General features: G+C 64.0%; 104 protein-coding genes, 2 tRNA genes and 1 pseudogene (2 of these 107 cut by a window edge). 43 read left to right on the top strand and 64 right to left on the bottom strand.

The annotated features are described in order from the left end of the window. The 3 genes from gatB to gatC all read right to left on the bottom strand — a co-directional run. Positions 1–1,013, bottom strand: the 5' portion of a protein-coding gene (gene gatB / locus JT720_RS12480) for an Asp-tRNA(Asn)/Glu-tRNA(Gln) amidotransferase subunit GatB (protein WP_205481629.1). It extends 463 nt beyond the left edge of the window; the window shows 1,013 of its 1,476 coding nt (coding positions 1–1,013); the start codon lies at positions 1,011–1,013; its stop codon lies off the left edge, out of view. 99 nt (positions 1,014–1,112) lie between these two features. Then, on the bottom strand, positions 1,113–2,588 hold the full coding sequence (gatA, locus tag JT720_RS12475) for an Asp-tRNA(Asn)/Glu-tRNA(Gln) amidotransferase subunit GatA (RefSeq protein ID WP_205481628.1): 1,476 nt from the start codon (positions 2,586–2,588) through the stop codon (positions 1,113–1,115). Beyond that, positions 2,588–2,875 carry an Asp-tRNA(Asn)/Glu-tRNA(Gln) amidotransferase subunit GatC gene (gatC, locus tag JT720_RS12470; protein ID WP_205481627.1) on the bottom strand — a complete coding sequence of 96 codons (288 nt, stop codon included), beginning with the start codon at positions 2,873–2,875 and terminating at the stop codon, positions 2,588–2,590. Before gatC ends, gatA begins: the two co-directional genes overlap by 1 nt. An 86-nt stretch (positions 2,876–2,961) precedes the next feature. Here gatC and JT720_RS12465 point away from each other — a divergent pair, with 86 nt between their 5' ends. Genes JT720_RS12465 through JT720_RS12455 form a run of 3 tightly spaced genes read left to right on the top strand, consistent with a single transcriptional unit; the run spans position 2,962 to position 5,443 of the window. Beyond that, positions 2,962–4,071: a DUF3089 domain-containing protein gene (locus JT720_RS12465; protein ID WP_205481626.1), complete on the top strand. Its 1,110-nt coding sequence runs from the start codon at positions 2,962–2,964 to the stop codon at positions 4,069–4,071. Further along, positions 4,068–4,541, top strand: coding sequence for a Holliday junction resolvase RuvX (gene ruvX, locus JT720_RS12460; RefSeq protein ID WP_419555408.1), 474 nt, complete (start codon positions 4,068–4,070; stop codon positions 4,539–4,541). The genes JT720_RS12465 and ruvX overlap by 4 nt, the downstream gene beginning before the upstream one ends. A gap of 11 nt (positions 4,542–4,552) precedes the next feature. Further along, a complete protein-coding gene (locus tag JT720_RS12455) occupies positions 4,553–5,443 on the top strand; it encodes an aspartate carbamoyltransferase catalytic subunit (protein WP_205481624.1) in 891 nt (296 codons plus the stop codon). Here the strand turns inward: JT720_RS12455 and JT720_RS12450 are convergent. The 3 genes from JT720_RS12450 to JT720_RS12440 are packed head-to-tail and all read right to left on the bottom strand — an operon-like array spanning position 5,440 to position 8,111. Then, a complete protein-coding gene (locus tag JT720_RS12450; RefSeq protein ID WP_205481623.1) occupies positions 5,440–6,729 on the bottom strand; it encodes an SPOR domain-containing protein in 1,290 nt (429 codons plus the stop codon). The two genes, JT720_RS12455 and JT720_RS12450, sit on opposite strands and share 4 nt — an antisense overlap. 5 nt (positions 6,730–6,734) lie before the next feature. Next, on the bottom strand, positions 6,735–7,376 hold the full coding sequence (locus JT720_RS12445) for a hypothetical protein (protein WP_205481622.1): 642 nt from the start codon (positions 7,374–7,376) through the stop codon (positions 6,735–6,737). Between the two features lie 12 nt (positions 7,377–7,388). After that, positions 7,389–8,111: a ParA family protein gene (locus JT720_RS12440; protein WP_192587043.1), complete on the bottom strand. Its 723-nt coding sequence runs from the start codon at positions 8,109–8,111 to the stop codon at positions 7,389–7,391. Positions 8,112–8,229: 118 nt separating this feature from the next. On the opposite strand from JT720_RS12440, the gene JT720_RS12435 reads away from it, so the two are divergent. Then, the gene (locus JT720_RS12435) at positions 8,230–9,120 is read left to right on the top strand and encodes an SPOR domain-containing protein (protein WP_205481621.1); all 891 of its coding nucleotides are present in this window, start codon (positions 8,230–8,232) and stop codon (positions 9,118–9,120) included. Here JT720_RS12435 and serB read toward each other — a convergent pair. After that, positions 9,117–9,962 (bottom strand): phosphoserine phosphatase SerB, encoded by an 846-nt coding sequence (gene serB, locus JT720_RS12430; RefSeq protein ID WP_237219961.1) that lies wholly within the window; start codon positions 9,960–9,962, stop codon positions 9,117–9,119. The genes JT720_RS12435 and serB overlap by 4 nt on opposite strands. Positions 9,963–9,999: 37 nt before the next feature. Between serB and miaA the strand changes: the two genes are divergently transcribed. Further along, the gene (miaA, locus tag JT720_RS12425) at positions 10,000–10,932 is read left to right on the top strand and encodes a tRNA (adenosine(37)-N6)-dimethylallyltransferase MiaA (RefSeq protein ID WP_205481619.1); all 933 of its coding nucleotides are present in this window, start codon (positions 10,000–10,002) and stop codon (positions 10,930–10,932) included. 11 nt (positions 10,933–10,943) lie between these two features. After that, the gene (gene ilvC / locus JT720_RS12420; RefSeq protein WP_205481618.1) at positions 10,944–11,912 is read left to right on the top strand and encodes a ketol-acid reductoisomerase; all 969 of its coding nucleotides are present in this window, start codon (positions 10,944–10,946) and stop codon (positions 11,910–11,912) included. On the opposite strand, the gene JT720_RS12415 is transcribed toward ilvC, so the two are convergent. Then, positions 11,909–12,079, bottom strand: coding sequence for a hypothetical protein (locus tag JT720_RS12415; protein WP_205481617.1), 171 nt, complete (start codon positions 12,077–12,079; stop codon positions 11,909–11,911). The two genes, ilvC and JT720_RS12415, sit on opposite strands and share 4 nt — an antisense overlap. A 112-nt stretch (positions 12,080–12,191) precedes the next feature. Next, a complete protein-coding gene (gene mutL / locus JT720_RS12410; protein ID WP_205481616.1) occupies positions 12,192–14,003 on the bottom strand; it encodes a DNA mismatch repair endonuclease MutL in 1,812 nt (603 codons plus the stop codon). 156 nt (positions 14,004–14,159) lie between these two features. On the opposite strand from mutL, the gene JT720_RS12405 reads away from it, so the two are divergent. The 6 genes from JT720_RS12405 to JT720_RS12380 all read left to right on the top strand — a co-directional run bounded on the left by JT720_RS12405 (position 14,160) and on the right by JT720_RS12380 (position 19,836). Then, complete coding sequence (locus tag JT720_RS12405; RefSeq protein ID WP_192587051.1) at positions 14,160–15,203, top strand: rod shape-determining protein; 1,044 nt, start codon at positions 14,160–14,162, stop codon at positions 15,201–15,203. Between the two features lie 14 nt (positions 15,204–15,217). Further along, positions 15,218–16,099, top strand: coding sequence for a rod shape-determining protein MreC (gene mreC / locus JT720_RS12400; protein ID WP_205481615.1), 882 nt, complete (start codon positions 15,218–15,220; stop codon positions 16,097–16,099). Continuing rightward, entirely contained in the window at positions 16,099–16,623 is a 525-nt protein-coding gene (gene mreD / locus JT720_RS12395; RefSeq protein WP_205481614.1) for a rod shape-determining protein MreD, read from the top strand. Before mreC ends, mreD begins: the two co-directional genes overlap by 1 nt. Next, complete coding sequence (gene mrdA / locus JT720_RS12390; protein ID WP_205481613.1) at positions 16,620–18,569, top strand: penicillin-binding protein 2; 1,950 nt, start codon at positions 16,620–16,622, stop codon at positions 18,567–18,569. The genes mreD and mrdA overlap by 4 nt, the downstream gene beginning before the upstream one ends. Next, complete coding sequence (rodA, locus tag JT720_RS12385; RefSeq protein WP_205481612.1) at positions 18,566–19,678, top strand: rod shape-determining protein RodA; 1,113 nt, start codon at positions 18,566–18,568, stop codon at positions 19,676–19,678. The genes mrdA and rodA overlap by 4 nt, the downstream gene beginning before the upstream one ends. An 82-nt stretch (positions 19,679–19,760) precedes the next feature. Then, positions 19,761–19,836: transfer RNA gene (locus JT720_RS12380), tRNA-Lys, on the top strand. Positions 19,837–20,426: 590 nt separating this feature from the next. Here JT720_RS12380 and JT720_RS12375 read toward each other — a convergent pair. Further along, entirely contained in the window at positions 20,427–24,929 is a 4,503-nt protein-coding gene (locus JT720_RS12375; protein ID WP_205481611.1) for a PAS domain S-box protein, read from the bottom strand. Positions 24,930–25,070: 141 nt separating this feature from the next. Between JT720_RS12375 and JT720_RS12370 the strand changes: the two genes are divergently transcribed. Further along, positions 25,071–26,027 carry an NAD(P)H-dependent flavin oxidoreductase gene (locus JT720_RS12370; RefSeq protein WP_205481610.1) on the top strand — a complete coding sequence of 319 codons (957 nt, stop codon included), beginning with the start codon at positions 25,071–25,073 and terminating at the stop codon, positions 26,025–26,027. Here the strand turns inward: JT720_RS12370 and JT720_RS12365 are convergent. The 4 genes from JT720_RS12365 to JT720_RS12350 form a co-directional block, all read right to left on the bottom strand. Next, on the bottom strand, positions 26,020–26,451 hold the full coding sequence (locus JT720_RS12365) for a thioesterase family protein (protein ID WP_205481609.1): 432 nt from the start codon (positions 26,449–26,451) through the stop codon (positions 26,020–26,022). The genes JT720_RS12370 and JT720_RS12365 overlap by 8 nt on opposite strands. Continuing rightward, complete coding sequence (locus tag JT720_RS12360) at positions 26,448–27,593, bottom strand: iron-containing alcohol dehydrogenase (RefSeq protein WP_205481608.1); 1,146 nt, start codon at positions 27,591–27,593, stop codon at positions 26,448–26,450. Before JT720_RS12360 ends, JT720_RS12365 begins: the two co-directional genes overlap by 4 nt. 43 nt (positions 27,594–27,636) lie before the next feature. After that, positions 27,637–28,119, bottom strand: a complete 483-nt coding sequence (locus tag JT720_RS12355; RefSeq protein ID WP_205481607.1) for a DUF1465 family protein — start codon at positions 28,117–28,119, stop codon at positions 27,637–27,639. Between the two features lie 90 nt (positions 28,120–28,209). Next, positions 28,210–28,407 carry a YdcH family protein gene (locus tag JT720_RS12350; RefSeq protein WP_205481606.1) on the bottom strand — a complete coding sequence of 66 codons (198 nt, stop codon included), beginning with the start codon at positions 28,405–28,407 and terminating at the stop codon, positions 28,210–28,212. Positions 28,408–28,553: 146 nt separating this feature from the next. Here JT720_RS12350 and JT720_RS12345 point away from each other — a divergent pair, with 146 nt between their 5' ends. Beyond that, a complete protein-coding gene (locus JT720_RS12345) occupies positions 28,554–28,718 on the top strand; it encodes a YdcH family protein (protein WP_205481605.1) in 165 nt (54 codons plus the stop codon). 45 nt (positions 28,719–28,763) lie between these two features. Here JT720_RS12345 and dksA read toward each other — a convergent pair whose 3' ends face one another. Then, the gene (gene dksA, locus JT720_RS12340; RefSeq protein WP_205481604.1) at positions 28,764–29,228 is read right to left on the bottom strand and encodes an RNA polymerase-binding protein DksA; all 465 of its coding nucleotides are present in this window, start codon (positions 29,226–29,228) and stop codon (positions 28,764–28,766) included. Positions 29,229–29,510: 282 nt separating this feature from the next. Between dksA and surE the strand changes: the two genes are divergently transcribed. After that, on the top strand, positions 29,511–30,278 hold the full coding sequence (gene surE / locus JT720_RS12335; protein ID WP_205481603.1) for a 5'/3'-nucleotidase SurE: 768 nt from the start codon (positions 29,511–29,513) through the stop codon (positions 30,276–30,278). Between the two features lie 3 nt (positions 30,279–30,281). Here surE and JT720_RS12330 read toward each other — a convergent pair whose 3' ends face one another. After that, the gene (locus JT720_RS12330) at positions 30,282–30,827 is read right to left on the bottom strand and encodes a CAP domain-containing protein (protein WP_205481602.1); all 546 of its coding nucleotides are present in this window, start codon (positions 30,825–30,827) and stop codon (positions 30,282–30,284) included. Positions 30,828–30,993: 166 nt separating this feature from the next. Between JT720_RS12330 and JT720_RS12325 the strand changes: the two genes are divergently transcribed. Then, positions 30,994–32,451 carry an AMP nucleosidase gene (locus JT720_RS12325; RefSeq protein WP_205481601.1) on the top strand — a complete coding sequence of 486 codons (1,458 nt, stop codon included), beginning with the start codon at positions 30,994–30,996 and terminating at the stop codon, positions 32,449–32,451. A 72-nt stretch (positions 32,452–32,523) separates the two neighbouring features. Here the strand turns inward: JT720_RS12325 and JT720_RS12320 are convergent, their stop codons facing one another. Together JT720_RS12320 and JT720_RS12315 are read right to left on the bottom strand one after the other, a co-directional pair. Beyond that, the gene (locus JT720_RS12320) at positions 32,524–34,143 is read right to left on the bottom strand and encodes a 5'-nucleotidase C-terminal domain-containing protein (RefSeq protein WP_205481600.1); all 1,620 of its coding nucleotides are present in this window, start codon (positions 34,141–34,143) and stop codon (positions 32,524–32,526) included. 88 nt (positions 34,144–34,231) lie between these two features. Next, entirely contained in the window at positions 34,232–34,969 is a 738-nt protein-coding gene (locus tag JT720_RS12315; protein ID WP_205481599.1) for a queuosine precursor transporter, read from the bottom strand. Between the two features lie 75 nt (positions 34,970–35,044). On the opposite strand from JT720_RS12315, the pseudogene JT720_RS12310 reads away from it, so the two are divergent. Together JT720_RS12310 and JT720_RS12305 are read left to right on the top strand one after the other, a co-directional pair. Then, positions 35,045–35,503, top strand: a pseudogene (locus JT720_RS12310) (cytidine deaminase); the annotation flags it as partial. Between the two features lie 98 nt (positions 35,504–35,601). Beyond that, the gene (locus JT720_RS12305; RefSeq protein WP_205481597.1) at positions 35,602–36,186 is read left to right on the top strand and encodes an SOS response-associated peptidase; all 585 of its coding nucleotides are present in this window, start codon (positions 35,602–35,604) and stop codon (positions 36,184–36,186) included. 48 nt (positions 36,187–36,234) lie between these two features. On the opposite strand, the gene JT720_RS12300 is transcribed toward JT720_RS12305, so the two are convergent. Then, a complete protein-coding gene (locus JT720_RS12300; RefSeq protein ID WP_205481596.1) occupies positions 36,235–36,504 on the bottom strand; it encodes a hypothetical protein in 270 nt (89 codons plus the stop codon). Positions 36,505–36,652: 148 nt separating this feature from the next. On the opposite strand from JT720_RS12300, the gene JT720_RS12295 reads away from it, so the two are divergent. Next, positions 36,653–37,564 carry a LysR substrate-binding domain-containing protein gene (locus JT720_RS12295; RefSeq protein ID WP_205481595.1) on the top strand — a complete coding sequence of 304 codons (912 nt, stop codon included), beginning with the start codon at positions 36,653–36,655 and terminating at the stop codon, positions 37,562–37,564. Here JT720_RS12295 and glmS read toward each other — a convergent pair. The 5 genes from glmS to phaR all read right to left on the bottom strand — a co-directional run bounded on the left by glmS (position 37,551) and on the right by phaR (position 42,961). After that, positions 37,551–39,374 (bottom strand): glutamine--fructose-6-phosphate transaminase (isomerizing), encoded by a 1,824-nt coding sequence (gene glmS / locus JT720_RS12290; protein WP_205481594.1) that lies wholly within the window; start codon positions 39,372–39,374, stop codon positions 37,551–37,553. The two genes, JT720_RS12295 and glmS, sit on opposite strands and share 14 nt — an antisense overlap. Next, entirely contained in the window at positions 39,375–40,730 is a 1,356-nt protein-coding gene (gene glmU / locus JT720_RS12285) for a bifunctional UDP-N-acetylglucosamine diphosphorylase/glucosamine-1-phosphate N-acetyltransferase GlmU (RefSeq protein ID WP_205481593.1), read from the bottom strand. It lies immediately after the preceding gene. Between the two features lie 51 nt (positions 40,731–40,781). Next, positions 40,782–41,435, bottom strand: coding sequence for a hypothetical protein (locus JT720_RS12280; protein WP_205481592.1), 654 nt, complete (start codon positions 41,433–41,435; stop codon positions 40,782–40,784). A gap of 549 nt (positions 41,436–41,984) precedes the next feature. Further along, positions 41,985–42,419 carry a hypothetical protein gene (locus JT720_RS12275; protein WP_205481591.1) on the bottom strand — a complete coding sequence of 145 codons (435 nt, stop codon included), beginning with the start codon at positions 42,417–42,419 and terminating at the stop codon, positions 41,985–41,987. Continuing rightward, positions 42,419–42,961 (bottom strand): polyhydroxyalkanoate synthesis repressor PhaR, encoded by a 543-nt coding sequence (gene phaR / locus JT720_RS12270; RefSeq protein ID WP_205481590.1) that lies wholly within the window; start codon positions 42,959–42,961, stop codon positions 42,419–42,421. Before phaR ends, JT720_RS12275 begins: the two co-directional genes overlap by 1 nt. Before the next feature lie 254 nt (positions 42,962–43,215). Here phaR and JT720_RS12265 point away from each other — a divergent pair, with 254 nt between their 5' ends. Both JT720_RS12265 and JT720_RS12260 read left to right on the top strand, forming a co-directional pair. Next, the gene (locus JT720_RS12265; RefSeq protein WP_205481589.1) at positions 43,216–44,040 is read left to right on the top strand and encodes an alpha/beta fold hydrolase; all 825 of its coding nucleotides are present in this window, start codon (positions 43,216–43,218) and stop codon (positions 44,038–44,040) included. A gap of 12 nt (positions 44,041–44,052) precedes the next feature. Next, a tRNA-Arg gene (locus JT720_RS12260) sits at positions 44,053–44,129 on the top strand. A 419-nt stretch (positions 44,130–44,548) separates the two neighbouring features. Here JT720_RS12260 and JT720_RS12255 read toward each other — a convergent pair. From JT720_RS12255 to JT720_RS12245, 3 genes are all read right to left on the bottom strand, one after another. Further along, complete coding sequence (locus JT720_RS12255; RefSeq protein ID WP_205481588.1) at positions 44,549–47,011, bottom strand: S8 family peptidase; 2,463 nt, start codon at positions 47,009–47,011, stop codon at positions 44,549–44,551. A 4-nt stretch (positions 47,012–47,015) separates the two neighbouring features. Then, complete coding sequence (locus JT720_RS12250; protein ID WP_205481587.1) at positions 47,016–48,005, bottom strand: AAA family ATPase; 990 nt, start codon at positions 48,003–48,005, stop codon at positions 47,016–47,018. A 283-nt stretch (positions 48,006–48,288) separates the two neighbouring features. Next, complete coding sequence (locus JT720_RS12245) at positions 48,289–49,278, bottom strand: hypothetical protein (protein WP_205481586.1); 990 nt, start codon at positions 49,276–49,278, stop codon at positions 48,289–48,291. Between the two features lie 248 nt (positions 49,279–49,526). Here JT720_RS12245 and JT720_RS12240 point away from each other — a divergent pair, with 248 nt between their 5' ends. From JT720_RS12240 to JT720_RS12225, 4 genes are all read left to right on the top strand, one after another. Further along, complete coding sequence (locus JT720_RS12240; RefSeq protein ID WP_205481585.1) at positions 49,527–49,682, top strand: hypothetical protein; 156 nt, start codon at positions 49,527–49,529, stop codon at positions 49,680–49,682. 210 nt (positions 49,683–49,892) lie between these two features. Then, a complete protein-coding gene (locus JT720_RS12235; RefSeq protein ID WP_205481584.1) occupies positions 49,893–50,951 on the top strand; it encodes a hypothetical protein in 1,059 nt (352 codons plus the stop codon). Positions 50,952–51,464: 513 nt separating this feature from the next. Continuing rightward, positions 51,465–53,597: a TonB-dependent receptor gene (locus JT720_RS12230; protein ID WP_205481583.1), complete on the top strand. Its 2,133-nt coding sequence runs from the start codon at positions 51,465–51,467 to the stop codon at positions 53,595–53,597. Then, complete coding sequence (locus JT720_RS12225) at positions 53,594–55,042, top strand: PepSY domain-containing protein (RefSeq protein ID WP_205481582.1); 1,449 nt, start codon at positions 53,594–53,596, stop codon at positions 55,040–55,042. The genes JT720_RS12230 and JT720_RS12225 overlap by 4 nt, the downstream gene beginning before the upstream one ends. A gap of 325 nt (positions 55,043–55,367) precedes the next feature. Here the strand turns inward: JT720_RS12225 and JT720_RS12220 are convergent, their stop codons facing one another. Beyond that, the gene (locus JT720_RS12220; RefSeq protein ID WP_205481581.1) at positions 55,368–57,311 is read right to left on the bottom strand and encodes a hypothetical protein; all 1,944 of its coding nucleotides are present in this window, start codon (positions 57,309–57,311) and stop codon (positions 55,368–55,370) included. An 841-nt stretch (positions 57,312–58,152) separates the two neighbouring features. On the opposite strand from JT720_RS12220, the gene JT720_RS12215 reads away from it, so the two are divergent. Together JT720_RS12215 and JT720_RS12210 are read left to right on the top strand one after the other, a co-directional pair. Continuing rightward, positions 58,153–58,329: a hypothetical protein gene (locus JT720_RS12215; RefSeq protein ID WP_205481580.1), complete on the top strand. Its 177-nt coding sequence runs from the start codon at positions 58,153–58,155 to the stop codon at positions 58,327–58,329. Between the two features lie 538 nt (positions 58,330–58,867). After that, positions 58,868–60,853 carry a putative bifunctional diguanylate cyclase/phosphodiesterase gene (locus tag JT720_RS12210; RefSeq protein WP_205481579.1) on the top strand — a complete coding sequence of 662 codons (1,986 nt, stop codon included), beginning with the start codon at positions 58,868–58,870 and terminating at the stop codon, positions 60,851–60,853. A gap of 647 nt (positions 60,854–61,500) precedes the next feature. Here JT720_RS12210 and JT720_RS12205 read toward each other — a convergent pair. The 3 genes from JT720_RS12205 to JT720_RS12195 form a co-directional block, all read right to left on the bottom strand. Further along, entirely contained in the window at positions 61,501–61,818 is a 318-nt protein-coding gene (locus tag JT720_RS12205) for an excalibur calcium-binding domain-containing protein (protein ID WP_237219958.1), read from the bottom strand. Positions 61,819–61,912: 94 nt separating this feature from the next. Beyond that, positions 61,913–62,494, bottom strand: a complete 582-nt coding sequence (locus JT720_RS12200) for an SOS response-associated peptidase (RefSeq protein ID WP_272873208.1) — start codon at positions 62,492–62,494, stop codon at positions 61,913–61,915. Positions 62,495–62,657: 163 nt separating this feature from the next. Continuing rightward, on the bottom strand, positions 62,658–63,278 hold the full coding sequence (locus JT720_RS12195) for a hypothetical protein (protein ID WP_205481576.1): 621 nt from the start codon (positions 63,276–63,278) through the stop codon (positions 62,658–62,660). Between the two features lie 695 nt (positions 63,279–63,973). Here JT720_RS12195 and JT720_RS14275 point away from each other — a divergent pair. From JT720_RS14275 to JT720_RS12180, 3 genes are all read left to right on the top strand, one after another. Beyond that, positions 63,974–64,339, top strand: a complete 366-nt coding sequence (locus tag JT720_RS14275) for a PilZ domain-containing protein (RefSeq protein WP_205481575.1) — start codon at positions 63,974–63,976, stop codon at positions 64,337–64,339. 324 nt (positions 64,340–64,663) lie between these two features. Next, entirely contained in the window at positions 64,664–65,155 is a 492-nt protein-coding gene (locus tag JT720_RS12185) for a helix-turn-helix domain-containing protein (RefSeq protein ID WP_205481574.1), read from the top strand. 1 nt (position 65,156) lies between these two features. Further along, positions 65,157–65,567 (top strand): hypothetical protein, encoded by a 411-nt coding sequence (locus JT720_RS12180; RefSeq protein ID WP_205481573.1) that lies wholly within the window; start codon positions 65,157–65,159, stop codon positions 65,565–65,567. A gap of 40 nt (positions 65,568–65,607) precedes the next feature. Here the strand turns inward: JT720_RS12180 and JT720_RS12175 are convergent, their stop codons facing one another. Both JT720_RS12175 and JT720_RS14270 read right to left on the bottom strand, forming a co-directional pair. Beyond that, positions 65,608–65,982, bottom strand: a complete 375-nt coding sequence (locus JT720_RS12175; protein ID WP_237219957.1) for a PilZ domain-containing protein — start codon at positions 65,980–65,982, stop codon at positions 65,608–65,610. A gap of 1,070 nt (positions 65,983–67,052) precedes the next feature. Beyond that, positions 67,053–67,307 carry a winged helix DNA-binding protein gene (locus tag JT720_RS14270; protein WP_419555407.1) on the bottom strand — a complete coding sequence of 85 codons (255 nt, stop codon included), beginning with the start codon at positions 67,305–67,307 and terminating at the stop codon, positions 67,053–67,055. A 304-nt stretch (positions 67,308–67,611) separates the two neighbouring features. Between JT720_RS14270 and JT720_RS12165 the strand changes: the two genes are divergently transcribed. Next, entirely contained in the window at positions 67,612–68,118 is a 507-nt protein-coding gene (locus JT720_RS12165) for a hypothetical protein (protein ID WP_205481570.1), read from the top strand. 85 nt (positions 68,119–68,203) lie between these two features. On the opposite strand, the gene JT720_RS14265 is transcribed toward JT720_RS12165, so the two are convergent. Further along, complete coding sequence (locus JT720_RS14265; protein WP_205481569.1) at positions 68,204–68,818, bottom strand: PilZ domain-containing protein; 615 nt, start codon at positions 68,816–68,818, stop codon at positions 68,204–68,206. A 454-nt stretch (positions 68,819–69,272) separates the two neighbouring features. Next, on the bottom strand, positions 69,273–70,244 hold the full coding sequence (locus JT720_RS12155; protein WP_205481568.1) for a hypothetical protein: 972 nt from the start codon (positions 70,242–70,244) through the stop codon (positions 69,273–69,275). Between the two features lie 634 nt (positions 70,245–70,878). Here JT720_RS12155 and JT720_RS12150 point away from each other — a divergent pair. The 3 genes from JT720_RS12150 to JT720_RS12140 all read left to right on the top strand — a co-directional run bounded on the left by JT720_RS12150 (position 70,879) and on the right by JT720_RS12140 (position 72,861). Next, complete coding sequence (locus JT720_RS12150; RefSeq protein ID WP_205481567.1) at positions 70,879–71,283, top strand: BLUF domain-containing protein; 405 nt, start codon at positions 70,879–70,881, stop codon at positions 71,281–71,283. Positions 71,284–71,586: 303 nt separating this feature from the next. Continuing rightward, complete coding sequence (locus JT720_RS14180) at positions 71,587–72,240, top strand: CPBP family glutamic-type intramembrane protease (protein ID WP_205481566.1); 654 nt, start codon at positions 71,587–71,589, stop codon at positions 72,238–72,240. A gap of 81 nt (positions 72,241–72,321) precedes the next feature. Further along, positions 72,322–72,861 (top strand): GNAT family N-acetyltransferase, encoded by a 540-nt coding sequence (locus JT720_RS12140; RefSeq protein WP_205481565.1) that lies wholly within the window; start codon positions 72,322–72,324, stop codon positions 72,859–72,861. A gap of 357 nt (positions 72,862–73,218) precedes the next feature. On the opposite strand, the gene JT720_RS12135 is transcribed toward JT720_RS12140, so the two are convergent. Then, complete coding sequence (locus tag JT720_RS12135) at positions 73,219–74,151, bottom strand: alpha/beta hydrolase (protein ID WP_205481564.1); 933 nt, start codon at positions 74,149–74,151, stop codon at positions 73,219–73,221. 92 nt (positions 74,152–74,243) lie between these two features. After that, positions 74,244–75,119: a helix-turn-helix domain-containing protein gene (locus JT720_RS12130; RefSeq protein ID WP_205481563.1), complete on the bottom strand. Its 876-nt coding sequence runs from the start codon at positions 75,117–75,119 to the stop codon at positions 74,244–74,246. A 172-nt stretch (positions 75,120–75,291) separates the two neighbouring features. On the opposite strand from JT720_RS12130, the gene JT720_RS12125 reads away from it, so the two are divergent. The 3 genes from JT720_RS12125 (at position 75,292) to JT720_RS14080 (ending at position 80,266) form a co-directional block, all read left to right on the top strand. After that, complete coding sequence (locus tag JT720_RS12125) at positions 75,292–75,843, top strand: helix-turn-helix domain-containing protein (protein ID WP_205481562.1); 552 nt, start codon at positions 75,292–75,294, stop codon at positions 75,841–75,843. Positions 75,844–75,916: 73 nt separating this feature from the next. Continuing rightward, positions 75,917–77,095: an MFS transporter gene (locus JT720_RS12120; RefSeq protein ID WP_336512010.1), complete on the top strand. Its 1,179-nt coding sequence runs from the start codon at positions 75,917–75,919 to the stop codon at positions 77,093–77,095. A gap of 642 nt (positions 77,096–77,737) precedes the next feature. Further along, positions 77,738–80,266: a calcium-binding protein gene (locus JT720_RS14080; protein ID WP_205481560.1), complete on the top strand. Its 2,529-nt coding sequence runs from the start codon at positions 77,738–77,740 to the stop codon at positions 80,264–80,266. 396 nt (positions 80,267–80,662) lie between these two features. Here the strand turns inward: JT720_RS14080 and JT720_RS12110 are convergent, their stop codons facing one another. The 5 genes from JT720_RS12110 to JT720_RS12090 all read right to left on the bottom strand — a co-directional run bounded on the left by JT720_RS12110 (position 80,663) and on the right by JT720_RS12090 (position 84,969). Further along, a complete protein-coding gene (locus JT720_RS12110; protein WP_205481559.1) occupies positions 80,663–80,956 on the bottom strand; it encodes a hypothetical protein in 294 nt (97 codons plus the stop codon). A gap of 596 nt (positions 80,957–81,552) precedes the next feature. After that, on the bottom strand, positions 81,553–81,732 hold the full coding sequence (locus JT720_RS12105; protein WP_205481558.1) for a helix-turn-helix transcriptional regulator: 180 nt from the start codon (positions 81,730–81,732) through the stop codon (positions 81,553–81,555). Between the two features lie 111 nt (positions 81,733–81,843). Continuing rightward, positions 81,844–82,173: a hypothetical protein gene (locus JT720_RS12100; RefSeq protein ID WP_205481557.1), complete on the bottom strand. Its 330-nt coding sequence runs from the start codon at positions 82,171–82,173 to the stop codon at positions 81,844–81,846. 128 nt (positions 82,174–82,301) lie between these two features. Then, positions 82,302–83,441 carry a tyrosine-type recombinase/integrase gene (locus JT720_RS12095; RefSeq protein ID WP_205481556.1) on the bottom strand — a complete coding sequence of 380 codons (1,140 nt, stop codon included), beginning with the start codon at positions 83,439–83,441 and terminating at the stop codon, positions 82,302–82,304. Between the two features lie 193 nt (positions 83,442–83,634). Next, the gene (locus tag JT720_RS12090; protein WP_205481555.1) at positions 83,635–84,969 is read right to left on the bottom strand and encodes an amino acid permease; all 1,335 of its coding nucleotides are present in this window, start codon (positions 84,967–84,969) and stop codon (positions 83,635–83,637) included. Positions 84,970–85,094: 125 nt separating this feature from the next. On the opposite strand from JT720_RS12090, the gene JT720_RS12085 reads away from it, so the two are divergent. Beyond that, a complete protein-coding gene (locus tag JT720_RS12085) occupies positions 85,095–87,632 on the top strand; it encodes a TonB-dependent receptor plug domain-containing protein (RefSeq protein WP_205481554.1) in 2,538 nt (845 codons plus the stop codon). Between the two features lie 4 nt (positions 87,633–87,636). Here the strand turns inward: JT720_RS12085 and JT720_RS12080 are convergent, their stop codons facing one another. Continuing rightward, entirely contained in the window at positions 87,637–90,807 is a 3,171-nt protein-coding gene (locus JT720_RS12080) for a helicase-related protein (RefSeq protein WP_205481553.1), read from the bottom strand. Positions 90,808–90,953: 146 nt separating this feature from the next. On the opposite strand from JT720_RS12080, the gene JT720_RS12075 reads away from it, so the two are divergent. Next, complete coding sequence (locus JT720_RS12075) at positions 90,954–91,280, top strand: HPF/RaiA family ribosome-associated protein (protein WP_205481552.1); 327 nt, start codon at positions 90,954–90,956, stop codon at positions 91,278–91,280. A gap of 12 nt (positions 91,281–91,292) precedes the next feature. Here JT720_RS12075 and JT720_RS12070 read toward each other — a convergent pair whose 3' ends face one another. From JT720_RS12070 to paaA, 11 genes are all read right to left on the bottom strand, one after another. After that, positions 91,293–92,336, bottom strand: coding sequence for an AI-2E family transporter (locus JT720_RS12070; protein ID WP_205481551.1), 1,044 nt, complete (start codon positions 92,334–92,336; stop codon positions 91,293–91,295). A 48-nt stretch (positions 92,337–92,384) separates the two neighbouring features. Further along, positions 92,385–93,158: an SDR family NAD(P)-dependent oxidoreductase gene (locus JT720_RS12065; RefSeq protein ID WP_205481550.1), complete on the bottom strand. Its 774-nt coding sequence runs from the start codon at positions 93,156–93,158 to the stop codon at positions 92,385–92,387. Positions 93,159–93,172: 14 nt separating this feature from the next. Then, positions 93,173–94,393: a zinc-dependent alcohol dehydrogenase gene (locus JT720_RS12060; protein ID WP_205481549.1), complete on the bottom strand. Its 1,221-nt coding sequence runs from the start codon at positions 94,391–94,393 to the stop codon at positions 93,173–93,175. A gap of 11 nt (positions 94,394–94,404) precedes the next feature. Then, entirely contained in the window at positions 94,405–95,238 is an 834-nt protein-coding gene (locus tag JT720_RS12055) for an SRPBCC family protein (protein WP_205481548.1), read from the bottom strand. Positions 95,239–95,293: 55 nt separating this feature from the next. Continuing rightward, positions 95,294–96,511 (bottom strand): 2-oxo acid dehydrogenase subunit E2, encoded by a 1,218-nt coding sequence (locus tag JT720_RS14175; protein WP_205481547.1) that lies wholly within the window; start codon positions 96,509–96,511, stop codon positions 95,294–95,296. 1 nt (position 96,512) lies between these two features. After that, entirely contained in the window at positions 96,513–98,555 is a 2,043-nt protein-coding gene (locus JT720_RS12045; protein ID WP_205481546.1) for an alpha-ketoacid dehydrogenase subunit alpha/beta, read from the bottom strand. Then, positions 98,548–99,756, bottom strand: a complete 1,209-nt coding sequence (locus tag JT720_RS12040) for an amino acid aminotransferase (protein WP_205481545.1) — start codon at positions 99,754–99,756, stop codon at positions 98,548–98,550. The genes JT720_RS12045 and JT720_RS12040 overlap by 8 nt, the downstream gene beginning before the upstream one ends. Before the next feature lie 175 nt (positions 99,757–99,931). Next, complete coding sequence (locus JT720_RS12035; RefSeq protein WP_336512009.1) at positions 99,932–101,008, bottom strand: ferredoxin--NADP reductase; 1,077 nt, start codon at positions 101,006–101,008, stop codon at positions 99,932–99,934. Next, positions 101,002–101,784 carry a 1,2-phenylacetyl-CoA epoxidase subunit PaaC gene (gene paaC / locus JT720_RS12030; RefSeq protein WP_205481544.1) on the bottom strand — a complete coding sequence of 261 codons (783 nt, stop codon included), beginning with the start codon at positions 101,782–101,784 and terminating at the stop codon, positions 101,002–101,004. The genes JT720_RS12035 and paaC overlap by 7 nt, the downstream gene beginning before the upstream one ends. Positions 101,785–101,919: 135 nt before the next feature. Then, complete coding sequence (paaB, locus tag JT720_RS12025) at positions 101,920–102,201, bottom strand: 1,2-phenylacetyl-CoA epoxidase subunit PaaB (RefSeq protein WP_205481543.1); 282 nt, start codon at positions 102,199–102,201, stop codon at positions 101,920–101,922. A gap of 210 nt (positions 102,202–102,411) precedes the next feature. After that, positions 102,412–103,413, bottom strand: a complete 1,002-nt coding sequence (gene paaA, locus JT720_RS12020; RefSeq protein ID WP_205481542.1) for a 1,2-phenylacetyl-CoA epoxidase subunit PaaA — start codon at positions 103,411–103,413, stop codon at positions 102,412–102,414. Between the two features lie 53 nt (positions 103,414–103,466). Between paaA and paaG the strand changes: the two genes are divergently transcribed. Continuing rightward, a complete protein-coding gene (gene paaG / locus JT720_RS12015) occupies positions 103,467–104,246 on the top strand; it encodes a 2-(1,2-epoxy-1,2-dihydrophenyl)acetyl-CoA isomerase PaaG (RefSeq protein ID WP_205481541.1) in 780 nt (259 codons plus the stop codon). Here the strand turns inward: paaG and lptB are convergent. Together lptB and JT720_RS12005 are read right to left on the bottom strand one after the other, a co-directional pair. Further along, complete coding sequence (gene lptB / locus JT720_RS12010; protein WP_205481540.1) at positions 104,243–105,001, bottom strand: LPS export ABC transporter ATP-binding protein; 759 nt, start codon at positions 104,999–105,001, stop codon at positions 104,243–104,245. The genes paaG and lptB overlap by 4 nt on opposite strands. Positions 105,002–105,074: 73 nt before the next feature. Then, the gene (locus tag JT720_RS12005) at positions 105,075–105,605 is read right to left on the bottom strand and encodes a CAP domain-containing protein (protein WP_205481539.1); all 531 of its coding nucleotides are present in this window, start codon (positions 105,603–105,605) and stop codon (positions 105,075–105,077) included. Between the two features lie 147 nt (positions 105,606–105,752). On the opposite strand from JT720_RS12005, the gene paaZ reads away from it, so the two are divergent. Further along, on the top strand, positions 105,753–107,774 hold the full coding sequence (gene paaZ, locus JT720_RS12000) for a phenylacetic acid degradation bifunctional protein PaaZ (RefSeq protein ID WP_205481538.1): 2,022 nt from the start codon (positions 105,753–105,755) through the stop codon (positions 107,772–107,774). Positions 107,775–107,800: 26 nt separating this feature from the next. Further along, on the top strand, positions 107,801–108,151 hold the full coding sequence (locus JT720_RS11995; protein ID WP_205481537.1) for a YdeI/OmpD-associated family protein: 351 nt from the start codon (positions 107,801–107,803) through the stop codon (positions 108,149–108,151). Positions 108,152–108,285: 134 nt separating this feature from the next. Here JT720_RS11995 and JT720_RS11990 read toward each other — a convergent pair whose 3' ends face one another. The 5 genes from JT720_RS11990 to JT720_RS11970 all read right to left on the bottom strand — a co-directional run bounded on the left by JT720_RS11990 (position 108,286) and on the right by JT720_RS11970 (position 110,812). After that, positions 108,286–108,843, bottom strand: coding sequence for a F0F1 ATP synthase subunit B family protein (locus JT720_RS11990; protein WP_336512008.1), 558 nt, complete (start codon positions 108,841–108,843; stop codon positions 108,286–108,288). Beyond that, complete coding sequence (locus JT720_RS11985) at positions 108,836–109,330, bottom strand: F0F1 ATP synthase subunit B family protein (protein WP_205481536.1); 495 nt, start codon at positions 109,328–109,330, stop codon at positions 108,836–108,838. The genes JT720_RS11990 and JT720_RS11985 overlap by 8 nt, the downstream gene beginning before the upstream one ends. A gap of 108 nt (positions 109,331–109,438) precedes the next feature. Further along, entirely contained in the window at positions 109,439–109,666 is a 228-nt protein-coding gene (locus JT720_RS11980) for a F0F1 ATP synthase subunit C (RefSeq protein ID WP_129383163.1), read from the bottom strand. 27 nt (positions 109,667–109,693) lie between these two features. Then, positions 109,694–110,485 (bottom strand): F0F1 ATP synthase subunit A, encoded by a 792-nt coding sequence (locus JT720_RS11975; RefSeq protein WP_192587683.1) that lies wholly within the window; start codon positions 110,483–110,485, stop codon positions 109,694–109,696. Then, on the bottom strand, positions 110,486–110,812 hold the full coding sequence (locus JT720_RS11970; protein WP_205481535.1) for an AtpZ/AtpI family protein: 327 nt from the start codon (positions 110,810–110,812) through the stop codon (positions 110,486–110,488). A gap of 176 nt (positions 110,813–110,988) precedes the next feature. Between JT720_RS11970 and JT720_RS11965 the strand changes: the two genes are divergently transcribed. Beyond that, complete coding sequence (locus JT720_RS11965; protein WP_205481534.1) at positions 110,989–111,720, top strand: hypothetical protein; 732 nt, start codon at positions 110,989–110,991, stop codon at positions 111,718–111,720. On the opposite strand, the gene JT720_RS11960 is transcribed toward JT720_RS11965, so the two are convergent. The 3 genes in view from JT720_RS11960 to JT720_RS11950 are tightly spaced (at most 4 nt apart) and all read right to left on the bottom strand, a layout consistent with a single transcriptional unit that may run on beyond the window. Beyond that, positions 111,702–112,082: a DUF1318 domain-containing protein gene (locus JT720_RS11960; RefSeq protein ID WP_205481533.1), complete on the bottom strand. Its 381-nt coding sequence runs from the start codon at positions 112,080–112,082 to the stop codon at positions 111,702–111,704. The genes JT720_RS11965 and JT720_RS11960 overlap by 19 nt on opposite strands. Continuing rightward, positions 112,079–112,312: a YnbE family lipoprotein gene (locus JT720_RS11955; protein WP_205481532.1), complete on the bottom strand. Its 234-nt coding sequence runs from the start codon at positions 112,310–112,312 to the stop codon at positions 112,079–112,081. Before JT720_RS11955 ends, JT720_RS11960 begins: the two co-directional genes overlap by 4 nt. 4 nt (positions 112,313–112,316) lie before the next feature. Next, positions 112,317–114,030, bottom strand: partial view of an intermembrane phospholipid transport protein YdbH family protein gene (locus JT720_RS11950; RefSeq protein WP_205481531.1) — the 3' portion only. Its footprint extends 1,520 nt past the window's final position; the window shows 1,714 of its 3,234 coding nt (coding positions 1,521–3,234); its start codon lies off the right edge, out of view; it ends in the stop codon at positions 112,317–112,319.

The following is a 114,030-nucleotide window of genomic DNA, read 5'->3' as shown; positions in this document are numbered from 1 at the left end:
TCGGCCGTCAGCACCGACGCATTGTAAGGCGTGATGCCGAGGCGCTCGAAGCGCTGGCGCTTCGCATCCGGCAGCTCGGGTAGCGAGGAGCGGCATTCGTCGAGGAACGCCTCGTCCAGTTCCAGCGGGAGCAGGTCCGGGTCGGGGAAGTAGCGATAATCGTGCGCATCCTCCTTGGATCGCAGCGTCCGTGTCTCGCCCTTGTCGGGATCCCACAGACGGGTTTCCTGGACGATCTGACCGCCCTCTTCCAGCACCTCGATCTGCCGGCGGGCCTCATGCTCGATGACCGCCTGCACGAACCGCACGGAATTGACGTTCTTGGTCTCCGTCCGAGTGCCGAACTGCTCGCCCGGCCGCCGCACCGACACGTTGACGTCCGCGCGCATGGAGCCTTCCTCCATGTTGCCATCGCAGGAGCCGACATAGCGCAGGATCGACCTGAGCTTACGCAGGTAAGCGCCTGCTTCCGCGGGAGAACGCATGTCCGGCTTGGACACGATTTCCATCAGCGCCACGCCGCAGCGATTGAGGTCGACGTAGCTCATCGTCGGGTGCTGGTCGTGCATCAGCTTGCCCGCATCCTGCTCCACGTGAATGCGCTCGATGCCGATCGCCTTTGCGGAATCCTCGTCCTTCTCGTCGAGCAGGACGTGGATCGTCCCCTCGCCCACCAGCGGGTGGTAGAGCTGGCTGATCTGATATCCCTGCGGCAGGTCCGCATAGAAGTAGTTCTTCCGGTCGAAGCGCGACCATCGGTTGATCTGAGCTTCGAGGGCCATCCCCGTGCGCACCGCCTGGCGGATGCACTCCCGGTTCGGCACCGGCAGCATGCCGGGCATGGCTGCATCGACCAGGCTCACCTGCGTGTTCGGCTCCGCGCCGAACTTGGTCGACGCGCCAGAGAACAGCTTGGCGTCCGAGACCACCTGCGCATGGACCTCGAGGCCGATCACGACCTCCCATTCGCCCGTCTCGCCCTTGATCCGGTAGGGTGCGTTTGCGTCAGCCATCTTACAATCCGCTCAGGCTGAGCTCGTCGAAGCCCCGCCTCTTCTCTTGAGAACACCAGCCCTTCGACAAGCTGAGGGCAAGCGGAGTTGGGTCGCCGCTCACCACCACTTCCCCGGCCGCGCAGTGAACCCCGCCCGTTCCTCGATCGCCAGCCCGGCGTTCAGCACGCCCTGCTCGTCCAGCTCACGCCCGATCAGGTGCAGCCCCAGCGGCAGGCCCTGGCTGTCCAGCCCGCCCGGCACGCTCATCGCCGGCAATCCGGCCAGGCTCGCCGGGACCGCGAACACGTCGTTGAGGTACATGGCCAGCGGGTCCTTCTTCTCGCCCAGGCCGAAAGCCGCGCTCGGCGCTGTCGGCGTCAGGATGACGTCGCACTGCTCGAAGGCGTTGCGGAAATCCTGCTTGATCAGGGCCCGTACGCGCTGCGCCTTGTTGAAGTAAGCGTCGTAGAAGCCGGCGCTCAGCACATAGGTGCCGATCATGATCCGCCGCTTGACCTCCGCCCCGAAGCCCGCGGCGCGGGTAGCGGCATACATGCCCTCAAGCCCGCCCTCGCCCTGCTCTCGCAAGCCGTAGCGCACGCCGTCGTACCGAGCGAGGTTGGACGAGGCCTCCGCAGGCGCGATGATATAGTAGGTCGGCAGCGCATACTTGGTGTGCGGCAGGGAAATCTCGACCGGTTCCGCGCCCGCGTCACGGAGCCATTCGATCCCGCGATCCCACAGGGCGTTGATCTCGTGCGGAACCCCGTCGATCCGATATTCCCTGGGAACACCGACACGCTTGCCCCTGAGATCGCTCGACAATCCCGCTTCCCACTGCGGCACTGGCAGGTCCAGCGAGGTCGAGTCCTTCGGGTCGAACCCCGCCATCGCCTCCAGCATGATCGCGCAGTCGCGGACGCTGCGCGCCATCGGCCCCGCCTGGTCGAGCGAGCTTGCGAACGCCACGATCCCCCAGCGCGAGCAGCGCCCGTAGGTGGGCTTGATCCCTGAAATGCCGGTGAAGGCCGCCGGCTGGCGGATTGAGCCGCCCGTATCCGTGCCGGTAACGCCCGGGGCAATGCCCGCCGCTACAGCCGCCGCCGATCCGCCCGAGCTTCCGCCGGGGGTGAGGGCCGCATTGCCGCCGTCGTTGCGCTTCCACGGGGAGATGACGGGCCCGTAGGCGCTGGTTTCGTTCGACGAGCCCATGGCGAACTCGTCCATGTTGAGCTTGCCGAGCATTCCGGCGCCGGCGCTGCGCAGGTTGGCACTGACGGTGCTCTCGTACGGTGGCTTGAAGCCCTTGAGGATGTTGCTCCCAGAGGTGGTGTCCACGCCAACGGTGGCGAAGAGATCCTTGATGCCGACCGGAACGCCGGACAGGGGCTTCAGCTCGCCCGCTTGCCGCGCCTGATCGGCGGCATCGGCGGAGGCCAGCGCATCCTCGGGTGTCTCGACCGTGTAGGCGTTGAGCGCGCGAGCGCCCGCCACGGCATCGTTGAACGCAGACGCAATCTCGCGGGCGGAAAAATCTCCCGCACGGAAGCCGTCGCGCAACTCCGCAATCGTCTTGGCTGTGAGATCCGACACTATTCAATCACCTTGGGAACGGCAAAGAACCCATGCTGCGCGTCGGGCGCGTTCACCAGCACGGCATCCCGGATGCCTCCGTCGGTCACAATATCGTCCCGCAGCCGGAGTTTCTGGTCGATCACCGCGGTGAGAGGCTCGACCCCATCCGTGTCGACCTCCCCGAGCTGCTCTACCCACCCGAGAATATTGTTGAGCTCCGGCACCATCGCCTCCACCTCCGCGTCGCTCATCTTGAGCCGCGCGAGACGGGCGATGTGCCTGACCGTTCGAGTATCCACCGACATGGCGGCGCGGCTAGCAGGGGCGCTTGCCCCCCGCAAGAAGTGCCGTCGCTTGCGGGCGGCCCGGTCTGTCCCTACCTGCCCGCTCCATGTGGATCCGCCGCTTCCTGATGGTCATCTTCGCCCTGACGATCCTGGTCGTCGTGGGCGCCTTCGCCGTCTACCAGTTCGGCGGCGAGGTCCTGAAGAAGCAGATGACTCCGCAGGGACAGTTCCAGGCTCCGCCTCCGCAGAGCGGTCCGGACTATGCCCAGCAGGCGAACTGGATCGCGAAGCCTGGCCTCGATGGCGATCCGTCAAGCTGGTTGCCCGAGGGCGCAGGAACCGCGTTGGCCGGAGGCACGGCTGCTATCTTCTACATCCATCCGACCACTTATCTTGAGCGGGACCGGTGGAACGGGCCCATGGACGATCCGCAAAGCCGGAACCGAGCGGAGCTGTTCGTCCGCAGTCAGGCGAGCGCCTTTTCCTCTGCCGGCCAGGTCTGGGCTCCGCGTTACCGGCAGGCGGCGTTCGGCGCCTTCCTCCTCGACAGCAGGGATGCGCGCTCGGCGCTCGACCTTGCTTACCGTGACGTCGCCCGCGCGTTCGAGCGCTTCTTGCAGGAGGTCGAGCCCAATCGGCCGATCATCCTCGCCGGCCACAGTCAGGGCGCGCTTCACCTGACACGCTTGCTGAAAGAGAAAGTCGCGGGCCAGCCGGTCGCGACGCGCGTCGTGGCGGCCTACGTGGTAGGCTGGCCCGTCTCTGCAGCAGCCGACCTGCCGGCCATGGGACTTCCGCCATGCCGCACGGCGGAGCAGGCGGGTTGCGTCCTGTCCTGGCAAAGCTTCGGCAGTCCTGCGAACACCGATCTGGTCACGGACGTGTACGACGGCTCGGAGGGCTTCAATGGTCAGCCAAGGCGGCGCGAGGACATGCTCTGCGTCAATCCGCTGACCGGGACACGGGGCGGCAGCGCTCCCCCAGCCGCCAATCTCGGGACGCTGGTTCCCGACGCCTCCTTCACCTCGGCGACTCTCGCACCTGGGCAGGTCGGCGCAGGTTGCGAAGGCGGGTTCCTGATCATCGACGGCGAAGTGCCTCCGCTCGGCCCCTACGTCCTGCCTGGGAACAACTACCACGTCTATGACTACGCCCTGTTCTGGGCGAACATCCGGCAGGATGCCCAGCGTCGGCTGGCGGCATGGCGTCGCTGATCACCAGCAACGCCGTAGAGTTCGCGGCCGCGATCTCGCGTAGCGGCAAGCTGGGCGGACTGGACGTCGGCACGAAGACGATCGGCCTTGCCCTTTGCGATGCCGGCTGGAGCTTCGCGGGACCGAGCGAGACCATCCGCCGCACCAAGTTCACGCAGGACTTGGCTCACCTGCGCGATTTCGCAAGCAAGAATCAGCTGGTCGGCCTGGTCGTGGGCCTTCCCTTGAACCTCGACGGGACCGACAGTCCCCGGACCCAGTCCGTCCGAGCCTTCGCGCGCAACCTCGCCCCTCTCGAACTCCCGGTGCTGCTATGGGACGAACGATGGTCGACGCAGGCGGTTGAGCGGGCGATGATTGCGGCCGACGTCAGCCGGGCCAAGCGTGCCGAGGCGGTCGACAAGCTCGCCGCAGCCCACATCCTGCAGGGGGCGATCGACGCACTGGCCAACCTGCCCATCGGCGATTAGCCAACCGGACCGTGCACCTCATCTCCATCGATTCGCTGAGCGACGAGCAGATCGCGATCCTCCTCGATGCGGCCGACCTGTTCGCACGGACCAACCGCGAGCGGGCTCGCGGGTCCGATAAGCTTGCGGGGCGGACCGTCCTCCATCTCTTCTACGAGAACAGCACCCGCACGGCGATGTCGTTCGCCATGGCGGCGAGCCGACTGGGCGCCACTCCCCTTACCCTCCCCGTTGAGCGCTCCAGCGTGCAGAAGGGCGAAACGCTGGAAGACACCGCTCGCACCCTCAACGCCATGCGCCCGGATGCGCTGGTGGTCCGCCACCGGGAGAATGGTGCTGTGCAGCGGGTGGCCGAGCTGATGGACTGCCCCGTGCTCAATGCCGGCGACGGCACCAACGAGCATCCGACGCAGGCCCTGCTCGACGCGCTGACCCTGCGCCAACATTTCGGCAGCCTCGAAGGTCTGACGGTGGCGATCTGCGGCGACATCCGGCACAGCCGGGTCGCGCGGTCAAATGCGAAGCTGCTGCCCAGGCTCGGCGCCCATGTCCGGCTGGCGGGCCCACCCGGCCTCCTCCCCGACGAGGCGGCGGAGAGCGGCGATATCGAAGAGGCGATTGCGGGTGCCGACGCGGTCATGATGCTCCGCATCCAGCGAGAGCGCCTCGACCAGGACCTTGGCGACGCGCCCGGTGAGTTTCTCTCTCGCTACGGCCTCACGGCTGAGCGGCTCCAGCTAGCGGCGCCGCACGCGGTCGTCATGCACCCCGGACCGATGAACCGGGGCGTGGAGATTGCAAGCGAGGTCGCCGACCTCGCCGAACGGTCCCTCATCCTCCGCCAGGTGGAGAATGGAGTGGCCGTCCGGATGGCTTGCCTGGATTTGTTGATCGAAGCTTAGCGGGAGGCGAACCGCACCGGCGTGTCACCTGCCAGGTTGCGGACGAAGCAGGCCGAGCCGGAGCGCTTCAACGATTCGCACAGCAGACGCGCTTCCCGATCGCTCCCGAAGCCCTTCAGGGAAAGACGGTAGAAAGTGCCCCGCGGACTGTCGAACCGCGCACTCGCCGGAGTGTAGCGCTTGAGGTTGGCGAAGCGGCGGGACGCGGAGGCCCAGGCGGCCTGGACGCGGGCCGGAGAGCCGTAAGCGCCCAGCTGCACAACCGCCTTGCTGCTCCCGCCGAAGCGAGCCGCCGCAGTGCGCCGGAGCTGCTGGGGCTTGGGCAGGCTGCTGCGGATCGGCGCGGGCGTGACGAATGCGGGCGCGGGCTCCGCGGCGGCCACGGCCACCGGCAACGGGGTCGCCTCCACGACCGGAGCGACATAAGCGGGTTCAAGCGCGGGGGCGGGCACGTCCGCCATGGCCACCTCGACCGGAGCCGCGGGCTCCACGGTCACGGGAGACGCAGGCTCCGGCTGGACCTCAGCCATACGGCTGTTCTCGCGGACGAGAGCGAGCCGCACCGGCTGGCCCGGATCGCTTGCCGCAGGCTGTACGCCGATGAGGCTCGCGACCTGCTGGCCGGCGCTGTTCGGCTTGGCGAAGTTCATCCACTCGGTGAGCCGGGCATCCACCTGGTCAGCGGGCAAGTCCTGTGCAGCAATGGCACGAGCAGCATCCCAGTTGCCGGCCAGCGCATGCGCCAGGGCGAGGTTCTGGCGGACCCGGGCATCAGCGCCAGGGGTGCGGGCGGCTTCGTCAAGGACCGCGACGGCATTGCCGGTCTGACCAGCGAGAGCCATTGCGAGACCCGCGTCCGCCGCGTCGATCTGACCGCGGAGCTCGTCGATCATCGACAGGGCGCGATCGGACTTGCCCTGCGCGACCTGCGCCAGGACGAGCTTGAGCGCCACACCCGCCTGGTTCGGCAGGAGCGAGAGCGAATCACGGTAGGCTGCTTCGGCCGAGGCAAACCGACCGGCCGCAAGGTAGGAATTCCCGAGGAGAGTGCGGAAACCCGCATCGTTCGGAGTCTTCTCGACGGCGCGCTCTGCGAACCGGACCGCCGTTGCATGATCGCCGCTCTGAAGGGCCGCCTGCGCCCGGGTCGCCAGACCAATTTCAGTGTCGGCGACCTTGCCACCGAATGCTCCCAGGCTGACCTTGCTGGTCGGGCTGGCGCAGCCGCTGAGCACAGCAAGGGCGAGCGTGGACAGTGCAACTCCGGTACGAAGCGGGCTGGTCATATGACTTATCCCTTCTTGCTGGCCCTTTCGGGCGCGCGCTGGGCCATGGCATCGAGCTCGGGCATGCTGTCGAGCAGTTCGTCGAGGGCCCGGGTCACCAACTGTTGCGCAGACCTGGCGGTCACCGCGCAGGCCAGGCGCAGCTTGAGGTGACGGTCCGGGTCGAGCCGCAGCGTGAACGCTGCCTTGCCCTTCGCTCCTGGCTCGCTGCGCGGACGAGGAGCGCGGCGCGGAGCAGCCGGACGGGCTGGCAGCGCCACCACCTCGGCCGATTCCGCGAGCTCGGGACGCGGATCGTCGATCACGTCCTCGGCCTTGGCCTCGTTCTCGTCTTCAGGCCCGTGCCCGTTCAGCCGCTCCGCAATTTCCGCGTGGGCGACGTGGACTGGCGACACGGGGGTGAGCCCGGCGGCGGGATTGCGGACCGGCGCAGCGGGAATCGCATCTCCAAACGCGTCGTGGTCGGCATCGCGCACCGGAGCGAGGGTCGGCTTGGGAGGCTCAAAGCCCATGTCGTTCCAGCCGAGATCCTCCAGCCCGCTGCCAAGCTGGCCGAAACCCTGCGGCCGCATGGCCGGGCGGGCCGCCCCCTTGCGCGCGAGGAGACCCGAGGAGAGTGACGCAAATGCCTTGGGTTCGCTCTTCACGTCCAGGCTCCCTTACTGGCCGACGACGCGGCGGCCGAAGCCACCGACCGGACGAGGACTGACGGTGCCGATCCCAGGAGCGGCGTTCGGAGCGGCAAAAACCGTGCGGCGGAAGTTCTTCTCGAGCCGGTCGGAGATGTAATCCCAGAGCTCGATGACCTCGCGGGCCGACTTACCCTTGGGATCCACTTCCATGACCGTTCGACCGTCGATCATCGAGGCCGCGAAATCGGTACGGTGATGCAGAGTTACCGGAGCCACCGTGCCATGTTGGGAGAGGGCGACGGCGGCTTCATAGGTGATCTTGGCCTTTGGCGTCGCGGCGTTCACGACGAAGATCAACGGCTTGCCGGCGCGCTCGCACAGATCAACCGTCGCGCCAACGGCGCGAAGGTCGTGCGGCGACGGGCGGGTCGGGATCACGATCAGTTCGGCAACGGCGATCACGCTCTGGATGGCCATGGTGATGGCGGGCGGCGTGTCGATGACCGCCAGGCGGAAACCCTGCTGGCGGAGCACCTCCAGGTCCGCAGCCAGCCGGGCCACGGTGGTCTGGGCGAACGCCGGCATTTCCGACTCGCGCTCGTTCCACCAATCGGCAAGGCTGCCCTGCGGGTCGATGTCGATGAGGCAGACGGGGCCTGCCCCGGCCAATTGCGCCTGCACCGCCAGATGACCGGAAAGCGTGGTTTTACCCGAGCCCCCCTTCTGCGATGCCAAAGCAAGAACGCGCATCCTGATCCCCTCGCCATAATGGCCGTGTTGTGGACGGGATGCGGCGGTTGGACCTAAAATCTGGTTAACGTCCCTCCGACCTTGTTCTAGGCTCAGGCAGGGGTTTCGGGGAGGGACGATGCGGCTTTGGATTGGTGCGGCGCTGCTGCTGGCGGCGGCGCCGGTGGCTGGACAGGACGTCCAGGCGGGCATTCGGCAATGGCAGGCTGGCGATGCGGAAAGTGCGGTCGCCATCTGGAAACCGCTCGCGAGCCGAGGTGATGCGGACGCGCAATACAATCTTGGGCAGGCCTATCGGCTCGGCCGAGGGGTGCCCGCGGACCTCGCGCAGGCACAATCGCTCTACGAGCGCGCCGCCCGACAGGGGCATATCGACGCGCAGACCAGCCTCGGACTGCTGCTCTTCCAGAACGGCAACCGCACCACCGCGCTGCAGTGGCTGAAGTCGGCCGCGGATACTGGAGAGCCACGCGCGCTGCTGATCTACGGCACGGCGCTGTTCAACGGTGATGGCGTGCAGCGGGACGTGGTGACCGCATATGCGATGGTCAGCCGAGCGGCGGCGCAGGGCCTGGAGCCGGCCAAGGCAACGCTGGGCGAGATGGACCAGATTATCCCATTGGCGCAGCGTCGCGCCGGCGTGGCCAAGGCGCTTGCCTGGACAAAGGCCAATCCCAAGCGCCCGCCTCAGACCGCCAGCGTGAAAGCACCAGCCGCGACCAGTCCAAAGCCCATCCCGCGAGCGGCGGCCGATACAATCACGGCGACAGCATTGGCGGGCGGCTGGCGAATTCAGCTGGGGGCATTTTCCAACCGCGCATCGGCGGAAGCGCTGTTCGCTCGGCTCCGAAATCTCGGACCGCTGACCGGCAAGCAGCCAACCCTAGTCCCCTCCGGTGCGATGACTCGGCTTCAGGTCGGACCTTACCTCAACCGGACCGAGGCGGCCTCGGCGTGCAAGGCACTGGCCGCGCGTGGGCAGGCGTGCTTCCCGGTCCCTGCCCGTTAGGCGCCGATCCAGTCGCTCCGCTTGATGCCCTGCGCCCACAGCAAGGCGGTCAGGTCATTATGTTCGATGCGCGCGTCAGCGACCGACAGGAGCCTGGGCTTCCCGCGGTAAGCCACCCCGAAACCCGCCTCTTCGATCATCGGGGCATCATTGGCGCCGTCGCCGACGGCTAGCACCGCATCGACCGGCAGGCCGAGCTGATTGCGCATGTCGATCAAGGCCTGCCGCTTGGCCTGGGCGTCGACGATTTCCCCAGCAACTCGGCCGGTCAGGTGCCCGTGCATGGTCTCGAGATAATTGGCTCGCACTTCGGTGAAGCCAAGCTCCGCCGCCATCGGGTCGGCGAAGTCGTGGAAGCCTCCGGTGACCAGCAAGGCTTCCGCCCCGCGCGATCGCATGGTCCGAACAAGCGTGCGTGCGCCCGGGTTGGCGCGCACCCGCTCACCGCGGCAACGGTCGATTGCGCTGATGTTCAGCCCGTCGAGGCTCAGCACCCGCTCGCGCAGAGCCGTGGCAAAGTCGAGATCACCCTGCATCGCCCGTTCGGTGACCGCGGCGATTTCCTCCTTCTTTCCGGCATAATCCGCCAGTTCGTCGATGCATTCCTGCCCGATCATGGTGGAGTCCATGTCCGCCACCAGGAGCTTCTTTTCCCGACCTTCCGCGGCTTGCACGAAGACGTCGGTACCCGGCAGCGCGCCCGTCAGCAGCTCCCTTACGCGGCGGAGGTCCGATGGACCGCCCTGTATTTCGATGTCCGCGGCGTCGCCCTCGTCCACCCAGCCCCATTCGTGCGACTTGATCCGGGCATCCTCCAGCAGGCTCGCGGCCTGGTGAATCATTTCCCGGTTCAAGCGTCCGGCTGCTACGAGCGTTGCGATGATCAAGGGCAGTCCTCCTGTTGCACTCATTGCCGGTCCGACCGCCAGCGGCAAGTCGGCATTGGCCGTGGCGCTTGCGGAACGGGCGAGTGGCGTAGTGATCAACGCCGATAGTGCCCAAGTGTATGCAGATCTTGCAGTCTTGAGTGCCCGCCCCCGCCCCGAGGAAATGCGCTCGGTTGAACATCGGCTCTACGGAACTCGCGACGCGGCCCTGCCCTGCTCCGCGGCGGACTGGGCAGCGGAGGCTAGGGAGGCCATCGCGGAAGCTCATGCGGCGGGCAAGCTGCCGATCCTGACTGGTGGGACCGGCCTGTATCTGCGGACGCTCCTCGACGGCATCGCCCCGGTTCCCCCGATCGATCCGAGGATCCGCGAAGAGGTGCGGGCATCGGACACGGAGACGAACCGCCAACGTCTTCGCCATGCCGACCCGGAGGCGTTCGCGCGGCTGAAGCCACAAGATACCACCCGCATCGCCCGAGCGCTGGAGGTGGCGCTCTCCACGGGGCGTACCCTCCGCTCATGGCAGGAGGCACGTGAAGGCGGCATTGGGGAATCGATCGACCTTCAGGCGTTGATCCTCCTGCCTCCTCGCCAGTGGCTGTACGATCGCTGCGACGAACGCTTCGCCACAATGATGGAGGGCGGCGCGATCGAGGAGGTGCGCGTTTTGCTCTCCCGCCAACTCGACTCCGCGCTCCCGGCAATGCGCGCCATCGGGGTGGCCGAGGTCCGCGACCTGCTCTCCGGGGAGATCACCGAGCAGGAAGCGTTGCGACGGGGTCAGCAGGCGACGCGCAACTACGCCAAGCGCCAATATACCTGGTTCGCGCACCAGCCCCCGCCCGACTGGCCTCGTTTCCCGGATGCACTGGACAGCCCCGGGGTCACCGAGCGGGCGCTGGCGCTTCTCCACCCGAAACGCTAGCAGCCCGTTCCATGATCCGCGACGAGGCCATCGACCCGACGCCGCTTTCCGGCAAGTGCGTGGCGATCATCGGCTTCGGAAATCAGGGCCGGGCGCAGGCCTTAAACCTGCGCGACAGTGGCATGGACGTCGTTGTCGGCCTTCGTGCCGGCAGCCCGCGGGAAGATGCGGTCCGGTCGGAGAACCTCCCCCTGACGGTTCCAGCGGAGGCCGCCGCGCGAGCAGACATCGTTATCCTCCTCGCACCAGACGAGCACCTCCCGGCCATCTATCGCGGGATCGAACCGAGCATCAGGCAGAGCGCAGCCCTTGGCTTCAGCCATGGCCTCTGCATCCACTTCGGCTTGATCGAGCCGCGCCGCGACCTCGACGTGATCATGGTCGCGCCCAAGGGACCCGGATCGGCGCTTCGAACCCTGTTCGAACAGGGCAAAGGAATGGTGGCCCTTGCCGCCGTCGCGCAGGACGCGACCGGCGAAGCATGGTCCCTCGCCCTCGCCTATGCGGCGGCGATCGGCAGCAGTCGCGCCGGAATCATCCGCTCCACCTTTGAGGAGGAATGCGTCGCCGACCTGTTCAATGAGCAGGCAGTCGTTTGGGGGGCTGTCCCGGCCGTCCTCGAGAGCGGCTTCGAGACGCTGGTGGCATCGGGAGTGCAGCCCGAGGTGGCCTATCTCGAATGCATCTCCGAATTGAAACTGCTGGCCGACCTCGTGGAGGCACGCGGCCTTGCCGGCATGCGAGAGGCGATCAGCAACACCGCCGAATTGGGCGCCGAACTTGGCGGACCGCGCCTCATCGGAGAGGCAATCCGTTCCGAGATGCGCGCGATCCTGGCCGAGATCCGGGCAGGACGCTTCGCCGCCGCGCTCAGCGCCGAAGCCGCTGCGGACTACCCTAATCTTCAGCTCTCGAGGGCTCGAGCGCGGCAGTCCGGCCTCGAAGCAGCGCGCCTGCGGCTACGCGGGTCCGCTCCCTAGCCGACGATCTCTCGTTCCGGGTGGCGATCACCGATGCTCGCCCGTTCGACATAGGCTCGCTGCAGCCTGCGATGGGCCTCGGCAGCATGTGGATCGCGGCATTGCTCCGCCCGAAGCTGCTCTTCGGCTGCCCGACGCGCGAAGTACACGCGGTTGTCCTCGTGCATGACCGACTCCTTCAGCTCGAAGCGAGCAGGAATAGCAGATCACGGTGACAGATGGAAATCTAGGGGAGCGGATCTCGACGATCCCTCCGCTAGCCGCAAACAACACAGAAAGTTACCGACGCCCGAAAAGCTTCTCGATGTCGGCATGCGCCAGTTTCACCCAGGTCGGCCGGCCGTGATTGCACTGCCCGGAATAGGGCGTGACCTCCATCTCGCGGAGGAGCGCGTTCATCTCCGCGACCGAGAGGATCCGCCCTGCTCGGACGCTATGGTGGCAGGCGAAGGTCGCGGCAATCAGGTCCAACCGTTCCTTGAGCGCCATGGGCCCACCGAGCTCCGCAATCTCCGACGCGAGATCCGCGAGCAGTTCACGCAGGTCCGGGTGGCCCAGGGGAGCCGGCGTCGCCCGGACCAGCATCGACGTCGGCCCGAACCGTTCGACCTCAAGCCCATACTGACCCAGTTCGGAAGCCGCCTCCTCCAGTCGGTCGCAATCGGTCTCTTCCAGCTCCACGACCTCCGGCAGTAGCAAGGCCTGGCGGGAAACGCCGCCATTGCCTGCCGCGCGGCGGATGCGTTCCAGCACCAGGCGTTCGTGGGCGGCATGCTGGTCGACGATCACCAACCCATCGTCTGCCTCTGCAACGATGTACGTGCCCGCGACCTGTCCGCGAGCCACTCCGAGCGGGAACGAGCCCACCGGCATGGTTGCAGGCTCCGCTTTCGCAGATGGAGGTGCATAGATCGCCGCGGACTCGCGCACGCCCGCGAAACGGTCCTGATGCGCGTAGCCAGCTCTTCTGCCCGGAACCGCAGCGAAGAGGCTCTCGACCGAAGGCCAACCCGCGGGGGACGTGGGTGCCAAGGGCTCGCGCTGCCAGTTCACCGGAGCGGCCACCTGCTCCCGCGCCACGCTCCGGTGGCCAGCCTCGTCGAGCGCGCTCCGGAGCCCTCCGACGATCAATCCGCGTACGGCCGCGGGATCACGGAACCGGACTTCGGTCTTGGCCGGATGGACATTGATGTCCACTTCCTCTGTCGGCAGTTCGAGGAAGAGTGCGGCGATCGGGTGCCGGTCCCTCGCCAGCAGATCGCGGTAGGCGGCGCGCAGGGCACCGACCAGCAGTCGGTCCTTCACCGGTCGCGCGTTGACGAATAGGAACTGCTGGTCCGCAGCACCACGATTGAACGTCGGCAGCGACACGACCCCGCCCAGTCGCAAACCGTTCCGGTCGAGGTCGATCCCGAGCCCGTGCCGATCCAGCGCGGGGTCGAGCAGTGCCGCCACCCGCGCCTGCAGCGCCGCCGGCTGAACGCCGAGCGCGCGCCGACCGTCATGTTCCAGTGAGAAATGCACGTCCGGACGGGCCATCGCCAGACGGCGGACGATATCCAGGCAAGCCGCATATTCGGCGCGCGGGCTGCGCAGGAACTTGCGCCGGGCGGGCACCTTGTCGAACAGTCCCTCGACACGGACGCGAGTGCCGGGAGGAAGCGCTGCCGGCCCCTCCCCCACCCGCACACCATGATCCACTTCGATCCGCCAACCGTCGCGACCTGCCTGTCCTGAGCCTGTCAAAGCGCGTGGCCGGCTCTCCAGCGTGAACCGAGCGACGCTCGCGATCGACGGCAGCGCCTCGCCGCGAAAGCCGAAGCTCGTCACCTCCTCGATCCGCTCGTCGGGAAGCTTCGAGGTGGCATGGCGCTCGAGGGCGAGCCTCATGTCATCGGGGTGCATGCCGCAACCGTCGTCCGTGACCTCCACCAGGTCGAGACCGCCCGCGGAGAGGCGAACCGCCACTGTCGAAGCACCAGCGTCGAGGGCGTTCTCGATCAGTTCCTTGAGCGCGCTGGCGGGCCGTTCCACCACCTCGCCGGCGGCGATGCGATCGACGAGGTGAGACGGCAGCCTTCTTATTGACATGCCTCTGGGTCTAGCCCAATCGGAGGCTTCCCGCGACCGGATGATTTTGCAAGCGGATCATTTACTTGGGTCAAGGGGGGTTGGGGTTCAACGAAACGTGAATCGGCAGGGTCCTAACGGACTTTGACGCCCACGGCAGCGAGAGATCTGAGCACGATGTTCTGGACGCGATGGTTCAAGTGGATGTCGCATGACATGGCGATCGACCTGGGAACAGCGAACACGCTGGTCTATGTCCGCGGCAGGGGCATCGTTCTGAACGAGCCGTCTGTGGTCGCGATCGAAACCATCCGCGGCGAAAAGCGGGTCAAGGCGGTTGGCGAAGACGCCAAGCTGATGATGGGCAAGACCCCGGACCAGATCGAGGCCATTCGCCCCCTGCGCGACGGAGTTATCGCCGACATCGACGTCGCCGAGCAGATGATCAAGCACTTCATCCACAAGGTGCATGGCGGCAAGATGCGCGCCTGGCGTTTCCCTGAAATCGTGATCTGCGTGCCGTCGGGTTCCACCTCGGTCGAGCGCCGCGCGATCCGCGACGCGGCATCGAACGCCGGCGCAAGCGCCGTCTATTTGATCGAAGAGCCCATGGCGGCCGCGATCGGCGCCGACATGCCGGTGACCGAGCCGGTTGGCTCCATGGTTGTCGACATCGGCGGCGGCACGACGGAGGTTGCGGTTCTCTCTCTCCGCGGCCTCGCCTACACCACTTCGGTGCGCGTCGGCGGCGACAAGATGGACGAGGCGATCTCCTCCTACGTCCGCCGCAACCACAACCTGCTGATCGGTGAAGCGACCGCCGAGCGGATCAAGCAGGAAGTCGGCATCGCCAAGCCGCCGACCGACGGCATCGGCAAGACCGTGCATATCAAGGGCCGCGACCTGGTGAACGGCGTGCCCAAGGAAATCTCGATCAACCAGGGCCAGATTGCCGAGGCGCTCTCGGAACCCGTGGGCACCATTGTCGAGGGCGTCCGCATCGCGCTGGAGAACACCGCCCCGGAGCTTGCCGCCGACATCTGCGACCAGGGCATCGTCCTGACCGGTGGCGGAGCACTGCTGCAGGGCCTCGACGAGGTGTTGCGCGACGAAACCGGCCTGCCTGTCACGGTCGCCGAGGACCCGCTCACCTGCGTCGCTCTCGGCACCGGCCGGGCGCTGGAGGAAGAGCAGTTCCGCGGCGTCCTGCAGACCGCGTAAGGTAGTCCGGACAGGTGGCGCCGCCCTCGAGCGCGCGCCCGGGCTGGTCGCGGCGGGCGCAATACAGCCTCTTCTTCTCCTTCCTGGCGGCGATCGCCGGGTTGCTGGTGGGGCTGTTCCTGCTCGCTTTGTCACTGGTCGCGCCGAACAGCTATGCTGCCGTTCGTGGAGCAGCGTTGGACGTCACGGCTCCGGTCACCGGCGCGCTGCGTGAGGGCACGACGACCATCGGTGGCCTGTTCAGCGGCGCTGGCAATTACTGGGATGCGGCCAACCAGAACGCCAAGCTCAAGGCCGAACGGGCTGCGATGCAGCGCCAAATCCTCCAGGCGCGCGCGATCCTGCAGGAGAACCGGCAGCTGAAGGCAGCCTTGCAGCTGCGCGAGAAGGCGCAGCAGGCGGTCGCCAGCGGGCGGATCGTCGGCTCCTCCTTCCAGAGCCAGCGGCGCTTCGCCGTCATCTCCGCCGGGTCCGGCGACGGGGTTGGTGCAGGCATGCCGGTTCGCGCTGCGGAAGGCCTGATCGGTCGCGTCATCGACGTCGGTGCCACGGCCAGCCGCGTTCTGCTAATTTCGGACCAGGCCAACATCGTCCCTGCACGCCTGCTGCGCACAGGGGTGGCGGTGATCTCCACGGGTCGCGGCGATGGCAGTATCGACGTGCGGCCACTCGAAGTCGGCCGCAATCCGTTTCGCCGCGGCGACATCATCGTGACGTCCGGCACCGGTGGTCTGTACCCTCCCCATGTCCCGATCGCGCGGGTTGTGAGGCTCGATGATGACGGGGCCATTGCGCTCCCAATGGCGGATCCTGCGGACGTGAGTTTCGCCATTGTCGAGCAGCCCTATGAGGAGGCGGCCCTGGCAGAGCCTCCCGAACCGACGGAGACCCGCTGATGGTGCGCTCGGCCCTTGGTCGGCCTGGCAGCGCCCTGGACCGGGGTCCGAAGCGGTTCGCACGCTTTATCCCGGCGTGGTCCGTGGCGGTCGCCTCCTGCCTCTGCCTTCTGCCGATCGTGACCCAGGTGGGCTGGTTCCCCGACTTCGGCTTTCTCCTGCTCCTGGCGTGGCGGCTCCTGAGGGGTGACGTCATCCCCGCCTGGTGGGCAGCGCCGCTCGGGCTGTTCAACGATGTGGTCGCCGGAGGTCCGATCGGTCTCAGCGTTGCTATCTGGACCGGTGCCATGATCCTGCTGGACCTGCTGGATCGCCGGACCATGTGGCGCGACTACTGGGTCGAATGGGGCCTCGCCGCGGTGCTGATCCTGCTGCACGATCTGGCGCGCTGGGAGATCGACGGCGTCATGGGTGCTAACTCGCCGTTCAGCACGGCCGTGCCACCGCTGGTTATCGCCATCCTCGCCTTTCCCCTGGCGGCATGGGCGGCAAGCCGGATCGACCGCTGGAGACTTGGCCGATGAACGCTCCTCAGCGGTTCACGACCGTTCATCAGGACCTGACCTTCTCCCGCCGCACCCTGGTCGTCGGCGGAGCACAGGCCGCGGTCGGCGCGCTGCTGATCGGCCGGCTGGGCTGGCTCGCCATTGCCGAAAACGAGAAGTACAACCTGCTGGCGGAGGACAATCGCGTCCAGTTGATCATCGTGCCGCCCCGGCGCGGCTGGATCGTGGACCGGTACGGCAAGCCGATCGCCATCAACCGCTCCGACTTCCGCGTCGACGTCATTCCGGATCAAATGGAGGATCCAGAGCGCGAAATCGGGCTTCTTTCGCAGCTCTTACAGCTCGATCCTGATGACCTTTTTCGCATTCAACGTGAACTTAAGGAGGCTCGAGGGTTCAAGCCGGTCCAGATCGCCGAGAACGTGCCGTATGAGCGCTACGCTTCGGTAGTGGTCCGCCTGCCCGAGCTTCCCGGCGTTCAGCCCGCCCGCGGGTTCACTCGCTTTTACCCGGCCGGACCGGCCGTCGGCCATTTGATCGGCTATGTGGGCGCCGCTTCGGCCAAGGAATATGAAGAAGAAAAGAACCCGCTGCTGATCACACCGGGCTTCAAGATCGGCAAGGAAGGTCTTGAAGAGACGCTGGAAAAGAACCTTCGGGGAGACCCGGGCGGACAGCGGGTCGAGGTTACCGCCCGCGGCAAGCTCGTGCGCGAACTCACTCCCAAACCTGACAAGAGCGGCAAAACCGTCCAGCTATCCATCGACGCAGGCCTGCAGGAGTATGCAGCACGTCGGCTCGGCGAAGAGTCGGGCAGCTGCGTCATTCTCGACTGCCTGACGGGCGACATCCTCACTATGGCGTCCATGCCGGCCTACGATCCCAACAGCTTCTCCGACGGGATTGGTCGGACCGAATGGAAAGCGCTCTCCGAGGACCCCCGCAAGCCGCTGCTCAACAAGACCCTGAACGCGCTCTACCCGCCCGGTTCGACCATCAAGCCCATGGTGGCGCTCGCGTTACAGCAGCATGGGGTTGACCCGAAGGAAACGGTCTTCTGCGGGGGCGGCTACCGGCTAGGTAACCGCTTCTTCCGTTGCCTCGGGCGGCACGGAACGGTGAACATGCACCGGGCGATTGCCAAGAGCTGCAACACCTATTTCTACTCCATGGGCAACCGCATCGGCTACGACCGCATCGCCCCCATGGCCCGGCTGCTCGGGCTCGGCCAGAAGTTCGATTTGCCCGTCGTCAGTCAGAGCTACGGCACCGTTCCGGACAGCGCTTGGAAGCGGCGGAAGTTCGAGGACAATCCGAAGCTCTATGCCCGCCCTGACTGGACGAGCTCCGACACGCTGAACGCATCGATTGGCCAGGGGTATCTGATCGTGAACCCTCTCCAGCTGGCGGTCATGGCATCCCGCATTGCGTCAGGCCGCAACGACCAGCCGATGCTGGTGGGCGTTCACAAGAACCCTGCTCCCATGCTGAACCTTCCAGCGGCGCATCTCGACGCGGTGCGAAGCGGAATGTGGGAGGTTGTGAACGGTGACGGAACCGCCGGCGCGTCGCGGATCAACATTCCGGGGATCGAGATGGCCGGAAAGACCGGCACCGCGCAGGTCCGCCGCATCGCTGGAGGACAACGAGGTCAAGGCGGCGACTGGCGCTACCGCGACCATGGCCTCTTCGTTTTCTTCGCGCCCTTCGACAAACCGCGCTACGCGGGTGCCGTGGTCATCGAGCATGGGATGGGCGGCGCCCGTGCGGCGGCGCCGGTCGCCAAGGACGTGTTGACCTACCTGTTCGATCGCGAGCGGGCGATGAAGCGGCTGGGCGAGCTCGAGGCCGAATGGGGCGGATCGCTGCTCGAACGGACCGCTCGTCGAGCCCAGGCCATCGAGGCGGCGGCGAGGGCTGCAGCTGCGGCCCCCGCTGCGGTTGCCCAGGCCAACGCGCCATGATCTCCAGCGCGATCATCCCGCAGCCGCTAGCTAAACTGCCGTGGCGCCTGATCTTCCTGGTCGGCGGGATCGGCCTGTTTGGTCTGGTCAATCTCTACTCGGCGGCGGGCGGCTCGATCGAGCCATGGGCCCTGCGCCAAGGCATGGCGTTCCTCGTCTTCCTGTGCCTGGCCGTCACGATCAGCTACGTGCGCGAAGGCACCATCAAGGCGCTGATCGTCCCAGTCTACATCGCGATTGTGCTGATGCTGATTGCGGTCGACATGCTCGGCTTCGTCGGCAAGGGCGCACAGCGATGGCTGGACCTCGGCATCATTCGCCTGCAGCCTTCCGAGTTCATGAAGCCGGCCATCGCTCTGGTGCTGGCTCGCTTCTACGAGCTTCTGCCTGCAGGCGAGATCCGCAAGTTCCGAGCGATCTGGCCCGCGGCGATGCTCATCGGGATCCCAGCCGTCCTGGTAATCTTGCAACCGGACCTTGGCACCGGCTTGATGGTGACCTTTGCTGGGATCAGCGTCATGTTCCTGGCGGGTGTCCAGTTGCGGTGGTTCCTCGTTCCAGGGGGCCTGCTCGCGGCCGCCATCCCCATCGTTTACCAATTCCTGCACGATTATCAGAAGAAGCGGATCGACACTTTTCTTGACCCTGAGAGCGATCCGCTGGGTTCCGGTTACCACATCACGCAGAGCAAGATCGCGATCGGCTCGGGCGGACTCTTCGGCAAGGGATACCTGCAAGGCAGCCAGAGCCACCTGCAGTACCTTCCCGAGGGCCACACCGACTTTGCTTTCGCGACCCTCACGGAAGAGTGGGGAATGCTCGGCGGGACCATCGTAATACTCGCCTGGATGGCGGTCCTGCGCTGGAGCCTTGGGGTCGCCGTCAAGGCCCCAACCCGCTTCGCCCAGTTGTCCTGCGCTGGACTGAACGCCGTGCTCTTCTCCTATTTCGCGATCAACCTGCTGATGGTCATGGGGCTCGCCCCCGTCGTTGGCATTCCCTTGCCGATGATCAGCTACGGCGGTTCGGCGGTTATGACGGTGATGATCTGCCTCGGCCTGCTGATGTCGTTCGAGCGCCAGCAGCGCTCTCGGAGCACCTTCTCGTAAGCGCTTGCAAAGGGTGGGAGGCCTCGCTACATGCCCGCCCGCGCCCCGCTCGAACGCGGGTCACGCATCTGCCTCAAGGCATGGACGCATAGCTCAGTTGGTAGAGCAGCTGACTCTTAATCAGCGGGTCCTAGGTTCGAGCCCTAGTGCGTCCACCACCACCCCTTCGTGACCGTCTAAGTGGCTAAATTCGGTACGGAGCCCACCAAAAAGTTGTGGGCGGCCTTGGTCTCCATCTCCCAGCTGTCGCCGCGCTGTTCCAACTGTCATGCGGGATGGCGACCCCGACATGCATGCATCAAGGCCATGTGACTGCAGGCGTCGTTGATCCCTGCGTCCCCGCCGGGCAGCCGGAAAAGTCGGGCAAGACCATTCCAAGGTTCACCCCGCGGCTTCGTGCACGGCGTCGGCCCAGGTTCCTGCTCCAGCAATGGTGCCTAGGTCTGCTTCTAACCTCTATGGCATCCCATCGCCCGATTAAACCCTCGAGGTCCGACACCTAATTCGATAGAAGTCTTAGCTGTCGATGCCACGTAATTGGAGAAACGATCTCTTTACTGAGGGGCATGCTGCGAGGGCGCCGATCATGCGACTGCCACGAGAAGGCAGAAGTCGATACTTCCGCATAAAGCGATCTTCAACTTCCGCAATCCAACCCTGCGTATGACAGTGGTCGCCACCAACAGTGTTGCGGTTCAATCGGTCTCGCGTGAGGCACTGTGCCGCGAGCACGGAGACAGGCTCACGTTCAGCGCTGCATCTCTCCGTTTAGCGCTCTGAGGCTTGCTGCGAGCTCCTCCTGCCGGAAAGGCTTGGTAAGGTGCGGCAACGACCCTGCGAGACTTTCGACCTCTGCATAGCCTGACACGATCAGGACCGGGAGGTCTGGAATTCGTTCTCGAAGCCGCAACGCCATGTCGGTCCCGGTCATTCCGGGCATCAGGTGATCCGTGATCAGCAGGGTCGGTCGCAGGCCGGCTTCGACTCGCTGGAGTGCCTCCTCGGCGGCGCTAGCCTCGATCACTTGGTAGCCGAGCTCACCAAGCATGGTCGCCGTGGTCTCCCTGACAAGTTCCTCGTCATCTACCAGCAAGGCTAATCCGGCACCGCCGGTCGACAGGTCGATTGGGAGAGCCGGCCTCTGCTCGATCTTCTCGTCCGCCTTGGGGAGCCACAGTTCGATAGAGGTGCCGAGACCGGGGCGGCTCGTGATCCGAAGCGCCCCACCCAGCTGAGCAGCCAGGCCGTGCACCATTGACAAGCCCAAGCCGGTTCCCTTGCCAATGCCCTTCGTCGAAAAGAAAGGCTCGATCGCGCGGCGCTGCGTATCCTCATCCATCCCGACCCCACTGTCAGTCACCGACAGCACCACGTAGGTCGCCTGTTTGAGGGCGAGGCGATCGCCAACTCGAGGCACGTCAGACCGTACGGCAATCGTGAGGCTGCCGCCGTCCGGCATCGCGTCACGGGCATTCACGCTGAGATTCAGGAGTGCCATTTCGAGCTGATTGCCGTCTGCGAGAGCCGGGGGCAGGTCTGGTTCGATTACCACCTCCAGCCGAACGCGAGGACCGGAGGTGCTGCCAATCAGGTCAGCCATGTCCTGCACAATGCGACCGACATCAACCGCCGTCGGCTGCAGCGGCTGCCGCCTAGCGAATGCGAGCAGACGCTGAACCAGGACTTTAGCCTTCTCAGCGGATTGAAGCGCTCCCTCGAGCAGCCGCTGCGTTCGAGCGTCCGCGATGTACTTACGATGAAGTAGGTCCAAGCCACCGATTATCGGTGTAAGTAAATTGTTGAAATCATGGGCCACGCCGCCGGTCAGTTGTCCCATGGCCTCAAGCTTCTGACTTTGCCGAAGAGCTTCCTGCGCGGCTTCCCGTTCGGCGATTACGCGCTCCACCTCGCGTTCGAGCCCCTCCGTCAGCCTCTTCTCACGGTCGATGTCGATTGAAGCCACCACGCCCCCAATGATCGACTGGGCCTCGTCACGAACCGGGGCAGCGCTGAATCGAACCCAGCGCCGGCTGCCGTCCCCGCGCTGGTACTCAACCTCCAGTTCCGCTGCATCGAGGTTCTCAGCAAGGATCCGCGCGAGAGGATACTCCCGGCTTTGTACCTGTCTCCCGTCGGGATGGTAGGAGATCCATTCTCCATATCCGTCGATGTTCTTCGAGGGCAGGACGGGATGACCAACGATGTCCTCGACCCTGCTGTTTCCGCCGGTGATGGCGCCACTCGCGTCGGCGAACACAAGGCCGACGGGCGCAGCCTCGATGACAGCCCGGAGCCGAGCCTCGCTGTCCTTGAGCGCCTGTTCGGCTGCCTTCAGGTCCGCGATATCCGTGCAGGTGCCCATCCAGCGAATGACCTCCCCGTCCGGTGATCGGACCGGAAGGGCGCGACCAAGCACCCAGCGATACTCGCCCGATCGATGCCGCAGCCGGTACTCGATCTCGTACGGCTCACCTGTTTCAAGCGAGCGCCTCCAGACCTGCCACGCATGGTCCTGGTCGGCGGGGTGGAACATGTTGTTCCATCCAGCGCCATCTGTTGACCCGTAGGGCACGCCAGTGAACTCGTACCAACGGTCATTGAAGAAGTCATGGAAGCCGTCTGCGCGGGTCGACCAGACCATCTGCGGGATGGCGTTAAGCCGGATCCGGAAATCCTCCTCGCTGCGGCGGAGGGCTTCCTCCCGCTCGAGCCGATCCGTGATGTCGGTGAAAAGGACCGCCACATTCCGCTCTTCAGGCGCGCCAAGTCTGAAGGCGTAAACCTCGAACCACCGGCCAAGTGGCTCCGCATGTTCCACAAAGCGCTGTGATTTGCCAGCTCTTGCGATTTCGCCATAGCGCTCGAACCACACCGGTTCGAGGCCGGGTACGGCTTCGCGGACGGAGCGATGCAGCACCTCCACCCCCAGCCCGCTCTGCGCGGTAAACGCCGGATTGATCTCGATGAAGTGGTAGTCTGCAGGGAGTCCAAGATCGTCCACGGAGACTCGGAGAACGCAGAAACCCTGCTCCATGGACTCAAAGAGCGCACGATAGCGCTCCTCGCTTGCGCGCAACGCTTCCTCGGCTGCCTTGCGCTCCCCAATGTCTTCTGCAACCGGGATGTAGAAAAGCACGTTGCCATGCTCGTCCCGTTCTGCAGCGACGGTGAGGTTGACCCAGATGGGACTGCCATCCTTGGCGATGTAGCGTTTCTCGATCGAATAGCTGTCGATTTCCCCGCGCGCGATCCGCGCAACCTGAGCCGCATCTACTTCAAGGTCATCAGGGTGAGTGATCTCTGCCCACCCGCCTGACAGGATCTCCTCGCGGCTGCGCCCGAGTATTTCGCAGTAGCGATCGTTGACCTCGAGAAACGGCCCATCAGCCGATACTCGCGCGACCCCAACACCCGCCTGTTCGAACACCGTGCGGTATCGTTGCTCGGCCTCCCTCAGGCGGAGTTCTGACACCTTGTCTTCGGTAACCTCCATCGCAGAGATCGCCGCCGCGACGACTTGGCCATCTTGGCCGCGGAGAGGTATCCAATTCTCACGCCATGTGCGGATCACGCCAGGCTGGGTCAGCGTCTCGCCCGACAGCTCAACGCCCCATAGCTCTTCTCCTGCAAAAACTCTCTGAAGGGCCTTCTCAGCCTGATCCGCGAGAGCCGGGACAACGTCCCGTACCGTCCTGCCGATATGGTCGGCGACAGGCAGACCGTTGATCTCGGCGAGTAGCTCGTTGATCCTCAAGTAACGCGAGTCGCGGTCGAGTAGAGCGAGCCCGACTGGTGCCGCATCATACAGGGCCTCAAGTTCACTCAAGGCAATCCTCGCGGCGCCCTCGCTGGCACGCAGGTCTCGCTCCGCCCGCGCACGTTCCGCCGTGCTCCAGGTTCGCTGTGCCGTGGCGACGACCAAGTCGATCTCGGGCTCTGTCCAGCGCCTTGGCAAGCGGCTGTTCACGGCTAGAACACCGATCAGCTTACCATCCCGCAGCATAGGCACGTCGAGCACTCCGCGCGTATGTGTCGCGGCGACATCATCTCTCTGCGCAATCTGCGCCGTCCGCCGGTCCTCTCGGTTGTCCTCGACCACCAGCGGCTCGCCGGTGCGATAAGCCATCAGCAGCGGGTCGTCTGCGGCCAGGGCATAGCGCCCGATTGCCGATGGGTAGTTTTCGGAAACGTATTCCGATCGAACCCAGAGCGACCCTTCCTCTTCGTCGATGTCTGCATACGTGACGCGATCCGCGTGCAGTTCCAGGCCGAGCGATCGCGCCGCAGCATCGGTTGCTTCCTCGGCAGTGCCCGCAGCACGAAGCAATTCGTCGAGTTGCAAGAGATAGGTGTCGTGCCGTCTACGCTGGCGCTCGGCGGTTACGTCGCGGGTCAATCCCGTCACGCGCTCCAACACACCCGCTTCCGAGTAGACGAGAGCAGATTCGGCATTCCAGTAACGTCCGTCCGATCCTTCAAACTCGATCTGAAACGAATCTCGCCGTTCCTCCATCGCCGATCGGAACGCCTCCTGGATCCGGTCCCGGTCAGAGAGAGCAACGAAGAAAAAGCCCTTCTGCTTGTTGGCCGCGAGCTCCTCTTCGCTGACGTTCAGGATCTCGGCAGTGCCTCGGCCCCAGGTCGTTTCGCCAGTCCGCTGGTCGGTTTCCCAGACGAACATGCCCGCGGCCAGTGTCGCACGCTGGAGCCGCGCCTCGCTCGCGGCAAGCGCGTCCTCGGTCTGGAGCTGTGCCGTTGTCTCCGTGGCTGCGCAGTACAGCCCCATGATCTCACCGGTTTCCAGGCGCAGGGGTGTATAGCTGAAGGTAAAGTAGCCAACCGGCACATCCGGTCGTCCCGCAAGAGCGATGGGTCGGTTGACGAAGTGCTGGGCCTCTCCCTGCATGGTTGCGGCGACGATTGGCTGATATTCGTCCCAAATCTCGGACCAGAGCTCCGCAAATGGCTTCCCGATGCCCGGATGCTTGGTTCCGACGATGGGCAGATAACCATCATTGTAGAAAGAGATCAGATCTGGGCCCCAGCCAATGTAAACGGGGCCAGCGGAGCTGAGCAGGAGGGAAACGGCGGTCTTGAGCGGAGCCGGCCACATCTCCGGTGGACCGATCAGGCTACCCGCCCAGTCAAATCCGCGGATCAGCTCGCCAGTTTGCCCGCCGCCGGAAAGAAAGCTGTTCTGGGCGGCGGCCAGTGCCCCACCTCCATCGGTCCGAACCATACAGCTTGTCACGCGCTCCTTGGGGCGGCCCAAGGTTAACGCCGAGCCGAGACGGGCGCAAACCGGAAATTGGAGGTCTTCCGTACGGCTCGTTTCCGTGCTTCGCTCCAGAGGTTACAGACGAACGATGCCGATGATGGAGAATGATCGCCGATGAGCCTCCCTGACGTTTTTCATCGCCTGAAGCTGCCTGCAATCGGCGCGCCACTGTTCATCGTCTCCAACCCCGCCTTGGTGATCGCGCAGTGCAAGGCAGGGATCGTCGGCAGCTTTCCTGCCCTGAACGCCCGGCCACAGAGCCAGCTCGACGAATGGCTGCATGAGATCACGGAGGCTTTGGCAGAGCATGATCGCGACCATCCCGATGCTCGCTCCGCGCCGTTCGCCGTCAACCAGATCGTCCACCGCTCGAACACCCGTTTCGAAGAGGACATGACCACTTGCGCCAAGTGGAAGGTTCCCATCGTCATCACCTCGCTGGGCGCTCGCGAGGAATTGAACCACGCCGTTCACGGATGGGGCGGGGTGACGCTGCACGACATCATCGACGACCGTTATGCCCGAAAGGCGATCGAGAAGGGCGCAGACGGCCTGATAGCGGTCGCCGCCGGCGCGGGTGGTCACGCCGGCCGCTGGTCACCCTTCGCCTTGGTGCAGGAGATCCGAAAATGGTTCGACGGGCCGCTTGCGCTGTCGGGATCAATAGCGACTGGAGGCGCCATCCTGGCTGCCCAGGCAATGGGCGCTGATTTCGCCTATATCGGTTCCCCGTTCATCGCGACGGACGAGGCTCGGGCCGATGCGGCTTACAAGCAGGGCATCGTGGAAGGGTCGGCCAAGGACATTGTCTACTCCAGCCTGTTCACCGGGATCAGCGGCAACTACTTGCGTGCATCGATCGAAGCCGCGGGCCTGGATCCCGACAACCTGCCGTCCGCCGGGCCCGAAGCCATGAATTTCCAGTCCTCGACTGGAGCGAAGGCGTGGCGCGACATCTGGGGTTCAGGCCAAGGCATCGGGGTCATCGACAAGGTTCAGCCGGCTGGCGCGCTGGTAGCGGAGCTTGCGGCACAATATGCCGCTGCAAAGGCCCGGATCTGCACTAGCTGATTGCCGCAAAGGCCTCTCGCCACTCCTGAGGCCAGGGAACGGGGCGCCGGCTGGTGCGATCAACGGCAACGTGGACGAACTCTCCTTCAGCCGCTGCAGAAACCTGACCGGCACCGAACACGCCGACGCGGTAGCGAACGCTCGACGTCCCAACCTGCGCGACGGCGATGCCTACTTCGACATCTTCAGGAAACGCGAGCGAGCCGTGATAAGTGCAGCGTGTCTCCACAACCAAAGCGATGGGATCGCCATTCATGATGTCCAGCAACCCGCGCTCAAGCAGCCAGGCGTTCACGGCGCTGTCGAACCAGCCATAGTAGACCGTGTTGTTTACATGCCCGTAAACGTCGTTGTCGGACCAGCGGGTTGCGAAGGTGCGGTACAGCTTGAAGCCGTCGCGAGTCGCGGGCGTTGGCCGACTCACCAAGCAGCCTCGTAGAGCCGCTGAGCGTCCGCTTCTGTGATCTCCACGGGATTATTCACCAGGAGGCGAGTCTGCTTCATCGCCTCGCGCGCAAGCACGGGCGCCTCGTCGAAAGCGACCCCATGGTCCCGTAGCCGGGGCTGCAGCCCGCTCTTGCGCACCAGGCCTTCCAGGCGCTCGATCAGCAGAGCTGCCTTCGCCTGGCTTCCCGAAGCTGCACACGCAGGCTCGATCACCTCCGCCAGTTCCGCGTATTGCTCGCGAGCAGCCTCCTGATTGAACGCGAGCACGTGGCGAAGCATCAGGGCATTGGTCAGTCCGTGCGGCAGATGGTGAATGCCGCCAAGCGGATAAGCCAGCGCGTGCACCCCGGCCACGGGCGCGTTGGCGAACGCCAGCCCCGCGAGGTGCGCACCCAGCAGCATCGCTCCGCGGGCCTGCCGGTTTGCAGGCCGGTCGCAGACCTCCAGCAAGTTACGCGAAAGCAGCCGAAGCGCCTCTCGTGCATACAGATCGGACAACGAATTCTTAAGCCGCGCAGAGGTGTAGGCCTCTATGGCGTGTACAATGGCATCGATCCCCGTTGCTGCGGTCAGTTGCCGTGGCATTCCAAGGGTCAGGTCAGCATCGAGAACTGCCCAATCGGCAATCAAGGCCGGCGAATTCACGCCGCGCTTCTCCGTCCCGCCCACCGTAATCACCGCGACGGGTGTCGCTTCGGACCCTGTCCCGGCCGTTGTCGGAACAAGTGCTAGCGGCAGCCGCTTCCCAGTTGCGAGTCCAACACCCCAGATTGCTTCGAGGTCATCACCGGAGCCGAGCAGGTAAGCCGCGAGCTTTGCTACGTCCATCGGGCTGCCGCCCCCGAACCCGACGACGGCTGAAACGCCCGCAGCTCGGCCGGCTTCAACTGCTGCGAGCAACGTGGTGCGTGAGGGATCCGCTTCGACCGAATCGAACAGAACCACCTCACGGCCGCTCGCCTTCAGGGCTTCAACGCACGCGTCCGCCAGACCGAGCCCAATGACACCTCGATCACTCACGAGCAGGACGGGGCCGGCCGGCAGCCGGTCGGACAGGTCGGCAGCCCTGCCGGAGCCCGCCAGCAGGCGTGGTCCGGGATGAAAGACGAAGTCAGCCATGGGCCGCGCTGTACTCACCCTGCCCGGCGGAGGTCCAGCCCGGTCAGCGGTTCAGCAAATCGCGCTCGAGCCGACCCATCAGCGCTCTGGCAGGGCTCGGCAGTGGGGCAGCCTGGACGCAATCCTCGTCGAGCCGCTTTACGCGTGCATACAGGTCCGCACTGGCGTTCACCAACCGCTGCGCAGCTGGCGGGAGCTGAATGACGACCGCCTCGTCGCTGTCGCTGGCCTGGCCCAGGCGGCGCTCGGGCCGTTTGCCGGCGGAATGGGGGATCTCTCCGCTCTCCACGGCGCGCTGGGTCAGAAGCCACGCCACGATGTGCATGATGCGTGTCGTCACCTTCAGCGACTCGCAGGCGAAGCCGACCCGGACGAACGGATCCAGCTGCGTCCGTTCCTCACGTCCTTCGCGATCGAAGTAAGCACGGGCCTCGTCGGCGAGCAGCATGGCCTCGGTATAGAGGCTCTCGATCAGCCTTGGCGTGATCCGTGCCTGTTCGAAGTTGTCCTCGCTGATCTCGTGCATCTGCCTTTCCTGCCACCAATCAACGCTCGGGAAAACGTCTCGCAGCGTTGATCGGCGAGATCGCGATCAACCCGTCCCGAGAAGGTACACTCAAGCGATGATGTCCGGAATGCAGCGATCCGCAAGGACCGCGATCTCATCGCGCAGGCGAAGCTTCCGTTTCTTCAGTCGGGCAAGCTCCAGCTGATCGGTTACACCGCTTTCCCGTAACTCCTCGATCTTCGCGTCGAGCGCCCGATGTTCCGCCCTGAGCTCCGCCAGCCGGGCAGAGGGTTCGTCGTCGTTCATTCGGTAAGCGGCCTTTCGCGGCGATACGGAGCGGTCACGGTAGGTTGCGGGACACATTCGACGGGCTGAGTCAATGACGCAAGACAAGCGAAGCGATCTGTGGTTTGTTACGTTTTGTCTTCACCTAGCGAAAGGGAATGGCACCAATGGACAAAGCACACGTCGAGGCCCTCGCATCCAAGCATTCCGCTCTTCAGGCCCAGATCGACGCCGAAGAGCGCCGGCCTCACCCCGACGACGTGCTTCTCCACCAGCTCAAGAAGGAAAAGCTCCGTATCAAGGACGAGATGCTCGGCCTTACGGTGCACTGAGCCGATGGTCCTTTCCCGAGCAGCGCTCGGGAAGGAGCCGACCTGTCAGTCGTCTCGGCTGACCTTTTCGATGCGCTCGTGGCGCTCCTGCGCTTCGAGCGTCATGGTCGCGATTGGTCGTGCCTCCAGGCGCGCCAGCGAGATGGGATCTCCCGTCACCTCGCAATAGCCATACTCGCCTGCGTAGAGGCGGCGAATCGCTGCATCAATCTTGGAAATCAGCTTGCGCTGGCGGTCACGGGTCCGAAGCTCGATGCCCCAATCCGTTTCGCTGGAGGCGCGGTCCGCAATATCCGGCTCGCGCAAGGAGTCCGTCTGGAGCTGGGCCATGGTCGCCCGCGACTCTTCGATGATCGCTTCTTTCCAGTCCCGAAGCTTGTGGAGAAAGTAGGCGCGCTGGTTCGCGCACATGAACTCCTCATCGTCACTTGGACGGTAATCCGACGGAAGAATGATCCGATCGAATTGCTCGGGTTCTTCGCCGTAAACGTCGACTAATGCCGTCGCCATTGTCCCCTCCCCACGCACCGCAGCGGCAATCCCATAGGCCGCTGAAGCAAGAGCCACCGCGACTGCGTGCCGGGCCACCGGTGCAGCCGGGGGCGATCAACTTGACTTTTCCGGGACTTAGAACCGGAAAAGTCGGCTATCCCCATGCGGGCCTATAGTTAGGCCCAACTGGCTGAACAAGCACTGACTTGCGTTAAGGTCACGTGTGTTCGGGCCCTGTTGCCGAAATGGCGCAGGCCTGTGCGGCTTGCCCGTTCGCCGCGTCTTCCGCATAGCCCGGCCATGCGCATCCTGATCACCAACGACGATGGCATCAACGCCAGCGGCATCGCTCTACTGGAACAGGTTGCACGGCAATTTTCCGGGGACGTATGGGTCGTTGCACCTGCCGAGGAGCAGTCCGGCACCGGGCATTCGCTGACCCTGACCCGACCCATCCGACTGCGACGGATTGCCGAAAAGCGCTTTGCCGTAGCCGGCACGCCGACGGACTCGGTGCTCATGGCCTTGTTTCACGTCATGAAGGACACGCGGCCGGACGTCATTCTCTCGGGGATAAACCGGGGCGCAAATCTCGCCGAGGACGTGACGTACAGCGGCACCGTATCGGCGACCATGGAAGGTGCGCTCGCAGGCGTCCCCTCCATTGCACTCAGCCAAACCTACAGTCGCGAGGGATTGGGCGACAACGTGCCATTCGCCGCGGCTGAGGGCTGGGCGGCGAAGGTCCTGGCGCCGCTGCTTGAACAGCCACTTGCGCCCGGCACGCTGGTCAACGTCAACTTTCCGGCCCTGCCGGCAGAGGAGGTCCGCGGCGTACGCGTAGTCCGCCAGGGGATTCGGGATTACGGTCGCACCCAGATCATTCAGCGCACCGATCCGCGCGGCTATCGCTATTACTGGCTTGGACTCGGGCCGATGGTGGAGACGCCGGGTCACTCCACCGATCTCGAGGCGATCGCCGACGGCTTCATCTCAGTAACCCCGCTGCACCTGGACCTGACCCACGAGCCCTCCCTCGAGACACTGCGCGCGCGATTTCAGCCGTAAGCTTCAGATGGCGCGTGTTCCGATCACGTTCCCTCGCGGGCTGTAGCGGCAGACCAAGAAATCCCAGTCACGAGCGCGGTGAATGGCGCAGCCGACATGAGTGGTCGAGGGCCAAGTCATCTGGGTGTAGTGGGCGACATCGGACCACCGTCCAGTAGCGCTGACCGCTGGAAATTTGCCGGGACGATAAAGGCTTCGTTCCGATGCCCAGTGCGCAATCATCTGCTCGGGCGAGTAGGCCCCGCGCGTGCCCATCCAGAGGTTCTCCAACTGGCCAGGTCGCGAAGCATCATGAGAGTGGGACAGACGTCCGCGAGCAGCCAGCACGGCACCATACGCGGCCGCACCCTTCGCCAGATGGGGGTCCCAGGCAAGCGGCGCCACTCCACGCCGTTGGCGCTCCGCATTGTGAGCGTGGAGGAGCCTGCTCGCGAGTTCGGGACAGCGCACGACGGACAGGGTCGGCCGGTTGTTCATCGCAGCGCTTGCAGGAACGGCACCCGACAGCGCGCCTACCACGCACAGCACCAGCACAACTCGTAATTCCATACCCCCACCCCTTCACCCTGGGCGATGCGGAACATCACGGCGGAGGGACCTCGCGGCAAGCGTAATCCCCGAAGTTGAACAGCGTTGTCGCCGGATCGTTTCGGCTCTGCGACGAAGGGACAGAGGGGCTTGCCAAGCCACTCCGCCATGCGCATCGCGGACAGCAATGACCGCACTCCATGACATCTCCGCCATCATCGACGAGCTATGCGCGATCTACGACCGCAGTGTGGCGAACCTCCGCCGTGCGCTCATCGCCTACGTAACCGAGGGAAAGCGCCCCGACCCAGACGCCCGCGCGGCAGGCTTCTTCGCGTATCCTGAGCTGCGGATCGAATATGATCCGGACTCTCCGCCACCCGTCCCGGCCCGCGCCTTTGCACGGCTTAATCAGCCAGGCGTCTATACCGCCAGTATCGCGCGACCGCAGCTTTTCCGTGATTACCTTGCGGAGCAGCTGGAGCACGTGGTTCGCGATTATGGGGTGACGGTTTCGGTCGGCCTCTCGGCCAGCGAGATCCCCTATCCTTATGTTCTCGACGGCAGCGAGGACCTACAGCTCAACGGCATTGCCTCAGCGGAACTCGGCCGCTGGTTTCCGACCACCGAGCTCGTCCACATCGGAGATGAGATTGCCGACGGAAGCTGGGACTTCTCGATCCATTCCACTCGCCCGCTGGCACTGTTCGACGCGCCGCGCACGGACTTCAGCCTCGCGCGCTTGCGGCACTACACCGGCACGCCACCAGAGCACTTCCAGCGCTTCGTCCTCTTCACGAACTATGTTCGCTATGTCGATGAATTCGTTCGTTATTCGGCCGATGCACTGCGGCAGACGAACACTCGCTACAGCGCCTTCTCGGTTCCGGGCTCGCGCTACGAGCGGGGGATGCTCGAGAATGTCGAGGCGGAGGTCGCCTCCGGTCCCTGGCGCCGGTACCAGATGCCTGCGTACCATCTGCTGGGCGAGAACGGCGACGATGGGATCACCCTGGTCAATATCGGCGTCGGCCCTTCCAACGCGAAGACGATCTGTGACCACATCGCGGTTCTACGCCCAGAGGCCTGGTTGATGATCGGCCACTGCGGCGGCCTCAGGCCCAGCCAGACCATCGGCGATTACGTCCTTGCGCATGCATACTTGCGCGACGATCACGTGCTTGACGATGTGCTGCCGGTGGAAGTTCCCCTTCCCGCCATCGCGGAAGTGCAGACGGCGCTTTTTCATGCGGCGTCGCATGTCACCGGGGAAGATGAAGACGGGATCAAGAAACGCCTTCGAACGGGTACGGTCATCACCACGGACGACCGCAACTGGGAGCTGCGCTACACGCAGTCCGCCCTACGCTTTAATCAGAGCCGCGCCGTGGCGATCGACATGGAGAGTGCCACCGTAGCAGCTCAGGGCTATCGCTTCCGTGTACCCTACGGAACGCTTCTGTGTGTGTCCGACAAGCCGTTGCACGGCGAACTGAAACTTCCCGGCCAGGCCAACGCCTTCTACGAGCGCGCGATCAGCCAGCACCTGCGCATCGGTATCGAGGCGCTGAAGCTGCTACGGGACGAGGGCGACGCGCTCCATAGCCGCAAGCTGCGCAGCTTCGACGAACCGCCGTTCAGGTAAGGTCGTCATCCCGGCCCTGAGCCGGGATCCGCCTTCCTCTTGGCAAAAGCTCAAGGCAGCCTCGGGTCACGCTTACCGCGCCGTCCGATCCTTGATCCGCCCCAAGCCCGGCGCCTTCACCCCCTTGGCGAGCCATGCCTCCAACGCATCCAGGTCGGACCCCGCGTCCGTTACCTCCACGCCATTTGCGAGCACCGTGAAGTTGTCTCCTCCGCTGGCCATGAAGTTGTTCACCGTGACGCGGTAGCTTGCCCCTGGCTCGATCCTACGCCCGTTCAGCAGCATCTCGACGATCCGATCACCGGCGGGCCGTTTCAGATCGTACGCAAAGAAGAAGCCGGCGCTGGGCAGCAGCATGTTCGGGTTCTCCGCCGTGTTGGTCCCGCTCGCGAACTGCTGTTCCAGGAACGCCTTCAACTGTGCACCGCTCAATGTCTTCGTGACCAGGCTGTTCCCGAACGGCTGCATCGCGAAGATCTGCCCGTAGGTGACGCTGCCGTCCGCCGCGGGTGCCAAGTCCGTCCGGACTCCCCCTGAGTTGATAAAGGCCACCTGCGCTCCCGCGCCTCGGGACGCCGCGAGCTGGGCATCGGCAATGAGATTGCCCGCCGTCTGCTCCCGGTCCTCATTGAGATCGCGCGTGACCTCGCCCGACAGCCGCCCGACGACCCGAAGCGCCTCGGCCAGGCTCGCATCCACGTAGCGCCGGACCAGTGCGGCCGTCGCCTCATCCGCGCCGAAAGTCCGGAACTCCGTGTTGAGCGGCACCTGCTTGGTCCCCGCTGTGAAGCCCTCGCCTTGCACGATCACATTGCCCGCCGAGCGCACTTGCACCCCGCCGCCGGCCGTGACTCCGAGCCGGATATCCGTGATCATGATACCGCTCCGCCCAGCGCTCGTGAGCAGCAACGGGCCCCCACCCGGCCGCTTGTAGTCGCAGACGTACGCCCGGTGCGTATGCCCGGAGATTACCACGGAGATCGCCGGGTCCAGCCGATCGAGGATCGGCAGCAGGTCGCCGCTCAGCCCCGGACAGCCCTTGTCATTGTACAGACCGTCGGTCCGCGCCCCCTGGTGGATCAGCAGCACGATCGCATCCGCACCCGCCGCCCTTAGCTGCGGCACGGCCGCGTTCGCCGTTACCGCCTCGTCCGCGAAGGTCAGCCCCGCGACGCCCGCTGGAGACACCAGGGTCGCGGTCTCCTTCAGAGTCATGCCGATGAAGCCGACCTGCACCGGGCCGAAGTCCTTGGTGCCAGTGCTCGGGAATAGCGTGCTCCCATCCGCTCGTCGGACGTTGGCCGCGAGGAAGCGGAAGCTCGCGCCGTCGAATGGCTCCAATCGGCACGGCTGACGGCTGGTGTGCTTCTCGCACCCGCCCGTCTGCATCCGCAACAACTCGGCCGAGCCCTTGTCGAACTCGTGGTTGCCGACCGCGTTATACTCGACACCGACGAGGTCCATCGCGTTGATCGCCGGTTCGTCCAGGAACAGCGCCGATGGGAGCGGAGTGGCGCCAATCATATCGCCGGCGGAGACCGTTACCGTGTTCGCCTGCCCTTCGCGTAACGCCTTGGCCGCTCCCGCCAGGTAGGCCGCGCCGCCGGCCGGCACTTCCACGTCACGCCCATCGGCCGTCTTCGCCGGCACTCCTACCTTCGGGGGTTCCAGCGCGCCATGAAAATCATTCACCGCCAGGATTTGCACCTCCGTCGTGACCGGTGCCGGTGCTGTCCGAGGCGCCTCCGCCGACTGCGCCGCGCAAGCGCTTAAGGTCGCGCTACACGCGAGCAGCGAAAGGCGTGAAATCCGTACGCTCATCGAAAACATCCACTCCCTCGCGCCGCTTCAAGGCACCGACCACGGCGTAGGTGACCGGGGTCAGCAGCGCTTCCCAGGCAACCTTGAGCGCCCATTGTGTCAGCATGACTGTGACCACGAGGTCCGTGGTCCAGCCTGCCGCGCCCCAGAAGGCAAGCGGGTAGAAGATCAGGCTGTCAACGCCCTGGCCGGCCACGGTGCTGCCAATGGTGCGCGTCCACAGATACTTGCCCCGCGTCCATACCTTCATTTTGGCGAGCACGACCGAGTTGACGAACTCGCCCGCCCAGAACGCCAGGATAGATGCGAAGACGATCCGCGGAACCTGGCCAAACACCTGCTCGTACGCCCCTTGCCCGTCCCAAGTCGCAGCCGGCGGCAACGCTACGACGACCATCGCCATGAACGCCATGAACAGCAGCGCCGCCGTCCCTACCCAGATGCAACGCCGCGCCCGCGCGAAGCCGTACACTTCGGTCAGCACGTCGCCGATGACGTACGACAGTGGGAAGAACAGGATGCCAGCACCGAACGGCCACTCACCCACTAATGGAAGCGTGATGACTGCCACCTTCCCGGCGCCAAGCACGTTCGAAAGCAGCAGGATCGTGACGAACGCTGCCATCACCAGGTCGAAGTAGCGCACCCGCCGTCCGGCAAGCGCCCGCGCGTCGATCTTCTCCACCCCCGTGGTCATGCAGCTCTCCTATGCGCTCACCCTGAGCCTGTCGAAGGGTATCTATCCACCCTTCGACATGCTCAGCGTGAGCGCTATGGAAGCCGCATGTCCGAAGAAGAACTGATCGCCCTTGCCCGCGCCGCCGCGCTCAAGGCCTACGCGCCCTACTCCCGCTTCCATGTAGGCTGCGCGATCGAGAGCGTAGACGGAGACGTCGTCACCGGTGCCAACCTTGAAAACGCCTGCTACCGGCTCGGCCTCTGCGCCGAGCAGAGCGCCCTTGCCGCCGCGCAGCACCAGTTCGGCCTCGCAAGCATCGCGCGAATCGCGGTCGCCGGCGGGAACCCGAGCAGTGGGGAACTCACCGGCGAGGCCACCTGCACCCCTTGCGGTGGTTGCCGTCAGGCAATCCTGGAAGCTGCTCACCTCGCTGGGCGGGACATCCACATCCTCTCGGCCAACGGGAGCGGGACGCAGGTTGAACGCCACATGATCATGGACCTGATCCCAAGAAGCTTCGGGCCAACCAATCTCGCCGATGTTCAAGATTGAGAGTCGTGGATCCTGCGGCTCCGGCTGCGGTGATCGCGCCCATTCCCGCGCAAAACTCGTCAGACCGCCGGCAAGGCTGACCTTGATCGGGCGGAGAAATGTGTAACCTCTACTCCCAGACGAAAGCGCCCGAGGCGATCCGGCAGCTGTTCGTCCAGCGCGGCATCGAGTTGCTGTTCCCCGAAGGCATACCGAACCTTGAGCCGCGCGATATTTGCATCACCGATCCTGCACCGATCGTGCGGGCGGGCGGAAGCGGCTACGAACTCGTCGTGCGCCGCTGGAGCTGGCCTGGACCCAACGGTAAGCCGGTCTACAACTTCCGATCTGACGGGCGCGAGTTCCCATCAGGACGTTGCCTGATCCTAGCCGACGGGTTCTACGAGTTCACCGCGCCTGCCGACCCGAAGGCGAAGCGCAAAGATCGGTGGCTGTTCAGCGACTCTCAAAGCGGCATGCTCGGTATCGCAGGACTGGTGCGAGATGCGGCACCATTGGGTCGCGAGGCTTTCACCATGCTCACCTGCCCTCCCGGTGAGGATGTAGCTCCCTATCATGGTAGGCAGGTGGCGGTGCTCGCCTCCGCAGACTGGCGCGCGTGGCTGGACGGCAGCGCTCCGGCGGCGGAGCTGATCAGGCCTCTCCCGGCGGGCACGCTGACGGTCACAGCCGCGAACCGCTAGAAGTGGGTGGGGCGGCGAGGAGAGAGGTGGTTCGCCGCCCCGGACTTGTCACTTTGCGCTGGCCAGCTTAGCCCGCTCTGCCGCTGCCTTCCGCTGCTCGGCAAGCTGAAGCTTGGCACGCCACTCGGCCCGGCATTCCTTCTCCATACGCTTGCCGACCACGTCGACGCTGGATGCCTCGCAGATGTAGTCGAGACGATCACGGAGCTGCGCTTCCGACAGCGGCTTGGCCGCGGCAGGGCTGGCAATCAGAAGTGCCAGTGCCGTCGATGCTGCCATGAGAAACGTCACGAATCCTGTTTCGATTGTCTTGGTCATCGTCGATCTCCTGTTTCCCGGATGAGATCGACGCCGGCGTCTGAGTCTTCATATACGCAGCCTGCGCCTTCTTGCGCAGCCACAATGCTGCACTGCCGTTCTGCATTTCTGCAGAGCCACGAGCCCGACGTCATGATATGAAGAGGCGGTGATCGACTGGAACGACTGGCGCTACTTCCTCGCTGTAGCAGAGACCGGCAGCACTCTGGCGGCAGGTCGCCGTTTGCGGGTGAGCCAGACTACAGTGGCTCGCCGCATTGCGACCCTTGAAGAGAGCTTGAGCCTCATTCTTTTTGAGCGTCGGCCTGGAGGCTATGCTCTGACGTCCGGGGGCAGCGCGTTGGTGGAGGAAGCCCGGAGCCTCGCCGCAGCCGCGGACAGAGTTGAGCAGAAGGCGCGGGCGAGTGGCCGGGACATCTCCGGAACGGTGAAACTCACCACCGAGGAGATATTCGCGATGACATTGATCGCTCCGTGGTTGCGTGAATTGCGGGAGCAATATCCCGCGATCCGGCTAAAACTCGACACTTCGAACACCCTGCGTGACCTCGGCGCGGGAGAGGCCGACGTCGCGCTGCGCAGCACCAGCAAGGAGCAGCCTGCCGGCATTGTTGGTCGTGCAATCTGTCCGGACGATTGGACCCTGTACTGCAGCCGCGAATATGCCGAGCGGCACGGCGTTCCAAAGTCCCGGGAGGCATTGAAGCGTCACGCGATCATTGCCGGCGGCGGCGGCAATCTGGCGCGGGTCTACTCGCAATGGCTCCACGAACTCGGCTTGGAGCAACAGATTGCGATGGAGCACGGCTCATCGGGTGGCCTGCTGACGGCGGTTCGGAGTGGAATCGGGATCGCCGCGCTGCCCTGCATTGTGGCTGACGGCGACCCGGACCTCATCCGCTGTGTGCCACCAGCAGACCATGGGCGAACCATGTGGCTGCTGACCCACGAACGGGTAAGGCGCAGCCCGACAGTGCGAGCGGTGATCGACTACTTGTACGAGCGGCTCATGGCACATGTGAAACGCCTCGAGAACGCGCGGCCCCTCACTCCACCGTGACGCTTTTCGCTAGGTTGCGCGGCTGATCGACGTCCGTGCCCTTCAAGACCGCAACATGGTAGGCCAGCAACTGCACCGGGACCGCATAGACCAGCGGAGCAATTAGCGGGTGCACTTTGGGCATCTCGATCGTAGCGATGCAGCCGTCGCCAGCCGCCGCAATCCCTTCCGCGTCGCTGATCAGGATGATCCTGCCGCCGCGGGCGCGAACTTCCTGCATGTTGCTGACCGTCTTTTCGAACAACGGACCTGACGGGGCGAGCACGATCACAGGAACCTGGTCGTCGATGAGCGCGATCGGACCATGCTTCATCTCGCCGGCAGCATAGCCTTCCGCATGGATGTAGCTGATTTCCTTGAGCTTCAGCGCGCCTTCCAGTGCCATCGGATAATCGGGGCCCCGTCCCAGGTAGAGAACATCGCGGGCCGGGGCGACGAGGTGCGCCATCGCACCAATATCCTCGTCGTGGTTCAGAGCTCGGGTCAGAGCTTCCGGCGCTTCCTGAAGATGCGCCACGATCTCTCGCTCTTCCTCGCGCGTCATGCGCCCCCTGCTTCGAGCGAAGTTGGCAGCGAGAGCTGCAAGCACAGCGAGCTGACACGTGAAGGCTTTTGTCGAGGCAACACCAATCTCTGGCCCGGCGCGTGTCGGCAGCAGCAGGTCCGCCTCACGCGCCATGGAGCTGGTCGGAACATTCACGACCACTGCGATCTTCTGGCCCTGCTCCCGCGCGTGGCGCAGCGCCGCAAGGGTGTCGGCGGTCTCGCCGGACTGGCTGATGAAGAGTGCCAAGCCGCCGGGCTCCAGGACTGGATCCCGGTACCGGAACTCGCTCGCGACATCGAGGTCGACGGGCACCCGGGCGAAACGCTCGAACCAGTACTTGGCGACCATCCCCGCATAGAAGCTGGTGCCGCATGCGACGATGGTGACGCGGTCCACGCTGCCGAGATCGAAGTCAAACGCGGGGATGGCGACCTCACCTTCGAACGGGCGGACGTAGCTTTGAAGCGTCTGCGCCACGACGATCGGCTGTTCGAAGATTTCCTTGCGCATGAAGTGTGCGTGATTGCCCTTGGAGATGACCTCCGCCGTCGCACCGCTGTCCACGATCTCGCGGGTGACCGGCTGGTTCGACCGGTCGAAGATCTGGACACCATCTCTCCGGGCCACGACCCAGTCGCCCTCGTCCAGATACGCGATGTGACGCGTCCACGGGGCAAGCGCGATAGCGTCGGACCCAAGGTAATTCTCACCTTGTCCGTAGCCCACCGTCAGCGGAGCGCCCATGCGTGCGCCAATGACGAGGTCTGGATGATCCCGGAACAGGAAGGACATGGCGAACGCGCCGTGAAGCCGTGGCAGGACGGTCGCTACCGCCTCCTCGGGCGACGACCCGCCTTCCACCTCGCATGCGACGAGGTGCGCGACAACCTCGCTGTCGGTTTCGGACTGGAACTGACGCCCTTGCTCGATGAGTTCATCGCGCAGCGGCTTGAAGTTCTCGATGATCCCGTTGTGCACCAGTGCCACCGGTCCAACGATGTGAGGGTGCGCATTCCCTTCTGTCGGCGCGCCGTGAGTAGCCCAACGGGTATGAGCGATGCCGATGGTCCCCTCCGGTCGATCCTCCCGCAGCTTGGCCGCAAGGTTGTCGAGCTTGCCTTCCGCGCGCTGGCGCTCGAACTGGCCGTCATGGACGGTGCAGATGCCTGCACTGTCATAGCCGCGATACTCGAGGCGCTTCAGTCCATCGAACAGACGCTGGGCGACCGCATCCCGACCGACGATCGCAACAATCCCGCACATCTACTTGGCTTTCTTGGCTTGTTGGCGTTCACGGAAGCGGGCAGCCCAACCTCCAAGGCTCTTCTGGTCCGCGCGGGTGACGCCGAGCGCGTCGGCCTCCACGTCTCTCGTCACGACCGAGCCCGCTCCTACGATGGCCCCGGCGCCAACCGAGACCGGCGCAACTAAAGAGGAATTCGAGCCGACGAAGGCCCCATCGCCGATTTGAGTCCGGTACTTGAAGAAGCCATCGTAATTGCAGGTGATCGTCCCGGCACCGATGTTCGCTCCAGCCCCTACGTCGGCATCACCCAGATAGGTCAGGTGATTGGCCTTCGCTCCCACTCCGAGACGCGCCTTCTTCAGTTCGACGAAGTTCCCGACCTTTGCCTTGCCCTCTAGCACTGCGCCGGGGCGCAACCGGGCAAAGGGACCGACCTCGGCATCTTCTCCGATGATGGCACCCTCGATATGGCTGAAGGCGTGGATCATGGCCCGGTCAGCAACCATGACCCCGGGCCCGAAGACCACGTGCGGCTCGATCGTGACGTCACGTCCCAGTCGCGTATCGAAGCTGAACCATACGCTTTCCGGATCTATCAGGGTGGCACCCTCGTCCAGCGCCTGCGCGCGTCGGCGCTGCTGCCATTCATGCTCGAGCGCCGCGAGCTCGCGCCTGCTGTTCACGCCGGCCGTCTGCCAGGCATCGGTCTCCACAGCGACCGCAAAGCGACCTTCCTCCGCTGCGACCATCACGATGTCGGGAAGATAATACTCTCCAGCCGCGTTCGCATTGCCGACTTTGCCGAGCCAACGGAAGAGATCCGCGGATCGAACCGCCATCATGCCGCTGTTGCACAAGCGGACTGCCCGCTCCGCAGGGTTCGCGTCCCGAAACTCAACCATTCGGGCGATGCGATCTTTGTCGCCAAGGATCACGCGACCATACGCGCCTGGATCAGGTGGGCACGAGGCAAGAACCACTATGCCAGGCCGATCTTCCGCCTCCAAGCGATCCCGCATGGCATCGAGCGTTTCGGGAGCAACGAACGGGGTGTCGCCATAAAGGACGATCACCGTTCCGTCGAAGCCCGCAAGCGCACCCTCCGCCTGCTGGACGGCATGCCCGGTGCCCATCTGATCTTCCTGAACGGCGATCAGAGCATCATGGTGCTTAAGCGCCTTCTCGACCTGCTCGCGGCCCTTCCCCACAACGACGACGCGTCGTTCGGCACCAAGTCGGTCCACCGTATCGAGCAGGTGCTCCAGCATCGGTCGACCCGCGATCGGGTGCAGCACCTTGTGCGTATCGGAACGCATGCGCGTGCCCTGCCCTGCGGCCAGGATCACGACAGAAAATGGAGACAGACTGCTCATCGCCGCGCCCAATGGCATGGCACTGCGGCGATGAGAAGAGAGCGCGCGAGACTAGCTGCTGGAGCCGTCGGAACCGCCGCCCGAGCCGTCACTGCCGCCGTCGCCACTCCCCGACCCCTTCTTGGCCCGGGTGCGCGTGCCTGCATTGCGCCGGTCACCGCTCCGAGTGGACGTCGAACGGCTCCGTGAGGCCGCGGCTCTTGCCGACGGAGTACGCGTTCGGCCCTTGCTCGTCTTGGTTTCGATGCCTGAAGCACTCGCGTCCGTGGCGCTCGATTTGGTGGCGGCTCGGCGAGGCTTGGCCGCGGTGGAGCCGGTCCCGGCAGATTTGCTCTCGCCGGCGCTGGACTTGCGCGCGGCGGAGGTCGGCGCGGCACCCTTGGCGCGGCTTGCGCTGCTGGCCCGCGTCGGCGTACCCGGCTTGCTGGCTGATTTCGTTGAGCGGGTCTGGGAGCGTTCGGCGGACTCACCCGAAATACCGGTGCCGAACACATCGCCGGACAGCACACGTTGGGCGGCATCGGCGACCGCTTCCGCGATGATGTTGCCGAGGCGCGTTGCGCTGTTCACGACCGAACTGGCAGCCGATTGAGCTGAGTCCGCCGCATCGAGCCCGGCGTCGCGAATCTTCCGGCGAGCGGTTGGTGAAGCGCTGATGGCGGCCGCAGCGGCAGCAAGGCCGGCTGCGAGCATCTCCTTGCTCATGGCAGCCTTCGCCAGCTTATCGAAAGTCTCCGACATGTTCGGCGGAAACGGGGAGCTTGCCGATTTCTTCCGCTGCTGGCCCTGCTGCTGAGCCCCCGAAGCATCGCTTGTTGCGTGAGGGTTGCTTTGGGTACCGCCGCCTTGGCTGGTGAAGCTGGAATTCCCGCCCTGGTTGTTCGACTTGCCCTTGACCATGAGGCACCTACTCCCGTGTTTGGAATTGAGGCAAAAGACGGTTCAGTCGCGCAACGGTTCCTGTGCCAGAGAACGAGTACATAGGTAAAGGGACCGGCGGTTTGCACCACCGGCCCCTCGACATGGTCAGCGGCCGGAGAGCTCCAGCCCGGGAGACCAATAGCAGGATTCCTCGATCACGATCCTACGTCCGGGTCCCCCCGGACGGAACGCGATCTCAGCCCCGCATCCCCCGAACGAACTTCACCGACCTCTCTGCTGAACCATGAGACATCGGATCACCTCCTTTCGCTGCGTTGTGGGCGCTCTAATCAATGCGCGTCCGAAAGGATTGTTCAAGTCTTGTAATAAATCCTACTTTCGGCAATCCTCGATGGCTCGCGCCGGCTCTGCCCAAGAAGGCATGATCAGGATTGGCGCAGGGGCTCCCAACACTGCGACTCGACCTCGACTGAAGGCAATAGCGTCCAGCACCGGATCGAAACTGGCCACCGTATTTCCGACGGGCAGCGTCCGTTCGCTGCTTGTCGTCATGATTCGCAGCAGCATGCCGGGAGCCGCACCGGCGCGCATGAAGCTGATCCGGCGCACATTGAGCGTGCAGCGAATCGTGAATTGCGGACCAAGGTTCGTCTGGAACACGGCTTCGCTGCCGCCGGGGATCGCCCGGTACAGCCAAATGCCTCCATTCAATGGAGCGGAGCGCCAGTTGATGGGCGCCTGAAGAGGTACGGGACGTGCGGGCACCGGTTGAGCCAGCGCCACGGCATACAATATCGCAGTAATCATCAGCGCCCTAGCCGATCCACCTTTGCCTTCAGCGCCTCGAGTTCGGCACGAAGCTTGTCGACTTCGGTGTCGTCCGGAGTCGGCGCCTTGGTTGCCTCATCCCGCGTCGTGGCTGACGGCTTGGTGAACACTCGACCGGCTTCCTCGAACATTGCCATGTTGCGCTTCGCGATATCGGCAAAGATGTTCGCTCCGAATGCGTCGGCGAAGGCAGCCTGGTTCTTCTGGAAGCTCGCCATTGCGGTTTCCAGATATTGCGGGACCATTCCCTGCATCGAGTTGCCGTAGAGACCGATAAGCTGTCGTAAGAAGCCGGCAGGCAGCATGGTTGTCCCACCCCGCGCCTCTTCCTCGACAATGATCTGAGTCAGGACCTGATGGGTGATGTCCTCGCCGCTCTTGGCATCTACAACCACGAAGTCGCGTCCCTCCCGGATCATCTGGGCAAGCCGATCCAGCGTGACGTAGCTTGAACTCTCGGTATCGTAGAGGCGACGGTTCGCATATTTCTTGATCGTCACCTTGGCGGTGGGCTGCGTCATGCTAGGCTCCGGAAGACGTGAAACAGGACGTAGCACCCGCCCATGCCGCACCGCAACAAGCGCCAGGGCCGCGTCCCCTGCCGCTCTTTCTCGATCTGGTGCGCCGAGCTGGCGAACAGCAGCCGCAACTTGCTGCCAGGGCGCTTGAGGGACTGCGCCGTTTTCAGGATGCTGAGAGGTTAGCGAATTATCAAACACGCCCGGAACTTACCGCTGTGGGTCAGGCCTGCCTGCGCAACTGCGGAGGAGCCGGGATGCCCATTGTCCTGGTGCCCTCGCTCATCAACCCGCCCAACGTCCTCGATCTTGATCCAGAGGTAAGCCTGGCCCGCCGACTGAACGGAGTCGGCCGCGTGCTGCTGCTTGACTGGGGGCCAGCTGCTGGGCGCGCTTCGCTCGATCTTGCAGGTCACGTCACAGACATCCTGATCCCGCTGCTTCGCGAACTAGGCGAATCGGCGGTTCTTGTGGGCTATTGCCTCGGTGGCACGCTCGCTCTCGCTGTTCCGGCGCTTGCAGACGTGCGCTCGATCGTCACGCTGGCGTCGCCATGGCGCTTTTCCGCCTACGCGTCTGACGCGCGGGCCGCGCTCGCAACCTTGTGGGAGCAGGCCCGCGAGGGCGCGGATGCGCTCGGCGCGTTACCGACGGAGGTTTTGCAGGCGGCATTCTGGTCGCTTGATCCAGCGCGTGTCGTCGCGAAGTACGCAAGGCTTGCAGATCTTGCGCCGGAGAGCGCGGAGATGCAGCGTTTCATTCGTCTGGAGGACTGGGCCAACAGTGGCGAACCACTGCCGGTTCCCGCTGCCCGCGACCTGGTCGAGGATCTGTTCGGCAGGGACGTGTCAGGCCGCGGCGAGTGGAGGATCGGGCGCGACGCCGTGCAGGATCCGGGCGTGCCCACTCTGCACTTCACTGCGACGGCCGACCTGATCGTCCCGGAGGACAGCGTCGCACCGTGGGGCGAAGTTCGAACCTGTTCGGCCGGTCACGTCGGGATGATCGTGGGTCGCAACGCTCCTAGAGACCTGCACGCTCCACTTACCGAGTGGCTTGCGACCATCGGCTCACGCGGCTAAGCGAAGCCCCACGCACCCGTAGCTCAGCTGGATAGAGCGTTGCCCTCCGAAGGCAAAGGCCACACGTTCGAATCGTGTCGGGTGCGCCATCTTTTCAATGACTTAACTCCACCTCCGGCTGGTTCGTACGGAAAAGGTACGCAGAACGCGTCAGAGCGTAGCCGCGTCCTCTGAACTCCAGAACGACCCAAGGGCAGCACAACCGGTTGCGACGTCGCTTTTCCAAGCGCAATGCTCGCAGCCGAATCGAGCCAGCTGGCCGCGAGCAGAACGGAGGTTCACAAGCGAGTGGCCTGTGTTTACGCATGGTTAGGATGATTCCTGCGTCTGGGAAGACCCACTTGCTGACGTTCGGGGCCGCGTCGCTTTAGCCCGTAAGCAGCCGATCGATCATTGAGTCCGCTTGCGGCTGTGAAAACCCACAGGTGGACCCTCGAGATCGCGCGCCTTCAGCTCGGCGAAGGGAATGCCCGCGGGAGCACCCATGCAGGGTTGCCGGCCGCGATGGTCAGCCCGCCGGGACTTCGACCGTCAATTGGTTGGCGATCGGAGTGTAGAGGTCGATCTCAGCCTCCGGCGCCCGGATCGACACCAGGAGGGAATACCGGGCGGAGCGCTCCCAGCGCTGCAATCCCGGCTTCTCCTTCCACCAGCCGCTAACCGGGAAGACGCCGATCGCGTCACGGCTCGCGAGCTCGGCGGCGCTGCCGCGCCAGATGTCGGAGTGAATGGAGCCACGGTCACGGATGGTGCCGAGCACCCAATTATCTGCGCCGGATGCGGCCCCAAGCTCGCCGCCTTCCTCGGCCTCGGCGGCACGGTTGATCCGCTGCCGGAATTGTGGGGTGGTCTCAAGCGAACGCTTCACGGCGAAGCGGAGCGCGTGCGAGGCGTAGCGATGACGCCGGGTCCAGCCGCGCTCGCCCGGATTTGGCTCGACGAAGTAGGACAAGGTGACCCGGAGTTCGACATCCAAGTCGCCGAGGGCGAGCAGCTCGTCGCGAGGCCAGGGCAGCCGGTGTAGGTGCATGTCGCGTGTCTTGATCGCCGATCCGTCCTTCCGGAACGGCAGCAGCGCGTCCTCGATCATCAAGGTGGCGTCGTTTGATGCGCTCAGCAGAGCGCGTTCCAGGTCGGGCACTCCCCAGCCGTAGCGCCGCAATAGAGCGGCGCGTTGTGCCTGCGAAGCGGCGGCGTTGAACCAAGCACGCATCGCCGGCGTCCACTCGGCCGAGTGCACCATCAGCCCACGGACCGTCTCCGCCCACAGCTCCGGCCGCTCGGCCATAATGCCGGCCGAAAAATTGGCGGCCAAAGCTGCGGCGGCGCTGGTATCGCCGAAGCTGTCGAACAGCCTTATGTTGGGCCGGTAGTGTGTGGTGACGAGCTGAAGATCGTCAATAGCCTCTGCCGGGTTCACGCCATCGTGCGCGAAGTTTCCGCCCTCAAAGACGACGTCGGGCCGAATCGGCCATTGACGGTCCCACACATTGGACGTCCGACTAGCTGGCGACAGGTCGCCCGCCGGCGCGAGAGCGTTCCAGCCGGCGAAATCGGCGTGGGTGATTGTCGTCTTGTCGGTGTAGGCTCCGACGACGAGCGCGTTCCAAGCCTGACACGGGTTCTCCGCCTCGGCTAGATCGTTGGCGTCGAGATATTCGTCCGCGACAATCGGGTCACGGATGTTCCCGGCCGCGAGCACCATCAGCCGGCGCTGATCGCCGCCGCCGTAGCAGAGCTTGTCTAGGGCTGCCGACCAGGAGGAGGGCCGACCGCGGCCGAGCCCGACATTGCTGGTGACCGCCATGCAGAACACTCGGCGCCGGCCAGGGGCCGCCGCTTCCGCCTTGCCGATGCCAGCCTCGGTGACCGCGCCGTAGAGCTCCGGATCGTTCTGCGTGTTGGGCGGTAGCACCTTCACCGTCTCCAACCGGTGCCTGAGCTCGATCACTTCTCCGGTCGCGAGCGCCGCTTCCAGGTCGCGGTAGAGAGCGACTCCCGCCATCATCGTACCATGGCCTGTCCAGAAAGCGCTGTCGCCCACGCCCCAGGCCTCGTCGTAAGCGTGCTGATCCTCTGGCGCGAGGCCCGGCGCAATTAGTGGATGCCCTTGAGTGCATCCGCTGTCGAGCACGCAGACGGCAGGCGCGAGAGCGCCTGGAGCCACGGCGCGGTCAACGAGGTCACCCGCCCAATCAGCCTGATCAACTGGTCGCATGTCGAGGAAGAAGCTCGGGCTGTCCTTGGGGGCGCGAAGCTCCGCGACCGCGTCGGTGTTCGCCATTAACCGTGCCATGGTCGCCGTGTCGGCAAGCGCAAGCACGACATCGCGCTCGGGGAAGCTCACGAGATGCGGCTTCACTGAGACCTCAAGACGGGCGGCGACGGCGCGGAAATTTGGCAGGCGCCGGTCGCGGAGCCAGACCTCCCACCAGACCCGAACGCCATTGATCGGGAAGAGTTCGTCCGCATCGGTGAAGAGCGAGCGCAGCGCGGAGAGCCGCACATCTTCGATTCGCGCGACCAGGTTCTGGTTCTTGGGCTTCCCTCCCGCCGTTTCCTCGTCCCGGTACTGCTCGACCTTGTTCGTGAAATACTCGGCCTGCCCCTCGGGCACAAAGACCGTGGCCCGCACCGTTTCGGCGTCTTCCGCAGGCGGGTGAACAGCGACCAGCTCGATTTTCTTGGGCCGGTTCTCCAGCGCATCCAGGGCGGCTTGGTGCTCAATCGGCACCTCGAAATCGAGGTAGAAGCCCGGCTCGCCTTCCGCGAGCTGCGGATCGCGCGCTTGGAGCTGCTGCCGCGCTACTGCGATCGCCTGCCCAAGCGCCTGCTCAAGCTTGGCGGCGTGCGCCGCCCGAGCTCGGACCGGCGGCAACCCGCTGCTGCCGCGACGAGGTGAGGTGTAGATTTCGCTTTCGCCGCCACCCTGCACCAGGAAGTGCGGCCGGTTCCGGGGTGCAATCGCCATGTGACTATCGGGACGCGGTCGCCGCTTGGCGCTCCTGAAGGGCTGCGGTCAACATGGCGGTTCCGATCTCGTTTGAACCGCCAAGCACCGCTCCTTTGGCGGCTTCGTCGGCCGCGCGGGCAATCTCAGCCTGGCTCAACCCGTTCATCGCCGCAGCAACGCCGTTCCAATCATCGACCCTCAGGCGAAACGTGGAAAGCCGGTTCTCAATGATCCCACGGGCGATCTCCGAAGTTGGCAGATCGTAGCTGATCACGTCATCAAAGCGGCGGAAAAGTGCTCGGTCGAGAAGCTCAGGGTGGTTTGTCGCCGCAATTATCAGACTCGGTCCGTCGTCGTTCTCTAGGAATTGCAAAAATGAGTTCAGAACGCGCCGGATCTCGCCGACATCGTTCTGCCCAGCGCGCTGGGCGCCGATAGCGTCGAACTCGTCGAAGAAATATACTCCGCGCTGGAGGCTGATGGCTTCGAAGATCAAGCGAAGACGGGTCGCGGTCTCGCCCATCAACTTCCCGATAAGTCCATCGTAAAGGACAGTGAACAGAGGCAGCTTCAGCTCGCCCGCGAGGGCGGCGGCACTCATCGTCTTGCCCGAGCCCGGCGGGCCGACCAGCAGAAGTTTTCGGCGGGGGCTTAGCCCACGCCTACGCAGAGCCTCCTGCTGCCGCTGTTCAGTAACGACACGATGTAGTTTGCTCTTCAGATCGTCCGGCAAGACCATGGCGTTTAGCCGGACATCGGAGTAGCGCGCCGCGAGAAGGCTCGACAACTCGCCCTTGGGTTGGGCGATCGGCACCGGTCCGGCCCCCCGTCGTGCGACAGTTGAGCTTCTCCCTTTTGCGGCGTCGATAAGCTCACGAAGCTCTTGGGCGAGCTTTCCGTGACCCTGCCGTGCCTCATGGGCCGCGATCTGCGTTGCCACTGTTAGGAAACGCTGATCGTCACCCGCGATGTGGCTTTGCAGTAGCGCAACGATGTGGCGCGACGTGGTCATAAGTCTCCCAAGCCGCTCCCGACGGCCAAGCCTCGCTTACAACACAAATGCGGCCAGGACAGCTTGTATCGTGGAAATTCACGAAGACTGTGACTCGCCCGCCGCTGTCCATTAGCCGCGATTACCCGATGGTTGCCCAGCAGGACCCGCTTCCGTCGACTGAATTGTCAACGCTGGTTCGTGACGTCGAGCTTCGACGCGGGCCCGCTCCACATAAAGGAACGTCGACTGCTCGCCGCTCTCCGCCGGAAACTGCCGTTCCGCTAACCACTGGTACCGACCGTCACTTCGGTGCGAACTCGATGTCGGTGATCGTCGCCGTGGCCTTCCCTTCGGCCCACTCCGAAGGCACGCTCTTTGCCTGGTAGAACTTGTCTGGTTCGTTCTGCCAGATGTAATTTGGTCGGAGAGGGGTGTTGTCCCCCATGAAGTTGTTCTCGGTTACGAGAACGGGATTATACTCCTCCTCGGCAATGGGCTTGCCCTCGGCATCCTGGAACACGACCCGCACGGTCACACCATTCAGCGTTCGGTTGCCAAGGTTCTTGATCTTGAAATCGACGCCCGGGATGCGGCCATCGAGCATGCTGTCGTAGTATTTGGCCTGTAGATCGTAGAGCCGCAGATTGGTTCGAATGTAAGCGGCTTCCTCGGCCGAAGGCCCCTCGGCCTCAGTTGTGGGAAGCGTGGTGCTACTCGTTAGCGCTGCAGTCTCTAACTTCGTGTCCGCCGCCGGTGAGCCGTGACCGAAGGAATTGAGCAGGCTTCCTCCGATCGTGACCACCGCAACTACCAGCGACACAGCAGCCACGGTTTTGGCCGGGCCGTCTGCGAACTCCATGTGGCCAAGTTCGCGGTCACGCCGCGCTTTGAGCCCGCCATAGATCAGAAGGCCAACGCCAAGTGACAGGACCAGCCAACCCCATTGAAGCTGCACTGCTCCTACAGCGGCTTTTGCAACTCCGGCAAACGGGTTGCCCTCGAGCTCGCTCATGCTGCTCTTCACCTGAGCCAGGTGGTACTGCAGCGAAGCGAAGTTCCAGGCGAGCACGGCGGCTGACGTCGCACCGGGCCAGAAGGCATCACCTTCTCGATCGTTCAGCGCCATCGCTCCAGCAAGCACTGCCAAAGCCAACAGGGCCAGTGCGAAGAGGTTCGACCCGTTGTTGAAGAGATTGACGTTACCTAGGAATGGCAGGGTCACGATCGGACAGAATAGGCCGACGATCGTAAGCGCGGCGCCTGCCAGCACCATGTTCTTATTGGTTGTCACGCAAGCCCCCTTGCTCGGCCGCCTAACAGCGCGACCCCGATCCGAGTGTTTCACGATAAAGTCGGCACCTGCAAGGTCTCTGCCAAGAAGCGCGCGTTTTGATGACGGCAGCACTAAAACGGTTGTCTCGCTGAGGCTGCTGAAGAAGCTCGCCCTGCGCTACTTCTTGCTGCGACTCCGGCAATCACTGCTCCGAGTGTCACTGCGTTGCGTTGCACGGGTAAGGGCGGTGGATACCGGGATATTGCTTGAGCGAAGTCTCGAAGACAGCCAACGTTTATACCTGTCCAGCGGAAAAGACCGTGACCGCACCTGCCCCATTCCGTGACGATGAGGTCAAGATCGACTTCGCAACGAAGCACCCGAATGTCCAGTTCTTCTGGATCATGATAGATCGACGCTGAAGCTGCATAACCTCATGGGCTTCGCTGGAACGGCCGCCGAGGAGAAGTTCACGGCGTCGTGTACGATAGCAGCGCGACCCACGAGCAAGTTCTAGCCCATCTCGTGATTGCGTGAGCTTTGTCGGTGGACACCTCGGGCAATCGGGGCGATGTTGGCAGGGGCGAGCCAACGTAGTCGTTTGGATGTTCGCGAATTGGATGAGTTTGGAGATGAGCGTCTTCTTCAAGGGTAAAGCAAGCTCCGCAGCTAGCCTGATGCTTGTAGCTTTCAGCATCGCTACCGGGTCCAGCGCAGAGGCTGCGACGTGGTGTGAGATCACGAGAGCGCTACCTTCAACCATGATTGGGTTCGCCGAGGTGGAAACCTCGATGAATAGCAGCGACTGCAAGCCGCAAGCGTTGACGAGCGCTCATCGCCGGACTTGGGACTGCAAGACCGAGGACGGGAAGCCAGCCACGGTGGGACTGCTGAGAGTCGAGGATGGCCCGCGCGCTGGCACGGTCGTCTGGTACGCGCTTCAGCCCGAATTGGAGAGCCTAGACAGCATCAGGCCTTGCCATCCGCAGCCCGCCTACATCTCGCCGGTCTCACGCTTCGATGCCGGGAGCATCGCCGTTCGTGACCGATTGTCAGTCAAACAACGGATTGGCTCTACTGACCTGTCGCTGCTGAGCTTTGGTCCCATTGGCATTGCTGTGGCCGGCACCGGATATCAGCGGCATGCCGAGCAGCTTGTTGAGGAAGCTGTTTTCGGCTTTTCACGCCCCTTCAGCCCTAGCACCTCCGTGGAAATCGCCGGGCGCAATCTTGTATCCAGTTCCGCAAAGGACATCGTTGACGCGCTCATAGCTCGCCAAGCTACTCTCAAGGCGACCAGCGACGAGTATCCGTTCTTGGAGTATCAGCTGAGCCCTCCAGTCGGACTTGAGGGCGTCAGCGAGATCAGCGTCAAGGCTGCCGGTCAGCTGGCTACCCAGGTGATCTACAACGTAGCCGATCTCGCGAGCTTTATGACATACGTCGAGCTCCTCGACGACAAATACGGCAAGTCCACTCTCGAGGCGGGAACTGGTCAGGACAAGAATTGCAAGTTCCGTCTTTGGGAGTCAGGCAAAGCCTACATCGTGTCCGAGTCATGCTCAGGGTCGAAGTTCCAGATCACGTTCTTCAATCAGGTGGCCACCGATCAGATCGCAGCTTATCTTGCGAAGATGGAAGAGGCTGAGAAGGACGGGAAGGGCAAGAAGATCGACTTAGACAATTTCTAGGGAGTGTTCGAACTGACACATCTACGCTGCTCGTAATCACTTGCCTCGTGCTTTCATTTCTCGCGCCTGCCGAGCTAGCCACTTCGCAAGATCATCACGTGGCTCCTTTGCAGTCGCACCGAGTTCGTCGTCGAAGACAGTTTCCGCTGCGCTCAGTGAATGGCCCAGTCCCTTGTAGAATCTGACCTTCAATCGGCCGTCCTGCCCGTGTTTCTAGGCCAACGTGGTCAGCGCTGAAGGATCGATCATTGCGCCGTTGCTGCCCTGCAATGCGGTATGGGCTGCTAATCGCTCTGCTCTAGCGAACGTCTGCTCCCTCCCGGTACGTACCCGAAAGCTGCCGTTCCGCTTTCCACCAGCAGCGGCAGTTGAGCACTGGCATGCTGGTGATGGAACGGACAGGACCCTTGCAGACCCAGCTTGAAAGAGCGCCCCCAAAGGGCCCACCCGGATTGACGCTGTCGGTAGAGTCCAATAGAGCGCTGCTATTGATAATCACTCGCAACTGGAATCATGCAGCGCTTTCTCCTTTGCTCGGTCGCGATCCTTTTCCCAATCTCCTCTCAGGCCCTTGCAGCAGAGGTGGACAGCTTACAGGGCAGCAGTTCCAGTCAGACTGAAGATCAGGTAATCACCGTCACGGCATCCCGCAGCGGCGAAGCCGTTGAGGAGCTTCCGGTCGCCGTGACCGTGCTCGACGAGGCTGCGATCCAGCGGCAGCTTCAGACTTCGAGCGATATCCTGCGTGCGCTTGATTTCACCGTTCCTGGACTGAACCTTTCCACAGGCGGGCGCTCGCAATGTCTGACGAGGGTTCGCGGCCGGGTGCCCGCCTTCCAGATCAATGGCGTGCCCGCGAACCAGGACCTGCGGCCCTCCAACTGCAACTCGGCCTTCCAGATCTCGCCGTTCGCGCTTGAGCGGGTCGAAGTGGTGCGCGGCGCCACGGCCCTGTTCGGCGCGGGCGCGCCGGGTGGCATCATCAACCTCATCACCCGTCGCGCCCGTGGCGAACAGCTCGAAGTCGATGCCGTCGTGCAGACCGGCTTCAACACGGAGAAGCTGTCCGGCACCTTTCAGACCGACCTCTACGCTGGGGTCGGCCGCCGTGCCGGCGCCTTCGATTTCTATGTCGGCGCCGGCTACCAGGACTATGCCGTCGGCCGCGATCCGAACGGCGATCGGGTGGTCGGCACGGCCTTCGACAGCTATTCGCTGAATGGCAGCGCGGGGCTCAGCCTCTCGCCGGACTTCCGCGTGCGGCTAACCGCCACGCATTACAACGAAAATCCCGGCACCGAGTATAACGTCAGCGGTGCCGACGTGGACGCCGGTGTCCCGCTGCCGCGCGTGATCCGCGTCACCGCCAATCCATTCCGTGCCGAGGGCCTCGACCGACTGACCACGGTGGCGCTGTCGCTCGAGGCCGACCGGCTGGTCGGCCACAAGCTTCAGGCGTCGGCCTATGGCCAATGGCAGCGCTTCCAGCAGCGTGCCAACTTCCAGGACGCGAACGGCGGCGAGCCCGACTTCTTCAGTGACGACCGCGAGAACAGCACGATCGGCACACGCCTGACCCTCGCCCGGCAGTTCGGCATCGGGCCCGGCCGGCTGGGCCTCGAATATGGCCTGGACTGGCGCCGCGACCGGCTAATCCGGCTGCTGCTGGACCCGGCGGACACAGGCGTGGTGACTGGCTTCATTGCGCCCGAGGTCTTTCTTTCGCAGACGGGCCTTTTCGCGCAGGCGAGCTACGACCTTGGCCGCTTTCGCCTCACCGGTGGAGCAAGGCAGGAATTCTACCGCGGACGGATCGGAGACAAGCTGGCGGATCGTGGCCTGTCGGGAACCGGCAACCCGGGCCGCTTCGCCAAAGCCGACCTTGCGCTCTACAATGCCGGTCTGGTCTACGATCTCAGCAGTGCCGCGCAGCTTTACCTTAGCTACAATGAAGGCGCGGAGCTGACGCAGCTCGGCCGTGCCTCCCGCCGCGCGACGGATCCATCTCTGATCAGCCCCGAACCGGCCAAGTCCCGCCAGGTCGAGATCGGTGCGCGGGGACGGTTGGGACCCGTGCGTCTGACCGCGGCCGCTTTCCGCTCCAAGTCCGACGCCGCCTCGCTGGTCCAGCCCGATCCGAGCTGCGCCGGCGAAAGCTTCTGCCCGCTGATCCCGCTACGGGTTCCGCAGAAGGTGTGGGGCGCGGAGGCAACCGCCGACTGGAAGGTCAGCGACCAGCTGGACCTCGGCGCGCTGTTCACCTGGCAACGGGGCGAGATTTTCGACGAGAACTTCAACCGCTACATCCCGTTCGGCACTGACATCGTCTCCCCGACCCGGCTTGCGATCCGGGCGGAGTGGCGGCCGATCGATCGCCTGAGCCTCGGCGCGCAAGCCAGCTATTCCGCTAAGGCCTCCTTCTTCTCCGCCGCGGAGCAGGAGTTCGGCCTCGTCAACACCCCGTCCCTGTTCCTCGTCGATGCGTCGGTCGGGTACCGGGTCGGACCGGGCGAAGTCACCGCTGCCATCAGCAACCTGTTCAATGAGCGCTACGAATACACCACTCTCGCGGCAGGCGGCTTCACCCCCTCGCTGGCGGAAGGGCGCCGACTTACTCTCGGCTACCGGCTGAAGCTCGGACGGTGACCTACCAGCCGGCCAGCGGGACCATGCGCGCGGCCAAGGCGCCGCGTCGTCCGCTCGCCTATCGGCTGCACAGCCTGTTCGGCCTGAAGCTCAGCCTGCTCTTGGCCTTCGTCTGCCTGACCGGAACCATTGCTGCCATCAGCCATGAGATCGAATGGCTGCTCTTTCCGGAGGTTCGGGCAACCGCCGCCGAGCAGCCGGTGAGCTGGGGCACGATGTGGGAGGCAGCGCGCCAGCATCGCCCGGAAGGTTGGCTGCGCTCGATTGGGCCGTACGACAGGTCCGATGTCGACTACTTCGCCAAGGACGCGATCATGCGCCTGCCCGACGGGCGCGAGGTCACCGTCTTGATCGACCCTGGTACAGGCGCGGTCACGGGTGAGCAGCTCGGCACTCCGTTCCACGCGTTTATGCGAGGCCTGCACTATTATCTTTTCACGCCGGGAGACTGGGGCTTCTATCTTGTCACCAGCCTCGGCTTCGTGCTGCTCGCCTCGCTGGTCACCGGGCTCATCGTCTACAAGAGGTTCTGGGGCGGGCTCTTCAAGCGGCCGCGCACCGAACGCGGATCACGCACCCTGCTCGGCGACTTGCACCGCCTATTCGCCCTGTGGGCACTGCCCTTCACCGCTCTGATCGCGCTCACCTCCATCTGGTATTTCGCCGAGCGCACCGGAGTGGCGTGGGAATTGGAGGTGCCGACGACCGCCTCCCCGCTCCGCCAGCAACCGAGCGGCGCAGAGGTCGACGACTGGGTACGCACCGCCGTTGCTGCCATGCCCGGCATCCACGTAACCGGCGTATCCATTCCCTGGTCGGACGGCGACCCGGTTGTGGTGCAGGGCGAGTGGCGGGCCTGGCTGGTGCGCGAGCGGACCAACGCCGCCTATCTCGATCCGGCCACCGGAAAGCTCATCGGCTTGAGGGTCGCCCACCGGATGGGCGCCGGAGAGCGGATCGTACACACCGCCGACCCGCTCCACTTCGGCAATTTCGCCGGACTCGCCGGCAAGCTCTTGTGGTTCGTCTTTGGCCTGATGCTTACGGCGCTCGCGATCAGTGGCGCCATGATCCATGGCAAGCGGCTGTGGGGAGCGGACGCTGGAAGTCTTGGTGGAGCATGGCGTCGCAGCCTAGGCTCGGCACTCATCCCCTCCCTCCTGCTTACTGTTGCAGTTCCCGGATGGTACTTCCTGAATGGCTGGCAGACGGCCGGCATGACGTTGATGGAGCCTGCTGGCACAATCGCCAGTGATGCTGGTTCAATCCCACTGCTCCGAAGCACAGAAGACAGCACCACCTGGTGCGCTAAGCCCGAGAGCAGATCGTCAGGTGCCGTATTCACGCTGTCGGACGGCGCGAAGGTAGACGCCGTATTCGATGCAGGGCTCTACTGCGTAGAAGTTCCACATGGCCGCTCGGTGGTGGCTTTGGTAATGACCTAAGCCGATTGCTCCGAACGGCGCATGGTCAGGCGCGCCGCCGTGAGCAGGCTGGGTGGCCAACCTGAATTAAGCCATAGACGGGGACCTCTGAGCCGCATCGAGCTCGAAGGCGGCTTCATGCTCCACCTGAACGAGCGTCCGCTTCAACCTGTTCGCCACCCGAAAGCGGCCGTTCTGCTTACACCAAGGGCAGAAGTGAAGCAGGGGTAGAGAGGGCCAGTATGAAGGTCGCGAGAAGCTCGCTCTGACGGGCCATCAAGGTGGGAAAGTGAGCAGGCCCTGATCCGCTCACCGGTGTGCTCCGGATCGTGATGGCGGCTCGTTTTTATGTTCGCTTCTTCATCAGCTGGACCGAACGCAGATCCCGGAGAGCACTAGTCGGCGCGTTTTCCGAGATCGCCGGGAGCTCGATTACAAACGGCTTATCGTTCGATGTTTGGAACGGGATTCGACGCCACGTCACGCGTTCGTTGAACCTCTCTAAGGGCGGCGGATCGCGGAGCAGAACGTCGACCTTAGCTTCGAACTCGGCCTGCGATCGATAGAGTGTGATTGTTTCATACGAAACGCCGACATGCCGCTCGAACCGAGCGCCGCCATGATAGCACCCCCAGCCAAGCAGAATCCTGAGGTAGTGAAGATCGACAACTGGCACGCCATAGCGTTCCAGGCCCATCCCGAAGCCGTGGTTCAACACTACGACTGGCATGACACGCAGCTTCGCGGCCAGAGACGCATCGACGGCCAGAGCCTCTGCCACCGCCCCACGGTTTGCGTCGGCCCAAGCACGCTTAGCTTCCGCTTGCGCGGTCGCCTTGTCGAGATTGGCCAGGTGGTTCCGCTTGTCCGTTGGTTCGCTCGGGGCCACGAAGCACTTCACCTCACCCACAAGCAGAACCTCTCCCACACGTACGAGCAGGTCGATTTCCTCAGACTCGCCCTTTCTCTTAAGTCCGTGCTCCGCAGCGGACACATCGGTCAGAAGTTCGTTGGCAGCCAAGACATCCGACAATACCCTACGGACATGCCGCTCGAACGGCTTCCCACGCCCCTTGAGACCACGGCTGTCCGAAATGCCACCGCGCTCCATCCAGGCCTCGATGCGCTTCACGGGAGAGGCGGACAAGAGGGGGGCGAGCACAATCTGGAGGTTGCCGGTCCCCGGTTCGGGAATCAACGGCTCCGCCCATACGCTCTTCGCGAAGATGCGACTGGTGTCGGCCGGATTGCAGGTGAACCAGTCGATCATGGATCCGGCGCGTTCCGCCGTCACGTGTAGACACTCGGCGATGATCCTGATGAGGTCCTCGCGCCCCACCTTAAGCGAGAACCGCTCCACATCGCCATCAGTCTCCCACCATGCGGGTCCAAGATCGTCCGCAGCGAGCCGGGCCATGTCCTTCAGGATCCACCAGGCGCGGCTCAGTTCGCGACAGGTGAGATCGCCTCCCGGGGATTTCGGCAACGTCTCGTCCATGAAGAGGCCTGTGTAGAGACGATCAAGTGCATCACGTTCGCTAACGTGGTTGCGCTGCTCGGGCTTGGCGCCGGTAGCGCGGCCGGTGACGAACACTCGGCGACCACTCGGGGGTCGAGATATCCGGATCACGGTTCGCTCAATCGCCGGAACTACGGGAGGCCGCCTTCCTCCCGCGACAATGTGTGCACCGGCATCGATGTTGAACTCTGCTGTGATATTTTGCAGATCGCGCTGTGCCCAGACGAGCCAACGCGCAGTGAGGTCGCGGTCCCACGGTTCGTCTACTAGGGTTTCGCCATCCTTCCGAAGCCTCGTGCCGAGCCAGAGGGCTTCTAGCCAAAGATGGCGAAGCGAATGTTCGATAGAGAAAATGCGGAAAGCAGCAGCAGCGAAGTCGATCACAGGTTCCGGCTCGTTTGACGGTGCGTCATCGGCGACCTGCCAGGCGTGGAACAGCCAATGCGGCAGGCTGTCGACCAGGTAGGTCACTAAGTCGTCCGGCGGCATTTCCTGTCCGCCCGCGCCTTCCACGACCAACTGCTGAGCGCGCTCCATGTCGAAGAGCCGACCGCCCTTCTGAGCCTTGAGCTCCTTGCGGACCTTCGCCTGTAGCGTGAGGTATTGCTGATTGGCGAACGCTACGAGAAGCCGGACAAGTCGGGGACGGTTGAAGCCGCGCACGGTGCGGGGGATAGCGGACACGCGAAGTGACGCTAGTTCGCGCCCGAAGTGCACGGCTGCGATGCCGAGCTGCAGGTCGCGCTCGGTTGGCTCGTCAATCGCGGACACAGCCGACCGCCATGCGCCCTCGTCGAAGGCTGCATTCGTCGGATGGGTAAGCGCCTTAGTCTTGAGTTGGCGCGTTAGATCACTGTCAGGTAGGTCATTCCATCGCATTTTCACTCGATAGGCGGTGGGCCGGAACGACGCCACTGCGCCGCGCCGTTGGCGGTCCGCCAGGAAATGAACTGCTGGAAAGGCTGCGCTCTACACCCATCGAGCGGCACCATGGCCCGTGGCCACACTTAGAAAGACCGCGAGTGGAGCTTGCGGTCTCCGGCGGAAGCTGAAGGATGTCTGCTTACGACACGTGAGCGCCCAAGAGCGGCCGTTCCGCTTCCCGCCATGCGCAGACGTTCGACTTGCCGCCTCTACCTACACACGGCGCTTGGGACCTTACACCGAACCTTGGTCCGGATAGCCAACAAACCCTGGTCGACGAGCGATGTTGCCAACAAAATTGGTGCTTTTCTGCGTTTGGCACGCTTCGTGGATAACTTGGGGAGAACTGCACGGTGCAGTTTTCACAAGGGGATCTCAGACCATGTTTCGCGCCTCACTAAGCCCAACCATTGTCTCGTTCTGCGCCGCGCTCGTAATGAGCAGTGTAACCGTCGGTGCCGCCGTCGGATCGGCGCACGCCGCACCGACCCAGCTGTCGAGTGTCGCCCGTGCTTAAGCCCACCGGCGCCGCTCGCGCGGACACGAAAGTAGAAGGCTCAGCTCCATCGTTGCCGAGCGCGACGAGGGTGACAGGACGCCTCTGCGCAGTCTTTGGGCTGACAACCTTTACGACGTTCGCAACGCTGGAGACCATCCATCAGCTGTTCTTCACGCATTCGGTGTTCGCATGATTGGAGATCCCGGCCGCCCGGCCCGCAAGGTGGGGCAGACTAACGGTCGATCCGAACGCCTGACCCTGTCAGCATTGGCAAACCGGCTGGCCGATCGGCCATGGGCGCTGGCCGTAGCCAGCTTCGCGGTGACAGTTATCCTGATCCAACCGGCTTACATCGGCCTAGCTTGATCCGGCAGGCGGCAAGGTCTTGGGTGTGCATGAGAACTTCTGAACCGATGCACTCCGCACTAAATACGGCGGCTATTCACCTCTCCTCATCCAAGAGCGGCCGTTCCGCTTTCCACCAGTTCCGCAACTTCTAGAATCGCCCTCCATTCGACTCAGTTGCGGCATCGAAGAGGGGCGAGACCCAAACGTTGCGTCTGGATGCCAATTGAGGCTTTCGCTCCTACTAGCGTGCGGCTTTGGTAAACGCCGCTGAGATGTCCAGCTTCGACTCGTCACCGACGAGTGGAATGCCAGTGGTCAGTCCAAACTGGCTGCGCATGTTGCGATTGGCCCAACCGCGACATAGCCTTGTTCGCCGGCCGGCCGGTTCGGTGCGGTACGCGCTCGTCTGAAGCGCTGAAGCTGTAGCAGGAACATAGCTCTTTGAAATTTTAGACGCGCCTGAGCGGGACAGTGGGGCCAGCAGCAAGTCAGACGCTTAAAAGTGCTCCTTGGGGGTAACTGGCGTTTAAGGTAAACCCGCTAGGTGGTTGCGTCGATGCAGTGGAAGTTCTTGCGAGCGTTCGTCCAGGCTGACGAAATCCAGACGGCCGAGGGGCGTGCTCTCGTGGAACAGCGCTACGCGGCTCTCCGGCGCCAGGTTCCCATCATTTACCTGCTCGCCATAGTGACGTCAGCCAGCTTGCAGGTGACCACTGGGCACGGCTGGACCGCCGAGTTGAACATCCCCACGGTGCTCTTTGCCTGCGCTGTGATTCGAAGCATCCAATGGCTGCGCCCGAGTGGACAAGTTTCGCACGCGGCCATGCGACGCCATATGCGCCAGACTACCTGGATCGCCGCTGTTCTCTGCCTCGCGGTGTGCGTCTGGTGCTTCCACCTGCTTAGGACTGCGCCCGACAACACGCACATGTCCATTGTTCTCTTCGGAGGGCTGACCGCCGTTGGTGTTTCTTACGGCCTAAGCGCGATGCCGTGGGCCGCACGTATACCGCTGCTGGTACTGGCCTTCCCGCTGGTAGCGGTTTCGCTCGTCTCTTCGAACCCCTTGTTCGTCGGGGCGTCACTCAGTCTGGCTGTCGTCGCATTGCTCGTTCTGCGACTGCTATCCATACACAATGCTCAATTTACGGACCTGGTTCGTTCGCGATCGATTATCAGTCGTGAGCGCCTGCTGGCGGAGCGTGCTCGGCAACAAGCTCTGGTCGCAGCAACAACCGACAGCCTGACGGGTCTTCCAAACCGTCGGGCGTTCGTCGCGGCCTTGGAGGCTGCGGCTGGTTCGGGCGATGGACAGGCCTTTGCTGTTGCGCTTCTCGACCTTGATCGTTTCAAGGTGCTCAACGACACCTTGGGTCACTGTTTTGGCGACGAGGTTCTTAAAACTGTCGCGAGCCGGCTGGTCCAAGCCTCGAGCAGGGATGTTCTATTCGCTCGACTTGGAGGTGATGAGTTCGGAATGCTGTTACCGGGCGTGAGCAACCAGGTAGAGGCAGTGGAGCTCGCCGGCGACATTCTAGCGAAGGTGAATCGACCGGCTTCGATCGATGGTCGCCAGGTCATGGTTCGTGCGAGTTGCGGCTTGGCGATGGCCCGTAGTGGATCGGAGAGAACGCCATCCCGTGCCATGGCCGATGCGGATATGGCACTTTACGATGCCAAGATGCGGCCCTCAGCGGCGCTTGCGGTGTTCGAACCGCACATGGAAGCGCCGCGGAAACGTCGGGCACAGATTGAGCAGGCACTCCAATTGCCACGCATCAACGAGGATGTCCGCGTAGTCTTTCAGCCCATCATCGATTTGAGTAGCGGCCAGATCCTCGCGAAGGAAGCGCTGGCAAGGTGGCATGACGACGAACTTGGCGAGGTGCCGCCATCGGAGTTCGTCCCGATCGCCGAGCAGGTGAACGTCATCGGCGACATCAGCGATCATCTGATGGCGAGAGCATTCGAGGAAGCTGCTCGGTGGCCGGTCGCAATCAGGCTTTCTTTCAACCTGAGCGGCCTCCAACTCTGCACCTCTGGACTAGCTGAAACCATACTGGCGGCGCTTGCGAGAGCCAATCTTTCGCCGGAGCGGCTCCAAGTGGAAGTGACCGAGACTGCGCTGCTCCTCGACTTCAATAACGCGAGATTAATCCTGCAGAAGCTCCGCCAAGCCGGAGTAATGATCGTCCTTGACGATTTTGGCGCCGGATATGCTTCGATTGGCTACCTTCGGGAAATCGAGTTTGATCAGATCAAGCTCGATGGCGCTCTGATCGCCGCTGCCAGTGATAGCGCTGACGGCGAGCGCCTTCTGCGGGCGGTACTGGATCTTTGCCGGGCTCTTGGCGTGACGACAGTCGCTGAGAATATTGAAAACGAGGCTCAGCGTCTCCTGCTGCTGCGCCTCGGGTGCCAATTCGGCCAAGGGTTCTGGCTTCAGCCTCCGCAACCCGGCGACGTCGCGCATGAACAGGAACGCTTAGAGATCTCAAGGCCCTCGGTTCGTCCATTCGTGAGTAGTCGATCGGCAGCATAGGATGTCTACGCGAGGAACACTGCTCCGGTGCGCTATGCATTCCAGAGAGTTAAGTGGAGCTAGGTCGCGGAACGCCGCCTCAGCGCAGGTGCGAGGTTCGCGACGACTTAAGGTGGCCTGAGCGTCTGTAAACGGCACCTAGCCGACGCTGCCTCCTCCTGCACGATCGTCAGCTATCCTCGTCTGCCCACCCGGAAGCAGCCGTTCCGCTTCTCGCCAGGAGCAGAGTGTCAGTTAGCAACGGTGCTGTCCCCAGTAGCGCTGCCAACGAACGACGCTGCCGCGCCGGAGGAGATTGCAGGCGAGGTCTCCAGTCGCAGAGGAGGTGCACCAGGCTGCCGTCCGGCTACCGCCCGCCGGACCGTCGGAGCGGCACTGCAGCGGGGGACCGACGACCTTGACGTGTCCTGTCGGCAACGTGCCCCTTGCGCCTCCCAGCACCTCGACGAGCACATCACGCGCGGCGATCCCGCCCACGCCTGGGCAGGGCTGGTTGCGCCGGCATGTGCCATCAATCTCCCTTGCAGCAACACCAGCTAGCCGGATGCGCGGACCTTCAGCGCACCATATTGGGCCATCTCCGTCCCACACTGCGATCGGAGTGCAGGTGAAGGACTGACCTGCGGCGACGACGGCAAGCATCAAGATCATTCGCAGGCTACTCCGTCGCCATCGCGATCAAGCTTGCGGGAGTAGCCGGGGTCGCCAGCGCGCACTGGAGCCGCGCCAGCTGCGCGGGCTGCCGAGCAGTTGGCGTAGTAGGTTCCTCCACCGCCTAGCGCGGAGTACGCCGGCTTCCGCGACGATTGCTCGGAAGTCGCCGCCGACGACCTGCCGCCATGGGAGTGGTAGTCACCAGTCTTCCGATTATTATGGCAGCCTTGTGCGTTGAGATCTCCCGGGTGCGCGACCGCAGCCTCAGCTATCGGGAGGAGAATGGCGAGGCTGAGCAACCAGATACGCATACAAACCCCCATGTTGCGTCATCCCGGCACGCTTCCTGAACATTCGTCGAAGTCATGCACGATGTCACGCCTAAGTGACCAACGACGGTCTGACTCAGCGCACGCTCATGAGCTGCGACGGGAATGGCTGCGCGAGGGAACAAGCGCTCTCAACCTCGCCGTTCAACCAACTCTCGTAATCCTCGGGATTGAGGATCACTGGCATGGCCTTTCGGTGGATCGCACTCACCATCGGGTTCGGCTCGCAGGTGAGAAACGCGAACGCCTTGCCGTCCTCCGTTGGGCGCCACACGCCGGCGAAGGCGAAGAGGCTGCTGGCGGGCAGGTTGAACCAGCGCTCGACCTTGGAACCGGGCTCACCTTCCCACTCGCAGAATTCGGTCACTGGAACCAGGCAACGCCGGTCCGGGCGGTTGAGCGCTGCACGCCAGAATGGGCTGCCAAGGTTGCGGACGTTTGTCACTGGCGCTCGTGCCCTCGGCGGAGGTGGAAAGCCCCAGCGCATGATGTCGAGGGTGCGTACCCCATCATCGTCGCGAACAACGTAGGCGCTCCGCTTGGGGAAGAGTTCAGGCGGCGGAAGCGGACCAGGCTCCGGCATGATGAGCGCCGGATCGATGCCGAAGTGACTGGCCACCTCGGCCTGTTTGGCGCTCATGCGGTATCGATTGCACATGCGCTCAGCTTATCAATCAACTCGCCACTTGAAACGGGCTCCTGGGGAGCGCTTGGCACAAGCTGCTCAACCCAGGTCCCTGGCCCCCGAGCGGGTTGCGCCGTCCATGGCGCCCGAAATCCTACACCGGAAGAGAAATCATCTAACCTGTGCCATATCAGAGCTATTCCGAAGGCCGCTCGAACCGGGGATCGCCTGGTCCGGCTTTCCACCCCGGCGGTGCTGGGGAGTTCCATGGCCAAGTCGGCGTCCGCTCAAGCAGTACGGCCGGAGCAATCCACCCTTGTTGTTCAAGTCGATTGCGTAGCGAGTGGAATGGGTCTGCCAGACCCTCGCTCACCGTCCGAGTAGCGTCCGCTGCGCAGTCCCAATATCGGCGGACCGCCTCGCGATCGCGCAGGTAGCGGTGCACCACAAGCAGCGCGAGCCGCACCTCCAGCGTCGCAACCGATCGGCCAGGTGAACGCGCTACGGCTTGCTCCAGGATCTTCAGAGCCGTCCCGAGGAGCTGAGCGTCGAGCTTTCCTACCCGCCTCGACATGTTCGCCCCTCTTCGGGCATAGGGCACTGGCAGAGCACACAGGTCGCGAGACCCGCAGCCGAAGCGCCGGCAGGTGAGATGCCGCGTGATCTCCGACCAGACTTGGCTGCCGCCGATCTCGAACAGATGGGAAGCCAAGTCCTCGCGAGTCCAGTCCTCCTCAAACCGGCACCGGCGGCAGGTGATTCGCACGTCGGCTTCGATCTTGCGCAGGTCGGAAAGGTGCTTCGGCTGGCCCACCATGACGCGTCATATGCGCGAGAACGAAGCAAGAACGCTAGTCACAACCGGCCGAATCGCGCGCTCACTTCGTGCCGTCGTTTGTGGCGGTTCGGGTCTGGTCCGAAATCCGAATGCCGCATTGGAAATCGGATGCTCGCTCAGCTAAGTTGCTAAGGCACGGGATAGACCCATTCCGGTCCTTACCTCAACGCCCTGGCAAACGGGACCAGGTACAAGACTGAAGACGTTTCAGCCCCACTGAGGCGTTCCGAATGAAGGAAGGCCCGTCAGCTCCACTCTGACGGGTCTTCTTACCCACAGCAGCGATACGATCAAAGATCATGGCAACCATGCAGATCTTCAGACGGTTAAAACGCATGGTCACAAAGGCCCAGAGCCATGAAGATCAAGCCGCGGAGTGTCGCCGGCTAGCAGAGACAGCGCGAGACGCGGCCGTCCAGCACCTTCTGCTCGAACTAGCCGACGCCCTGGAGAAGCCAGCATAGCACTGGCGTCTCTCAAGCACCGGCATGCCAAACGAGAGATCGGCGACATCTAACTGACGTTTATGGACGTTTGATGCCCCTCTTTGGCCAACTCGAGCCCTTGGCGCTTGCCGTAAGTGTGGTCGTGCGCATTAACTAAACGCAGAAGGTAAAGCATTAAGCTCACTAGCCTTAACGTCGATCTGGGGTGGGTCTTCGAGGAGGCCTTGTATGCTTGATTTTGGCAGGTGCGGAGGCGGTGGCCGCCGCAAAGCGCGCAGGATCGGAGCGCCGTTGCTGGGCCATTATACGACGGTGCTCAAACGGCGGAGCATCGTGCTCGTGGATTTGTCCTGTACGGGCGCGAGAATCCGCGGCAACGATCTGCCCGCCCTCGACGAGGAGCTTGTCGTCCATGCGGAGGGCCTGAGCGCATTCGGCGCAGTAGCATGGTCAGACGCTGATGAATGTGGCATCCGATTCGACCTTCCCCTAGACGCAACGGAGGTCGAGAAGGTCCGCGAGAAAGCGCCACGCGGGATGTCCCCACAAGCACGTGCAGCCTTCGACGACTGGAACCTAGGCGTAGCCCGCTAAGCGTTCCGCTCCTACTCAACGTTCGGGGCTCGAGTAGCAAAGAGCTGCCGAAATCAAGTCCGACGTAGACTCGTCAGCTTCTTTTGCTTCGCTCGATAAGCAGGCACGCGCGCTCGAGACACCGTTGCGATTGAAGGTGATGCAAGCGAGCAGCGTTCCTCGCGTCGGGCACAATTGCCGCCATTCTGGTGCAATCTCTCCAGCTCTCAGGATTGAACTTAGCCCCTGCAGAGGCTTAAACGCGCTCGTCGGCGTGCCGAACACCTGACGTTTCATCTGAAAACCGATCGCCACGTGTGCTCTCGTGCTGGCGAAGGAAGAAGCGTGTCCAGACATTTCAAGGCTGCTCGTCCCGACGAGCCTGATCGCTTGAGGCAGTTGGTCACTGAACAGATCGAGCATCTGCGATGGGAGCTGGATCAGCTCAAGAAGGAGCTGGCGCGGGTTGATGCGTCCGTGCCGGGGGCACGGCAACCCGACCTAAGCTGCGAGATGCAGAAGACTGTTGATGACATCCTTGCTTTTCGGCGGGAGCGTAGGAAGGTCTTCGGCGCTGAGCTGTTCGGAGAACCGGCTTGGGATCTCCTGCTGTCCCTGTACCAGGCTGAGCTGCAGCAATGCCGGGTCTCAAAGACGAAGATCTGTAACTTCAGCGGCGTGCCTGGGACGACCACTCTGCGTTGGCTCTGCGCACTTCAGGAGAAGGGATGGGTTGAGGTCACCAACGACCATCTGGATGGGCGGCGTTCGTGGGTAGCGCTCACCAAGCGGGCAAGCGCCGCCATGCGCCTCCTGCTCGAGCGATGGGGCCGCTGACATGCACTTTAGCGAAGTCAATGGATACCCGCTTCAGGTCATCGATCGCCACGATCTCCTGCGCTTGTTCGGCAGGTATGCTTCGCATGATCAAAGACCCATCGTTCGTATCCTCTACCTCGATGATACAGGTGGTGTGCTCCAGCTCGAGGAGGTCGAACCCCCAATCTTCATGCAGGGTCACGAGCTTGGGGAAGGCATCGCCTGCAAGGCGTTCGACATTGGAGCGGAATCGGTTCTTCTTTTTCGAACGGATCAGTCCTCGACTGCTCCACAAGTGCACGATTGGGTTTTGGCTGATGCTGTTGCGAAGTATGCGCCAGAGGCAGCCATCACCTTCATGGATTACTGCCTCATCAGTCCGCTAGAAGCTTACAGTCTGACTAGCCGAAAGCTCCTTGAGAACCGCTAACCAGGTCCGGAGGTGCCTTGGAGAACGAAACGGGGCGCCACTATCGCATCAGGCCGATCTGCCAATCTCGATAGATGAGCTTCTCTTCCTTCGTAAGGCCCGGCGGGGTAGGCGTGTAGGCGAGTTCCTGGACCTGGTATAATTCCAACCCGCTCAGGGGTTCATCGAACTCGATGCCGAACTTCTCATCGTCACGCCAGACGACCCGGCCGACCCGTTCGATCCCTGCTATCCTGAGCAGCACGTCCTTCCCATCCGGCGGCATCGAGCTGATGAGCAACTGGGCACCAGCCTTGGAGACGTCGAGGAGCGTAGCCGTCTTCGAGCTGGCGATACCGAGCACTGTTGAGGGCAAATGTACGGCTTTCCGAACCGCTGCCCGCCGGCCGCCTCCGGACTTTCTTCCAAACGCCATATGTAACTCCCGCGAGCGCTTTGTGACACTTGCTGGTCGAAGAACTCCTGTTCGCCTCGCTTACAAGCGGTCGCGCATCGTGATCAGCAGATCCCTCAACAGCGAATTGGACCCCTGTAACTCACGCCGGGAGGTCTCCACTTTCCAAGCAACAGCGAGAGAGCTGGCGACGATCATGAAGATGCCGATCAGGGCAAGGCACTGAAACGTAGTCACGAACACGGAACTACCCCAACTACCTTAGCGGCTTCTTAAGTTTCGGTCCGTTCCCGCCCCTTAAGCTACGAAGCGGCGAATGTCGGCTCAAGCCTTTGCTGGGTGAGCGGCGCATGCGTCTCTTCATCGATGGCCAGCGCTCTCACCGCGGTTGCGCTTGCGGGCGGGGACGGGGTCTGCTTCGTACCACCGCGGATGAACGGGCCTAGTGTTCGATATGCGTGCCCTGCACGGGTTGAAAGACCACTTTGGAGCCAAAACTAGCGGACGAGTAGCGGATTAAATCTAGTCCATCTGCATGCTTGGTCTTGTTATAGGTCTAGTAGCGGTGACAGCTCCCTTAGATCCGCCCTCCACTGCTCGCCATGCTCCTGTCGCATCTCGCATCACCGTGCGGATCAGACGCGGTGTGGCGGTGAGCAAACAGACCTGGGAACGCAGCAGTCGCAAGATCGAGAAATTGATCACCGATGAGCAGGGCCGAAAGATTCGTCTTCGTCTCGTCGAATTTGAATGATGCAAGGTATGCCGGGCATGATCGAGTTGCGGCGCGAGAACCGCAGCTCGCGCATAGGGCGCGTAGAACGCCGGCACGCTGAAATCAGTTACCACGCTGCAGGCCAGCGTCACCTGTCTGGTCGCGCCCTCGGATAGCTCGCTAGAAAGCGTCGCGATCTCGGCTGGGCAGGCTAGCGAACTGCCGACAGCCGCCGTAAGGTAAGACGAGTACGGAAGAAAGATTATCGCGTGTTTGATACCATGCTCCAGGCCAAATCCTGTCTGACCGCGGCGTTGGACCTACTCGACAGCGTCAAAGCTCCGGCCGAAATTGGAGCCTACGTCGATATGGCGATTCACCGGATTGAGGAATTCCTTGAGAGTTCAGGAACCGATTCCACCGCTCTTGAGAGAAGAGCGAAATAGCGTTGCATCGAGGTCAAACCCTTCTCCGATAGCCTTACCCAATTCCTCCGGCGATCTTGAGAATCTTGGTGCCGTACAAGCCAGCCATCATTCTCAAGTTTTCTGATCCAGCGGGCGGCGGTGGTTTCCGGCGATCCAGAACACTGGCAGAGCGCAAGAACCGAAATCCTCTCGCCCAGCAGCATCGAAGCGTAGGCCTCCAACAGGATGTCCCACGCCGGCTCCGAGAACAGGTCGGCGGCAAACAGGTCGTTTCTAGATCTTCTGAGCCTTATCAGCCGCCGCACCGTGCCGCCATCGAGAGCCGAAGACCGTTCGCTAGCTCCCCTTCGGTCTACTGCAGATCCTTGAGATCGTAATGTGTGCATCGAGCCGTGCTCGTTCATTTGGGTGAGAAAAGCATCCATCTTGGTGCACAATCTGTGCTTATTCAGGCTGCCTGACGTTGCAGCCGTTTGGATGCGCTACGCATAAGCAAGGACCAGACAATTGCCCTTTGAGGTCGACGAAGTCGAAGCGCAGTCGGGCAGCCGTCTGGCACTCGTGGCGCTGGTTGGGCTCAACCTTAGAATGATGGAGAATTGGCGTCGGACGCAGTTGGAAGCCTGGGGCGAAACCCTGGACTACGAATCAACGATGATCCTGCTTGCGGTCATTGCAATCGGCGGAGAGCGGTTGACGCGAACCTCGTTGACTCCCGACTTTCGTGACCTTGCTTGCCCTGTCCCGATGGAGTTGCTCGGGAAGTGCAATGTCACCTCCATCGCTGCTGCCACAGGTCTCAATCGGGAGACGGTTCGGCGCAAGGTTCAGCGGCTTGAACGCAAGGAACTGCTCATCCGTGACGGAAAACGCAGCTTTCGGATCGTGCCTGCTATCATGCAATCCGACATGGCTCGGGAGCTGGTCCGATCTCAGCTCGAAGCCTTGCGGAGGACGATGAACCATCTGTCCCGCGCGGGTATATTTCGGAGCAGAACAAAAACGCGAAGATGAAGGCGCAAGTCCTGAACACAGGCACATTCGTAAGCGCAGGACACGCTTACATCTGGAGCAGAACTGCTACACCACTCCTAGCTGATCACGAATACGACCTCTCCTCGAGCCACACGGCTATAATCTCGATGGATAGCGGAGCGGCGAACGAGACACCTACTTCCTGCCCCTCCGACCATCGAATGAAACAACGCTGTTGGGGCATGTTCGGCAGCTCGAGAATAGCTGGGCCGTTTGACGGAGCAGTTCGGTTGGTCTGAACTTTTGCCCCAGTTGTGGAGATGTCTCGCAATAGCCCAGTGTAAGTCCGCCCTCCGCTCCGTAAAACTGCACACGCTGCTGTTTCGATACGCGGGGATGAACGACGACGTGCTTGATCCCTTTTTTGACTTAGCCGCAGAAGAGCTTCGCGCGGGATCTTTCCATGGAACTTAAGTCCGGCGAACTGGTCACGGGACCACACGACGCATGCAGAGATCCCAAGCTCGTCCCCCACCCGCAATACGGCTTGATCGCCTTCCTTCAAGCTCGAGAAGGTCTTTACCTGCACTCCCTCGGCGGAGATATTTCGGACGAGGCAGATGGTAGCGCGAGTTTTCGTTTCAACAATGCCGATTCTTAGCACAAGGGTCTCGCGCCTTCTCCCGCGCCGCTCATGGAAATTAGATCCGCCTAGGGCGCCTGTAACTAATTGGTTCATGCGCTAACCTCCAACCAAAACGCTAGTCGCTGGAGGTCTTCTCGAGCTTAAGATCACCTCCGAAGTGGGTGCATCGATGAAGCTAGACGGCGGGCTGCTTTGGTCGGCGAGCCAGGGATGTTGGCGGTGACGTTCGCAAAGCGGGAGATGTGATCGGCGGCGCGCAGTCCAGCAACGCCTCATGGCATTGCTTTTGTGCGCTAGGCATAAGCGGATACAAGCCACTTAGCTCAACAAACGTCCGCTTTCTCTTCATGCAGTCCGAAAGCAGCCGGTCCGCTTGCCACCCAATCAGACATAAGGAACGCTAGGAAGCGTCAGCCCGGTTTTGCCGCTCCCGCTTCTCGGCCTTAGGGTCTAGCTTGGGATAGGCGTCATCCGCTCGCCGGCATGCAACGACATCGCGCCTGCGCCAATTAGTTGCACCCAAGTAGAGGAGTATTGAAGGGCCGCGTCACTTTGAGAGGCTGCTGCACCTCGGGAGGGCCGCGCTGACGACCGGCCGGTTCGTTGATCCGGTACCCACGTAGTCTGCACCCACTGCTAGGCAGAACCCAGAGGCAGTCGCAGCCTTCACCTTAGCCACGCCGGTGCCAAGGTAGACGGCAGCCTCAGGTGCGGCGCGGGCGTTCTCGGCTGTCTGCGATCCGCCCACTGGCGCGAAGACGCGCTTCATCGAAGGCTTGGCATTCGCCGCCAGCATCGAAGCGTACTTCGCAGGGACCGCCTCGCCCTTCCGATGTACGAGAAAAGCGAAGGGGTAGCGTTCGCCGTTCCAATCCACACTCAAACGAAGCTCGAAGGGTGGCTTACCGTACTTGTATTTATCGAGCACGACCAACCCGCCATAGGTATCGCCCGGGTCCAATGTCGTGCGCTGGACAACGTGGTCGCCGATTGCTGCAAGCGTTGTATCCAGACGCTGCTGCACCAGCACCAAGTTGTATGCGCCGTACGCCTGGATTTGATTGGCCCGGAGCTGCCCTGCCAAGCTCGGATAGCTGCCGCTGAAGCTGTAGGTGCCGCGCGGCGTCACCATCGTTCTGTGGTAGGTGCTCCGCTGCGATGCGGCTGCAGCGGCGCCAAGGCCCGCACCAAGAGCGATACCAAGCTTCGCCCACATCGCTCGGTTCTTCGCCTGGCCTGCGAGCTGGTCGACGGTGAAGATTGGGGAGGCCGACCCATTCATCGTCGCCTGGATGTTCTCGATCCCGACATTCACCGGCTCGGCGCCGCCGTTGAAGAATCCGACAGCGAACACCGGCTTGTTGTGGTCGTATCCCAGGAAGCGAACCTGGACGACGCCGTTCTGCTGCTGGAGGTCGAGGGTGGGAACGCCCCGCACATAGCGGGCACCCTCGGCCCCGACAATCAGACCGTGCACGTCTACCTTGGGATCGGCGTCCGCCGGCGAGCTAACCAGCATCAGAGCGGACACAACTGTAACAGGTAGGCGCATCGGCTCTCCCCACATACCGAATCAAACCCGAGCGCTGTGAGCTTCTGTTAACCTGTCGTTAAACTCAAGAGCGAGTTCTCAGGGACATGGTTGCCGCTTTCGGATCAAGGGGTCTGCTGCAATCGCTACTCTGGCGGGGTACGTCTTCTAGACAGCTTGATCGGCCGGCCCGCGCTCCCAGAAGTAGATCACCCAAAGCTCGCCCTTCTTTGGACGCGGGTGTCCATCGTCACACGCCGCCGATCCCCAGCCTCGTTCAAAGGTCACCCGAGCCGCCGGCACCGATTTACGCAGAGCCCGGACCACCTTGGATTCGGCGCTCCATGGATGAGCGTCGCCCACTCGCGGCTGCGTATACCGGGCATCCTCGATCCGCACGAGGGCGACTGCCGATATAACGTTGGCGGCGTAGCTTCTTGCGATGTGTTGCTCGGGTGATTGAGCGACCCGACAAGCATATGCAGGACCCACCGGAAATTTCGCGGCAAGGAGCGCAACCGAAAGGCGAACCAGTCTCATGAGCGCCCTGACCTCCCCCCGGTACGCTGCGCCACCAAGATCGGGAAACTTGGCCTTAATCTCTTGTGGCTATAGCATCCAGATGCATCAGCTCGTCTACATCAGCACTCTCCGGCCGGACGTTTCGCTTCAGGACCTCACCAACATCCTTCATGCGTCCATGCGGAACAATGAACCTGACGGGATCACTGGCCTGCTGGTGAGAGGTGGCAACCGGTTCCTCCAGGCTCTTGAAGGCCCAACTGAAGCGGTCCTGCGCACCTTCGAGCGCATCCAGAAGGACCCGCGTCATTTCGGTTGCGTCGTGCTCACCAGCAGAAGCGTGGCGCAGCGTGCGTTCGGCGACTGGTCGATGGCATTCGAAGACTACAGCAGAAGGGACGGTACGCTTCAGGACCTTGTTACGAAGCTGCTTACGCACGTGACGGACGTTGGCGTGAGAGCGGAGTTCGAGAGCTTCGCCGAAAGGCACTCAGCAGCTGCCTAGCGCACCCTCGTAGGCTGTGACGAGTTTTGCTTGTCCGTAATCAGGCGACAGCCGCGAGAACGCTAGGCCCTTACTTCTCCGGAGGATCTGCACTGCGGTAAAAAATGATCGGGCGGCCGTAGCATTCGCCAGACCGCCCGACTTTAGATGATGCCGCTGTGCATTAACCAGCGTCTGCTATCTGTCAGTGCTTACCCGAAAGCAGCCGTTCCGCTTCCCACCAGTTGCAGACCTTCAGGTCTCATGGGACAATCTCCTGTGGGTGAGAAAACTGAGCGAGGGCAAGCCCGCGCAGTCCTAGAAGTGGGGGCAGTCGCCGCCGCTTACATCGTGATCAGCACCTCAGCAGTTGGCGCGTTGGACGCGAGCTTCCTGTTCCCGGATGGCTGGTCGCCTGCCGAAAGGAGCACCGGAAGCGGTTTCCTGATCGGTGCACTGTTTCAGCTGCTCCTGGTGCTGAGCGCAGCTTATCTCGTCGGTCTCAAGGACCTGCAGAGGGCGATTGCAGCAAGCTCTGCGCCCTCCACCAGCAAGGCATGGACCATTGCTGCGCTCGCAACTTCGATCCACGTTGGCACCGCTATGCTGGTGTTCCTGCCTCAGCCCGAGCGGGTGTGGGAACTTTCCAATTTGAACCTGATCCTCTCGGCCGTCTCCATACCAGACGGTTGGAGCCAGGAGGTGCTGTTTCGGGGCTTCGTACTCTTCCGGCTCACGCGCTCCGATGTTCCAGCAATCGCACAGATTTTCATCTCAGGAAGCCTCTTCGCCGGCATCCACCTTGGCTACACCGGGGAGACCGCGTGGGAGTTCATCACCCCACTGATAGGCACGTTCATGCTGGGATGCTTCTACGCTTGGGCAGTTAAGAGCGGCAGCGGAAGCTTGAAGCCCGTGATTGTGTGTCACGTTCTGATCATTGCCCTCCTACAGCCTTGGCTCGCCCTGGCCCGATAGTCATCAAGTCGCAGGGCGCGGCAACGCGCCATTGACGTAGGACTGTTGAGGACGGCACCCAGCTTCAGGAGGAGCGACAAGATGCCAGCCCCAACTCTCCAAACCGAACGCCTGATGCTGCGCGGGATACAGGAAGAAGACCTGGACGGATGGGCAACGCTTATGGGCGATCCGGAAAGCGCAAGGTTCATCGGCGGCGTGATTGATCGAGCTGCTGCCTGGCGGGGAATGGCGGCCATGGCGGGCTCCTGGGAGCTCAAAGGCTTCGGCATGTTCTCGGTTGTGGAGAAGGCCACCGGAAGGTGGATTGGTCGCTTGGGACCATGGCAACCGGAGGGCTGGCCGGGCACCGAGGTGGGATGGGGTCTGATCAAAGACGCCTGGGGAAAAGGCTATGCCGCTGAGGGAGCATCCGTGGCCATCGACTGGGCCTTTGCGAACTTGGGCTGGACGGAGGTGATGCACACGATCGACCCACAAAACGTGCCTTCGATTGCGTTGGCGGAGCGGCTTGGTTCCAGGGACCTTGGTCCGTGCAAACTCCCCTCCCCCTTCGAGAACCTGAACGTTCGGGCGTGGGGCCAATCCCGTGAACAGTGGATGGCGGGCAAAAGGCTTTGAGGACATGCGCAAGGATTCACGCTCGGCCGAAATGTCCACTATGCGCTGATCCGGGCATAGCAACACAGCTGAACGAGGTTCCGCTTACGGCCGCCACAGGCGCCACTCGGAATGACCCAGATGGGCGCTGAGACGACGTCTTGTTCAGCATGAACGAACGTCCGCTAGATTGCTTTCCCACCCGGAAGCGGCCCTTCCGCTTTCCACCATGAAATGAACTCCACCCGTGGGAGCCAGCTTGAAAGTCGGCAAGTGGCTGAGTGCTGAAGGGCCTTCTTCGCGGTAATCGGTGGATTGCAGACGCGGTGGAACCGGGACGGCCACACAGCCGCCCCGATTCGCTGAACCCTCCACTGGTCAGTCCAGAGTAGCAACCCACGCGGCGATCGAAGCCACGGTGCGGTCGAGAACCTCGGGATTGTCGTAAAAATCGAGGTGGGCGGTTTCGCCCTCCCAGAGCAGCTTCTTGGACGTCGACGGCATGGCCTCGAAATGGCGGCGCGCGGCGGTCGGGAGGAAGCTGTTGTCGCTGTGAATGAGGAGGTAGGGCTTCGTGAGCTGGCGGGCAGCGCTGATCGACTCGTAGGTGAGCAGATCGGCATCGCTCATCACCGCGTAGCGGTTCTCCCAGAGACCCTTGTCCGCCCAGACATGGTACCAGTCCCAGACGAACTTGCCTGGCATGCCAACGTTCATGTCGACCTCGTCGACACCCGCGACATAGTCGACCTCTCCCGTGGCCTCATACTTGGCCTTGGCGCGCTGCCCCTGCGAGAGGCGGGCGGCATAGCCTTCCTCGGTCAGCCAATCGATGTCACCCTCGCGGTCCCGATACTGGCCGGCAAGAGTGATCCCGGCAGCGATCCTGGGGTCTTCGGCGACCGCCCGCAGCATCTCGGAACTGCCCTGGCAGATTCCGAGCCCGTAGATGCGGGTGCTGTCGATCTCCGGTAGAGAGGCGACGAAGTCGACTGCGCTGACGATGTCCTCGACCTTGTGGAACGGATTTTCATAGGCGCGGGGCAAACCGCCACTCTCTCCCCGATAACGGCTGTCGAAGGCCAGGGCGGCATAGCCGAGGGCGGCGAGGCGGCGGGCATATTCGGTCGGCGCCTGCTCCTTCTGGTAGGTCATTGGGCCGATGATGACGAAGACCGGAAGGTCGGTGGCCGAGGCCGCCGGCAGATGAAGGTCGCCGACGAGCATGACGCCCGGCGCTGCGCTGGGGAAGCTGACCTTGCGGATTTGAGTGGCCTCGATCGGACGATTGATGGTCAGAAGGTCGGTCATCACGGCTCTCCTTGCCTTGGTTGATGAACACCTTCTCGCCGTTTCCGTGCTTCCTGCCTTGAAGGGTTGTGCGAGAGTTTGGAAGATTCCTGCTAAAGGCCGGCCCGGTATTCGCCTGGTGTGACGCCCGTCAGTCGCTTGAAGATGCGCCCGAAATGAGGCTGGTCAGCAAATCCGCAGGCCAGCGCGACGTCTGCCAGCGGCCGGCCCTGATCGGCGAGCATCTTCTTGGCCTGCTCTACCCGATAATTCATGACGAACTGATAGGGACTGTCGCCGATCACCTCCTTGAAGAGCCGCGAGAAGTGCGCCGGGCTCATCCCTGCCACTCTCGCCAGATCCTCGATGGCGATCGGTTCGCCCAGATGTGCTTCGACGTAATCGAGCACGCGTTTATAGTGGCCGGCGGTGAAGCCGCGGCTGAACTCGAGCGGCTCATGCCGTTGCTCGCCATAGCCCTGGAGGAGCTTGACGAGGAAGACGCGGGCGAGACTCTCGTACATGATCTCCGAGCCGGTGGCCCGTGAACCCAGCGCGTCGAGCAGCATGGCGGCGGCCATGCACAGGTCGGGATCGGAGGCCTGGGGCACGTCCTGTAGCTGTCGTGGAGTGAGGATTAGGCCGAGTTCGGAACGGGCGAACCGGTCGAGGCTGGCGGGCTCGATCGTGACGACGATCACTTTGGAGCGCTCGTGCCAATACCATCCCGACCGGATGCCCGCTGGAGTCAGGACGATCTCGTTCGGCTGATAGATAAAGTCACGATGGCTGCCGTCGCGCCAGTTCTCCACCCGCATCGGAGCATCACGCTGGTTCAGAAGCAGATGGTGCTGGGCGAATACCTCTGTCGGCATCCCAGCGGGCTCCGCTTCGAAGAACTCGAGGTTGAGGAGCTCGGCAGCGCGCGGGCGAACGACGTCGCAGCTGCGGAGCAGCGCTTCCGACGGATATACGTCTTGGTAGCGCATAGTCTCTTCTAACCTGAACAGCCTTGAAGGTCAGCCTAGGCGAACGGCTGCTATCCGTTGCTCCCGTCCGAGAAGCCAATGTTCCGCTTCCCACCACGTGCTGGCGTAGCGTTCGACTGCGTCAACTAGTATGAACCCAGCCAGCGACCATTGGCCAGAAGGGTGAGCGACAATGCTGTTTCCTCATCGGCCATTGGGTCCGGCTTTGAGGCGCTGGCGAACCCTCAATCGAATTAAGCAGTCGCATGCTGCAGAGATACTTGGGGTTAACCAGTCGACCATCTCGCGGTGGGAGCTGGGCGAGCAAGACATGAGCAATGCTCAACGTGTACGCATCGAGGAGCTGGTGGGTGCGAGACTGACCTCGGCCGCCGATGCTGCGCTCTGTCGGCTTGTTCAGAACCATCCCAGTGGCGCCCATCTCATCTGCGACATCAGCCACCGACTGCTAGGCCTGTCGGCGGTCCGCGAAGCCGAATTCGCCTGCGACGCCAGTGAACTCATGGGTGTGTCACTCTTTGGCTTCATCACCGAAGAGCTCGCCCGCATTGAAGAGGGCTTGGATGAGTTTGGGTGGTACGATCTCCCTTGTCCGCCCGAGGTCATTGCTGAGACCGGCACCAACGGTTCTGATCTAGTACCCATTGTGGCTGGCAGCTGCCGGATGACCCGGTTCGTCTTGTCAGACGGCACGGCTGCCCGGCTTGTTGAAACGCTGAGCTAGCGCCACGCATACCTTATCCGTTGCCGCAGCTGCTTCCGCGAACCATCGCCTTAGCTTTGGGAAGGAAGCGATCGTGGAACGCGCGCGTACGGTCTTGGGGCTGGTAGCTGCCAGTACTGTGGTCGGGCTCATGGGGACGGACCTGGTCTTGCCAGCCGTTCCGCGACTTCCTGAAGCCCTGCATACCAATGCGAGTGCTGCTCAGCTGGTCCTTGCTGCCTACGTGGGCGGCACCTGTTTTGGGCTGCTTGCCTTCGGCGCGCTGAGCGAACGGTACGCCACGAGCAAGCTCTTCATCGGTTCGCTCTTTGCTACCGCCATCGTCTCTCTCCTCTGTGCCCTGGCAAGGTCGATCGAGTGGCTGATTGGACTCCGCGCTCTGCAGGGTGCTGTGGCCGCCGCGCCGGCTGTGTTTGCTCCAGCCATTATCAAGACCATGTTCGACCAGAACCAAGCTGTTCGGGCGATCGGGCTGCTGGGCAGCATAGAGTCGCTTGCTCCTGCTTTGGCCCCGATCGTCGGAGCCGGCCTCCTGCTCTTCGGCGGGTGGCAGATGTCCTTCTATGCTCTCGCTGGAGTGGCAGCGCTCCTCGGCCTAATCATCACTGCAACCTTGCGCCTTCCTCAAGTCGAACGCCGTGCGAAAGGAAGCTACATCTCGCTTCTGACGAACGGACGCTTCATGCGTTACGCCTTGAGCCAAGCATTCGTACTTGGCGGCCTGCTGACCTTTGTTCTGGGGCTGCCGGTGGTCATCGTGCGTGTGCTGGGCGGCACGCTGAGCAACTTCATTGCTATGCAGGTCACGGCCATCGTTCTGTTTATGGTCGCCGCGAATAACGCCAACCGAGTGGTCGCTCGCTTCGGAGTTGAGCGGACCATCATGTTTGGCACGATCCTATGCGCTTTCGGCGGCGTAGCACAGCTCACTTACGCACTTTCGGGCGGCAAATCTCTGCCGATCGTTCTGGCACTGTTTGTACCAGTCAACATCGGCCTCGGGTTACGCGGACCTCCCGGATTCTACTGCGCCGTGGTCGCTGCGTGCGGTGATGATGCGCGAGGCGCCGCTTTGGTCGTCCTTGGCATACTTGCAGCCACCGCTGGAGGAACTGCTCTAGTCGCACCATACATCGAGCGGGGCTTGGTTCCTTTGTCAGTGGCGGTCTGCATCCTTCTTCTTCTCGCTGTGATGAGCCTCAGCGTACTGCCACCGATTGATGAGAAACCGCCTGCAGCTGCCGTAGCGTAACTCGCGCGAACCCCAAGACCTCCGCTCTGCACGGGTGCTTTGTGCCTCTCGCCTCGCCCAAGGAGTTGCTTTCAGACGGACGTCTGCTTTGAGCCTCTTCAGCCCCGAAAGCCGTCGGCCCGCTTGCCGCCAGCAGTAGACGGGTGCGGAACCAGTCTTCGGCGGCGACAAGTGGCCGGTGACGGACGGTCTACTTTCCGCACTTGAAGCTCAGAAGCGGACTTCATCCGAACCGAATTTTCCTCTTCGATGTTGGCTGTCTGCTCAACGAGGGGCGAACGGACGGGGCACGTGGCGGCGAGCAGATCGAATATCGATCCCGGCCAACTATCAGCATTTCTGAAGTATAAGTCTTGTGGCGGTTCACGGACGTTCCGCTTTGCGCTTGGTTAAGCCCGTAGCGGACCCGCTGAGTTGCTTGGGAGCGTTGTGAAAAGAGACCTTGATGCCAAGCTAATTGGAAAGCTCACGCTGGCTTGGACACCTAACCGTGACAGGGTGACATCGAAGGTTATTAAACTCGAGTTTACCGCGTGTCGTTGACCGTGCACGGTCCGTGTCATACCCCTCGCTACCAGTAAGCCTGCAGTTTGCGTTGGGGGGGGAAGAATGTCCGTGCTAGTCGCCAATCGTGCGTTCGACATGAACGAGTTCATCGCCACGGGTTCGCTCGTGGAGTTCTTCGAATTCGGCGAAGTCGTCACCGGGACCGACACTCTCTTCGTCGTCAGCTACACCGACCCGGAAATCTCCGAGCAGCTGACGCTCAACGGAACGTTCGGAAACTATGTCGAGGGCTACCCCACCACCGGGGTCATCACCGGCGTGTCCTATACCCTGAATGGCGGGACGAGTTTCGACTTGGTGAGCATTTCCATCAGTGTCGAGGCATTCACCACCTTCGTGCAAGCAAACGACCTTCAGGGCTTGTTCCAGACGCTCCTGGCCGGCGCTGACGAGATCACCGGCAGCAGCGGGGATGACATCCTGCTTGGCTTCGACGGCAACGACTGGCTGCGTGGAGGCACTGGTGCCGACGAGTTGATCGGCGGAGCAGGTGATGATTTTCTGTCGGAGGCGGCGGGGGACACAGGCCCCTACAGCGACGATGTTTATGACGGTGGTTCGGGGATCGACCGGGTCAGCCTGTTCACGACATATGGCCCCGGTGTCACCGTCGACCTGCGGATCACGGGGCCGCAGAATACCGGCTCCATGGGTACGGACACGTTCATCGGGATCGAACATGTCACCGCCAATTACGGTGATGACACGTTAATCGGAAACGATGCCGGCAACTGGTTCTGGACGTTCAGCGGCACCGACACGCTGACGGGTAACGGGGGAGACGATCTCTTCACTGTCGGTTTGGGCACGAAAGTCATCGCTGGCGGTACCGGTTATGATACGGTCGAGATCGCGGATACTGCTTTTGAGCCAGCTTACACGTCCGCTGGGGTGATCGTTTCGCTGCTCAAGCAAGGACAAGCTCAGGCTACGGGTGTGGGGAACTGGACTCTCAGCGGAATTGAGAACCTGTCCGGCTTCTATGGCAATGATCAGCTCACCGGGGACAACAACGCGAATGTTCTGTCAGGGGAAGGCGGTAATGACCGGCTGATTGGCCATGGGGGCAACGATACGCTCGCTGGTGACGGCACTTGGGGCCTTGCGTCAGGCAATGCGGGTGCAATCACCTTCTACGAAGAATTCGGAGGGGTAGGTGGAAACGACTACCTCGACGGCGGCCTCGGCGACGACAGACTCTTGGGGGGAGCCGGCGACGATTTTCTGATCGGTGGCGCTGGGAGCGACGTTCTCGACGGTGGCGAGGGCAGCGACGTATACGTGATGGCCGCTGCTGCCGACCATGCTCTTGCCGAAGTCAGTGACGAGGGGATCAACGGCGTTGATGAAGTGCGGTTCAGCGCCAGCGGCACCGCGCAAACGCTGGTGTTGCGGAGCGCGGACATCGGCATCGAGAGGATTGTGATCGGCACCGGCACCTCGGCGGCTGCAGTCACGACCGGAGTTCTCGCCCACAATGTCGATGCACGAGCAGTAGGTAATGCTGTCACAATCATCGGCAACTCGGGAGCGAACGAACTCAGGGCGACGGCCTTCGCGGACACGCTCCAGGGCGGAAGTGGAGATGACCTGCTGTCCGGCTATGCGGGCGATGATTTGCTTGATGGCGGCCGGGGAGCGGACGCGATGTACGGCGGACTGGGCGACGACACTTACATCGCCGAGAACACCAGTGACGCCGCCCGCGAAAACGCCGGGGAAGGCACCGACCTGGTGCTGTCCTCCGCGAACTACACGTTGCGAGCAAACGTTGAGAACCTGATCCTGACCGGACAATATTCCATCACCGGCCGAGGCAATGATCTTGCCAATTCGATCACGGGGAACAGCGGTTCAAACCGGATGTGGGGCATGGCCGGCGACGATGTCCTCATCGGCCAAGCCGGGAATGACCAGATCGATGGAGGCTCTGGTTCGGACCAGATGGTCGGTGGCAGCGGGAATGACATCTATTACGTCGGCGATGCCGGCGATGTCATCCTTGAGCTCTCGGGAGAGGGTTCCGATTCTGTGCGGAGCTTCATCAGCTACTCGCTGGGAGACCACGTCGAATCGCTCGAGCTGCAAGGAGAGGCGTGGATCAACGGAACGGGGAACGGACTGGCCAACGTGCTGGAAGGCAACGTCGGACGGAATACGCTCCTGGGACTTGCTGGTAACGACAAGCTCTACGGCGGCGATGGCGAGGACGTCGTCAACGGCGGCGAGGGCAACGACTGGCTCGAGGGCGGTGCGGGCCGGGACGAGTTCACGGGCGGCAGCGGATCGGACCGCTTCGTGTTCCGGCCCGGAGACTTCGGTGAAGGCACCGATGCAGGTTCGGACTTGATCCATGACTTCAGTCAGGCGGACAGAGATCTGATCCGACTGGATATCATCGATGCCAACAGCCTGCTCGAAGGAAATCAGGCTTTTACGTTCATAGGTTCCGGCTGGTTCACAGGAGTGGCCGGTCAGGTCGCATATAGCCACTTTGAAGGGAACACGGTCATCCACTTCGACGTCGATGGTGATGGCGGTCGTGACTTCGCAATTGTCCTAGAAGGCCTGCACGATCTCACCGCGAAGGATTTCATTCTGTAAGATGGCTATCGAATCCAGGGGCTGATGGGGGCAGGTGAAGTCGTGCTGCTTGGCTGCCCACCAGTGGTTACGTCGTCGGAACTACAGCGTAGCCGGCGGCACTCTGAAGAAGGGGGATGAGGCGCTTTCCCCGATTGGTACTGATTGCTTCCGATGTACTGCGTCCTCACCGACGCAGAAAATGCCGTCCATGTATTCAACAGGGACAGTAGCCACTTGGCGGTACGAAGGTCCGCTTACGGGTTCTGGCGAAGTCAGCCTGAGCATCTGAGTTGGGCGCTTAGCAGACACAGATTACTCCAACGCTTCGTCTATCGACCAAAAAAAGTTCTCAAAATAACGCGCCCGATTTTTCTTTATGAGGCGCCGGTGTGCGGTGGCGAGATGGCCGAACTTTCAACCCACCCCCCCGGCTTGGATCGGTGCTTCAGGCGCAGGTGGGTGGCGACGCAGCCGCAAGCCCCAACGGATGCGGTGCCGCTCCCCGGTGAATCGGTCAGCTTCGAAGCCTCGGCGCTCCATGATCTGGGCGAACTCGGCGGGTGAGCCGGGCTCTGCACCGTTCGCCTTGGCGTACTGGCGCCAGCTGTCCCAGAGGGCGCCGGCGGTCTCCCAATAGGCGTACGCGAGCTCGCACTCGGCGCTCAGCCACGAAGGCAGGGCCACCTCTGAGATCCGGCGCCACTTCACCAGTAGACCCTCATGAAGTGACCGAATGCGAGGTACGCCTCATCGCTTTCGAGTATGTCCCCCTCGAAACGAGCTTTGATGCCGAGGTGGACCCGGGTCTTAGGCGTCAGACGCCCGTCCATTAGGCGCGGTCCCCCATGCCTCGCGCAGGGGTGGCCGAGCTTTCGGAGCTCATTGCTGAAAGACCGCGGGGTACCGGCAGCGACACCGGTTTCCTCAGCGTACGCTGACCACCAGAGCCAGAGCCCTCGAGCCGTGTTGCTCACGTGCTCAGACAGGAGACAACGCTCTGAGATCCATCGTTTGAGGGAAGCTAGATCAGGCTTCTCCCTCTTCATTGGTTCTCTCCCTGGAGAGTCAAACCAAGGACAGTCAACGGAGAGTACGGAGGGTTAGGATAGTTACCCAATGGGGATAACGCACATGCACACCCACATACACACGGGAGCGCATGTGTTGCTGACCGGCCTGTGTTGCACCGGAAACCATCCGTGGAGGCGAGCAACTGTCCGTGGGTCAGAGCCAGCACCCCGCGGCGACCCTCCGTGGTTTGCTCGAACTGTCCGTGGCGATCAAAGGCACGTAGGCCGGGCACGTCACGCCGCCTCGCGCCGTGCGATCCTTGCTTCGATCCACGCGGCGATTTCGGCCTCAACCCAAGCTACAGTCCTTTGCCCAATTTTCACCGATTTGGGAAACTCTGGATCTGCATAAATTGCAGAACGGGAAAGCCCGGTCATCTGCTTGACCGCATCGATCCTCAACAATTTCGACATGAGCCGTCTCCGGATTTCTAGGGACGACCTCGTTAATAGGGGGAACTGCTCGGTGTTCTACAAGCAAGTGTTCCGCCAATTGCGGCTATTCAGCGGAGCGATGCTTCCAAACTAAATCTCTGGGCAAGACACGAGCGCGAGTTGGATCATGCCCTCATCCAGTCTCTGACGTATGAATCGATGAGCATCATTGACCTTGGTGCTTCCAACGCCAAACCTCAGTTGGGCCTTGTAGACGATGGCTTTTCGAGCGCCCCTCCGAGTGTCCGCTCGAAGCTCTCGCTCCACGAAAAGGCCGATCTCAAATAGCTGATTTTCTTCTTCGACCGCCTTGCTCCAGGTCTGCTGGTTATTCGTCTGACCGCGGGGCTTCAGTATCTTCCAGTCTGCGCCTTTGTCCTCGATCATGTCTGCGAGCAGTTCGGCGGTCGCCGCGCTCAACGGCAGTCCAGCTCGCAACTGTCGAGCTAGTGGCTGCAAATCGCCGTCTAAGAGGCCCCTATAAGCATCAGCATCAAGTTCTGAGTTGAAGGGCAGTTTAAGGCCCGGATGACCGTTGCTCCCAGCGGTCACAGCGCTAACCCCGCTAACGCATCGGCGGCCGCTTTGGCATTCAAGTGTCCATAGTGACGCTCGATCATCTCGACGCTGGTTCCGCTTACCTGTGCAATCGTCAGAAGCGGTAATCCGGCTTGAACCAGATCGGTGATCGTCGAGTGGCGCAGCGTGTACGCTGTCGCGCCAGCGGGCAACTCAGCCGCTCTAACAGCTTCAGCGATCGGATCCTTCCAGCTATCGCGCGTCCAAGTTCTGCCATCCGCCCGGCTGAAGAGCGGCGCAGCCGGCAGCTTATCCTTGCTCTGCTCCAACAGGTGGGCAGCAGCTGCAGGTGGAAGGAGTATCCGTCTAGGCTTGCCATCCTTGTCTTTGCCAATGGTCAGCTCGCGGGTGCGCTTATCGAAATCAGCCACTGTCAGATCCGCGACCGCGCCCGGTCTAAGCGGCAGCAGGCAAAGTGTCCGGACAAACGGCTCGGCTTCCTTGCGCAAGTGCTGCAGCAGGCGTCGGCGCTGCTCCCGGTCCAGGTACAAGGTGCGTTGCCGATCATCATGCTTGCTTCGCCTCAGAGGCTCTTGCCAGGCTGCATCAGTGCCGGGTGCGCCGGGTGCGAGAACTTGCGCGAGCGCCGCCCGCAGCATTGCCGATTGCCGGCCAACGGAAGACGCTGAAAGCATCTCCCCTTGCTTTCCCTTCGCCGGCGTCCGCTGAAGCCGAGTTCTCCATTCTTGCACGTGGTGGCGCCGAAGCTTGGTCAGCTTAACTTTGCCAATCGGGTCAGCGTACACGTAGCGGCGGAAGCGACTGGCGGCCTCGCCATTGGCTTTCGCGTACTCCTTGCAGGCATCCTCGACTGTTTCGATGGGTGTCCTTTGGTGACCACCAGACTCGACACGCTCCGCGAACTGCTCCGCTTCACGCTTGGCTATGGTGAACTGCTCTCGGGCTGGCACACCGGGGAAGTCACCTAGCGATTGCAGGCGATACTTGCGGCGATCCTCGTCATATGCCCGAGCAATCCACGTTCCCGCGCCCTCGCGGCTCGAGGGACGATAGCCAAGGAAGCAGCCTGGTCGAACACGCTGCCAGTGCGGCTCACGCCGTGAGGGAAGCGCTTCCCGTTCTTTCACTCGGCTCAGGTCCAAAGCCATTCCGACCTCCCTGCCCTCGGGGGCAAAGCCATGCCGTACGGAATTGGTACGGAAAACATGGTCGGAAATGGCTGGACTTAAACGGACGGAAAAGCAAGCTTTCCTGACGTACTCGGACGTACTAAGACCCTAAAAAGCCGCCCTCCGAAGGCAAAGGCCACACGTTCGAATCGTGTCGGGTGCGCCATCCCTCTCAGGATTGTCGAGCGGCACCAAGCCGCATGGCCCATCGGACCACAAGTCCGAATGCCAGCACACCGAAGCTGAGGAAGCAGCCTTTCCAGCCGACATAGCGCACGCTGGAATAAAGAACGTAGGCACAGCCTGCCGCGAAAATTAGCGGCACTAGGGGGTACAGCGGGACGCGGTAGGGACGCTCCACCTCGGGTCGGGTTCTCCGCAGACGGATCAGCGCAAGCCCCGTGAGAAGCAAGAAGAGCCAATAGACCGGCGCCATATAGTCGACCATGGCGGCAAAGCCGGTACCTTGCCACGCGCCCCAGCCGACCAACAGCAGGGCCACAGCACCTTGGGTGACCACGGCCGCCGGAGGAACATGACGTGAGCTGTCCCACGCTGCCAGCCGCGCCAGTGCTGTTTCGTCCTCGGCGGCGGCATAGAGGGTGCGACCACCGACGATCACGAGCGCGTTGAGGATGGCGATGGCTGCGATGCCGACGGCGGCGACCATGGCTGCCTCCCCGGCAGGGCCGAATGCAAGCCGCATGACGTCGGCGGCGGGCGCATCGCTGGAGGCCAAGCCCTCAAGCCCAAGCACGCTGAGATAGGACCAGTTCGCAAGCAGGTACAAGGCAGTGACCAAGCTCATGCCGCCGATCATCGCCTGCGTCATCTGCCGGGAAGTGCGGACTTCGGATGATAAGGTGGCGCTGTCGTTGAACCCTCCATAAGCCAGCATCACGAACACCAGCGCCGCGCCGAGGTTGAACGCGCCTCCCCGCGGAGCCGCGACTTGCGCGCCGAATCCTCCGACCAACAAGAACAGGGCCGCAGCGACGATGGCCAGCAGCGCAATTACGTCCATGGTCACTAGACCCACTTGCGTTCGAGCGCTCGTCTTGAGGCCACGCAGGTTGATCGTGGTCAAGGCGACGATAATGGTCGCTGCCAGCCACGCCCGCGCAGCCGGCGGCATCGGGATCAATTGTGCGAGGTAATCCGTCGCCACGAACGCTAGCATGGCAGCAGACGCCGTGAAGATGATCGCGAACCGCGACCAGGCGAAGATGTAGGCAGTCGTGCGCCCGAACGCCTCCCGCAGGAAGCGGTAATCGCCGCCCGTATGCGGGAAGGCCGTCGTCAACTCGGCGTAGCAAAGCGCTCCGGCGAGTGCGAACACGCCGCCCAGCGCCCAGGCCAGAAGCACGGCAACAGGTGAATTGAGGTTGGCGGCGACTTCCGACGCGGTGCGGAAGATGCCGGCACCCACCACCATGCCGACAACGACGGAGGAGGTTTGCCACGCGCCGAGAAGCTTCGAGGGTGTTTTCTTGCTAAGATCGGGCACGAAGGGAGAAGGTCCTTGCTGAACGTGACTGCCAAGCAACAATGGCGGATTTCTGCGGCGAAGTGCTTGTAGCGCCAAGGTCCAGACAATAGCTGACAAGTCAACATAGAGCCTTGGGGGCAACGATGATTTTACGGTACAAGCCACACCTCCTGCAGACCACCATGATGGTGGCCGCCGCAGGTCTTTCATCGCCCGCGCTGGCGCAGGCAACGGACCCTGTCACGCCTCCGACGAGCGCAGCTCAGGCCGCGCAAGTGGACACTCAGCAGGCGCCGGAGGACGCAATCGTGGTCACGGGTACTCGCGGGGCGCCGCGAACCGTGCTCGACAGCCCGGTCCCGATCGATGTGCTCACCGGTGACCAGATCAGCGATGCTGGCACCTCGGGCGAGGTCGCCCAAGCGCTGCAGCTGATTACGCCTTCCCTGAACTTCCCGCGCCAGTCGAACAGCGGCTCCGGCGATGCCATCCGGGCGGCGCAGTTGCGTGGCCTCTCGCCAGACCAGACTCTCGTCCTGGTAAACGGCCGCCGCTATCACACGACCTCCACCCCGAACCTCGAGACCAAGGTCGGCCGCGGCACGACGCCCGTCGACCTCAACACCATCCCCGTCAACGCCATCCGGCGGGTCGAGGTGCTGCGCGACGGCGCAGGCGCCCAATACGGCTCCGACGCGATTGCGGGCGTGGTCAATATCGTTCTCGATCGCCTCGACAGCGGCGGCTCCGTGGGCATCAGCCACGGCCTTAACATCACCGAGCCTGGCGCGATCGACGAGACCCTGCGCGACGGCCGGACGACCGTGCTGGATGCCAAGCTCGGCACCAAGCTCGGGACCGATGGCTTCCTGACCGTCGGCGGGGACTACATCTGGCAGGAGGGCACCAATCGCGCCGGGTTCGACGAAGGCGGGCAGTTCCTCACCGGCGGCAGCTACACCGACCCGCGCAACGACCGCTTCTTCGGCGAGCGGCTGTTCAAGGTCGGCGACCCTAAGGTTCGTGGCGGGCACCTTTGGCTGAACAGCGAGGCGGCGCTAGGGGATGCCACCGCCTACGCAACCGCCATCTTCCACTCGCGCAAAGCACGCGGGTCCAACTTCTTCCGCTGGCCAGTGATCGTGGACGGCAACGGCAACGATTACCTGCCGCCCAACCTGCCGAACGGCCTCGACGGCTTCCGTCCGGAAGGCGTGGTCCGCAATCGCGATCTGTCGATATCCGGGGGCGTGCGCGGTGACGTTGGCGGCTGGAAGCTCGACGGGAGCCTCAGCTATGGCCGCAACTGGATCAACTACCGCCTGGAAGAGAGCATCAACTATTCCCTAGGCGCCGCCAGCCCGAACGAGTTCCTGATTGCCAAGATCCGCTCCGACCAGCTGCTCGCCAACCTGGACGCCACCCGCGAGCTGTCGTTCGGCTTGGCCGAGCCTGCCACCTTGGCGATCGGCGCCGAGTTCCGGCGCGAGAGCTGGAAGTCCACGCCAGGCGACCCGGCTTCCTACGCGGTCGGTCCCCTCGCCGATCCGGCGACGCTCGGTCTGCAGCCCGGCTCGCAGGGCGCGCAGGGCCTGACGCCGGAGGACTCCCGTGACATCAACCGGACGGTGCTCGCGGCTTATGCGGAGCTATCCGCGAACCTCGCCCCCACCCTGTTCGGCGTCGTCGCTGGCCGGGTGGAGCGCTACTCCGACGCGGGCACCAGCCTTGCCGGCAAGGCGGCGTTTCGCTGGGAGTTCGCGCCCGACATCGCGCTGCGCGGCTCCGTGTCGAACAGCTTCAAGGCGCCGTCGCTCGGCCAGCGCGGCATTTCCACCACCGTGCTAACCTTCGGCGAAGGCGGCGTGCTGCGGCGGGTCGGCACCCTGCCGGTGGACAGCCCGGCCGCCCGCGCGCTCGGCGCCAGCGATCTCGATCCGGAAAAGAGCTTCAACCTTTCCGTCGGCCTCACCGCGTCGCCGCTCCGGGGGCTGCGCCTGTCCGTGGATGCCTTCCGCATCCTGGTCGACAACCGCATCACTCTGTCCGAGCGCTTCGACCTGACTGGCCTCACGCCGGCCCAGCGGACCGCGCTGGGCCTCGGCACGTACGACGCCATCAACTTCTTCACCAATGCCGTCGACCTGAAGACACGCGGTATCGAGGCGGTGGCCGATTATCGCACCGGCTTCGCGGGTGGGTCGCTCGGCGTCAACCTCGGCTACAGCTACGCCAAGAACAGCATCCGCAGCGTCGACGCGCCCCCGCCCGAACTCGCTGCCAACGGTATCTCGGGCGGCCTGATCGGCCTTGAGGAGACCAACACCCTCACTACCGCCGTGCCGCGGACAAAGCTGATCCTCGGCGCCGACTACGAGCTAAACCGCTTCGGCGGCCTGCTCCGCGCCACCCGCTTCGGCTCGGTCACCCGCGTGTTCGACTTCGGCGGCGGCTTCACACCAAGCCAGAAGATCCCGGCGCAATGGTCGGTCGACGCGGAGGTCAGCTACAAGCTGTTCGGCGAGACCACGCTGGCGATCGGCGCGAACAACCTGTTCGACAACTACCCGGACCAGTCGATCCCGGACATCAACGGCGCGGGCAACCTCGCCTACGACATCCTCTCGCCCATTGGGATCAACGGCCGCTTCGTCTACGCTCGTGCGCGGGTGAACTTCTAGGAGCTTAGGGCGCGAGGTCGGAGAGCACGGCTTCGACCCGCGCCACCCGCTCGAGCGGAGCCTCGATCGCTTCCTTGAGAATGAGGCGGCCGTTCTTCTCCTCCAGCCCGGCTGTAGCCGCCAACTCGCCACGCGGGGTGAAGGCGATCGCCGCCGGCCCCGCGTCGATCTTCTCGATCTCCGCCGCCCGCGCCAGCACCCGCACCCGCGCGAGGGCGAGCAAACGCTGCACCTCTTCCGGCAGCTCGCCGAAGCGGTCCGCAAGCTCGTCGTCGAAGGCCTCCAACCCGCCCACGTCCGTAATCCGCGCGAGCCGGATGTAGAGCCCGACCCGGGTCTCCTCTTCCGGGATCCACTCGGGCGTCAGCCGCCCGCCCACGCCGAGGTTAAGCACCGGCGTCCATTCGTCGACCGTCTCGCCCCGCGCCTCCCGGATCGCCGCCTCCAGCAGGTGCTGGTACAGATCCACGCCGATCAGCTTCATATGCCCCGACTGCTCGTCGCTGAGTAGGTCGCCAGCCCCGCGCATGTCCAGATCGCGAGCGCTGATCGCAAAACCTGCGCCCAGCCGGTCGAACGCCGCCAGCGTGTTTAGCCGTGCGAGCGTCCGCGCTGCGATCTCCGCCTCCGGATCGGTCAGCAGGAGGATCTGCCCTCGCCGAGCACCCCGCCCGACTCGCCCGCGCAGCTGGTGCAGCTGGGACAGGCCGAACCGGTCCGCCTTCCACACGATCATCGTGTTGGCGCGCGGCACGTCCAGGCCAGCCTCGATGATGTTGGTGGCGAGCAGCACGTCGCCGTCTCCGCCCGCGAAGCGCACCATCGCCTCGTCGATCTCCGCCGCAGGCATCTTGCCGTGCGCCTGCAGCAGCTCGAGTTCCGGCGCGAGCTTCGCCAGCCGCTCCGCCATCGGCGCGATATCCTCGATCCTCGGCACCACCACGAAGCTTTGCCCGCCCCGGCTCCGCTCCCGCAACAGTGCCGTCCGCACCGTCTGCTCGTCGAAGCTGCCGACGGTCGTCCGGATCGGCTGCCGCTTGGCCGGCGGCGTGGCGATGATCGACATCTGCTGCAGGCCGATGAGCGCGTTCTGCAGCGTCCGCGGGATCGGCGTGGCGCTGAGCGTCAGCACATGCCCTGCACCCAGCTCACGCAGCCTGGCCTTGTCCGCCGCGCCGAACCTCTGTTCCTCGTCGATGATGACGAGACCCAGATCCTGGTACTCGACCGCCTTTCCTGCGACCGCGCCCGTGCCGACGACCACCCGAATCGACCCGTCCTTCAGGCCCGCAACAACCCTTTTCTTCTCTGCCGCGCTCGACAGCCGTGACAGGCCGGCGACCTCCACGCCCGTGCCCTCGAAGCGTTCGCGAAAGGTCTCCAGATGCTGCCGCGCGAGCACGGTTGTGGGCGCCGCGAGCGCGACCTGCTTGCCTGCCAGCGCCGCCATCGCCGCAGCCCGTAGAGCGACTTCGGTCTTGCCGTAGCCCACATCGCCGATCACCAGCCGGTCCATCGGCTTGCCCGAGGCCAGGTCCGCGCGCACCCCCTCGATGGCCCGCAGCTGGTCGGTCGTCTCCGTGAACGCAAAGCCAGCCGCGAACCGTTCATAGGCGGCGGGCTCCGGCTCCAGCACCGGCGCCGTCCGCTTCATGCGCTCGGCGGCTAGCTCCACCAGCCCGCGCGCCGTCTGCGCCACGGCGGCAGCAATCTCGCCCCGGCGCTTCTCCCAGGTGGAGCCATCCAGTCTGTCGAGCGTGACCGCATCCTCGTCCGCGCCATACCGCCACAACCGGCTCGCCTCCGCCACCGGCACCAGCCGCCGGTTGTCGCCTGCAAACCGCAGCACGATCGCGTCCCCAGCGTCCTCAGGCAGCTCCTGCAGCCCGACCACCACCGCAATGCCGTGGTCCTCGTGCACCACCACGTCGCCGATCCGCACCTCGCCGAAGTCGAAGACCTGCGCATCCGCGGCGCCTGGCTGGTCCGTGTCCCGCTGCGCCCGACTTCCGAGCAAGTCCGCCGCGGCGATCGCCAGCAGGCCCGGCAGCCGGAAGCCGCGGGGTACCGGCATGGCGAGCATCAACAGCGATCCAGGCTCCGCCCCGCGCGCCTGGGCCCAGCTGTCCACCGCGCGCGGCTCCGCCTTAAGGCCCTTGGGCACCCGCCTCGCAAGAAAACGCAGGTCCCGCGGCGTACCGAGCAGGAGGAGCCGCTCACCGGTTGCCAGCGTTTCCTGCGCCACTTTCGCGAACGCCCGCACCGGCGCCCGCATCTCTACGAACCGCGGCGGCGGCTCACCGAACGCTCCGCCGAGATCGAGCGCCTTGTGCCGTCTGAGCGCCTCGGTCCAACGCTCATCGGAGCAGACGTCCCGCAGTGCCCGCTGCGGCCGACGCCTGGCGGCATCGCGAGCCAGAGCCAGGAAGCGGGAGCGGCGCTTCTCCGCACCTTGATCTAGCGCCACCGGCGCATCGGGCAGATAGTCGACCAGCGTCACTCCCTCGCCGAGCTCCGGCTCACTGACGCGCCCAAGCTCCAGGCTTTCGCACTCGCCGGTCGTCAGCTGGGTCGCGGCATCATAAGGCCGGATGGAGACCACCCGCCCTTCCTGCGCCTCGATCCGGTAGGGCTCTCCGGCATCCGCCGGATAGACGTCGATCACCTGACCGCGCAGCACGACTTCGCCGGGCTCGTCGACCCGGTCGTCCGTGATATAGCCGATGCCGTCCAGCTTGGTTGCAAACGACTCCAAGTCCAGCACTTGCCCCACCGTCACGACCGGCGGAGCGCTGTCGAAGCGGTCGGGCAGAGGATAGAGCCGAGCCGCAGCCTCTCCAGTGCTCACGAAAGCAATATGGGGCCGCTCCGAGCTCGAGAGCGCCGCCCGCAGCTTCCGCAGCGCCGTTGCTCGAAGGCCCACGTTCGACGGCGATGGTGGCGCCGACTCCCCGGGTAGCGCGTCGCTTCCCGGACAGAACAGCACCAGCGCCTCGGGTGCGCCACCTTCCAGCGCATGGACAATCTCCAGCGCGCGCGGTTCGTCCGACGTCAGGAAAATGACATCGCCAGTTTGAAGCTGGTCGAGCAACACCGCCGCCGCCTCGCCCACCGGCAGCTTCTCGGCTGCATGGGCCTTATCCTTCGCCGATTGTTCCGCCGTCAAAGTCGCCAAAATCACCCTCCGCTGGTGCGGGGCCGAACGGGTCAGAACGGGCGCCGTTCCGGGGTCAGGTTTTTGCCTCCGGCTCGCTTTTTCCGGCACCGGCGGAGGCGTCGGTCGTTCGGTCAGGCAACCACCATCTGCTCGGGAGGCAAAGCGTGCTGTTCCAGTTCAATCGAGACAATCAGATCCAGGGCAACGAAGCCGATCCAGACCAACTCGAGGAGATCGTTCGCGGTCGGCTCGACCGCATCCTCCAGCAGGTCACTCGGGTCGAGGTGCACCTCGGGCATGTCAAAGAAAGCCGGACCGACAACCCGGAATTTCGCTGCTCCATCGAGGTCCGTCCGGAGGGCATGGGGGCCGTCGCGGCCGCCGCCGAAGGGGTCGGGGTGGAAGCCGTCGTCCGCTCCGCGAGCGACAAGGTGCTGCATGCCTTCGACAAGGCTGTCGGCAAGAGGGCGGCGCGCGCCGGAGGGCACTAAGCCCGCAAGCTGCTATTTTCCTGCATCCTCGCCCGGGATCGGCGTCGCCGTATTCAGCGTCTCCTTCACATAGAGCCGCTTGATCAGGACGTAGACGACGACCGTCAGCGGCGCGGCGAAGATCACGCCGAGCGGACCGAACAGCGTTCCGCAAGCCAGCAGGGAGAACAGCAACACGGCACCCGGCAGGTCGACGGCCCATTGCTGCAGCAGCGGCTGCAGCAGATTGCCCTCGATCTGCTGGACCACCAGATACACCCCGACCACCCACAGAGCCATCGTCGGGTCGACTGCCAAGGCGATCAGCACGGCCGGAAGTGCTGCCAGAATGGGTCCGACGAACGGGATGAACTCCAGCAATGCCGCGAGCAGGCCCAGCGCCAGCGCCGATGGCATGCCGATCAGCCACAGCCCGAAGCCGGTGACCAGGCCGACCCCGGCCATGGTGAGCAACTGCGCCTTGAGCCACAGCTTGAGCGCCTTGCCGCTGTCGCCAAGCGCGCTGCCCACCAGCGAGCGCTTGTTCTCAGGCACCAGCTTAACCATGCCGGCCTGATAGAAACGTGGGCTCGCCGCGATGAAGATGCCGCCGACGACGATCAGGAGGGCGTCTGCCAGTCCCCCGCCGAGCGACATGGCGAAGCGGCCGGCGCTGGAGGCGAAGCCGCTGGTCTGCCCGGCGCCACTCAGCTGATCAAGCTGCCCGCCCAGGCCGAACCCTTCCAACCGGCCCCGGAGCGACTCCCACGCCTGCGGCACGGCCTTGGTGAGCGCCTCGGTTTGCTGGACCAGTTGCTGTCCGAACAGCACCGCAGTGATTGCCAGGATCGCGAACACCGTCACAACGGCAAGCGCTAACGCCAGCCCATAAGGCAAGCGAAGCCGTTCATATTGCCCAGCCAGAGCGCGGAACAGGGTTGCGACGACAACCGCGCCGAACACCATCAGCAAGACGTTGCGCAGCGACCAGGCAAGCAGGGCCAACGCAATCAGCGCAATGACGATCAGGACGCGGCGGACGAATTGGGCGTCGCTCAGCCCGGTGCGAGTTTCCATGCGATGGCGAACACGCGGCGGTCCGGCCTGTTCCGCCGCGGGAACGACTTACTTGCCGCTACCGGGCTCCGCCTGCTGGCGATGCAGGACGGCCGTCGCGGATTCGGGTAGCACGCCGGACGCCCACACCTGTGCCTTGTTCTTGAGGCCGTAGACGACCGATTCCTTGCCGTCCTTCATGGCTTCCCAACCGGTCTTGGCCACGTCGGCCGGGTCGTCCTTCTTGGCCTGACCGACTTTCGTGTCCTCCATGTGCGCGCGCTCGAAGAACTCCGTCTCCGTGGCACCCGGCTTGAGGCAGGTTACGGTGATACCGGTGCCCTTCAGCTCGTTGTTGAGGGCTGCGGAGAAGCTGTCCACGAACGCCTTGGTGCCGTTGTAGACGGCTTGGAACGAGCCAGCGAGGTGGCCCGCGATGGAGCCCGTGACGAGGATCTTGCCCTCGCCACGCGCGGCCATCCGCTGAGCAATTGGCTGGATCAGCAGCAAGGTTCCCGTCACGTTCGTGTTGATGACGTGCTGCCACTCCTGCGGCTGCTGATCGAGGAACGCCCCGCCGAGCCCATGGCCGGCATTCGCCACCAGCACATCGACCGGTCGCTCACCCAGCCTATCGAGCAGCTGTCGGACGCCCTGCTCGGTGGCGAGGTCAGCCTCGATCGTCTCGACCGTCACACCCAAACCCTCGAGCGCCGGCCTGGCGTCGACGAACGGCGTGTCGGCAGCCACCAGCAAGTCATAGCCCTCCTGCGCGGCGAGCTTGGCGAGTTCCAGTCCGATCCCGGTCGAGGCACCGGTCACGATAGCAAGCTTGTTTGCCATGGTTGCCGTCTCCTTCAGGCCGTCGCGAGTTCGGGCTGCCGCGCCTCGGTCCGCGGCTTGGCCATCTCCGGCTTCAGGACGATCTTGGTGTAGGTGTCCTGCTCATCGTGCCAGTGGCGGTACATTTCTGCCGCCTTTTCCAGCGGTTCTCGATGCGAGATCAGGAAGGTCGTATCCACCTTGTCCTCCCGGATTAGCTCCAGCAGCGGCTTGAGGTAGCGCTGCATATGGGTCTGGCCGGTCTTGATCGTCAGGCCCTTCTCCATAACCTGGCCGAGCGGGAACTTGTCGGCGAAACCGCCATAGACGCCCGGGATCGACACACGCCCACCCTTGCGGCACGCGATGATCGCCTGCCGCAGCGCGTGGGGCCGCTCGGTCGCCAAGAAGGTGTGGGCCTTCACCGTATCGACGATGTTGTCGATCGCCATCCCGTGGCTCTCCATCCCGACACAGTCGATGACCGCATCCGGACCGATGCCGCCGGTCATTTCCTTAAGGGCCTCAAGCACCTCGACCTCACGATAGTCGAGAACGTCGGCGCCCATCTGCTTGGCGAGCTGAAGCCGACGCGGATAGTGATCGATCGCGATGACCCGGTGCGCCCCCATGATGAAGGCGCTCTGGATGGCGAACAGGCCCACCGGACCGCAGCCCCAAACCGCAACCGTGTCCCCCGGTTCGATGTCGGCATTCTCCGCCGCCATCCAACCCGTCGGCAGGATATCGGACAGGAACAGGACCTTTTCGTCTTCGAGCTGGTCGGGTATCACGATCGGACCCACGTCGCTGAACGGCACTCGGACGTACTCGGCCTGACCACCCGCATAGCCACCGGTCAGGTGCGCATAGCCAAAGGCCGCCCCCATTGCGTGACCCATCAGCGTCTCGGAAGCGTCCGAGGTCTCCGCCGGGTTAGAGTTGTCGCAGGCGCTGAACTGCTGCTTCTTGCAGAAGAAGCAATCACCACAGCTGATCGTGAAAGGCACCACCACCCGCTGGCCCTTTTTGAGCGTGGATTTGGAGCCGACCTCGACGACCTCGCCCATGAACTCGTGGCCGAGCACGTCGCCGGCCCGCAGGGTCGGGATGTACCCATCGTACAGGTGCAGGTCCGATCCGCAGATGGCGGTGGACGTGATCTTCAGGATGCAGTCGCGCGGATTGACGATCTCCGGATCGGGAACGGTCTCGACGCGAACATCGTGGCGGCCGTGCCAGGTAAGTGCACGCATGAAAGAACTCCTTAGATCCGGGCTTCAGTGGGGCTCTCGGACTTGCGGCCCGAGGGAGAGGCGTTGACCGGGATCTCGCCCGTTTCCATCAACTGCTTGAACCGGCGCAGGTCGCGGCGGGCCTGCACGTTTGGCTCGCGCTGCATCACCTTGGCCACGGCCCGGCCAAGAGCGCCGGCCGGCGGCTTGTAGCGGAGCAGCAAGCGGACGTAGGTGCCGCGTCCCGGGGGCGCGTCGGCAAACTCGACCCGGCCATCCGTCTCGATCTGGCTCTCCGGTTCGCTGACCCAGGCGATGGTTTCGCCCGGCACATCCTCGACGATCCGGGTGACGACCTGCACGGTCGCCCCCATCGGCGCCTCGATCGTCCAACGCGAACGGGTGTCGTCCAGCTTCTCTATCTGACGCACGTTGTCCATGAACTCGGGAAAGCGCGTGAATTCCCGCCACACCGCATAGAGTTCCTGGCGCGGCTTGCCGATCGTCACCGTCCGCCCGACAAGAGCCCTGCCGTCCTGGTTGTTGGCCGACTGCTCCTTGGCCTTGCCGCGCAGGACGTGATCCGGTGCATCGGATATCCGCGGGCCGGTGTAGTGGCCGTTCTGGTTCTCTCCGGCCTTTCGCGCGAAGAAGAAGGCTGCACCAGCGGTCGCTGCCGCAAGTCCAAGCCCGATCAGTGCGCGGTTGCTCGATCCACCGCGCTCGACCCCCGACGACGGCCTGCGGCGCTTGGCACGAGAGCCGGTGTCGCTGCCCTCGATCTCGGTAGCCTCACCGGGGATGATGAGGATCTCTTCATATTCGACCGCAACGGTTTCAACCGGCGGTTCTGGTGTTCTGGCCATGGGTTTCTCCACTCCGTCGCGCTGGTTAACGGCCGGGAGGGAGAGGCGTTGCCTTCTACGAGGGCCAGTTCTCAACTATTTCGACAAAGCGGCTCAGCCAGCGGTTGGTCTGGTGCCCGTCGACGACCCGGTGGTCGATGGTCAGCGTGACATAGGCCATCGGCCTGATGAGGATCGCATCGTGGCCATCGATGGTGCGAACCACCACGCGTTTCTCCAGCTTGCCGACCCCGAGAATTGCAGCCTGTCCCTGGTGGATGATGATGGGCGCCGCCAGCAGCGATCCCGACACGCCGTGGTTGGAGATGGTGAAGCTACCGCCCGACAAGTCTCCCCCGGTGAGCCGCCCCTCCCGCGCCCTGGTCGTCAGGTCGTCCAGCCGTGCCCCGATCTCCTCCACGCTTAGCGCGCCGACATCCCTGACCACGGGGACCACCAGGCCTTTGTCCCCCAATGCCGTGCCCACCCCGATGTCGATCGTCGGCGAGATGGCGACACGGTCCTCCATCCAGCGTCCATTGATCGCCGGGGCGACCGCCATCGCGCCGGCGGCCGCCTTGATCAGGTATGCGGTGTAGCTGAGCTTCGTCCCCCGCTCCGCCAGCGCTTTCTTGTGTGCGGCGATCGCGGAAAAGTCGGCCTCGAACAAGGCGGTGACGTGCGGTGCGTTCGAAACGGCGCGCACCATGTTCTCCGCGATCTTGAGCCGCATGCGATCATGCGGAATGTCCTGCGGGGCCCAGTTGCTCTCCGCGATGCGCGCCTGGGCGATCTGCCTCTGATCGGCTTCGACATGGCTGACGGTCGCCATCTCCACCGCCCGGTCCACATCCTCCCGCGTGATCCGCCCGTTACGGCCGGTGCCTCGGATCCGGGCCGGGTCGATCCCGTGCTGCTGAAGCGCACGGCGAACCGACGGGGACAAACGGGTCTCGGAGTTTTCTTCAGCGCTCACCCTGAGCTTGTCGAGAGGTGAAGGAGCACTTGCATCAGCAGACACTTCGACAGGCTCAGCGTGAGCGCTCGGCGAGCTTCTTCCTCCGTCTATCGAAATGCGCCCCAGCACTGCCCCGGGCACCGCCTCCGCATCGGTGTCGAGCAGGATCTCGGTGAGCACGCCGGCTGCCGGCGCCGGCACCTCCTGCGTGACCTTGTCCGTTTCGAGTTCCACCAACGGATCATTCTCCGCGACGGTCTCGCCCACTCTCTTGAGCCAGGCGCGGACGACCGCCTTGGTGCCCTCCTGCTCGTCGGGAACGCGAATTTCGATCACATCAGAAGCCCACCAAGCGGTCGATCTCCGCCCGAATTCGCATGACACTCGGCACCGTGGCTTCCAGCAGCGCGGGATGATGCGGCGAGGGGATGTCCGGCATCGTGACTCGCGCGATGGGCGCATCAAGGTCGAGGAACGCCTCGTCAGCCACCACCGCCGCAATCTCCGCGCCGAAGCCGCCGGTGCGGAGATCTTCGTGCACGATCAGGCATCGCCGGGTTCGCCGCACGCTCTCCAGCACGGTCTCGCGGTCCCACGGCATGAGTGTGCGCAGGTCGATCACGTCAGCGCTGACGCCCTCCGCCGCCGCCTCGCAGCGCGGGACCATCGCGCCCCAAGTGACGATCGTGATCCGGTCGCCCTCTCGGGTCTTCTTCGCCCGCCCGAACGGCAGGACGTAAGCGTCCCCCGGCCACGGACGCCGCGCCCAGCTGTCGTCCAGCATCGCGCGATGCTCGAAGAACAGCACCGGGTCGTTCCCGCGCAGCGCTCCGCGCAGCAGGCCCACCGCATCCTCCGCATTCGAAGGCACCGCCACCAGCCAGCCCGGATTGTGCACGAACTGCACCTCGTTGGTTTGGCTGTGCCAGGGATCGCCGCACTTGAAGAAGCCGCCCGGCACCCGCAGCACCATTGGCGCGGCGAAATGGTTTGCCGTCCGCCAACGCATCGTCCCGCAGTCGTTGATCTGCTCGGTCGCGGGCTCGGCATACTTGCGGAACTGGATTTCCGGCACCGGCATCAGCCCGGCGAGAGCCATCCCGACCGCTCGGCCGACGATCCCTTCCTCGTTGAGGCTGGTGTCGAAAACCCGCGAATGCCCGAACTTCTCCTGCAGCCCGAGCGTCACGGCGTGAACGCCGCCCTTGGGGCCGACGTCTTCGCCGAACACCAGGACCCGCGGGTTCGCCTCCAACTCCTGGTCCAGCACCCGGCGGATCGCGGTGACCATGTTGATGCGCTGGCCCTCGGGCCGGGGTTTGTCGGTAGCTTCCGCCTCCAACCCTGCGCGGCCGCCGACGTGCGCATGATCGCCCGAGAAGTACACGTTGAGTGCGACTTTTTCGACCGAAAGCACCGGTCGATTGTCGGATTCTTCCCGCGCGCGTTGCACTTCCCACTCAACGGAGCGCTCAATTTCCTCCCATTGCGCGTCGCCGATCTGCAGCGATGCACAATGCGCCTTGAGCCTGGGCAGCGGGTCACGCGCCCATTCGGCGGCAATCACTTCCTCCGACTTGTAGGTCTGCGTGTCCTGGTAGCTGTGCCCCTCCAGCCGCGGCACCGTTAGCCGCAGCAGCGCCGGCTTGCCGGACCGCACGTGCGCGATCGCGGCATCGACCAGCCGCGCCGCTTCGGCCGGATCCGTCCCGTCCCCGTTGAAGATCGTCAGCCCGGAAAAGCTCGCCAGGTTGGCGGCAATGTCCTGGCCCGGAGTCTGGTAGGTCGAGGGCACGGATATGCCGTACCCATTGTCCTCGACATACATGAGCAGCGGCAGTTGCTGAGTGGTCGCGATCGTCAGCGCCGACCAGAAGCCGCCGGTGGCGCAGCTCGCGTCACCGCCGAGCACGACCGCGATCGCATCGCCGGGCCCCTCACCCAACACCTCATGCTTGTATTTCGCGGCCTGCGCCCAGCCGACCGCGGGCGTATATTGCGCGCCGACGCCGCCGCTCATCGGCAGAGCGTGGCAGCCGCCTGGGTTGGGGTAGTTGAACACCACGCCGATATCGCGGCCGTCGCTGTACCCGCCAGCCCGTCCCATGCCGGAGCCCAGCGCATCGGCCAGCGGTACGCCGAGAGCCAACAACAGCGGCCGCGAGCGATAGTATCCGCATGCCGCATCGCCGTCCCGCAGCTTGAGGCCGAGCAGCACCTGCGCCATGTCGTGCCCGCGTGCGCTGAACTGGTACAGCACCTTCTTGGCCGGAACGAGCTCCTCTTCCTCGATCCGGTCCATTTCGCGACTGGTGAGGACCAGCCTGGCAACCTCCCGCCAGTCGGTATCAGTCGTAAACTGAGGGTCCGCCTCAGCCATGCGCGACTTCGCCGTCGAGCGCCTCGATCACTGCTGCGCAGAAGCGGTCGATCGCCTCGTCCGCGATGCCGACCACGTTGAAGCGCCCGCTGTCGGCCATATAGATCGCGTGCTTCTCACGCAGGCCGACTACCTGCTCCCGGGTCAGGGGCAGCATCGAAAACATGCCGTACTGGTCTGCGATGAAGGCCAGCCGCTCGTCGGATGAGGCGATCCGCTCCCGCACGGTCGCGATCCGCTGCCGCATTTCCTCCAGCTCGGCCTTCCAGTCGCCGGTCAGCGCCCCGTCCTGCAGCACCATCCGTACCGCGGCGGCCCCGTGGTCGGGCGGCATGGACCAGGCCTCCCGCGCCAGCTGAAGCAGATGCGCCATCGCCGTCGCGGTGGCCTCCTTGCTGCGCGTCTTCATGAAAAGGCAGCCGACCCGATCGCGGTAGACGCCGAAATTCTTGTCGCAGCTCTGGGCGATCAGCGCTTCGTCGCACGCATCGAGGATGACGCGCACCCCGTACGCATCCTCCTCCAGCCCGCGGCCAAGGCCCTGGTAGGCGATGTCGATCAGCGGCAGCAGCCCGCGCTCGGCAATCACGCGGGCGACCTCGTCCCACTCCTGCTCACTCAGGTCCGCGCCCGTCGGATTGTGGCAACAGCCGTGCAGCAGCACCACGTCCCCCGGGCGTGCGTCCTGCAGCCGCTCGAGCAATGCATCGACTCGAACCCCGCCTGTGTCGCGATCGAGGTGGTCATACTCCACGATCTCGAGCCCCGCCCCGCGCGCCATCGGGGGATGGTTCGGCCAGGTCGGAACGCCCATGAACACGCGCGCACTCGGGTCGGCCAGCCGGATGAGCTGGAAAGCGAGGTACAGCGCCCCGCACCCGCCCGGGGTCTGCAGCCCGGCGATCCGCTCGTCCGCGGCATGCGGCCCCAGCACGATGGGCTTCAGCAGCTCGGGGAAAATCTTGTCTCCCGCGCCGCCCAGATAGCCCTTGCTGTCCTGCGCTTCCCACAGCCGCCGCTCGGCTTCCTTGACCGCCCGAAGCACCGGCGTCCGCCCATCCGCATCGCGGTAGACGCCGACGCCCACGTCGATCTTCTCCGGCCGGCTGTCGGCATTGGCGAGCGCGATCAGGGCGAGCAGCGAGTCGCTCCTGACCGGAGGGAGGTCGGAGAGGCCGGGCGCAACGGTCTTGGTCAGCATGGGGTGCGCTCTAGCGCGTTCCCCCCAACTCGTCATCCCCGCCATCCTACTCGTCATCCCCGCGAAGGCGGGGATCCATCTCCCGTGATTTTTTCGCGCGTGAGCGTTTCAGGAGTTGGATTGGCTTGCCAGCCACTACGTTCCCCGCCTTCGCGGGAATGACGATGGCATAGTCTCAGGCATCATAATCGACCGCCACGCCCTCGCCCTTCGGCACGGACTGGCAGGTCAGGACATAGCCCGCGGCAATCTCCTCGTCGGTGAGGCCGTAGCGTGCGGCCATCGACACCTCGCCCGCCGTCACCCGCGCCCGACACGTGGCGCAGACCCCGGCCTTGCAGGCGAACGGCGCGGGCAGCCCACCTGCACGTGCGCTGTCGAGGATGTTGGTCCCGTCGAACGCCACCTTGCGCGTGCGCCCGTCGATCGTGACCGACATCTGCAAGCCCGAGGCCTGCTGCTGCAGTTGCGCCATCTCCGCCGCGAGCGCCGCCGACGGGCGACCGGCCGTGAAGCGCTCGATGTGGATGCGGTCATGCGCCACGCCGCGCTCCACCAAAGCCGCTTCCGCCGCGTCCATCATCGGGCCGGGACCACAGATGAACCAGGCATCCACCTCCGCCGCATCCGGCACGAACGCCGCGATTGCAGCATCGCAGGTCGACCGGTCCAGCATGCCGTTCAGCAGGTCGACGTCCCCCTCCTCGTCGCTGAGGAAGTGGAACAGCTCGAACCGGCCGAGATAGCGGTCCTTCAGCGCGGCGAGCTGCTCCAGGAAGATGATCGAGTTGGAGTCGCGGTTCCCGTAGAAGAGGGTAAACCGGCTCTGGCGCTCGGTCCCCAGCGCGGTGCGGATCAGCGACATGATGGGCGTGATCCCCGAGCCGCCGGCAAACCCGACATAGTGCCGCGCCTGCGCTGCATCGAAGTCCACCGTGAACGAGCCATGCGGCGGCATGACGTCAAGCGCGTCGCCGGGTTTCAGCTCCCGCGCGACCCAATTGCTGAACGCGCCGCCCGCGATCTGCTTGACGGTCACCATCAGGTCGCCGTCACTCGGCGCGGTGCAGAGCGAATAGTTTCGCCGCACCTCCTCGCCGTCGATGAAGGTCCGCATCGTCAGATGCTGGCCCGCGCGGAACCGGTATAGGTCCGCAAGCTCCGGCGGCACGGCGAAGCGGATCGAGCGCGCCTCGTCCGTCTCCGGCACCACTTCGGCTACCGTCAGGGTGTGGAAGTCCTTACTCACCACTTCGCGTCCGGGTAGGTGCGCGGCAGATATTGCATGATCGCGAGCAGGTGCCCGAGATGCTCGCTATGGTGTCCGCGCCGCCCTCCGAGGATGGGCCGCTGGTCCGCCGGCTGAGCCATCTTCGCCTCTTGCAGCACGGCTGCGATACTCGCGCGATATTCCTCCTCGAAGCTGCGCGGATCGACGGCCAGACCGCACCGGCAAGCCTCCTCCAGCTCCGCATCGACCTCGAACAGCTCCGGCACGAAGCGCCAGCACCAGTCGAGCCCGTCTGCCGTACGCCGCGCGCTCTCCTCGGTGCCGTCCCCAAGCCGGACCACCCACTCCCCCGCGAGCTCGCGATGATAGGCGACTTCCTTTACGGCCTTGGCGGCAATTCCCGCGAGCTGCTCGTCGGTGCCGACCGCTAGGCGCTGGTACAGCAGATGCTGCCAGGTCGAGAACAGCAGCTGGCGAACCATGGTCCTCGCGAAGTCGCCATTCGGCTGCTCGACCAGCAGGCAGTTGCGGAAGTCCAGCACGTCGCGCTTGAACGCCAGCGTATCGGCGTCACCCGCAGCGCCAAGCAGCAGCGTCGCCTGCCCGACGAGATCGAGCGCGAGGTTCGACAGGCTGAGATCCACCTCGACGCTTGGCGCATGCCCGCACCATTCGGACAGGCGCTGCCCCAGGATCAGGGAGTCGTCTCCCAGCCGCAGGACGTAGCCGGCGCGGATAGGATCGTGCGCGTCCGAGGGAGCGTCGAATGCGCCGTGAGGACGGGCCTGCTCGGCCATCGCAACGTCCTCGGGTCTAATGGGAGGTAGTGAGGGCATGGTCAGCCGTCATTGCGAGGACCGAAGCGACGAAGCAATCCAGTTTTCTGCGCGCGGCCGCACTGGATTGCTTCGCTGCGCTCGCAATGACGTAGCCTAGATATGCTTCACCTCGTCCGGGATGTCGTAGAAGGTCGGGTGACGGTACACCTTGTCCGCCGCCGGCTCGAACAGCTCGCCCGCTTGATCCGGGTCGCTGGCCACGATGTCGGCCGAGCGCACGACCCACAGGCTCACTCCCTCCATCCGGCGGGTGTAGGTGTCGCGGGCGTGACGCAGGGCGAGTTCCGCGTCGGGCGCGTGGACGCTGCCGACATGGCGATGCGCCAAGCCGCCCTTGGTGCGGACGAAGACTTCCCACAGCGGCCAGTCGGACATGCAACGCTCCTCGCGCTCACCCTGAGCCTGTCGAAGGGTGATCAAGCTGCGGTTAGCGCGGGAGAACACGCTTCGACAAGCTCAGCGTGAACGCAAGGTTGGGCGGCTAGTGCGGGTGGCGGGACACGCTTCGACAGGCTCAGCGTGAGCGCGACATTGGGCGGCTACGGCGGCGGAAGACGCTTCGACGAGCTCAGCGTGAGCGCGACGCTAGGCTGCCACTCGCTCCCGCCGCTTCGCCTCGTGCGCCGCCGCGGCTTCGCGGACCCAGGCGTTGCTCTCCCACGCCTCGCGCCGGGCGGTCATCCGCTCCCTGGCGACCGGACCCTCGCCGCGAACGACCGCGTAGAACTCGTCCCAGTCGATCTCGCCGAAGTCGTAGCCGCCCTTGTCCTCGTTCCACTTGAGATCGGGATCCGGCACCGTCAGGCCGAGATATTCCGCTTGCGGCACTGTGATATCCACGAACTTCTGGCGCAGTTCGTCGTTGGTTTCGCGCTTGATCCGCCAGCGCAGGCTCTGCGCCGTATTGGGCGAATTCTCGTCCGGCGGCCCGAACATCATCAGGCTCGGCCACCACCAGCGATTGAATGCGTCCTGCGCCATGCGCTTCTGCTCAGGCGTCCCGTTCGCCAGCTCCATCATCGCCTCATAGCCCTGGCGCTGGTGGAAGCTCTCTTCCTTGCAGATGCGCACCATCGCCCGCGCGTACGGCCCGTAGCTCGTGCGCTGCAGCGGCACCTGGTTCATGATCGCCGCTCCGTCGACCAGCCAGCCGATTGCGGCGATGTCCGCCCAGGTCAGCGTCGGGTAGTTGAAGATCGTCGAGTACTTCGCCTTGCCGGAATGCAGCGCCTCGATCATCTCCTCGCGGCTGGTGCCCAGCGTCTCGGCCGCGCAGTACAGGTACAGGCCGTGCCCAGCCTCGTCCTGCACCTTGGCGAGCAGGATGGCCTTGCGCCGCAGCGAGGGCGCCCGCGTGATCCAGTTGCCCTCAGGCAGCATGCCGACGATCTCGCTGTGCGCATGCTGGCTGATCTGACGCACCAGCGTCCGCCGGTACGCCTCCGGCATCCAGTCCTTCGGCTCGATGAACTCGTCGGCCGCCACACGCGCCTCAAACGCGGCCACCAGCGCGGAGTCTTCGGCGGGACCGATCGGCTTGACGTTGTCGGGCTTGCCCGGCTGCTTGGTGAGGTCGGTCGTGTACATGGGTGATAGATAGCCGTTGACCCGCGATGGTTCCACCCCGACGAAGGGCCGCCATGACCTACGACACGATCATCTTCGATCAGCGCGAGCATATCGCCCGCATCACCCTCAACCGACCCGACCGGCTGAACAGCTTCACCCGGCAGATGCATTCCGAGCTGCAGCAGGCGCTCGACGAAGCCGCCGACGCCCGCGTGATCATCCTGACTGGCGCCGGCCGCGGCTTCTGCGCGGGGCAGGATCTCAACGATCGCGCGGTCGCCCCGGGCCAAGCCGTCGACCTCGGCGAGACCGTCGAGGAAAGCTGGAACCCCCTGATCCGCCGCCTGTCTGACATGCCGCAACCGGTCATCGCCCGCGTCAACGGCGTCGCGGCCGGCGCCGGCGCGAACATTGCGCTCGCCTGCGACGTGGTGGTCGCCGCACGCTCGGCCAGGTTCATCCAGAGCTTCTCCGCGCTCGGCCTCATTCCCGACAGCGGCGGCAGCTGGCATCTGCCCCGTCTGGTAGGCCAGGCCCGTGCGCTGGGCCTCGCCCTTACCGGCGAGCCGCTCCTTGCCGACAAGGCCGCCGAGTGGGGCCTCATCTGGAAAGCGGTGGAGGATGACCAGCTCGACGCCGAAGTCGACGCCCTTGCCACGAGACTTGCCAGCCTGCCGCCGCTAGGTCTCGCCGCGATCAAGCAGCTGGTCCGCACTAGCTGGTCGCGCACCCTCGACCAGGAGCTCGACATCCAGCGCGACGAAATGCGCCGCCTGGGCTTCACCGAGGATTACCGGGAGGGCGTGGCGGCCTTCCTGGAGAAGCGTACCCCTAGCTTCCAGGGTCGCTAGAGCTTGAACGTTTCGCCGAGATAAAGCCGCCGCACCTCCGGGTCGGACAGGAGTGCGTCGCGATTGCCGCTGAACACCAGCGTGCCCTCGTGCAGCACGTAGGCCCGGTCCATGACGTCGTAGAGATCGTGCAGGTCATAGTCGCTGACCAGGACGCCCACGCCCTCTCCTTTCAATTGCAGCAGGAGCCGCCTGATCTCCGCCACTGCCAGCGGATCGAGCCCGCGAAACGGCTCGTCCAGCATCAGGATGGCCGGGCACGCCGCCATCGCCCGCGCCACCTCGCACCGCCGCCGCTCGCCGCCCGACAGGGTGGACGCGGGCTGGTCGCGCAGGGCGGACAGGCGAAAGGCGGCCAGCAAGCGCTCGAGGTCGGCCGACCGCTCCGCCTCCCCCTCGTTCAGCTCCAAGGCGAGGGCGATGTTTTCGGCCACGGTCAGCCCATGGAAGATGCAATCTTCCTCCGGCAGGTAGGACAGGCCCTTTCGCGCGCGCTCATCGGCCGGCCACTCCGTCACGTCCCACTGGCCCAGACGCATCCGTCCGGCATTATGCGGTGCCAGCCCGGCGATGGCCTGGAAGCACAAGGTCTTGCCCGCCCCGTCCCGCCCGAGCAGCGCCACCACTTCCCCCCGCTCCACGCGGAGGGACAGGTCGCGGAGCACCGCCCGCCCCTCGATCGTGAGGCTGAGGTCCTGCACCTCCAGCGAGGCAGCGGGCGCCTCGGCCCGTGTGAGAATACTTGCCTGGTCCATGTGCCTCCGCCCCGAACGCGTCGATAGCGGGGGCGTTGCCGCCTGGCCCGTCAGGACTTTCCCGAATGGTGCATCAGCAATCTTCCGGACAACGCCGGCCGTCCACGTTCCCTGGCGGCGAGTAGCGGCAGATGAGGTAGCTCCATTGCCGCCCGTCCGAGTGGATCGCGCAGCCGACGTGGGTGGTGGTCTTCCACACCATCTGCGTATAGTGCGCCACGTCCTTCCAGTTGCCCGTCCGGCTCACGTTCGGAAAGGCGCCGGGCAGCAGGTCGCGCTTTTCCACCACCCAGGTCCCGATCAGCCGATCGACGGATGTGTGGGCGGAATAATCCATCGCCAGGTTCTCGCGCTGCCCCGGCCGGCCCTCCCGCGGGGAATGAACCAGCCGGCCCAGCGACGCGAGCTGCGGGCCGTAGGACGCCGCTGCCTGCGCCAGAGCCGGGTCCCACTGCAAGGGAGGCGCGCCCACCGCCGCTCGCTCCCGGTTGTGCACTGCGAGCAGGGCGGCAGCCGCGTCGGTCGACGGGAGCGGCCACGCGTCGGCCTTCGTGGGCGCAAAGGTCAGCGCAAGGCAGGACAGGACGAGCAGCGCGGATCGCATGGCCGCTGGAGCCTAGGAGCCGATGGTAAGCACAGTCTGCCGGAACATGGTTAACACGCCCTCAGCACCTTGCCGCGGGCGCCGAAATGGACCGGAGGGCGGCTCCCCGCTAGGCTGCTTGCCGATCACCCAATCGACAGGACCACCATGAAGACCCCGCAGCTTCTGAACTATGCCCGTGACCGCTGGATCGCCGGGGAAGGGACTCTCGTCGAACTCCCTTCCGCGATCGACGGCTCGCCCGTCGCGGCGACCGGGTCCGGCGGGCTCGACTTCGCCGCCATGCTCGCCCACGCCCGCAATGTCGGCGGGCCGGCCCTGCGCAAGCTGACCTTTCACGAGCGCGCCCGCATGCTGAAGGCGCTCGGGCAAGCGATCATGGCCCGCAAGGAAGAGCTTTATGAGCTCAACTACGCGACGGGCTGCACCCGCAAGGACGGCTGGATCGATATCGAGGGCGGCGCGGGCACGCTCTTCTCCTTCTCGTCCAAGGGCCGGCGCGAGCTGCCCGACGCCTATGTCCTGCTCGACGGCCAGCTGGAGCCGCTGAGCAAGTCAGGCGCGTTCGTTGGCCAGCACGTCTTCACCTCGCTTCAAGGCGTCGCGGTCCACATCAACGCGTTCAATTTCCCGGTCTGGGGAATGCTGGAAAAGCTCGCCCCCACCCTGCTGGCGGGGGTCCCTGCGATCGTGAAGCCGGCCTCCCCCACCGCCTACCTGACGGAGGCGGCCTTCCGGATCATGATCGAAGCGGGAGTGCTTCCGCCCGGCGCGGTGCAGCTGATCGTCGGCCACGTCGGCGACCTGTTCGACCACCTCACCTGCCAGGATGTCGTCAGCTTCACCGGCTCCGCCCAGACCGCGATGAAGCTGCAGTCCCACCCGATCATCGCCCGCGAGTCGGTCCGCTTCATCGCCGAGCGGGACAGCTTGAACGCCAGCATCCTCGGCCCCGACGCGGCTCCCGGCACGCCCGAGTTCGACCTGTTCGTGCGCGAAGTCTGCACCGAAATGACCGTCAAGGCGGGCCAGAAGTGCACCGCCATCCGGCGCGCGCTCGCACCCGCCGAGTTCATCGACGCCGCCGAGGGCGCTATTCGTGAGCGCCTCGCCAACACGAAGGTCGGCGATCCGCGCGCCGAGGACACGCGCATGGGCGCTCTCGTCAATCGTGGGCAGCGCGAGGACGTGAAGGCGAAGATCGCCGAGATCGCCGCGGCCGGCGCTCGCGTGGTGGCCGGCGACCCCGAGGCTCAGGCCGGTCCGGACGGCGGCGCCTTCCTGAGCCCCGTTCTCCTTCGCGCCGATGATCCCTGGACCTGCGACGCGGCCCACGACGTGGAGCCGTTCGGCCCGGTCTCCACCCTGATGCCCTACAGCGACCTGGACGACGCCGTCCGGCTCGCGAATCGCGGCCGGGGCAGCCTGGCGCTGTCCATGTTCAGCCACTCACCCGAGGCGGCGCGCGACTTCGTCCTGGGCGCCGCGGCCTACCACGGCCGCATGCTCGTCATCGACCGGACCAACGCGAAGGACTCGACTGGCCACGGGTCACCGCTCCCGGTCCTCACCCATGGCGGCCCAGGCCGGGCGGGTGGCGGCGAGGAGATGGGCGGCATCCGCGGGGTGAAGCACTACATGCAGCGCACCGCTCTCCAGTCCTCGCCCGCGATGATCGCTGCCATCACCGATCAGTACATTCCGGGCGGTCCCAAGCACGTGGTCGAGACCCACCCGTTCCGCAGGCGGATGAGCGAGCTCATCATCGGCGACACGCTCCAGACGAAGAGCCGCACCGTAACGCTCGAAGACATCGAGCATTTTGCCCACTTCACCGGCGACACCTTCTACGCCCACATGGATGAGGAGGCCGCGAAGGCCTCGCCCATCTTCGAGGGTCGCGTCGCCCACGGCTACCTGATCCTGAGCTTCGGCGCTGGCCTGTTCGTCGATCCCGACCCGGGCCCTGTCCTCGCCAACACCGGCCTTGAAAACCTGCGCTTCCTCACCCCGCTCTACCCCGGCGACAGCATGCGGGTGGAACTGACCGTCCGGTCCAAGAGCCTCAAGAGCGAGGACACGGGCGTGGTTCGCTGGGCCGTCGAGATCTTCAACCAGAAGGATGAGCTGGTCGCCAGCTACGACCTGCTGACGGAGAATGTGCCCTGAGCTAAGGTCGCGCTCGGAGGTGGGCGATGGTGGAAACCGCTCTGCATGGAACTGTTCACACGGTGCCCGAGGACCTTCAGAGCGCCCTGCGCACCGACGAAGAGGTGCTGCAGCTCTGGCAAGCGCTGACTCCGCTTGGTCGCAACGAGTTTATTTGCTGGGTGGAGGACGCCAAGCAAGCCGGCACTCGCGCTCGCCGCATTGAGCGCACGTGCGAGGAGCTCAAGGAGGGTAAGCGCCGTCCCTGCTGCTGGGCAGGTTGCATTCACCGATCGGACAAGGCTCCAAGCCGATGGCAGCAGGCAGTGCTAATCGACAAGGCTCACCGTCAACCGACTAAACGGTCGTACCCATCTCGGACGAACGACGAGCGGTGATATCTGGGCCGGCGCGTAAGACGCCCGGGCATGCGCTGTGAAAGCTAAGGTGTGGTGCCCGCCAGCGTCCGGTCAGTGATGGCGCAACCGAGTCCTTGCAGCGTGGCATCTCCAGACGGAGGTGCCACGCTCTACTAGGCGCGGCTGATCCCGGCGATGGCCTGGTCGATCAGCGCCTTGTCGGCGGTGCCGTCGTGCCGCTCTGCGATGATGCGCGCGGCGGCCTTGGTCGCGGCGTCGGCAGCGGTTGCGCGCAGCTGCTGCACGGCAGCCCGCTCTTCCGCGGCGATCTTGTCTTCGGCCATCCGGGTGCGGCGCTCGACCAGCGCCTCGGCATCGAGCTTCGCCTTGCCAAGGATGGCTTCGGCTTCATGACGCGCCCGCTCGACAATAGAGGCAGCATCCGTGTCCGCGGCCCGGGCCTTGGCCTCATACTCCGCCTTCAAGGCCTCGGCTTCCTTGCGGAGAGCCGCCGCCTCGTCGAGCTGGGCGCGGATGCCCGCGATCTTGGCATCGAGCGAGCGGCCGATGGCGCCCGGAACCTTCTTCCACACCATGATCGCGAAGACGATGAACATCGCCAGGCCGACCAGCATGGTGGCATCGAAGCCAAGGGCCTTCGGATCCACGTGATGCTCGACGTTTGCCTGGACCTCGGTGTGGGTCGTCTCGGTGATCGGCGGATTAGCCACGGACGAGCTCCTGCTGGACGGCAGCGCGAGCCACTGTCGGATCGACGGTCACGCCGGCGACCCGCTCGACCATCGCCTGGGCAGCCTCAGCCGCAACGCTTTCGATCTCCGCCTGCGCGGAGGTACGGGCTTCGGCGATCCGCGCCATGGCCTGTTCGAGCCGGCCATTCACGACCGCATCCACTTCGGCGACCCGCGCCTCCGTGGCACGCGCGGCAGCAGCCTTGGCCTCGGCTGCGACCTTGGCCGCTTCGGACCGGCTCCTGTCGAGCGCGGCGCGATATTCCTCTTCAAGGCGATCGGCGGTTTCGCGAGCGGTCGCAGCCTCGGCCAGGTCCGCCGCGATCCGCGCATCGCGCGCTTCCACGGTACCGAGGATCTTGGGCACCATGCCCAGACCCACGATGAAGAAGATGGCGCCGAACACGATCGTCAGCCAGAACAGCTGCGATGCGTAGATCTCACCGATTTGCGCGATTTGAGGCATGGGTCTCGCTGTACCTGTTCCGCTCACCCTGAGCCCGTCGAAGGGTGTTCCCGAAGTGGAAACCCGGCTTCGACAGGCTCAGCCTGAGCGCAGAAGTGACTGTCGTCGTTAGGCGACGAACAGCAGGATCATCGCCACGACGAACGCCAGCAGGCCGAGAAGCTCGGCAGCGGCGAAGCCGATGAACAGGCGGCCCTGCTGGCTGTCGGCGGCGGCCGGGTTGCGCAGCGCGCTCTCCAGGAACGAGCCGAAGACGTTACCCACGCCGAGTGCGGCCATGCCGACGCCAATGGCGGCGAGACCGGCACCGAGCAGCTTTGCGGCTTCTGCGTCCATGATAAACTCCCTTGTGAAATCTTGTGGTTAGTGAAGGTTGATCGCGTCGTTGAGATACAGTGACGTCAGCAGCGCGAAGACGTAGGCCTGGATGGCGGCGACCAGCAGCTCGAGCGCGCTGATACCAATCATCAGGATGAGGGACGGAAGGCTCACCACCGGCGCCACCCACAGCGCCTCGGCATTGAGCCCGTTGATGACGAAGCCCGCGAGCACCTTCAGCAGGATGTGGCCGGCGGTCATGGCAACGAACAGTCGGAGCGCCAGGCTGAACGGGCGGACCATGAAGGAGACGAACTCGACCGGGATCAGGATCGGCATCATCCACCAGGGCGCGCCGTGCGGCACGAACAGGCTAAAGAAGTGGAAGCCGTGCTTGGCGAAGCCGACGATTAGCACGATCGAGAAGGACACGATCGCCAGCACCGCGGTGACCGTCAGGTGGCTGGTCACGGTGAAGGGATGGACACCCGGGATCAGCCCGAGCGGAATCAGGCCCAGCAGGTTGGCGACCAGGATGAACATGAAGAGCGAGAAGACGTAGGGCACGAACTTGCGACCCGCGCGGCCGATGTTCTGCTCCATCATGTTGCTGACGAAGCCGGTGACGCCTTCGACCATCACCTGCCAGCGGCCCGGCACCAGCTCGCGCTTCATGCCGCCGAGCATGAACAGCCAGATGACCACCAGCGTGGCCAGCATCCACAGCGACGAATTGGTGAACGCGATCGAATGGCCCGCAATCTGCCAGTCATGGCCGAACAGAGGTTCGACCTGGAACTGGTGCATCGGATCGATCTTGCCCGATTCTGCGGCCACTTAGCGGTCCTTCTTGGTCTTCGCCGTCGACAGTTTGATGATGCTCCAAAACCCGCTGACGGTGCCGAGCACCATCAACGTGATGAAGAGCGCAGGCCACGTTCCGAACAGCTGGTCGAGTGCCCAGCCGATCAGCGTGCCGCCCAGCAGTCCGCCGATCAGGTACGACAAGACGCGCTGGCCCATCTGCTCATTGGCATCGGCCGGCTTCGCCTGTCCTGTCCTGACCGCTTCCTCCTGCTGCGCTCGCCGAAGCCTCTGTTCGAGGGCATCGAGCCGCGCATCGGGGGGAAGCTTGTCGTCCTGCCCGGGCTCCTCTTCCACCATGCTTCTCTCTCCATGTGCGCGGCGACGCTCGGGAATGAGCCTTCGACGCATAAGGCAAGGAACATGGCGGCTTCGCAGCCCGCCAAGGCGCCGCCCCTTTATGAACCGGGGGGCGGCTAGTCAACCGTGCCAGGGACCGGCTCGCCTCCGCGCTGGACGTGCGATAGTCTCCGGGTATGTCTGCAACACTCCTCACTGCGGCGCTGCTGCTGACCGTCCAGCCTGCCCGGGCAGGGGTCGAGATCTCTTCGGAGGACTCCCTGCTGGACTTCAGCTTCGGCTGGTCCGCGGAGGCGGCGGCAGTTCCGGCTTTGGACCGCAGGTTCCGAATCGACGCCGCCAGGCAGAAAAGCGCCGCCCTCGTGACGGCCCGGGAAGACCGCGAGGCTCGGAAGGCCATGACCGGCGACTGGAACGGCCACTTCTTTTCCCGCCAATGGTCGACGGCCGGTCAGACCGTTCGGCTACTGTCGCTCGAAGCAGAGACGGGCACGTTCACCGGCGGCGCCCACGGCAACAGCGGAACGTCATCGCTGCTCTGGGATCGCAAGCTCGCCCGGGAACTCCGCATCGACGACCTCCTGCGGCGCGCCGGCTGGTGGAACGGCGCCATCCGCCAGCCTTTCTGCGTGCTCCTCGACCGGGAACGCGCCAAGCGCCGGCAGGAACCGGTCGACCGCTCCGACATGTTCGGGGAGTGCCCCGAGCTGAAGGAGTTGACGCTGACGCTCGAGGACAGCGACGGCAATGGAAGGCTGGACCATGTGCGGGTGACCGCAGACCAATATGTCGCCGGGCCTTACGCGGAGGGGGAGTATGTGATTTCCCTCCCGCTGACCGCGGCCATGCTCGCCCGCCTCAAGCCCGAGTACCGGGCCTCGTTCGAGCCTCAGCCACCCGTGCAATAGTCGGGCACGGGAGCGGCCTGTCCGGCGCGCCGCCGCCGCCACACGCCGTCGCTCAGCAGGTACCATTCCCCGACCGCCACGCGCGCCAACAGGGAACATCCGGCCGTGATCCCCACCTCCTGCGGACTCACTCCCCGGCGCCCCGCCAACCCAGCGTAGAGGGCACGACGACGGATGTTCACATCCTCCGTCGCGCGACGCGTCACGGGCGGAATGGCTGTGCGAACGCCCAGATAGCCATCGAACCGTTCGCCGATGAGACCGGCCGAGCGCGCGCTGTTCACGACCGGGTTCGACTGCGCCGAAGCTTCAACGTTCCAGCAACCGACCAGGAGAACAGCGGCAAGGAGCCGTCGCCTCACTGAGCGCGTCCTCCGGGCGCCGGAGGCTGCTGCGGGAAAGCCTCGGGGTTCTGCTCGATCAGCTGCTCCACATCGCGCTGTAGCCTCACCAGCACTTCCTGCTGGATCCGGACGTTGAGGTTGATCTCGATCGGCTTCTCCGGCGTCTTCACCGAAACGCACCCCGTCAGCAGCGGCGCGAAGGCCATGGCGGTCAGGGCCGCGATGCTCTTGGTGGAAACTGCTCTCATCGGCTCACCTTTGGGCTGGAGTGGCTTCGACGCGGACCTTCTGGTCGACGGGCGTCTGGGTTTGGGTCTGGTCTTCCTCGATACGGCGCACCTCGGTCGAGATGCCCGGCACGTCTTCCAGCGGGAAGGGCAGCGCCTGACTGGCGACCGCCCGTGGATCGCGGAACGACTTGGCGGTGGCAATCAGGGCGCGGAAAGGCCCGCTGATCGAGACGTTGAAGCGGATTGGCAGCTTGGCCGTGACACTGCGGATCAGCCGCTGGGTCCGGGTGGTCCCGCCCAGTGCCACGCCGTCGATCGTCAGTCGGGTTCCGAACTCGCCCGCAAGGTCGCCGTCCAGGCGGATGATCATCGACCGGAAGCGAAGATCCCGGAGCGCGTCGAAGGCGATGCCTCCCATCAGGCCGAGATTGGCCCGGTTCACCACCCCATTGTAGCTCAACCGGCCCCCCGGATCGCGCGAGTCCAGCCGTCCGCCGACGATCCGCCCGCCGTTCTCGTCGAAGATCATCGGGAGGACGCCATCGAACACGCCCTCCGCCGCAATCTCCTGGAAACCGAAGCTCTCGACGAACTGACGCGCATCGAGGCCAACGACTTCAAACGTCAGGCGCTTGGCTGTCGGGCGCCCGAAGTTCAGCACCGTCTCCCGCAGGATCAGCTCGCCGCCCATGAATGGCCAGCGCCCCGACTGGATGCGGACGAGCTGGTCGGGAAGCAGTTGGTAGGTGATCACCCCATTTTCGACCAGGATGCCCGGGTTGACGGTCGCCACCTGCATGGTTTGCCCCGGTGCGGTCTGGAGCCCCAGCAGATCGGTGAAGCGGATCGTTCCGCGCAACCCCGTGACCGGGCCGAACGCCGCCGCCAGGTCCGTGCCGTCGGTAGAGAACTCGCCGGTCGAGGTGACCTCGCCGTCCCCGTTCCAGGCGATCCGGCCCTGCCCGCGCACGGTGCCGTTGACCAACGCCACCACACCTTGCGTCAGGCGGGTCAGCTCCTCCGGCTGCAGCCCGGGATCGAAGCGCAGCGCATCCACGTCCAGCAGGGCCGTGCCCTCGCCGCTGGATAGCTGGTGAGTGATCGTGACATCGGTAACCTCCCGGCCGCTCGCGGGGTGCCGGAGCGTACCCGTGGCGCGGATCATGTCGTCCGCAAGCCGGAAGCGAACGTCATCGGTGCGGAGCGGGTAGAAGCGAGGATCCGGGTTCCGGTCCGCCACGGTCAATGCGCCGCCGATGCTGAGGTCTCCGCCGACCAGTCGCCAGTCGCCTTTCGCCTCGCTCATCAGCAGGGGGACCTTGCCGATCACGATGTCACCGCCAGCGAAAGCGCCGCTGATCCCCGAGCCGCGGAATGTCCCGTCCAGCCGGTCAGCGTCGATCAGGATCGGCGCTTCGGATTGCCCCAGCCGGGCGTTCAGGTCGTTGAACAGGAAGCTGCGCGACCCGACCATCGCGGCCCTGTCCGCACGGACCGCGAATGGGGCACTGCCCATTCGACCGGCCAAGCGGAAGTCATTGCTGTGCGCCCGTAGAGCGAGCCCACCGCCCGGCTTGCGGAACAGGATGGCCTGCCCGGTGGCGCAGATCGGCAGGCGGGTGGAGCCGACGCTCAACGCCCCGATCTGCAAGCTGGTGAACTGAAGCTGCGTGCAGCCGCGCCCGAACTCGAGCGCTCCGCCCGGACCGAAGCTGCCGCGGACCGGCACCCGCAGG

Origin of the sequence: Sphingomonas arenae, assembly GCF_016924655.1 — a bacterium.
In the GTDB taxonomy this organism is placed as follows: domain Bacteria; phylum Pseudomonadota; class Alphaproteobacteria; order Sphingomonadales; family Sphingomonadaceae; genus Sphingomicrobium; species Sphingomicrobium arenae.
This window is presented reverse-complemented; position numbering and strand designations above follow the sequence as displayed.

Coding starts and splice junctions, on each gene's coding strand:
- JT720_RS12415 (WP_205481617.1), bottom strand. CDS start 12,079: ATGCACGAGGACAACCGCGTGTACTTCGCGCGTCGGGCAGCCGAAGAG.
- JT720_RS12265 (WP_205481589.1), top strand. CDS start 43,216: ATGCCCATTGTCCTGGTGCCCTCGCTCATCAACCCGCCCAACGTCCTC.
- JT720_RS12345 (WP_205481605.1), top strand. CDS start 28,554: ATGGACAAAGCACACGTCGAGGCCCTCGCATCCAAGCATTCCGCTCTT.
- JT720_RS12450 (WP_205481623.1), bottom strand. CDS start 6,729: ATGACCAGCCCGCTTCGTACCGGAGTTGCACTGTCCACGCTCGCCCTT.
- JT720_RS12465 (WP_205481626.1), top strand. CDS start 2,962: ATGTGGATCCGCCGCTTCCTGATGGTCATCTTCGCCCTGACGATCCTG.
- gatC (WP_205481627.1), bottom strand. CDS start 2,875: ATGTCGGTGGATACTCGAACGGTCAGGCACATCGCCCGTCTCGCGCGG.
- JT720_RS12435 (WP_205481621.1), top strand. CDS start 8,230: ATGCGGCTTTGGATTGGTGCGGCGCTGCTGCTGGCGGCGGCGCCGGTG.
- ilvC (WP_205481618.1), top strand. CDS start 10,944: ATGATCCGCGACGAGGCCATCGACCCGACGCCGCTTTCCGGCAAGTGC.
- JT720_RS12140 (WP_205481565.1), top strand. CDS start 72,322: ATGCCAGCCCCAACTCTCCAAACCGAACGCCTGATGCTGCGCGGGATA.
- JT720_RS12325 (WP_205481601.1), top strand. CDS start 30,994: ATGACCGCACTCCATGACATCTCCGCCATCATCGACGAGCTATGCGCG.
- JT720_RS12355 (WP_205481607.1), bottom strand. CDS start 28,119: ATGCACGAGATCAGCGAGGACAACTTCGAACAGGCACGGATCACGCCA.
- JT720_RS12405 (WP_192587051.1), top strand. CDS start 14,160: ATGTTCTGGACGCGATGGTTCAAGTGGATGTCGCATGACATGGCGATC.
- JT720_RS12360 (WP_205481608.1), bottom strand. CDS start 27,593: ATGGCTGACTTCGTCTTTCATCCCGGACCACGCCTGCTGGCGGGCTCC.
- JT720_RS11970 (WP_205481535.1), bottom strand. CDS start 110,812: ATGGTGGAAGAGGAGCCCGGGCAGGACGACAAGCTTCCCCCCGATGCG.
- JT720_RS12125 (WP_205481562.1), top strand. CDS start 75,292: ATGCTGTTTCCTCATCGGCCATTGGGTCCGGCTTTGAGGCGCTGGCGA.
- JT720_RS12180 (WP_205481573.1), top strand. CDS start 65,157: ATGCACTTTAGCGAAGTCAATGGATACCCGCTTCAGGTCATCGATCGC.
- surE (WP_205481603.1), top strand. CDS start 29,511: ATGCGCATCCTGATCACCAACGACGATGGCATCAACGCCAGCGGCATC.
- JT720_RS12065 (WP_205481550.1), bottom strand. CDS start 93,158: ATGGCAAACAAGCTTGCTATCGTGACCGGTGCCTCGACCGGGATCGGA.
- JT720_RS12300 (WP_205481596.1), bottom strand. CDS start 36,504: ATGACCAAGACAATCGAAACAGGATTCGTGACGTTTCTCATGGCAGCA.
- JT720_RS12235 (WP_205481584.1), top strand. CDS start 49,893: ATGAGCGTCTTCTTCAAGGGTAAAGCAAGCTCCGCAGCTAGCCTGATG.
- JT720_RS12045 (WP_205481546.1), bottom strand. CDS start 98,555: ATGGCTGAGGCGGACCCTCAGTTTACGACTGATACCGACTGGCGGGAG.
- JT720_RS14270 (WP_419555407.1), bottom strand. CDS start 67,307: ATGCTGCTGGGCGAGAGGATTTCGGTTCTTGCGCTCTGCCAGTGTTCT.
- mrdA (WP_205481613.1), top strand. CDS start 16,620: ATGAACGCTCCTCAGCGGTTCACGACCGTTCATCAGGACCTGACCTTC.
- paaB (WP_205481543.1), bottom strand. CDS start 102,201: ATGTCCGACTGGCCGCTGTGGGAAGTCTTCGTCCGCACCAAGGGCGGC.
- JT720_RS12005 (WP_205481539.1), bottom strand. CDS start 105,605: ATGCGATCCGCGCTGCTCGTCCTGTCCTGCCTTGCGCTGACCTTTGCG.
- dksA (WP_205481604.1), bottom strand. CDS start 29,228: ATGGCGACGGCATTAGTCGACGTTTACGGCGAAGAACCCGAGCAATTC.
- JT720_RS11965 (WP_205481534.1), top strand. CDS start 110,989: ATGTCTGCAACACTCCTCACTGCGGCGCTGCTGCTGACCGTCCAGCCT.
- JT720_RS12250 (WP_205481587.1), bottom strand. CDS start 48,005: ATGACCACGTCGCGCCACATCGTTGCGCTACTGCAAAGCCACATCGCG.
- JT720_RS14265 (WP_205481569.1), bottom strand. CDS start 68,818: ATGAACCAATTAGTTACAGGCGCCCTAGGCGGATCTAATTTCCATGAG.
- glmU (WP_205481593.1), bottom strand. CDS start 40,730: ATGAGCAGTCTGTCTCCATTTTCTGTCGTGATCCTGGCCGCAGGGCAG.
- JT720_RS12210 (WP_205481579.1), top strand. CDS start 58,868: ATGCAGTGGAAGTTCTTGCGAGCGTTCGTCCAGGCTGACGAAATCCAG.
- JT720_RS14275 (WP_205481575.1), top strand. CDS start 63,974: ATGCTTGATTTTGGCAGGTGCGGAGGCGGTGGCCGCCGCAAAGCGCGC.
- glmS (WP_205481594.1), bottom strand. CDS start 39,374: ATGTGCGGGATTGTTGCGATCGTCGGTCGGGATGCGGTCGCCCAGCGT.
- JT720_RS11985 (WP_205481536.1), bottom strand. CDS start 109,330: ATGCCTCAAATCGCGCAAATCGGTGAGATCTACGCATCGCAGCTGTTC.
- JT720_RS12330 (WP_205481602.1), bottom strand. CDS start 30,827: ATGGAATTACGAGTTGTGCTGGTGCTGTGCGTGGTAGGCGCGCTGTCG.
- rodA (WP_205481612.1), top strand. CDS start 18,566: ATGATCTCCAGCGCGATCATCCCGCAGCCGCTAGCTAAACTGCCGTGG.
- JT720_RS12215 (WP_205481580.1), top strand. CDS start 58,153: ATGATTGGAGATCCCGGCCGCCCGGCCCGCAAGGTGGGGCAGACTAAC.
- JT720_RS12230 (WP_205481583.1), top strand. CDS start 51,465: ATGCAGCGCTTTCTCCTTTGCTCGGTCGCGATCCTTTTCCCAATCTCC.
- JT720_RS12105 (WP_205481558.1), bottom strand. CDS start 81,732: ATGTCGAAATTGTTGAGGATCGATGCGGTCAAGCAGATGACCGGGCTT.
- lptB (WP_205481540.1), bottom strand. CDS start 105,001: ATGGACCAGGCAAGTATTCTCACACGGGCCGAGGCGCCCGCTGCCTCG.
- mreD (WP_205481614.1), top strand. CDS start 16,099: ATGGTGCGCTCGGCCCTTGGTCGGCCTGGCAGCGCCCTGGACCGGGGT.
- JT720_RS12130 (WP_205481563.1), bottom strand. CDS start 75,119: ATGCGCTACCAAGACGTATATCCGTCGGAAGCGCTGCTCCGCAGCTGC.
- JT720_RS12085 (WP_205481554.1), top strand. CDS start 85,095: ATGATTTTACGGTACAAGCCACACCTCCTGCAGACCACCATGATGGTG.
- JT720_RS12440 (WP_192587043.1), bottom strand. CDS start 8,111: ATGCGCGTTCTTGCTTTGGCATCGCAGAAGGGGGGCTCGGGTAAAACC.
- JT720_RS12135 (WP_205481564.1), bottom strand. CDS start 74,151: ATGACCGACCTTCTGACCATCAATCGTCCGATCGAGGCCACTCAAATC.
- JT720_RS12055 (WP_205481548.1), bottom strand. CDS start 95,238: ATGGCCAGAACACCAGAACCGCCGGTTGAAACCGTTGCGGTCGAATAT.
- JT720_RS12370 (WP_205481610.1), top strand. CDS start 25,071: ATGAGCCTCCCTGACGTTTTTCATCGCCTGAAGCTGCCTGCAATCGGC.
- serB (WP_237219961.1), bottom strand. CDS start 9,962: ATGATTCACCAGGCCGCGAGCCTGCTGGAGGATGCCCGGATCAAGTCG.
- JT720_RS12175 (WP_237219957.1), bottom strand. CDS start 65,982: ATGGCGTTTGGAAGAAAGTCCGGAGGCGGCCGGCGGGCAGCGGTTCGG.
- JT720_RS11980 (WP_129383163.1), bottom strand. CDS start 109,666: ATGGACGCAGAAGCCGCAAAGCTGCTCGGTGCCGGTCTCGCCGCCATT.
- JT720_RS11995 (WP_205481537.1), top strand. CDS start 107,801: ATGGTGGAAACCGCTCTGCATGGAACTGTTCACACGGTGCCCGAGGAC.
- paaC (WP_205481544.1), bottom strand. CDS start 101,784: ATGGCCGAGCAGGCCCGTCCTCACGGCGCATTCGACGCTCCCTCGGAC.
- JT720_RS12070 (WP_205481551.1), bottom strand. CDS start 92,336: ATGGAAACTCGCACCGGGCTGAGCGACGCCCAATTCGTCCGCCGCGTC.
- miaA (WP_205481619.1), top strand. CDS start 10,000: ATGATCAAGGGCAGTCCTCCTGTTGCACTCATTGCCGGTCCGACCGCC.
- phaR (WP_205481590.1), bottom strand. CDS start 42,961: ATGACGCAGCCCACCGCCAAGGTGACGATCAAGAAATATGCGAACCGT.
- JT720_RS12205 (WP_237219958.1), bottom strand. CDS start 61,818: ATGCGTATCTGGTTGCTCAGCCTCGCCATTCTCCTCCCGATAGCTGAG.
- JT720_RS12095 (WP_205481556.1), bottom strand. CDS start 83,441: ATGGCTTTGGACCTGAGCCGAGTGAAAGAACGGGAAGCGCTTCCCTCA.
- paaZ (WP_205481538.1), top strand. CDS start 105,753: ATGAAGACCCCGCAGCTTCTGAACTATGCCCGTGACCGCTGGATCGCC.
- JT720_RS12305 (WP_205481597.1), top strand. CDS start 35,602: ATGTGTAACCTCTACTCCCAGACGAAAGCGCCCGAGGCGATCCGGCAG.
- paaA (WP_205481542.1), bottom strand. CDS start 103,413: ATGTACACGACCGACCTCACCAAGCAGCCGGGCAAGCCCGACAACGTC.
- JT720_RS12195 (WP_205481576.1), bottom strand. CDS start 63,278: ATGGTGGGCCAGCCGAAGCACCTTTCCGACCTGCGCAAGATCGAAGCC.
- mutL (WP_205481616.1), bottom strand. CDS start 14,003: ATGTCAATAAGAAGGCTGCCGTCTCACCTCGTCGATCGCATCGCCGCC.
- JT720_RS14080 (WP_205481560.1), top strand. CDS start 77,738: ATGAACGAGTTCATCGCCACGGGTTCGCTCGTGGAGTTCTTCGAATTC.
- JT720_RS12275 (WP_205481591.1), bottom strand. CDS start 42,419: ATGATTACTGCGATATTGTATGCCGTGGCGCTGGCTCAACCGGTGCCC.
- paaG (WP_205481541.1), top strand. CDS start 103,467: ATGACCTACGACACGATCATCTTCGATCAGCGCGAGCATATCGCCCGC.
- JT720_RS12150 (WP_205481567.1), top strand. CDS start 70,879: ATGCATCAGCTCGTCTACATCAGCACTCTCCGGCCGGACGTTTCGCTT.
- JT720_RS12060 (WP_205481549.1), bottom strand. CDS start 94,393: ATGCGTGCACTTACCTGGCACGGCCGCCACGATGTTCGCGTCGAGACC.
- JT720_RS11955 (WP_205481532.1), bottom strand. CDS start 112,312: ATGAGAGCAGTTTCCACCAAGAGCATCGCGGCCCTGACCGCCATGGCC.
- JT720_RS12280 (WP_205481592.1), bottom strand. CDS start 41,435: ATGAGCAAGGAGATGCTCGCAGCCGGCCTTGCTGCCGCTGCGGCCGCC.
- JT720_RS12315 (WP_205481599.1), bottom strand. CDS start 34,969: ATGACCACGGGGGTGGAGAAGATCGACGCGCGGGCGCTTGCCGGACGG.
- JT720_RS12200 (WP_272873208.1), bottom strand. CDS start 62,494: ATGTGCAATCGATACCGCATGAGCGCCAAACAGGCCGAGGTGGCCAGT.
- JT720_RS12255 (WP_205481588.1), bottom strand. CDS start 47,011: ATGGCGATTGCACCCCGGAACCGGCCGCACTTCCTGGTGCAGGGTGGC.
- JT720_RS12040 (WP_205481545.1), bottom strand. CDS start 99,756: ATGCTGACCAAGACCGTTGCGCCCGGCCTCTCCGACCTCCCTCCGGTC.
- JT720_RS12155 (WP_205481568.1), bottom strand. CDS start 70,244: ATGCTGGTTAGCTCGCCGGCGGACGCCGATCCCAAGGTAGACGTGCAC.
- JT720_RS12350 (WP_205481606.1), bottom strand. CDS start 28,407: ATGAACGACGACGAACCCTCTGCCCGGCTGGCGGAGCTCAGGGCGGAA.